Genomic DNA, 113,453 nt, shown 5'->3' with positions numbered 1-113,453 from the left:
GCGCACGCCCAGGCCAGGGTGCTGTGCGGGCCACCAGGCGCCGGAACCGACCATTGGGAGCGCTCCCAGCGTAGGAATGGGCCCAGGGCATGACAACAGCGGTGCGCGAACCGCCGCAGGTTGGCCGTTCTGCTACTCCTGCCGACGCGTGTGACGCGGGCGACGACCGGGCGAAATGGCAGGAACCGGCCGCATCTGCCATCGTTTCCCGCTCTCATCGGTGAAAACTTCCAGCCACTTTCCGGTACGCGAGTCAGAATATTCCGGAATATTTATCGGCCGGGAGGTGGTCGCCGCCCGGAACGTGGCCTGCCCGGGCTGACGGCAGGGCACCCGCGCGGTGACGCCGCTCGCTCCAGCGTGCTCGACCGTCAGATCGTCGAGTTTCGTCGTGTCCGGGCGCGTTGGCGTGGCATGGTCGTCGGGTACGGAGCCCGACCGGCCGAAAGGACCCCATGCCCGCCTACGCCATAGCCCATCTCCAGGAGGCCGCCCCGCACCCGGAGATCGCCGAGTACATCGAGCGCATCGCCGGCACCTTCGAGCCGTACGGCGGCCGTTTCCTGGTGCACGTCACACAGCACGAGGTGAAGGAGGGCAGCTGGCCCGGGCACGTCGTGATGATCGGCTTCCCCGGGATCGCCGAGGCGCGGGCCTGGTGGGACTCTCCCGCGTACCAGGAGATCGCACCGCTGCGCTCGCGGCACATCAAGGGCGACATCATCCTGGTCGAGGGCGTCCCCGCGGACTACGACCCGACTGCCACCGCGAAGGCGATGCGGGACGCCCTGTCGGCCGGGTAGCCCCCGGGTCCGTACCGGGCCCGGGCGTGCCGCTGCCCGAGGCGTCGTTCGGGACCGGGCGGCCGTTCATGCCGAAGGCGGAGCGCTACGGCGGCATCGACCCGTTCTGTACCGGCCGCCGTGGCGCCGCACTCCTCCGCCAGGCGCTTGACGCCATCGCTTCCGGCGAGTCCTCCGGCGGCTGGGCCGAGGTCTTCACCGACCCGGCCGCTGCGCGGGCACCGTTGACCGCCTCGGATCGGCTCCGACTTCCACCGCTCCACCGCTCCACCGGTACCCCAGTCCGAGCCGAGAACCCCGTGCGACGACTCCGGGTTCCCCTGATGCACAGTTCGGACTCAAGTCAGGCAGGACGCGACCTGCTGGAAAGGCACGCACTTTATGCGCACTCTCTATGTCGTCACTCACCCGGAGGCGACGCACCACGTCGAGGGAGTCGTCGGCGGGTGGCATGATTCGCAGCTGACGCCCGCCGGCGTCCGCGCGGCGGCTTTTATCGCCCAGGCGCTGCGAGCCCAGGTCCCGGACGGCACCGAGGTGGAGCTGTTCTCGTCCGATCTCCAGCGCACCCGGCGGACGGCCGAGGAGGTCGCCGAGCTGTTCGGCGTCAAACCCGTTCTGGATCGCAGGCTGCGGGAGAAGTCCTACGGAAGCGCGGGGGGAAGGCCGCAGGAGTGGCTGGACCGGCGCTTCGTCCCGCCGCCGGCTGTCGGGGAGCGGCTGGAGCATGACGAGGGCGTGGCGGGGGCCGAGACCAAGGCGGCATGGGCGCGGCGCATCTACGCGGCCATGGACGACATCCTGCAGAGCCCGTGCGAACACCAGATCATCGTGACGCACGGCGGCTCCCTGACGTTCGTCGTGGCGTCCTGGATCAAGATGCCGATCGAGTCGGTCGGCTATGCCAGTTTCCGAGTGCCCTCCGGCAGCATCACCACGCTGCGCGAAGACGACTTCTTCCACAACCGCCAAGTCGTCAGCCTCGGCGACAGCCGCCATCTCGACTCCACCGCGGACGGCTGACGTCGGCCGGGTCATCCGCGGCCGTCCCGTTCCTCAGCGCCGTGTGCCCTGCGTCATCCCCGGTTGTGATCTCCGGTGAAACCGTCGATGGATTCGCGCAGAATGTCCGCGTGGCCCGCGTGCCGGGCGACTTCTTCGAGCATGTGGATCAGTGCCCAGCGCAGAGAAACGGTGGCGCCGTCGAAGAACGCGAACGCGGTGCCGGTGGCGTCGATGTCCAGGCTGTCGATCGCTCGGTCCGCGGCGGCCCGGGCGCGGGCGTAGAAGTCCAGGATGTCCTCGGCCGGCTCGTCAGCGGACACGTGCCAGTCGGACGCCTCGTCCCCTTCGACTTCGAAGGGGAGGGGGTCGCACTCGCGGCCGAAAGTCAGGCAGAACCAGCCGAGTTCCGCGCCGGCGAGATGCTTGAGCAGCCCGAGGAGGCTGGTGCCCGACGAGGCCACCGGGCGACGCAACTGATCGTCGTCGAGGCCCGCGAGCTTCCACAGCACCGCGTCGCGGTGCCGGTCAAGGGCGATGTGCAGGCTTTCCTTCTCGCCGCCGGTGAACGGCACGTGTGTGACCATGCTCCGACTCTATGGGCTGCGGCCCCAGGCGGCCCCGGCCGGCAACCCGCGAGACGCGAGGTGCCGGGCAGGATCGGGTCAGCGGCTCGCGAGGGCGTGGTCCGGTGCGGGCCGGCGGGTCGAGCGCTGTCCCGCCGACCTCCTCGGCCGACGCGGAGTTCAGCGGTCGGTGGTGGACCGGCGGAGTACCCGGCGCAGCTCGTCGGTGTGCTGCTCGACGCGTTCGGGGTGGCCGTGGTGCTGCGCCGGGGTGTTGTGGAACAGCACCACGCGCCACGCCCCGGACCGGTGCTCGGCAACCAGCGACTGGACGGCGTTCGCGGCCGGGTTCAAGTCGGTTCCGCCCGGCGGGACCATGCCGACGATGGCGCGCAGCAGGGCCACGCCCTCGGCCGGCACGCGCACCTCGCGCACCTGCCACACGTACGACGCGGTGGGGTGGTCCGCGAAGATCGGGGTCAGGTGGGCCTCGACCTCCGCGCCCGGTACCTGGCTGCCGTCGAACCCGATCAGCACGCCGTCGGGGGCGAACAGCGCCGCGTACGCCGGGGCGTCGCGCCGGTTCCACGCGCCGAGCAGGTCCTCGTACAGTGCCCGCACCGCCGCTTCGGCGGCGTCGTTCCGCGCAGTCGTCGCTGACATGTGCCTCATCATGCCACCGGGCCGGGCGCGCGACCGTCCGGGCGGGCCGCACGCGAACGCACGCGAGCACACGCGAGCACACGCGCCGAACGGCCCGTCTGCGGCGCCGTCGACGGGTCCGGATCTTCCGCGGTCCGGTGATCGGGCTGCTGTCGGTCGATCAGGGTCCGGCCGCGAAATTCCGGAAGCAATGCGGAAGTTTCCGACGCGGCTGCCCCTCCGGTGACGTCATCGGCCGCGACCGCCCGGACACGGCAACCGCCGAAGCCCCACCCGCGCGGCGGGGCCGGTCGGGAATCGGCGGGCACAGGCCCGAGCTTGCCGGTGTCCGGCGCGGGGGACAGTCGCCTTCCAGGCCACTCACCTCTCCAACCCGGCGCGCGCCGGGCGGTGTTGCCGAGAGGCTTGGCAGCCGGACGGTCGTCCGAGGCCACCGTGTCCGTTCGGCGCGGCGCGTGGCCCCCCTTCGGCGTCGGCAGCACCACGGCATATCGATGCATCGGCAAAACCGCGGAGAGCCTGTTGGCCCGCGCGGCGGCGGCCCGCGCGGTGTTGGTGATCCGGGGCCGAAAACGGCTCACCGCATCGGGCGTCGGATTCGCCGTGCGCAGGAGTGATCGTTGTCGGGAATGGGTGATCCTTCCGGTGATGACGCCGATGGGCGTGATTTCCTGCCCCGGACTGCTCGGAGCAAGCCACCTCACGACCGCAGGAAAGGCAGGAGCATGCCGAACGAGCCCGAGACCGATATCGACGCGGACGAATCGCTGCGAACGGACGAGGAGATGGAGAACGAGAGCGAGGAGGAGGTCGAATCGAATACCGAGACCTTCTATCAGCAATATGCGGCAGAGATCGAAGAGATGCGCAGGGCTCTCCAGCCGTTGCTCGACGACCTGGACGTGCGGTTCCAGGACACCATCGACCTGGACAACCTGGACGCCGAGCCGCAGCCGCTGGACGCGTCCACGGAAACCATCAACGGAGGCATGACCGATGAGCTGAAGCGCATGGTGGACGAGGCGGTCCGGCAACGGATGGACGACCTCGGACTCCAGAAGCGCAAGGGGAGGCTCTGGTCCCGGGTCAAAGGGTGGCAGTTCGCGCTCGCGGTGTGGGGCGCGCTGGGAGGGACGCTCACGGTCACGATGGCCGTGATCAATTTTGTGCTCGACCGGAAGAAGGCGGGCCGTGGGGAGGGGTTGCGGGGTGCCGGCCCGGGAGAAGGCTCCCAGCTGACTGACGAGCAGAAGGCGAAGGTCGAGGCGCAACTCGAACGCTGGTGGGCACTGGACGATGGTCAAGTGTGGGCCCGCGTAGCGGAGCAGGTGGACCGGCGGAATCCCTCGCTACAGGGTCAGATTCTTCTGCTGAGCACCATCAAACTGTTTGCGGCGGACCTGCCCGCACCCTTTGTCTGGGACAGCGCCGGGGACAAGGTGGCCGCCGTGAACAGCTGCGTGGCCGCATATAACTCCCCCGAGGCGGCGGCGAATTCACGATCGCGTGCACTGTACGACTTCGCGGGAGCCTACCGTTACCGGGGGGAGCCGATTCCCCGGCAGGTGATGGCCGACGTCGTCGAACTCGCGCTCTACCAGATCATCATCGCTCGCCCGAAATTGACCGGCCCACGCCTTCACTTCCCGGACCAGCCCCGCACCGTGGACGCACGCCTGTACGCCAGCAGATACCTCGGGCGGGCTCGGCGCGGCGAGCGGCCGCTCTACCGGCACAAGCCCCAACACCTCCGCGGCGTACTCACCCGCCGCACCGGCCGGCTTCCGGTGTTCAGCCCGGAGCAGGTCGAGGACTGGCTCAGGAAACTTCCGGACGACAGGCAGCAGCAGGTGCGCGCATCGATGGCAGCGGCGCTTCCGCAGTGGCGACGGAATTATCCGCTCCTGAGAGGGGAGGAGATCACAGAGGAGCGCATCACGGCACTCTCCGACCTGTGGAAGGGAAACGAGAAGTACACCCTGGTCTACACGCGCAACGCGGGCCCGGCGGCATTGGCAGTTGTGGCCCAGGGGTGTTCCGTCGACCCCGAAAGCGGCACTTACCAGTGTCTGGAACGATCAGCCGCTCCGACTCGCCCCGGGACCCCGGCAGTCGGTGACGGAACGCTGGATATCGTCGAGCAGTGCCTGAACACCCTTGGACAGATTGCGTTCACCTGCGGGCCCGAGGGGCAGGTGGTGGGCGCCGCTGCGCTCATCCTCAACACGATTCTGAGCGTCGGGTTCGGCCAAAGCCAGGTCAACCTCCCCAAGGTCATCGACGACATCATGAAACAGGACCTGGCGGAAGACCACATCTACCAGGACATGACGCACTTGCTCACCTACACGTCATGGATCGCCGAGCAGGCCGAAGCGGCGATCGAGAACGACTACGACTACAAACAAGGGCAGGCGTACGAGGAGACGCTCGTCGACATCAAGACCAGCGTGAAGAACGCCCTCGAACCCAACTTCCCGCTCCTCCAGACAATCAGTGATCTACAGAATGGTGAGTACCCGAGCGACCCCGAGTTCCAGCTCATGGCGCTGCCCGTGCTCCTCATGGGAATCTCGATCCATCTGCTCTACCTTCAGATCAGCATCTTGCTGTCCAACGACGCGACCACCTTCAAGTCCCCCGCGACCGTCTACCTGGTGAACGCGGCGAAGGACTACCTGGCTCACCTCCAGGACAAGGTCGGCACCATTTCGGACCGCTACGCCCAGCGGATGGACGCCTCGCATACCGCGATCGGGGAAACGACCTTCACTCACTGCGCGGGTATCCAGTGCGGAGACGAGCACATCATCTTCTTCCAGGACTGGAATACGTCTCAGTATCCACAGCGCGAGAGCCTGCCCCTGCCGGAATCCGGGGAAAGCAATCTTGTCTGGTACGCGTACTGCGACAGTGAAAAGGGCGGCGGCTGGGACTGTCCCTCGGGTGACGCCCAGTCCGCGTACACGGAATACTGGCAAGGAGTGGACACCGACTTCCGCAATCATTACAACTACAGCAGTAAGCGACAGGACGACCTCTCCCAGGCGATCGCGAGCGTTCAGGCGATCATCGACAGGTACGAGCCGCTGCTCGGCGGCTGACGCGGCCGGGGCGGCCCGGACTTCACTCCGTCTCGGGAAGCGGGCCGGCTGACCGGAAATGCGGGGAGTTCAGCTCGATCGCCGGGCAGCGGTCCATGACCATCTCCAGGCCCGCGGCGCGCGTGCGGCTGAAGGCGTCCTCGTCGATCACGTCGAGCTGGAACCAGACCGCCTTGGCGCCGATGGCCACCGCCTCGTCGGCCACCGCGCCCGCCAGTGAACTGTTGACGAAGACGTCCACGACGTCGACGGGGAACGGGATGGCGGACAGCGAGGGGTAGCCCGGTTCGCCGTGCACCGTCTCGGCCTTGGGGTGGACGGGCACGATCCGCTTGCCGAACCGCTGGAGCACCGCCGCGACGCCGTGGGCCGCGCGGCCGGGGTTCGAGGAAAGTCCCACGATGGCCCACGTGTCGCCGAGCTCGGTGAGGATCTTGCGGACGGTCGCCGGGTCGCCGTACATCATCTGCCTCCTGGGATACGAAGCCGTACCCGGTACAACCGGCTCCGCCGCACGAAATTCCTGGCACCGGCACCGGCACCGGCACCGGCACGGCTCCCCCCGGCGCGGAGCCGGGGGGAGCCGCCGGGCCGGGACGCAGCGGGCCCGGGTCTCGGCGCTACGCCTCGCCGTCGGTCAGCGAGACGTCGTCCAGGCAGAACGTGTACGGGTCGGCGCTCCCGCCGATCTGGAACGCGAGCTGGGCCGCCGGGTCGTCGGCGGTCGCGGTGAAGGTGTGCGTGATGGGCTCGGCCGTCTCGGTGAGCGCGTCCTGCGAGGTGAATTGCTGCTCGTAGGGCTCCACCGCCTCCTGCACGTTGACGGTGATGGTGGCCGCGACCGAGGCGCTCGCGGTGTAGGAGAGCGTGTACTCCTGGCCCGCGACCAGCGCGATGTCGTCCTGTCCGATGATCGCGTCCCAGGGATTGGTGGTGCCGCCCGGCACATCGGCGCACAGGACGCCGTCGACGACGGTGCCGGGGTTGTCCTCGGTCCACCACCAGGGGGCGCCGGTCGCGTCGGAGAAGTCGCCGTTGACGACCAGTTCCGCGGCCGCGGAGGGCGGCTCGGCCGAGAACGCGGGGCCCGCCAGGGCGCCGCCCAGGAGTGCGGCGGCGGCCACCGCGCCCAGGGCGCGGCGCCCTCCGCGGCGGGTGCGCGGCGTTCCCTCGGGCTCGTATGGCGCAGAAATCATGGTGCCATCCTTTCCGGTTGTTCCGCCGGTGTGGGGTGCGGAACGACCGCATGGGGGCTGATGGGGCTCCCTGTGGGGTGGGAGCGCTCCCATGCTCGGTCGGGCTCCGTTCGCCGTCAATGCGTCCGGGGCGTCACCCGGCGAAACATCCACGGAACCCGCGCGTTACCCGGCGGTGTGGCAGTCGCCGTGCGGGCGCGGCGGGGATTCCGGCGCGTTCCCGGGGGCCCGCGCCCGCTGCCCGCGCCGGGGGGTTGCGTAGGGTGACGGGATGCGCGACGGGTATGTGACGGTGGCGGGCGAGGGCGTGCACGAGACCGAGGTCAACAGGTCGCGGTTCCTGTGCGCGCTGGCCCCCGCGGCCACGGAGCAGGACGCGCAGGCGTTCATCGGCCGCGTCCGTGCCCTGCACCCCACGGCCTCGCACCACTGCTTCGCCTACGTCATCGGCGCCGACGCCGCGATCCAGAAGGCGGGCGACGACGGGGAGCCCGGGGGGACCGCGGGGCTTCCGATGCTCCAGATGCTGTTGCGCCGCGAGGTTCGATATGCCGTCGCGGTGGTCACTCGGTACTTCGGCGGCACGAAGCTGGGCGCCGGCGGCCTGATCAGGGCCTACGGCGGCGCCGTCGGGGCGGCGCTGGACGTGCTCGGCACCGTCACCAGGCGCCGGCTGCGGCTCGCGGTGGTCACCGTCGACCACGGGCGGGCGGGGCGGCTGGAGAACGACCTGCGGGCCACCGGCCGGGACGTCCGCGGGGTGACCTACGGCGCGGAGGTCGTCATCGAGGTGGGGCTGCCCGAGGCGGAGGCCGAAAGTTTCCGGGCCTGGCTGGCCGGGGTCACCGCCGGCGGGGCGCGGCTGGACCTCGGCGGCGAGACGTACGGCCCCGGCTGAACCCGGAGGCCGGAGGTGGGCCCGGGGTGCCGGGGGTGGCCGCGGGGCGCCGGGCCGGGCCCGAAGGGTCCGGAATAGCGGGCGGCGGTGCCGCGTTCAGCGGGTAGTTGAACAGTAAACTAAGCGAGGTGGGCACGATGCAGTTCGGAATCTTCACCGTCGGCGACGTCACCCCCGACCCGACCACGGGCCGGGCGCCGACCGAGCACGAACGGATCATGGCCATGGTCACGATCGCGCTGAAGGCCGAGGAGGTCGGCCTGGACGTCTTCGCCACCGGCGAGCACCACAACCCGCCGTTCGTGCCCTCCTCGCCCACCACCATGCTCGGGTGGATCGCCGCGCGCACCGAGCGGCTGCTCCTGTCGACCGCCACCACGCTGATCACCACGAACGACCCGGTCAAGATCGCCGAGGACTTCGCCATGCTCCAGCACCTGGCCGGCGGCCGGGTGGACGTGATGATGGGCCGCGGCAACACCGGGCCGGTCTACCCGTGGTTCGGCCAGGACATCCGCCAGGGCATCCCGCTGGCGATCGAGAACTACGCGCTGCTGCACAAGCTGTGGCGCGAGGACGTCGTGGACTGGGAGGGCCGCTTCCGCACTCCGCTCCAGGGCTTCACCTCGACGCCGCGGCCGCTGGACGGCGTCCCGCCGTTCGTCTGGCACGGCTCCATCCGCAGTCCCGAGATCGCCGAGCAGGCCGCGTACTACGGCGACGGATTCTTCGCGAACAACATCTTCTGGCCCAAGGAGCACTTCCAGCGGCTGATCAGCCTCTACCGCGAGCGTTACGCGCACTACGGGCACGGCAGCGCCGAGCAGGCGTACGTCGGGCTGGGCGGGCAGGTGTTCATGCGGAGGAACTCGCAGGACGCCGTGCGCGAGTTCCGCCCGTACTTCGACAACGCGCCGGTCTACGGCCACGGCCCCTCGCTTGAGGAGTTCACCGAGCAGACGCCGCTGACCGTCGGCAGCCCGCAGGAGGTCATCGAGAAGACCCTCACCTTCCGCGAGTCCTTCGGCGACTACCAGCGGCAGCTGTTCCTCATGGATCACGCCGGGCTGCCGCTGAAGACGGTGCTGGAGCAGCTCGACCTGCTCGGCGAGGAGGTGATCCCCGTGCTGCGCGAGGAGTTCGCCAAGGGGCGCCCCGCCGGCGTTCCCGGAGGGCCGACCCACGCGGACCGCGTGGCCGCCGCGGAGCGGGCCGCGGGCGACGACGACCGGGCGGCGTCCGCCGCCTTCGGGGCCAGGGCCTGACGGCCCGGCCCCGGCGACTGAGCAACCATGCGAGCGAGGAGGAGAAGACGATGACGACCCACGGGCTCGTGGTGGTCACGGCCGGCCTCGGCCGGCCCTCCGCCACCCGGCTGCTGGCCGACCGGCTGACGGAGGCGACCGGACGCCACCTGGCCGAGGCGGGCCGGGAGGTCGAGCCGACCGTGATCGAACTGCGGGAACTGGCCACCGACATCGCCGGGCACCTGGTCACCGGCTTCCCCGCGCCCGCGCTGCGCAGGGCACTCGACGCGGTCGGGAACGCGGACGGGCTCATCGCCGTCAGCCCGGTCTTCGCGGCCTCCTACAGCGGGCTGTTCAAGTCGTTCTTCGACCTCCTCGACCCCACCGTCCTCACCGGCAAGCCGGTGCTGATCGCCGCCACCGGCGGCACGCCCCGCCACTCCCTGGCCCTGGAGTACGCGCTGCGCCCGCTGTTCGTCTACCTGCACGCCACCGTCGTGCCCACCGGCGTGTTCGCCGCGGCGGACGACTGGGGCTCCGGCGCGAGCGCCGGCACGGACACCCTGCCCGCCCGCATCGACAGGGCCGCGGCGCAGCTGGCCGCGCTCCTGCCCGCCGCGGCGCGGCCGGCCGCGCCCGAGGAGCGGGTGGTCCCGTTCGAGCAGCAACTCGCCGCGCTGCGCCCGGACTGACCGGCCCAGGTCCTGCGGTCCGCCGACGCCCGGCCGGGCCGCTGTCGTACCCCGGTGGCACACTGAAACGCGTGATCATCGGGGTGGCCCGCGCGGCGGGCCCTGCGGAGCGAAGGGCGGGAGCGCGATGAGGTTCCTCCACACCTCGGACTGGCACCTCGGCCGCTCCCTCCACCGCGTCAGCATGCTCGCGGCGCAGGAGGCGTTCCTCGACCACCTGGTGGCCACCGCGCGCGAGCAGCGCGTGGACGCCGTGCTCGTCGCGGGCGACGTCTACGACCGGGCCGTTCCGCCGCTGCCCGCCGTGGAGTTGTTCGACGACGCCCTGCACCGGCTCGCCGGCCTGGGGGTGCCCACCGTCATGATCTCCGGCAACCACGACTCGCCCCGCCGCCTCGGCGTCGGCGCCGGGCTCATCGACCGCGCGGGCATCCACCTGCGCACCTCCCCGGCCGACTGCGGTACCCCCGTCGTCCTGGCCGACACGCACGGCGACGTGGCGGTCTACGGCCTGCCCTATCTCGAACCGGCCCTTGTCCGCGACGAGTTCGGCGTCGCAGCGGCCGGGCACGCGGCCGTCATCGGCGCCGCCATGGACCGGGTCCGCGCCGATCTGGCGGCCCGCCCCACCGGGACCCGCTCCGTCGTCCTCGCCCATGCCTTCGTCACCGGCGGCGAGCCGTCCGACAGCGAACGGGACATCACCGTCGGCGGTGCGGCGGCCGTGCCCGCGGCCGTCTTCTCCGGCGTCGACTACGCGGCGCTCGGCCACCTGCACGGCTGCCAGCGCATCACCGACCGCGTGCGGTACTCCGGATCGCCGCTCGCCTACTCGTTCTCCGAGGCGGCGCACCGCAAGACGACCTGGCTGGTGGACCTCGGCGCGCGCGGCGAGGTGCGCGCCGAGCGCGTCGACTGCCCCGTGCCGCGCCCCCTGGCGCGCCTCCGCGGCCCGCTGGACACGCTGCTCGCGGACCCGGCGCTGGCGCGGCACGAGACGTCGTTCGTCGAGGCGACCCTCACCGACCCGTCCCGCCCGGACGAGCCGCTGGCGCGGCTCGCCGAGCGGTTCCCGCACGTCCTCAGCCTCCTGTTCGAGCCCGACCGGCCCGACGCGGCGCCCGCGACGTACGCGCAGCGGCTCACCGGCAGGACCGACCAGCAGATCGCCGAGGACTTCGTGACGCACGTCCGCGGTGGCCGCCGCCCCGACGAGCGGGAACGGGCGGCGCTGCGCGAGGCGTTGCAGGCCGCCCGTGCCGCGGAGGTGTGACCGTTGCGGCTTCACCGGCTGAGCCTCACGGCCTTCGGGCCTTTCGGCGGCACCCAGCACATCGACTTCGACCAGCTCTCCGCCGCGGGTCTCTACCTGCTGCACGGCCCCACCGGCGCGGGCAAGACCTCCGTGCTCGACGCCGTCTGCTACGCCCTGTACGCCTCCGTGCCCGGCGCCCGCCAGGCCAGCCCGCAGTCGCTGCGCAGCGACCACGCGGCCCCGCACACCGCGACCGAGGTCGTCCTCGACCTCACCGTCGGAGGCCGGCGTCTGGAGATCACCCGCCGCCCCGAGCAGGAGCGGCCCAAGCGGCGCGGCACCGGCACCACCCGGGACCGGGCGCGCAGCCTGCTGCGCGAGCACGACGCGGCCACGGGCAGCTGGCGGCCCGTCAGCCACTCCCACCAGGAGATCGGCGAGGATCTTGGCGGGCTGCTCGGCATGAGCCGCGACCAGTTCTGCCAGGTGGTACTGCTGCCCCAGGGCGACTTCGCGCGCTTCCTGCGCGCCGGCGCCGAGGACCGGGCCAAGCTGCTGGGGAGGCTGTTCGACACCCGCAGGTTCGCCACGGCGGAGGCCCGCCTCGCCGAGCTGCGCGCCGAGGCGGTGCAGCGCGTCCGCACCGGGGACGAGCGGCTGCTGGCCACCGCGCACCGCATCCAGCAGGCCGCGGCCCCGCTGCCGGGCGAGCCGGCCGCTCCCGAGGACGCGGCGCCCGGTGACCCGCATCTCGCCGACGCCGTCCTCGCGTTCGCCGCCCGGGCCCGCTGCACCGCCCGCGAGCGCCGCGATATCGCCGCCGCCGCGCTGCGCGCCGCCGAGGCCGCCCACGCCACCGCGCGGCGGGCCCACGCCGACACCGCCGAGCGGGCCAGGCTCCAGCGGTCCCACGCCGAGGCCACGACACGCGCCGCCGCCCTCGCCACGCGCCGCGCCGCGCACGAGGCGGACCGCCTGCTGCTCGAGCGGGCCCGCGCCGCCGACACCGTCGCCCCGGCGCTGCGCCTGCGCGACGCCGCGGAGACCGAGCACCGCGCCGCCGCGCGCGCCGAGCGCGAGGCCCGCGCCTGGCTGCCGGCCGGGCTGGCCGGCAGCCCCGCCGCCGTGCTGGCCGGGCGCGAGCGCGGGGCGCGGGAGCGGCTCGGCGCCCTCGCCGCGGCCCGCCAAGCGGAGGAGCGCGCCCGCACGATCGGCGCCGAGCTGGCCTCGCTCGCGCAGGAGGGCGAGGAGGCGCAGCGCATGCTCGACGCGGCGGAACGGCGCATGCTGCCGTGGCCAGAGGAGCAGGCGCGGCTGCGGCAGGCCGCCGAGGCCGCCAGGGACGCCGGCGCGAGCGCCGGGCGCACCGAGGCGCTGCTCGCGCCGGCGGAGCGCCGCCTCGCCGCCGCCGGGCGCCGCGACGAGCTGGGCGCCGCCCTCCGCTGCGCCGATGAGGACCTGCTGACCGCCCGCGAGCGGGCCGCCGACGCCTACGCACACTGGCTGGAGCTCAAGGACGCCAGGCTGCGCGGCATCGCGGCCGAGCTGGCGGCGGGCCTGGCCCCCGGCGAGCCCTGCGCGGTGTGCGGCTCGGCCGACCACCCGCGCCCGGCCCTGCCCGCCGCCGGGCACGTCGACCGCGCCGCGGAGGAGGCCGCGCTGGCCGCCCATCGCGCCGCGGAGCAGCACCGGGCCGCGGCCGAGCAGCGCCTCGCCGCCGTCCGCGAGGAGCAGGCCGCGGCCGGTGCCGCCGCGGGCGAGGAGCCCACCGGCGAGCTGGCCGCGGTCGTCGAGGAGCTGCGCGCCGAGCACGCCGCCGCGCTGCGCGCCGCCGGCGGCGAGCCCGCCGCGCGCGCCGCCCTGGCGGCCGCGGAGCGCGAACACGAGGCGGTGCTCGCCACCCGCCAGGACGTGCAGCGCCGGTTGGCCGCTCTGGCGTCGCGGCGCGACGCGCTGCGCGCCGAGCACGCCGCCGCGATCCGCGAGACCGACCGCGCCCGCGAGGGCGCCGCGGACGTCGCCGGGCGCGCGGCCCAACTCGCCCGCGACGCCGAGGTCCTGGCCGCGGCGACCGCCGCGGCCCGCGCCGCGGAGGAGACCGCCGACCGGCTCAAACAAGCCGACGGCCGCGCCGCGGACGCCGCGTTCCGTGCCGGTTTCGACACCACGCGCGCGGCGGTCGCCGCCCTGCTCGACGGCGCGGCGCAGCGGGACACACAGCGCCGCCTCGACGCGTGGCAGGCCGAGGAGGCGTCCCTCGCGGCCGTCCTCGGCGACGCCCGCGTCGCCGCCGCGGCGGCCCTGCCGCCCGCCGATCCGGCGGCCGCGGAGGAGTGCCTCGCCGCGGCCACCCGGCGCCTGCGCGCCGCGTCGGCGGCCGAGGCCGCCGCGGCCACGCGCTGCGCCGACCTTGACGCCCTGTCCGCGCGCGCGACCGCGGACGCCGTCGCGCTCGCACCGCTGCGCGCGGGGAGTAGGCACATCACCCGCCTGGCCGGCCTGACCGCGGGCACCTCCCCGGAGAACGAGTACCGGATGCGGCTCGAGACCTACGTACTGGCCGCCCGGCTCGAGCAGGTCGCGGCCGTCGCCAGCGTCCGCCTGCACCGCATGTCCGCCGGGCGGTACGCGCTGGTCCACTCCGACGCCAGGGCGGGCCGGGCCCGTTCCGGTCTCGGGCTGCACGTCCTCGACGCCTGGACGGGGCGCACCCGCGACACGGCGACGCTCTCCGGCGGCGAGTCGTTCTTCGTCTCCCTCGCGCTGGCCCTCGGGCTCGCCGACGTGGTCGCCGAGGAGTCGGGCGGCCAGCGGCTCGACACGCTCTTCATCGACGAGGGTTTCGGCAGCCTCGACGAGCAGTCCCTCGACGAAGTGCTCGACGTGCTGGACTCGTTGCGCGAGCACGACCGCAGCGTGGCCATCGTCAGCCATGTGCCCGACCTGCGGGCCCGGATTCCCGCCCAGCTCCAGGTGGTCAAGACCCGGCGGGGCTCGACGGTCCGGCTCCGGACGGCGCCCCTGGGGCCCTGACCGATCGGCGCGGCAGCGGCGAGGAGTACACCACGCTGGTCGTCACCGCACCCAGCCCGCTGATCCGCCCGGTGATCTCCTCCAGGTGCCGCATCGACCGCGCCGCGACCTTCAGCACGAAGCAGTCGTCGCCGGTCACGTGGTGCGCCTCCAGGATTTCCTGGGTGGAGTCGAGCAGCTCGTGGAACGGGCGGTAGTTCCCGTGCGGGTAGCGCAGGCGCACGAACGCGAGCACGGCGAGGCCCACACGTTCCGGGTCCACCACCGCTGTGTAGCCGGCGATCACGCCCGCGTCCTCCAGGCGGCGCAGGCGTTCGGTGACGGCGCTCGCCGACATGCTCACCGCACGGGCCAGCTCCGCGTAGCCGGCCCGTCCGTTCGCCTGGAGCGCGGCCAGCAGGCGCCAGTCCGTCGCGTCCGGGGAAAAGTCGGTCATAGCCGCTTGGTAGCAGGGAAATCCCCGGCGAGGCAAGCCGATTGCCGGGGGATGTGCGTTCCGCCGGGCGGTGTCCCTCCGTAGATTTCCCGCCATGAGAGATCCGTTCTCCCCCGCGCCCGAGGCCGTCGGCCACTTCGCCGCCCGCCTCGCCTTCCACACCGACGTCGCCGACGTGCACGCGGCCGTACACGCCGCGCCGCGCGGCGGCGGACCCGGCTTCGTGCTGGTCGACTCCCGCGCCCCGGCCGCATGGGACGCCGGGCACGTGCCGGGTGCCGTTCACCTGCCGACCGCCCGCATTCCCGAACTGGCCCCGCTGTTGCTCGACCCCGCGGTGCCCGTCGTCGTCTACTGCTGGGGCCCGGCTGCGACGGGGCGGCCCGCGCGGCACTGGCCCTGGCCCGGCTCGGTCACCGGGTCAAGGAGATGCTCGGCGGCTTCGAGTACTGGGTCCGCGAGGGCTTCCCCGTCAGGCAAGGGGACGGCACCCTGCGTCGCGCCGCCGTCCGGCCGCCCGCTCGTTCGCCCGCTACAGCGCGGACAGTTCGGCGACCAGGTCGTCCAGCCCGAGCGAGCCCTGCGAAAGCGCGGCCATGTGCCACTTCTTCGCGTCGAACGCCGCGCCGTGCGCTGCCCGCGCCGCCTCCCGGCCGCGCAGCCAGGCCCGTTCGCCCAGCTTGTAGCCGATGGCCTGACCCGGCATGCCCAGGTAGCGCACCAGCTCGCTCTCCACGAAATCGCCCGGGCGCCCGCTGTGGCGGCCGAAGAACTCCTGCGCGAGCGCCGGTGTCCAGCGGTCGCCCGGGTGGAAGGGGGAGTCGGAAGGAATGGGCAGCTCCAGGTGCATGCCGATGTCGATGATCACCCGCACCGCGCGCATCATCTGGCAGTCCAGGTAGCCGAGTCGGCGCTCGGCGTTGTACAGGAAGCCCAGCTCGTCCATCAGCCGTTCCGCGTACAGGGCCCAGCCCTCGGCGTTCGCGCTGACCATGCCCACGGTCGTCTGGTAACGGGACAGATCCTCGGCGACGTGCACCCACTGCGCCAACTGGAGGTGGTGGCCGGGCACCCCCTCGTGGTACCAGGTCGACACCAGGTCGTAGACGGGGAAGCGGGTCAGGCCCTGGGTGGGCAGCCACGTGCGGCCCGGCCGGGAGAAGTCCAGTGAAGGGCTGGTGTAGTACGGGGCGGCGGCGCTGCCGGGGGGCGCGATCATGGACTCCACGCGCTTGACCCGGTCGGCCAGCTCGAAGTGCGTGCCGTCCAGGGCGCCGATCGCGTCGTCCATCAGCCGCTGCAACCAGGCCCGCACCTCCTCCACGCCCTCCACGGCCTCGCCCTCCGTCTCCAGGTGGCGCAGCGCCTCCCACGGGGTCGCGCCGGGCAGGATCTTCTCCGCCTCGGCCCGCATCTCCGCGTGCAGCCGGTGGAACTCCGACCAGCCGTACGCGTAGGCGTCGTCGAGGTCGAGGTCGGTGCCGTTCCAGTAGCGCACCCAGCGCGCGTACCGTTCGCGGCCCACGATCTCGGGCGCGCCCTCCACCGCGGGCGCGTAGGTGTCCCGCAGCCAGTCCCGCAGCGTCGCGACGCTGTCCGTCGCCTCGCGCGCCGCGGCGTCGAGCTCCGCGCGCAGCGCGTCCGGCCCGCCGGACACGAACTGGGTGAACCAGCCGCCGCCCGGCGTGCCGACCCACTCGCCGAGCTGCCCGATCACCGTCGCCACCTGGCGCGGGCCGGCCGGCAGGGAACGGCCAAGACCCTCCGCGAGCGAGGCCCGGTAACCGGCCAGGGCCGCGGGCACCGCCCGCAGGCGCCGCGCCACGGCGGCCCAGTCCTCGTCCGTGTCGGTCGGCGTGATGGTGAAGACCTCGCGCACGGAGTGCACGGGGGAGTGGATATTGCTGACGGCGCGCAGCGGTTCGCCCGCCTCGTGCACCGCGAGCTCCGCGGTCAGCCGCTCCCGCAGCAGCCGGGCGCACCGGCGCTCCGCGTCGCTGTCCCCGTCCGGCAGCCCCTCCCCGGCGGGCAGCCGGTCGAGGGTCGTGCGGGCGAGGTCCGCCAGGGCGTCCGCTCCGGCGGGCGAGAAGTCGGGCAGCCGGTCGGCGCTCCCGGGGACCCCGAGGAAGGTTCCGGTGATCGGTTCCAGCTCGACCAGCTCGTCGACGTAGGAATCGGCGAGACGGCGGGGGAGCAGTGCATGTGGGTCTTCTGACATGGACCCATCCTGATACGCGCGGGCCGGTTCGTCACCACCGGCCCGCGCGTCTTCACGCTCTCCCCGCGGCGTGGTTCAGCCGCCGGCCGGTACGTGCAGGGCGGCCGGAAGCGCGGACAGCCGCGCGGTGAGCACCAGCGCGCCCTCCTCGGTCCGGTGCTCGACGGGCAGGCCGGAGCCGCGCATCACCGCGGCCATGCCCGCGTCCGAGCCGGGCAGCACGGCGTACACCACGTCGCGGCGGGCCCGTGCGGCCACCGCCAGCAGCGACCGCAGCAGCGCGCTCCCCACGCCGAGCCGCTGCCAGGCGTCCTCCACCAGCAGCGCGACCTCCGACTCCTCGTCGTCCCACAGCAGATGGCCGAGCGCCACCACCTGGCCGTTCGCTGTCTCGGCGGCGACGCTCCGCCCGTGACGCGGGTCCAGCAGGTGCGCCAGGTAGTGGTCGGCCTCCCCGGCGGGGCCGTGGTAGCGCTGGGCCAGGGCCTGCGGCGAGCACCTGGCGTGCATCGCGCGGGCGGCGGGCAGGTCGGCGGGCCCGGCCGCCCGCAGAACGAGCCGGTGGCCACCGGCCGTCACCATCTCGCGCCGCGGCTCGTTCGCTGGTGCGGCCGTGGCCGGACAGGGCCGTCCCGACCGGTAACCACCGGTCGGGGGCACAAGCCGGAGGCGGGGGAAGCGAATCGAGCCGCGGGGTAGGTCGGAGTCTGCCATGTAAGCACTCTCGCGCTCCGTTGTTGCGCGATCACGAACGCCCTGTGACCGGAGGGTAAAGGAGGCTTACGCGAAAAATATGCCGTTCGCGGCCTCTGGGGCACACGGCGCCTCGGGCGTCGCCCGAGGCCGCAGCCGCACCGTTCATACGATACCGGCGGGCGGTACGTCGCAGCGGCCCGTGCGGCGGAACGCGTCGACGGCGCCCCGGACGTGGTGCTCGCCGGGGACCGCTCGGAAGGGAGCGGCGCGGCGCCTGCCGCTCCCCGGTGCCCGGCGGGTCTCACGACGCCGGGCCCAGCACCTCGGCGAGCGATCCCAAGGCGCAGAAGTGCCGGGGCCGGCCATGTCGAGCGGTACCGCCCACCGCCGGGTCAGAACAGCGCCCGGGAGCTGAGGGACACCTTCATCTTTCCGAGCAGCGGGTGCCAGAGGTGGCCGGGGTCCGCCTCGACCGCGGCGATGAAATCGCGCATCGCCGTCAGGGCGACCGGCTCCTGGTCGTCGTAGACGTCCCCCTGCAGCAGCTTCAGGACATCGATCCGATAGCGGGGGTCCTGGACGAATGCCGTGAACAGGATGTTGAGGCGGTAGTAGATGGAGATGAACTCGTACCAGTTGGACACGCCGCGCCGCAGCTTCGCCACGTAGTTCTCGAACCGGCCGGCGCTGAAATCGCCGCCCTGCGCGGCGGCGATGATGTCGGCGCAGGCCAGCCGGGCGCTGTTCATGGCGACGCTGACACCGCTGGAGAAGATGGGGTCGACGAACCGGGCGGCGTCGCCGACCATGACCATTCCGTCGTCGCACACCTTGCGCATGCCGTAGCTGTAGTCACCCTCGGCTTTGAACGGGCGGACCCGCACGGCGTTCTTCAGCGCGTCGTGCAGCAGCGGCCTGCTGCCCACCGAGTCCCAGAAAAAGCCTTCGAGATCGTCCGCGCTCTCCCGGAACCGCGCCTTCTGGGTGACGACCCCGACCGACGTGATGGTGTCGGTGATCGGGATCTGCCACACCCAGGTGTCGCTGAGCGGCAGGAAGTGAATGAAGATGTACTCGGCCTGGTTCTCGTCGTTCGCCAGGGCCTCCCGGTCGAGCCCTTCGAACCAGCTGTGCACGGCGTACTGGTTGAACACCGGGTCGGGCACCTTCACCTTGAGCTGCCGCCCCAGGAGGGTGCCGCGCCCGCTGGCGTCCACGACCATCCGCACCGCCACCTCCGCGGTCGTCCCGCCGAGCCCGACCCGCAGCACGGGACGGGTGCGGTCGGCGAAGTCCACGCCGCGCACCCGCACCCCGGAGTACACCTTCGCCCCCAGGCTCTCCGCGTGCTTGAGGAGGATGTGGTCGAACCGGCCCCGGTCGACGTGGAAGGTGTAGTCGCGGTCGACGCCGAGCTGATCGCGTTCGTTGAACAGCACGTCGGCCGCCCCGAGGCCGTGGTCGTGGACCTGGAAGCCGAGCGGGTCCACCCCGTCCGCGTTGGCCGACGTCCACGCGGCGCCGTACTTGCGGGGAAAACCCGCCGCCTCGATCTTGTCCATGGCGCCGATCTCCAGCAGCACCGGCGTGGTCGCCGGCACCAGCGACTCGCCCACGTGCTCCCGCGGGAAGAACTCGCTCTCGAAGACCGCGACCGTCAGACCGGCCCTGGCCAGGTAGGAGGCGGCCGTGGAACCGGCCGGGCCGCCGCCGATGATGCCGATGTCGTAGTCGTAAGTCATCTGTCCTCCAGTCAGCGCGCGGCGCTCTGCGAGCGAAGAAGCAGGATCAGGTCGGTGATCGTCTCCAGCGTGCTGAAGTGCTCACCGGTCATGCGCGCGGGCGGAACCCGCACGCCGTACTCGGTGCGGATGTGCGCCAACAGGCGTGCGGTGCGGACCGAGTCCAGCACCCCCAGCTCCAGCAGCTGACTTTCGGGGGTGATCAGGTCGGCGGGCACGCCCGTTTCGAGTTCCTCCTTCATATAGCGGAGCAACTGGTCGAGCAGCGTCGCGCGATCTAGTGCTCTGACCGCATAGGTTCGCCGGGTTGGGGGGCGTGACGGTTGGATGTGTGGTGACGTCCGTTCCGACCGCTGGAGGTGCGGTGGCCGAGCCTGTCCGTGTGTGCAGACTGACCGACCAGGAGGGGCAGAAGCTGCAGCGGATCGTGCGCCGGGGCAGCACCAGCTCGGTGCGCTACCGGCGCGCGATGATGCTGCTGGCCTCGGCGGGCGGCAACCGAGTTCCGGTGATTGCCCAGCTGGTGCAGGCCGGCGAGGACACCGTCCGGGATGTGATCCACCGGTTCAACGAGATCGGCCTGGCCTGCCTGGACCCTCGGTGGGCGGGAGGCCGTCCCCGCCTGGCAAGAGCTTTCGCGACGCCCAGCGATGTCTCAAACGCAACGTCTGCCCGCCAGATCTTCAAGACCCGCGAAGGAAGGAATCAATCGAACGAGGAAGAGCTCCCTCAAGGGGCTTGACGCGGCGCAGCAGTCTCGGGGCTGTCCCGCAACTGCTGGAAGACCGCGCCTCGAAGGGGATCGGCGATTGAGGAACGATCGTTCTTGACTGATCGTTCCTCAACTGTCTACTGTAGTGGCCATGGGCAGGCCAAGAGCATTCGACGAGGACGAAGCGGTGCGTGCCGCCGTGGGTCTGTTCGGCGGACGCGCGTATGACGGTGTGTCCGTTGACGATCTCGTCAGCCACCTCGGCGTGCACCGCAATAGCCTGTACAAGACGTTCGGCAGCAAGCGCGGCCTCTACCTGATCGCTCTGCGCCGCCACCTCGCCGACGACGTCCGCCCTTTGCTCGACGCCCTCGCCGGCGCATCGGACGCCGCGGCCGCGCTGCGGCTCGTCACGTCGGCCGACCTCGACCTGCTTCTACTCGCGGCGATCGAACGCGCACCGGTCGACGAGGAGGTCGCCTCCGAGGTGAAGACCGCGTTGGCCGCCGTCGACCAGGCGATCGCCGACGCGCTCGGCGTTCCCGCCGACCTGGCCGCCGCCCTCACGGCCGCTGCGCTGGGCATCCTCTTGCGCGGCAACCCCGACAACGCCGCCACCGCGCTGACCCAACACCTCAGCCCTCTCACCTGAAAAGGGAACCCGACATGGCACTGATACGCATCGACGGCGACGACCTCGTCGTCGTGATCGAGGGTCTCGACAAGCTCTGGTCCTTCAAGGGCAGTCTGACCATCCCGCTGGCCAACGTCCGTGGCGCGACCGCCGACCCCGGTATCGCCACCGAACCCAAGGGAATCCGCGCGCCGGGCTCCCACATACCCGGTGTGATCACCGCGGGCACATTCCATCAGGATGGTGAAACGGTCTTCTGGGACGTCAAGGATCCGTCGAAGGCTGTCGTGGTCGAACTCGCCGACGAGAAGTACGCACGCCTGGTTCTCCAGGTCGACGACCCCCGCGCGACTGTTGCCCTGGTCGAGAACGCCCTTGTCTGAAAGGAGGTAGGCCAACGTTTCGCCACTTGGCAGCGGCTTTGATGGCACTGGCCGTCGTCACCGCCACTCCGGCCGAGGCGACGCCCGGTCTCGTGCCTGCCGCCGACCGCGAGGTCGTCTTCACGGCCGACGGGACGACCGCGTACGGCACCCTGCACCTTCCCAAGCATCGTGCCGGGCAACGGCTGCGGGCGGCACTGCTGCTGCCCGGCAGCGGACCCACGGACCGCGACGGCAACCAACCGCCCGGGTCCGCACCGGACACCCTGGCACAGTTGGCCGACGCGCTCGACAGGGACGGAATCGCCACGCTGCGGTTCGACAAGTACGGCACCGGCCGCACCGGGCTCGGCGCCTACCAAGACCACCCGGAGGAACTCGACTACCCGGCATTCGTCCGCCAGGCACGGGCCGCCTACGAGTCGTTGCGCGATCAGCCGGAGACCGACCCGCACGCGCTGCTGGTCGTTGGGCACAGCGAGGGCGCGATGACGGGACTGCTGCTGGGCGGCACCGTCCGCCCGCGCCCGACCGGCCTGGCGCTTGTGCAACCGCAGGCGATCCGCCAGCTGGACCTGGTCGCGCTCCAACTCAAAACCCAGATCGCCGAAGCGACCCGGCAGGGCCAGTACACACCGGAGCAGCAACGCGCTGTCAACGCGGCCATCGATGCCGCCGTCACCTCCCTGCGCGAACACCGACCGGTCGACACCACCGACCTGCCCCCCGCGATCGCCCAGCTCTTCGAGGCGTTCCAAGGCCCGAACGCCCGGTTCGTGGAAAGCAACGACGCCGTCTACCCACCGGACACCGCCGCCGCACTCCGGCCGGGGACCAAGGTGCTGCTGACGTGCGGCACGAACGACGCCCAGGTCCCTTGTGCCACAACGAACGCCCTGACGACCGCCCTGTGTCACGCGCATGCTGGTGGACCGGGCCGAGTGGCGCTGCCGGGAGTGGACCATCTGCTGCACGACGCCGACCACCCGACCACGCTCGCGCCGCCCGTACTCGACGCCCTGCGCCGGTTCGCTCGACACTGACGCCGACCGAGGACGTCCCCCGACTTCTAGTGCTCTGACCGCACAGGCTCGCCGGATCGAGTCAGGCTGCACTGGCGAGGGGGCGGCCACCCCAGCGAATGCCCTTCTCGCTGCGGATGCGGGCCCGTTCGCGTCGTTCGGCGGCCAGGACGTCGCGGTGGCGGGCGTTGGCGTTGCACCAACGAAGGTAGGCGTGCAGGGCCCGGGTCTGCACGGTGTGGTTGGGGTGGTGTGAGTTGGCGACGGTGAACTGCCGCAGCGGGCCGAAGTGGGCCTCGATCGGGTTGGCCCAGGAGGCATAGGTCGGGGTGAAGCACAGCTCGACCTTGTTCTTCGCCGCCCAGCGGCGGATATCGGCGCCCTTGTGGGCGGACAGGTTGTCGAGGATCACGTAGACCGGTGCGCCGTCCGGGCGGGCGGCGCGGATCGTCTTCAGCGCGGCCAGAGTATTCGCGGCGCCTTTCCTGCGGCGGTTGACGCCCCACAGGCGGTCGTCGCCGACCGAGTAGCAGCCGTGAAAGTACCGCACGCTGTGGGTGCGGTGGTAGGTGGCCGGCAGCCGGTCGGGGTGTTTGCGTTCGGCCCAGCCCGCGCCCGCGGTGGGCCGGATGCCCAGCGGGCCGAATTCATCGAGAGCGAAGACCCGGTCCGCAAAGCGCTCCAGCACCTCCTCGATCCGGTCCAGCTTGGCGTCGCGCTCGGGGTCGGGGGACTCCTTCCAGGTCTTGGTGCGCTGGAAGGCGACACCGCGGCGGGCGAGCAGACTGCGTAACGTCTCGCGGCCGATGCGGATGATGCGGCCGTGGGCTGTGCGCAGATAGGCGACGAGCTTGCGCAGCGACCAGCGAGTGAAGGGACGGCCGAGTTTGGTCGGGCGGGTAGTGGCCGTCGCTACGACGAAGTCCTCGTCGTCAGGGGTGAGCAGGCGGGGACGGCCTCCCGCCCACCGAGGGTCCAGGCAGGCCAGGCCGATCTCGTTGAACCGGTGGATCACATCCCGGACGGTGTCCTCGCCGGCCTGCACCAGCTGGGCAATCACCGGAACTCGGTTGCCGCCCGCCGAGGCCAGCAGCATCATCGCGCGCCGGTAGCGCACCGAGCTGGTGCTGCCCCGGCGCACGATCCGCTGCAGCTTCTGCCCCTCCTGGTCGGTCAGTCTGCACACACGGACAGGCTCGGCCACCGCACCTCCAGCGGTCGGAACGGACGTCACCACACATCCAACCGTCATGCCCCCCAACCCGGCGAACCTATGCGGTCAGAGCACTAGGTCCGTCATGATTTCTCCTGGGGTGAGGGCAGTCCCGGTGCGCGCGCCACGATGTACCTCGTCGGCAGTTCCAGCGGTTGCCCGTCGGATGTGCGCTCCGTGGTGTGCATGGGGATGTCGCCGTCGGCGACGACGTCGAATCCGTTTCCTTCGAACAGCCGCCGCAGGCGCCCGTCGTGGGCGGGGGCGACGGGGGCGCCGAAGGAGAAGTGGGCCGCCAGCCCGGCCGTCTTGGGCAGCGGTGCGCCGCTGTCGAGCAGCTCGGCGACGTACCAGCCGGTGCGTTCCGTCAGCTCCTGGGCGAACAGGACCCCGAACTCGCCGAGCAGGAGCCTGATCGTCGTCAGCATCCTTGCGCGGTTGTCCGGTGCGAGCTGATGCAGCACCCCGCGCATGTAGACGTTGACGTCCCCGAACTCCGCGCGCAGCGCCGCCGCGGCGTCCTGGTCGAGCAGGTCCGCGCGGCGGTAGGCGGCATTGGGCGCCGCGTGCGACGTGGCGGCCAGCTCCACCGCGGACTCGGCGATGTCGAGTCCGATGACCCGCCGGAAGTGCCGCGCCAGCCACTGCGTCTGCCGGCCGTTGCCGCACCCGATGTCGACCAGCGGCAGCAGCGGGTCGGCGTGGTCACGGAACAGCGGCAGATGCCGCGCCGCGGTCAGCTGGGGTGACGAGTCCCAGAGGGCGGCTCCGGGCGCGGCCGGAAGCGTCGACCAGAAGGCGTCCCAGGCCGGGCCGGTCATGCGCCGACCTCCTGCGCCACCAGGCCGCCGAGCGCGGCGCGGTCGATTTTTCCGTTCGGCGTGCGGGGAAACCCGCTGACCACGTGTAACGCGTCGATGGTCATGTACGGCGGCAGGAAGACCGCGCAGTGCCGTCGCAGCTCCGCGAGTCCGGGCGCACGGCCGGTCTCGGGGACCACGAAGGCGTGCAGCCGCGCGTCGAGGTCGGCGCCCACGACGAGCACCACCGCGTCGCGTACCGTTTCGTGCGCGACGAGCACACCGTCCACCTCGGCCGGCTCGATCCGGTAGCCGCGGACCTTCGCCATGTCGTCGACCCGGCCCCGGTACTCCAGCAGGCCGTCGGCGTCGTACCGGCCGAGATCACCGGTGCGGTACGGACCGGCCTGTGGCTCCCCGCCCCAGTAGCCGAGCATGACGGTCGGGCCGCTGACCAGGATCTCGCCGCCGTCCAGCGACACCTCGTCTCCGGCGACGGGTGATCCGATCGGAACGGCCGCGGTACGCGCGAGGTCGGCGGCCGTCACCTCGTACGAGGTGCACACGTTGGTCTCCGTCGGGCCGTACCAGTTGAGCATCCGGACGCCTGGCCATCCGCGGCGCAGGTCCTTCAGCTGCTTCAGCGGAAAGCGCTCGCCGGCGAAGACGCAGGCGCGCAGCGCCCCCGGCCCGCGTTCGAGCAGCTCGCCGTACTCGGCCATGAGCACCAGCGCGGACGGCACCGAGTACCAGACCGTGATCCGGCGTTCCAGCAGGAAGTCGACCAGCGGTTCCGCGGCCTGCGCGAGGGTCTCGCCGATGAGGTGCACCGACGCGCCGGCCCGGAAGGCTCCGTAGAGGTCGAAGACCGACAGGTCGAAGCTGAACGCGGCGTGGTTCGCCAGCCGGTCGGCCGCGGTGAGGTCCAGCTCCCGGCAGGCCCAGTCGACGAACGCGAGCGCGTTCCCGTGGCTCAGGCAGACGCCCTTCGGCGTTCCCGTCGACCCCGAGGTGTACAGGATGTAGGCCGGGTCGGCCGGCCGGACCGGATGATGCGCGGCGCCCGGGCCGTGGGCCGCCTCCTTGAGGAGATCCGCGCAAGGTAAGGAGACGGTGCCGGCGACCTGCTCGCCGTGGTCCGTGACGATCAGTGCCGGGCGTGCGTCCGCGGCGATCCGGGCGACCCGCTCCCGGGGATTGCTCCGCGGAACGGGAACATGGATCGCGCCGCACCGCAGCACCGCTTGGGCGACGGCCATTCGATTCGGTCGTCTTCTCCGTCCACACCAGGACGCGGTCGCCCGGCCGGACGCCGCGACCGCGCAGCGCGGCCAGGTACGCGTCCGCGCGTGCGTCGAGCGCGCCGTAGCTGAGTTCGGTGGCGAGGTCGTGGACCGCGAGCGCGTCCGGCGTCCGGGCCGCGGCATCGACCACCAGGCTGTAGAGGCTCACAGTCCCATCTCCCGGGCGATCAGCTGACGCTGGATGTCGGACGTGCCGGAGAACGTCGTGGCGGGAGCGGCGTCGCGCACCTGCTCCTCGATCCCGTACTCCGTCAGGAAGGCGCGGCCCCCGAAGATCCGGCCGGCGTCGAGCGCGGTGGCGACCGCGGCCTCGGACACGGCCAGTTTCGCCATGGCGACCCACAGGGAGGGGTCCTGGCCGCCGTCGATCTCGGCGCAGGCCCGGTAGAGCAGGAGCCGTCCGCTTTCCAGCCGCAGCTTCATGTCCGCCAGCCGGTCCGCGACCGGCTGGAGGTCGGCGAGCCGTTTCCCGAACTGCCGCCGCTCCCGCACGTACCGGACGCATCGCCGGATGAGACGTTCCTGCTGCCCCAGGTAGATCGCGAACAGGCAGGAACGTTCCCACTGCATCGATGTCTGGAACACCAGCTGTCCCTGACCGGCGCTTCCCAGCACCCGGTCGTCCGGCACGAAGCACTGGGTGAACACCACCTCGCCGGCCTGGCAGGCCGCCAGTCCTGACTTCTCCAACGGCGGTCCCGCGACCAGACCGGGGGAGTCGCGGTCCACGGCGAATGCGGTGGAACCGAAATAGCCGCCTTCCGGGCCGGTTGCCGCATAGGTGACGTAGAGATCGGCGACCGGTCCGTTGCTGACGAAGCTCTTGACCCCGTCAAGGAGATATCCGCCGTCGACCTTGGTGGCCCGGGTCGCTAATCGGGAGACATCCGATCCCGCCTCCGGCTCCGTCATGGCGTTCCCCGCGATCAGATCTCCCGCGCACAAGGCGGGAAGCAGTGCCTTCCGGGTCTCCGGGAGTGCGAACTCCAGCACCGGCCGGACGCAGGCGAAGAGATGGGCCGCGGCGGCGAAGAGCAGTCCGGTATTCGCGCCGCCTTCGCTCGCGGCCTCGTATAAGAGGGCCGTGTCGAGAGCGCCGAAGCCCGCACCGCCGTGCTCCTCCGGGACGGCCGCGCCGAGCAGTCCGAGGCCGGCCAGTTTTTTCCAGTTATCCCGGTGGAATCCGGCAGCGGAAGAACCTGGGGGAAGTTCGCGGGCGGCTGCCTCCAGCCGCGTGTACCGTTTCTGTTGTTCAGCGCTCCGGTTGAAATCCATGAGACGCCTTTCACGAAGCGGTGGCCTGATGAGCGGCGGACCAGTGCGGCGTCTCGGTGATCTCGATCACGGCACACGCGATGTTCAGCCCGGGCCCCACGCCGAGTATCAGGAAATGGTCCCCGCGTCCCAGTTCACCGGAGAGCAGAAGCTGTTCGAGCGCCACCACCTGATCACTGGCACCGATATGGCCGACGGTGCGCCCCTGTTCCCACGTCGAAAGGGACATCGGCAGACCGAGCGGTGTCATCGCCCGTCCTTCGACGCGTTCTCGCGACCCGTTGGCGTAGGCGACGCGGGAGACGTCGTCCATCGTGATTCCGGCTTCGTCGAGTGTGCGGCTGATGAGTTCGTCCTGGGCGGCCACGAGTTTCAGCGGACCGGCCGGGTCCTGGTCGGGACCTGCCAGCCAGCGTTCCTTGGAGTCGCCGAAGTTGAGTTTGCCCGGCAGGCCGGCTCCCGGCGGGAACAGGGGCTCGGGCCCGCGGTGCATGGCCTCGTACTCGGGTAGCGTGACCGCGTTGACGGACTTGAGCCGGGCGAACCCGTTTCGTCGGCTGAGAACGACGGCGGAGCCGGCGTCACCCATGACGAAGTGCGGGCTGAAGCGCCAGCGTTCCAGCAGCTCGGAGGTGAAGTTGTCCCCCGAGGTGACGAGCGCCGCCTCGTGCTCGGCCGAGGCCATGAGATGACTCGCCGCGAGCTCCAGGGCGGAGAACATGCCCATGCAGCCCTGTCTGACCTCGGCCGCGGTGGCCCGCCCCGCGCCCGTGTGCCGCTGCACGTAGTACTGCGGACACCAGCCGTGGGGGCCCTGATACCACACGCTGATGTAGAGCAATAAGCTGAGGGACTCGGGATTCTGGCCGGCCCGTTCGAGCGCCTGCCGGCAGGCCCGCACCGCCATCTCGGGCGCGGGGATCTCGCCCGCGACGGTGACACTGGTGATTCCGTATTCCTCTGCGGCGGTCCGGTCGATAAGCCCCCGCTCAACCGCCCATCCCATAGGTACCCGGTCGGGCAGGAATGCGCCCAGACCGCTGATCAGTACATTGGAGGCCTTCATGGCCCGCTCCAGATTCTCTCGGTCACGTATCGTATCGAATTGCCCGCATCGGAACGATGGTGTAGTGGAGAACTGTGCTCGCCGCGGTCGTGATAATCGCGGCGGAGAAGAATGGGAAAACGAGTACGTAGAGGAACGTGAAGGAGGAACGTGAAGGAAGGTGTTTATGCCAGAACGATCCGTTCTGTCGGTACCTCTGACGTGAGAACCGCGCCGTCCGGAGGAGTAATACGTCTTGGCTGTGCATCGACATACTCATGCGCTGACTCCGGAAGCCACCGTGATTAGGGTGCACCCCGTTTCGGCATGCGTCAAGACGCTGGCCTAAATGCGGAGGATAGTGAGTAGATAATGCGGGCCATAGGGGCGGAAACGATGCCGTGATCTGGCCATGGGGTGCACGCGCCGTCGCCGCCGGAGCGCTGGGAACAAAGTAGCGTACGCCGGAGTACTGGGGGGCGAAATGGCCTGCGTTCTACCGGAGGTGGTCGTCAGGCTGGACTCCCGCCGTCGAGCCAGTACGCCCGCGTACACAAGGGCACGATCGGGCAAGCCGGTTCCGGCCTCGCCGCCCGCATGGTTCGGCTGAATTTCGCCGTCAGGTACTTCATCGCTCTGCGACCTCGTCCGCCTTCGGCTCGCGGCGGGCCCGCGGGAGCGACGCAGGCGGGTTACCGGGCGGCCGGGGGTTTCCTGAGCGACCACCCATGAAAGCCGATCAGGGCCCATCTGCCTGCCTCCGGGAGGGAGATCGAGTCCGGTCTGTCCGGGTGTCCGTGACGCCGAGGTGAGCGACTGGACATATCCGAGCCGCCTCGGGTGGGATGAAGCCGTGGCAGACGACGCGGATGACAAGGCACTGGCAGTTTTCGAAGAGCACCGCGGCACCCTGTTCGGCGTGGCCTATCGCATGCTCGGTCGCGTCAGCGACGCCGAGGATCTGGTCCAGGAGGCGTGGCTGCGCTGGGCGGGCGCGCCGCGGGACGACGTGGCCGAGCCGCGCGCCTACCTGGTCCGGGTCGTCACCCGTCTGTCCATCGACCGCCTGCGGCAGCTGAACGCCCGCCGCGAGACCTACGTCGGCCCCTGGCTGCCGGAGCCGTTGCCGACCGACCGGGCCGCCGCGGGGCCGCAGTCGGCGCCGGACGGCGCGGAGCGCGCGGTCCTGGCCGAGACCGTCTCCTACGCCGTGCTGCTCGTGATGGAGTCGCTGTCCCCGCTGGAGCGCGCGGTGTTCGTGCTGCGCGAGGCGTTCGGCCTGCCGTACGCGGAGATCGCCGCCGCGCTCGGGCGCAGCCAGCCCGCCGTGCGGCAGTTGTCGGGGCGCGCCAGGCGGCATATGACGGAACGCCGCCCCCGCTTCGTCGTCGACACCGGGCAGCAGCGCGACCTCACCGAACGTTTCCTCGCCGCCGCCACGCAGGGCGACCTCGACGGCCTGCTGGCGATCCTCGCGCCCGAGGTGAGTCTCGTCGGTGACAGCGGCGGCAAGGCCAAGGCGCCGGTGCGGGTCATCAAGGGCGCGGACAAGGTCGGCAGGTTCAGCGCGGGCATCGGGCGGCAGGCGCCGCCGGCGGCCGGTTTCCACTTCCTCGACGTGAACGGGGGGGTCGCGCTGCTGGTCACCAGCGAGGGCAGGCCGCACAGCCTGCTCCTGCTTGACATCGCCGACGGCCGAATCCAGCGGGTCTACCTCGTGGCCAACCCGGACAAGATCGGCCATCTGCCGCCCGGCTGACCCGGCCCCGGCTACAGGCCGCCGGAGACGCGCAGTACCGCGCCCGTGGTGTACGACGCCTCGTCCGACAGCAGCCACGCGACGGCGCCGGCGATCTCCTCGGGGCGGCCGGGCCGCTGCATCGGCACCCGGTCCTGCTTGCGCCACGGCCGCTGCGGGTCGCCCATGGTGGCGTGCATGTCGGTGAGGGTCATGCCCGGCTGCACCGAGTTGACCCGGACCCCGTCGGTGGCCAGTTCCTTCGCCAGGCCGGTCGTCAGCGTGTCGACGGCCGCCTTGGTCGCGGCGTAGTGCACGTACTCGCCGGGGCTGCCGAGCGTCGCGGCGGAGGAGGAGATGTTGACGATCGAGCCGCCCGCGCCGCCGTGCCGGGTCGACATCGCGCGGGCGCCGCGCCGCGCGCACAGGAACGTGCCCAGCACGTTGACGTCGACGACCCGCCGCATCACGTCGGTGGCCGTCTCGGTGAACCTGCCGAGGGGCCCGGTCACTCCGGCGTTGTTCACCAGGCCCGTCACGGGGCCGAGCACCTCGGCCGTCGTGTCGAACAGCCGGTCGACCTCGCTCTCCACGGACACGTCGACCCGGATGGTCACCGCCGCCCGGCCCGCCGCGCGCACCTGCGCGGCGACCGCTTCCGCGGCCTCCTCCTCCGCCACCCAGCCGATCGCCAGATCGTGGCCCGCCGCGGCGAGCCGCACCGCGGTGGCCGCCCCGATGCCGCGGCTGCCGCCCGTCACCACCGTGACGCGCCGCCGCTGCCGTTCCGCATCCGCGGGCCTGGCCGGATGGGGCGCCTGATCCTCTTGTTCGCTTTGATGCACGAACAGACCCTACGTGCCCCCGATTGGTCTTGACCAAGCCACCCGCCCGGCCTAGGGTCGCTACATACGCAACAACCTTTCATAATCGCGTCGGCCAGGGACAGGACCGGCGCAGGGGGAGGCAGGGTGAGCATGAGCCGGCCCGACCAGCAGCAGCCCGAGCCCAAGTACTGGCACCTCAAAACCGTTCTCTCGCAGGCGCTCGACACGGAGTTCTCCGTCGGCCAGACCCTGCCGAACGAGCGGGAGCTCGCCGCCAGGTTCGGTGTCGCGCGAGCCACGCTCCGGCAGGCGCTCGACCAGCTGGAGCTGGAGGGCCGGCTCCAGCGCCGCCGCGGCGTCGGCACCACCGTCGCGCCGCCGCGCTTCGGCGTCGACGTCAGCCCCGGGCAGCACACCTGGCCCGGCACCGCCGGCGACCCGTGGGTGGCGACCGACTGCACCGTGGCGGTGCCGCCCCGCGCGGTGGCCGATGCCCTGGGGATGGCCGCCGACCGGCCCGTGGAGACCGTGCGGCGCACGCTGTTCACCCACGGCCAGCCGATCGGGACGGAGCACCTGTTCATCCCGCCCGGCGTGCTGCCCGCGGGGGAGTGGGCGGACACCGCGCGCGGCGCGGACCGCGCCGGGGCCGTGCTCGCCCGCCTTCAGCTTCTTCCCTGGGGCGGCCGGGACCGCGCGGTGGAGCTGGGCTCCGCCGGGGCCGACGCGGCGCGGCTCCTCGACCGGCTGCCGGGCTCGCCGGTGCTGATCGTCACCACCGGGTATGCCTCCGGGGGCCGCCCCGTCGCCGTCGGGGTGGCCACCTACCGGGCCGACACCTGCCGCCTCACCTTCGGCGACCAGGAGCCGCTGTCCCTCACCGCGGGCTGACCTCCCCGGTCACCGCGAACAGTTCCTCCTCCACCCGGTCCAGGGCCAGCCGCAGCGCGCCGGTGGCCACGGCAGCTCCGCCGAGCGCCGAGGCCACCACGCGCGGCGTGCGCAGACAGTAGCGCTCCAGCTCGTGGCGCAGCGGGTCGACCAGCCCGTCGAGGCCCGCCGCCCAGCCGCCGATGACCACCAGCTCCGGGTCCAGCGCCAGGACCAGCGCGGCCACGTCGTGCACCAGGCGTTCGACGAACCGGCCCACCGCGGCCCCGGCCCGCCGGTCGCCTCCGCGCGCCGCCGCGAACACCCGCGCCACCGCCTGCTCGTCCAGCGGATCGAGCGGCTCGCCCGAGGTGGACAACAGGCGCTCGGGCGTCGCCTGCCGGCCGAGCAGGTGCAGCGCCCCTATCTCCCCGGCCGCGCCGCCGTGCCCGCGGTGCAGCCGCCCGTCGATCAGCGACCCCGCGCCGGGGCTCAGCCCGGCCAGCACCATCACCACGTTGTCGGCGCCGGTCGCGGCCCCCACCCAGCGCTCCGCCAGCACGGCGGCGTTGGCGTCGTTCTCCACCAGGACCGGGCAGCCGAACGCCGCGGCGAGCCGTTCACCCAGCGGCAGCCCCGTCCAGCCCGGCAGCGCCGTGCAGAGCCCCACCGACCCGTCCGCCACCACGATCCCCGGGCTGCCGACGCCGACCGCCCGCAGCGTGCCCGTGTCGACCTCGCACTGCGCCAGCAGCTCCGCGGCCACCGCCCGCACCCCGGCGAGGCGCGTCTCGGCCGTCGCCCGCGTGGGCACCTCGCGTGCCACCGAGCCGAGCCGGTGCCCGGCCAGGTCCGCCAGCACGGCCGAGAGCCGCCGCGCCCCGATCTCGATGCCGAGCAGCCGCCCGGCCTCCGCCCGGAACCGGAACCGGCGGGCCGGGCGCCCCGGGCGCCGTCCCTCCGCGGCCCCCGCCGCGCCGCTCTCGGCGACGAGACCGGCCTCGGCCAGCCCTTCGAGCACCACGTCGAGCGTCGGCCGCGACAGACCCGTCGCGCGCGCCAGATCGGTCAGCGAGCAGGAGTCGGCGGCCCGCAGCGCGCGCAGCACCGCGGCCGAGTTGATCTTGCGGAGCAGCGACGGATCACCGCCGGTGAGACTCCCCACACCCGCCTCCCGGGCCAGAACGCTACAGAATCGCCCCCGGAGCGTACGCCGCCGCCTCGGGGTACCGCTTCACGACTTCTTCGACGCGGCCGAGCACCGCGGAGACCTGCGCCGCCGCCGCTCCCGTGAAGGACAGCCGGTCCGCCATCAGCGCGTCAAGTCCCGTGCGGTCCAGCGGAATCCGCTCGTCCGCGGCCAGCCGGTCCAGCAGCTCGTTGCGCTCGGCGCCCTCCCGCATCGCCAGCGCGGAGGCCACCGCGTGCTCCTTGATCACCTCGTGCGCCGTCTCGCGGCCCACGCCCGCCCGCACCGATGCCATGAGTACCTTGGTCGTGGCCAGGAACGGCAGGTAACGGTCCAGTTCGCGCGCGACAACGGGCCGGAACGCGCCGAACTCGTCCGTGACGGTCAGGAACGTCTCGGCGAGCCCGTCGAACGCGAAGAACGCGTCCGGCAGGGCCACCCGCCGCACGACGGAGCAGGACACGTCGCCCTCGTTCCACTGGTCGCCCGCCAGCTCGCCCGTCATCGAGGCGTAGCCCCGCAGCACCACGGCCAGGCCGTTGACGCGCTCGCACGACCGGGTGTTCATCTTGTGCGGCATCGCGGAGGAGCCGACCTGCCCAGGCTGGAAGCCCTCCGTCACCAGCTCCTGCCCCGCCATCAGCCGGATCGTCCTCGCCAGCGAGGAGGGCGCCGCGGCCAGCTGGACCAGGGACGTCACGACCTCGTAGTCGAGCGACCGCGGGTAGACCTGTCCCACCGAGGTGAAGACCTGCCCGAAGCCGAGGTGGCCGGCGACGCGGCCCTCCAGCTCCGCGAGCCGCCGCTCGTCGCCGCCCAGCAGGTCGAGCATGTCCTGCGAGGTGCCCACCGGGCCCTTCACCCCGCGCAGCGGGTAGCGCGCCAGCAGCTCCTCCACCCGCCCGAGCGCCACCAGCAGCTCGTCCGCGGCCGAGGCGAAGCGCTTGCCCAGCGTGGTGGCCTGCGCGGGCACATTGTGCGAACGGCCGGCCATCACCAGCTCCGCGTGCTCGGCCGCCAGCCGGCCGAGCCGCGCGAGCACGGCCACCGCCCGGTCCCGCACCAGCTCAAGGGACCGCCGGATCTGGAGCTGTTCCACGTTCTCCGTCAGGTCGCGCGAGGTCATGCCCTTGTGCACCTGCTCGTGCCCGGCCAGCGCGTTGAACTCCTCGATCCGCGCCTTCACATCGTGCCGCGTGACCCGTTCGCGCTCGGCGATCGAGCCCAGATCCACCTGCTCGACGACGCGCTCGTAGTCCTCGACCGCCCCGGGCGGCACCGGCACGCCCAGATCCGCGAGCGCCCGCAGCACCGCGAGCCACAGCCGGCGCTCCAGCACCACCTTGTACTCGGGGGACCAGAGGGTGGCCAGCTCCACCGAGGCGTAGCGGCCGGCCAGAACGTTCGGAATGCGCGGCTTGTCAGTCACGCCACCGGATTCTACGGGTAGTCCTCGACCGGCAGCGGCGCCAGATCAGGACGCTTGGGCGCAAGGCCGTCCCCCGAGGAACGGCCGCTCAGCCGCCGTCCGATCCACGGCAGCAGGTGCTCCCTGGCGAACCTGACGTCCGCCCCGCGGCGCACCGCCCAGCTGCCGGGCGCGGTCAGCGGCAGCGGCTGGTCCCAGTCGAAGCCGGGCTCGAAGCCGAGGCGCTGCCACACCGCCTCCGCCACCCGCCGGTGCCCCTCCGCCGTCAGGTGCAGCCGGTCGTCGGCCCACAGCCGCGGGTCGCCGAGCGCCCGCGACGCGAACAGGTCGACCACCAGCGCGCCGTGCCGCTCCGCCAGGTCGTCGATGAACGCGAACAGCGTCTCCATGCGCGTCCGGTACCGTTCGAGCACCGCGCCCCGGCGGCCGGGGCTGCGCATCAGCACCAGCTGCCGACAGGACGGTGCCAGGCGCGCCACCGACTCCTCCAGCAGCCCGCAGATCTCGTCCAGATCGCAGCGGGGCCGCAGCACGTCGTTCAGCCCGCCCACCAGGGTCACCAGGTCGGCGCCCATCGCCGCGCCCGGCGCCGCCTGCTCCTCGGCGATCTGCCGCATCAGCTTGCCGCGCACGGCGAGATTGGCATAGCGGAAACCGGCCCTGCGGGCCGCGAGCCGCTGCGCCAGCAGGTCGGCCCAGCCTCGGTAGGTGCCGTCCGGCATGGCGTCGGACATGCCCTCGGTGAACGAGTCGCCCAGGGCGACGAAACTGCGGAAATCAGGTGCACTGTGCATGGCGACCGACATCGTAGTCAGCCGCCGCACCCGCACGCCCGCGGGCCCGGCCGCGGCTGTCTGCCGCGGCCGGGCCCGTAGGCCTGCCGGGGGCCTCCGCCACGCGAGTCCGGTAACGCGAGTCCGGTAACGCAAGGGGGCCTTCGCGTGGCCGGTCAGGAGCCGAAGTCCTCGGCCTTTTCCTCCTGCTCGTCCTCCGCGAGGTGCATCGCGGCCTCCTCCGCGCCCGCCGCGCCGCCGTCGATGCCGACGTCCGCCGCTGCGATGCCGTCGGTGCGGCGCAGCGTCTCGTTGTCCGCGCGCACCAGGCGGCCCGCCCGGTCCTCGCCGGACAGCTCCGCGGCCATCGGCTCGCCCGCCATCCCCGGCTGGTCCCCGATCCCGTTGCCGGCCGGCTCCGAGACCTCGGGCACCTCCTCGGCCAGCCGCTGGTCGAGCGTCTCCCGCTCGCGCTGCTCGGCGGCCGTCGTGCCGTAGTCGTTGACGGCGAGCGGCTTCTCCGGCGGCGAGTAGCCCTCGTCCAGGGTCTCGTCCAGATCGCCCTGGCCCAGCGCGTTGTCCAGGTCGACGTCCGTCGGGTCGTCGCGGGTTCCGTAATCCGGCGGCTGGTAGACCTCGTCTCCCATCGCCTCGTCGTCGAGCGCCGCATCGGGCGCCGCGGGCTCCGACCTGTCGTCGGACATGGCGCAACTCCCTCCCGTTCAGTTTCCCGCCGGGCCGGAGCTGCCCGCGAACAGCACCTCGGCCAGGTCGTCGTCCAAAGACGTGCGGACCTTGTCGGCCAGTCCGCCGACGGTGGCCTCGTCGGTCACCTCGACGACGCAGCGGGCCTCGTGCACGGCCTTCGGCATGTCCGCGCCCGACCGTTCGGCGACGCGGCCGAAGAACTCCTCCCGGCTCATCCGCACGCCGGTGGCCGGCAGGTCGGGGGCGTAGGCCACGCGGAGCAGGTGTTCGCCGATCTCGCGCGGCAGCTGCGCCGCGAGCTTCTCCGCCAGCGGCGGCGGAATGCGTTCGGCAAGGGTCTCCAGGCTGGCCCGCGTGGCGCTCTCCGCCGCGCCCCGGCTGTCGAGCCGGGCGCGTGCCTGAACCTGTCCTATGAAGTCGTCGTGCTGCATGATCGCCTCCCCTCGGCTCGCGGCCCGGGTTCCCAGGCCCATGGGGGCAAAACCGGCAAACGGCGGTGAACCGGCCGGGCTCCGGCTCAGCGGCCGAGCGCGGCCATCGCGGCGTTGTGCCCCCCGATGCCGCTGACCCCGCCGCCGCGCACCGCGCCCGCCCCGCACAGCAGCACGTTCGCGTGCCGCGTGGCCACCCCCCACCGCGCGCCGCTCCCGCCGTCCGCGGCGTCCTCGGCGTCCGCGGCCGCCCAGGGGAAGGACAGGTCGCCGTGGAAGATGTGGCCGCCGGGCAGGGCCAGCTCCCGTTCCAGGTCGAGCGGCGTCCTGGCCTCGATGCACGGCCGCCCGTCCGCGTCCGTGGCCAGGCAGCCGGCGAGCGGCTCGGCCAGGTGCTCGTCGAACGCCGCGAGCGTGGCGTCGAGCAGCGCGCCGCGCGCCGCCTCGTTGTCCCGGGCGAACAGCCGGGCCGGGGTGTGCAGGCCGAACAGCGTCAGCGTCTGGCAGCCCCGCGCGGCCAGCCGCGGGTCGAGGATCGAGGGGTCGGTGAGTGTGTGGCAGTACACCTCGCTCGGCGGCGTGGCGGGCGGCGAGCCGTCCGCCGCCTGCCGGTGGGCCGCCGCCAACTGCCGGTAACCCTCGGCGATGTGGAACGTTCCGGCGAACGCCTCCCGCGGGTCGGCGGCCGGGTCGCGCAGCGCGGGCAGCCGCCGAAGCAGCATGTTGACCTTGAACTGCGCGCCCTCCGCGGCGGGCGGCGGCGGGTCGCCGAGCAGCGCGGCCAGCCCCTGCGGGGACGCGTTCACCAGTACCCGCGCCGCACCGACCGTGCCGTCCCCGGCCGGGCCGCGGAACGCCACCTCCGCGGTCCTGCCGTCCGCCGCGACGGACGTCACCTCGTGCCCGGTGCGGATCTCGGCCCCGGCGGCGCGCGCCGCGCCGGCCAGGGCGTCGGTCACCGCGCCCATGCCGCCCACCGGCACGTCCCAGTCCCCGGTGCCCTGCCCGATCACGTGGTAGAGGAAGCAGCGGTTCTGCGCGAGCCCCGGGTCGTGCGCGGAGGCGAACGTGCCGATCAGCGCGTCCGTCAGCACCACCCCGCGCACCAGGTCGTCCTCGAAGGCCGCCTCGATCGCCTCGCCGATCGGCCGCTCGAACACGGCCTCCCACGCCGCGTCGTCCCCGACGAGCGCCCGCAGCCCGGCCCTGGTGGGCAGCGGCTCGGTCAGCGTCGGGAAGACCCGTTCCGCGATCCGCGCCGTCATCGCCTGGAACCGCCGCCACGCGGCGTACTCCCGGTCCGAGCCGGTGAGGCGCGCGAACGACTCCCGGGTGCGGCTCTCTCCGCCGCCGATCAGCAGCCCCGTCGGCCGGCCGCCGCGGACCGCCGGGGTGTAGGAGGAGAACCGCCGCTTGCGCAGCGCCGTGCGCAGCCCGAGATCCGCCGCGATCCGGGCGGGCAGCAGGCTGACGAGATAGGCGTAGCGGGAGAGCCGGGCGGCGACCCCGGGGAACACCTCGTCCGACACGGCCGCCCCGCCGGTGCGCCAGGATCGTTCGAGCACCAGGACACTGCGCCCGGAACGGGCGAGGTAGGCGGCGGCGACGAGGCCGTTGTGTCCGCCGCCGACGATCACGGCGTCGTACGACGCGAGGGCTGGCATGGCCCCTGCCTAACACGCGGCGCGCGCTTCCGGCCAGTGTCGCGGCCGCCCCTGGCACTCCGGCGGCACCTGGCTTAAAGTCCCGGCAGGCGGGGGCGAGAAGAGGGGGAATCCCATGGAGCAGCAGATACGTGTCCCGGCCGTGCCCGTGCCCCTGCGCCCGTTGAACCGGCCGGCCGACTGGTCCGTCGACGGCGATGGCGCCCTCACGCTCGGCGCGGGCCCGGGTACGGACCTGTTCAGCGATCCCGGCGGTCCTGACCGGTTTGCCAACGCCCCCGCGCTCATCGGGCGCGTCGAGGGCGACTTCGTGCTCACCGCCCGCGTCACCACCGGCCTTGCCGCGACCTACGACGCCGGCGTCCTGCTGCTGTACGCCGGCGAGGACAACTGGGCCAAGCTCTGCCTCGAAGTGTCCCCGCAGGGCGCCCCCACCGTCGTGTCCGTGGTGACCCGCGGTGTCTCGGACGACTGCAACGGCCTCACCCTCGACTCCGGCGAGGCGTGGCTTCGGGTCGCCCGCGTCGGACCGGCCTACGCCTTCCACGCCTCGACCGACGGCGGCTTCTGGCACCTCGTCCGGTACTTCGCGCTGACCGCGGGTACGGAGGCGGGCCCCGGGCCGGCCCCCGGCCAGGTCCCCGAGGTCGGCTTCCTGGCGCAGTCCCCGACCGGCGCCGGGAACACCGTGCGCTTCTCGGACATCGAGTGCGCCCCGCGCACGCTCGCCGACCTGCGCGGAGGCGGCTGAGCGGCCGTCCCGCCGCCGTAGGGTTGAGGGTCGTTGTCCGTCCGTTCCCTCGACCGTCCTCCCGAAGGAGCCCATGCAGCCCGACACCGTCCCGCCGACCGGGGAGACGCCCCCGGCCCCCAGCATCCGCCGCATCCTCCGCCTCTTCCACCCCTACCGCGGCCGCCTCGCGATCGTCGGCCTGCTGGTCGGCGCGTCGTCCCTGGTCGCGGTCGCCACCCCGTTCCTGCTGCGCGAGATCATCGACGTCGCCCTGCCCGAGCGCCGGACGGGTCTGCTGGCGCTGCTCGCTCTCGGCATGATCCTCACCGCCGTGACCAGCAGCGTCTTCGGCGTGCTCCAGACGCTGATCTCCACCACCGTGGGCCAGCAGGTGATGCACGACCTGCGCACCGCCGTGTACGCGAGGCTCCAGCAGATGCCCCTGGCGTTCTTCACCAGAACCCGCACGGGCGAGGTGCAGTCCAGGATCGCCGACGACATCGGCGGCATGCAGGCCACCGTCACCTCGACGGCGACCTCCCTGGTCTCCAACCTCACCGCCGTGGTGGCCACCGTGGTGGCGATGCTCGCCCTGGACTGGCGGCTCACCCTGGTGTCGCTCGCGCTGCTGCCCTGTTTCGTGTGGATCGCGCGCCGGGTCGGCCGGGAGCGGCGGCGCATCACCACCCAGCGGCAGCGGCAGATGGCGGCGATGGCCGCGATGGTGACCGAGTCGCTGTCGGTCAGCGGCATCCTGCTCGGCCGCACCATGGGCCGGGCCGAGGCCCTGACCCGGGACTTCGCCGCGGAGTCGCGGGAGCTCGTCGGTCTTGAGATCCGCGCCAGCATGGCGGGCCGCTGGCGCATGGCCACCATCGGCATGATCATGGCGGCCATTCCGGCGCTGCTGTACTGGTCGGCCGGGGTGATGTTCCAGCTCGGCGGCAGCCCCCCGTCCATCGGCACCCTGGTCGCGTTCGTCACGCTGCAGCAAGGGCTGCTGCGCCCGGCGGTCTCGCTGCTGTCGACCGGGGTGGACATCCAGGCGTCGCTCGCCCTGTTCCAGCGGATCTTCGAGTACCTGGACCTGCGGCCCGGCATCACCGAACGGCCAGAGCCCGTCGAGCCGGAACGGGTGCGCGGCGAGGTGACGTTCGAGCAGGTGACGTTCGCCTACGAGACCGCCGGCCCGCCGGCCCTGGAGGGGATCGACCTGACGGTTCCGGCGGGCGGCTCGCTCGCGCTCGTCGGACCGACCGGGGCGGGCAAGAGCACCCTGGGCTACCTGGTGCCGCGCCTGTACGACGTGACCGCGGGCCGGGTGACCCTGGACGGCGTGGACGTGCGGGACCTGAGCTTCGCCGCGCTGGCCGGGGCGGTCGGGGTGGTCTCCCAGGAGACGTATCTCTTCCACGCCTCGGTGGCCGACAACCTGCGGTTCGCACGGCCGGAAGCCACGCAGGAGGAGATCGAGGCCGCGGCACGGGCGGCCCAGATCCACGACTACATCGCGGCGCTGCCGTCGGGGTACGACACGGTGGTGGGGGAGCGGGGCTACCGCTTCTCCGGCGGCGAGAAGCAGCGGCTGGCCATCGCCCGCACCATTCTGCGGGACCCGCCGGTGCTCGTCCTCGACGAGGCGACCAGCGCCCTGGACACCAGGACGGAACGGGCCGTGCAGCAGGCGATCGATTCCCTGTCCGCCGGCCGCACGACCATCACGATCGCCCACCGGCTCTCGACCGTGCGCGACGCCGACCAGATCGCGGTGCTCGACGGCGGCCGCGTCGTCGAACTCGGCACGCACGACGAGCTGATGGTGCTCGGCGGCCGCTACGCCGACCTGGTGCGGCGGGACGGCGAGGCGCCGCGCACCGCCGTCGAGGCGACCTCGGCGACCTCCTGACCACCCCGGCCGGCCCTCGGGCCGCCGGCACACGTTCATAAAACTGTGCGAACGGTCGTGCTACTATCTCGCCGTCGGCGCTGCCCACCGCCGACCCCAGGGACAGGAGACCGCACATGAACCTCAGGGCAGGACTGCTGCGCGCCGCCCTCAACGGCACCGGCCGCGTCGCCCCCCGCCTCGCCGGACGCTGGGCCCTCGGCCTCTTCGCCCACCCGGTGACCCGCGTCGCCGTCCGCCCCGCCGAGGAGCCCGTGATGCGCCGTGCCCGGCGCGGCGAGCTGACGGTGAACGGCAAGACCGCCGTCGTCCACCGCTGGGGCGACGGCGAGCGCCCCGTTCTGCTGATGCACGGCTGGCTCTCCCGTGCCTCCCGGTGGAGCCCCATGATCGAGGCGCTGGCGGACCGCGGCTACAGCCCGGTGGCCTTCGACGCGCCCGGCCACGGCGAGGCCGGCGGCCGGGGCACCACGATCCTGGAGTATCGCGAGCTGGCCCGGCGCCTGCACGCCGAACACGGCAGGTTCGCCGCGGTGATCGGCCACTCCGTCGGCGGCCTGAGCGCCTTCCACGCGCTGCGCGGCGAAAGCCTCGCCGACCGGCTCGTCACCATCGGCGCCCCCGCCGAGTTCGGCTTCCTCGTCGACAGCTTCTGCGCCAGGGCCGGCCTCGGCCCCTGGGCGCTGCCGCAGCTGCGGCACGGTATCGAGGAACGGATGTTCCCCGGCGAGCGCGAGCTGTGGGCCCGCTTCTCCGCCACCCACCATCCGGCCGGGCTGCGGATGCCGCTGCTCATCGTCCACGACGAGGCCGACGACATGGTCCCCGTCGAGCAGTGCCGCCGCCTGGTGGCCGCCTACGGCGAGCAGGCCGACGTGATGCTGACCCGCGGGCTCGGCCACCGCCGCGTCATCGCCGACCCCGCCGTCATCGAGGCCGTCCTGGACTTCGCCGCCGCCACCGACCCCGTTGCGTGAAAGCCGAACCCGCAACCCGCAACCCGCAACCCGCGGGCAGCGGCCCGCAGCCCGCGGCCCCTTGCCTCAGGCCGCCGCCGCGGCCAGCCGGGCCGAGATCCCGGCCGCCGCACGCCCGTAGCCCGCGTCGTCCGCGTGCAGCGCGGAATCGTTGTTCGCCATCTCCAGCAGCGCCGTCAGCTCGAACGCCAGCTGCGGAACGTCGAGGTCCGCGCGCAACTCGCCGGCACGCCGCGCCTCCTCCACCAGCTCCCGCACGTGCCCGACCCACTCGCTCCTGGCCGCGGCCACCGCGTCGCGCACCGGGCCGCTGCGCGCGCTGAACTCCGCGGAAACCGAGGTGAAGAAACAGCCGCCGGGGAACACCCGCGACCGCGAGTAGGCCAGGAACGCCTCGCACAGCCGCCGCACCCGGCCGAGCCCCGGCGGCTCCTCGGCGGCCGGGCGGGCGACCTGGTCGGCGAAAACGGCGCGCGCCGCCCTGATCGTGGCGAGCTGCAACTCCTCCTTGGAGCCGAAGAGGGCGAACACCCCGCTCTTGCTGAGCCCCAGCTCCGACGCGATGCGGCCGATCGACAGGCCGTCGAGCCCCTCGACGGAGGCGATGGCCATCGTCCGCCCCAGGACCAGTCGGCGGGTCTGGTTCCCCCGCTCCACCCGCCCGTCGGTCCGCGCACCGGCCATCTCGTGCCGCCCTTCCTCCCGCAGGACCTCATCGTAACGAAGCCGCTGCGGCGCCCGGCCCGGCCGCGCGGCGGCTCAGCGCAGGCGGCCGGCCTCGGCCAGCGCGTCGAACGCCGCCTGGTCCACCAGCGGGGTGCGGTGCCGGTCGGCCAGGGAGAGCCAGGCGATCTCCTCGATCTCGTTGCTCGCCCGCGGAGTGCCCTCGTGCCGCGCCGTGTAGCAGGCCATCCGCACCAGCGTGCCGTCCGGGTGGCCCTCGGCCTGCGCCGTGTACGTGCCCACGTGCTCGGCCGAGTCGGGGTCGAGCGCGACGGCCAGCTCCTCCCGTACCTCCCTAACCAGGGTCTGCACGTCGCTCTCGCCGGGCTCCCGCTTCCCGCCTGGGATGTAGAACAGCTCCTTGCCCCGCGAGCGCGCCCCCAGGATGCGCCCGTCCGCCAGGTGTACCCAGGCCACGGTGTCGATGAGCCGTCCCACTGCCGTCCCCCTCGGGTCGGTCCGCACCCGCGGTGCGTTCCGCTGCGTTCCGCCGGGTACGGCCTCTCGTCCCCGGCGCCGGACGATGATGTCATGGAGGGCAGGGAGGGCGTGATGGAGAACCCGGAAGACCCCGGCCGGTGGCCCCCCGGCAGCGGGCCGCTGTGGCTGCACCCGGACGACGACCTGGCCCCCAACCGGCCGGGCGAGACCCTGTACGGCAAGGTGGCCGCGCTGCCCACCGGCGCCGCGCGCCGGGCGCGGATGCGGCTGCTGCGCCGGGGCGCGGAGGCGGATGCCCTGCGCTCCTCGCTCCTCGCCGAACAGACGGCGGGCGCCCGGCTCGACCGGCTCGGCGGGGCCGGCTGGCGCGTGCTGCACTCGGTACCGCTGCCGGGCGACGCGGACATCTCCCACATCGCGATCGGCCCCGGCGGCCTCCTGGTGTTCCGGTCCGTGCTCCGCCGTGGCGCCCGCGTCGAGGCGGGGGAGGACGTGGTCCGGATCAACGGCCGCCGCACCGAGCCCGACGTGCGGCGCTGCCGCGGGGACGCGCGCCGCGCCGCGCACGCCCTCGGCCGCGCCTGCGGGCACCCGGTCACCGTGCACGCGCTCCTGGTGTGCGTCGGGGCGGCCCGGATCGGGGTCACGTCCGCGCTGCGCGATGTGGAGGTGCTGCACGAGGACCGGATCGCCGGGCTCGCCGCCCGCGGCGGGGTCCTGAAGCCGGACGGCATCGAGGCGGTGTACGGCGTCGCGCGGGACCGCAGGACCTGGCACCACGCCTGAACGGGCCGCGGCCAGCCTCAGCGCACCGTGGGCCTGGCCACCGGCTCGGGCTCGGGCGGGAACACGCAGAACTCGTTGCCCTCCGGGTCGCACAGGACGTCCCACTCCGTCCCGCCGGAGCGCCGCCGCAGCACTCGCGCGCCCAGGGCGATCAGCTCCTCGGTGTCGCCGCGGACGTCGAGATGCAGCCGGTTCTTCGCCGTCTTCGGCTCGGGCACGGGATTGATCCAGATGAGCGGCCCGGCGCCGGACGGGTCCCGGATCGGCACCGGCCACTCGGGCGGCGGTTGTTCGCCGGGCGGCGCGGCGCGGCGCTCGTAGCCGAGCACCGTGCACCACCAGTCGGCGAGTGTCTGATGGTCGTTCGCGTCGAGGGCGAGGTCCTTGAAGCGTGCAGGTGGCATGGCCGGAAGCCTCTCACGGCGCCCCGCGCGGGCCGGGTCAGTCCGCCACCCCGGACTCCGCCACCACTCGCTCGGGCTTGACCCGCACCAGCAGCTCGCCCGGCACCCCGTTGCGCGCGCCGAACTCCGCCGCCCGGTCCTCGCCCATGTACCGGCCGCCGATCCGCTCCGCCCAGTCGCGCAGCTCCGCCGGGTCCCCGCTCAGCTCGGCGCGGCCGTGCATCACCACGAAGCCGAACGGCGGCACCTCGTCGTCGACACACAGGGAGACCCGGTCGTCCGCGGCCATGTTCCGCGCCTTCACGGTCCCGGCGCCGGTGGTGAGGATGATGTCCTCGCCGTCCAGTACGAACCAGACCGGTGCCACGTGCGGGCGGCCGTCCGTGCGCACCGTCGCCAGCTTCGCCGTTCTGGTGCCGGCCGCGAGGAACGCGCGCCACTCGTCCTTGGTCATCGTGTGTCCCATGGGCTCATGATCGGTCATGCCCCCGGGCCCGGCCACCGGGCCGGCAGGCCGTGCGGGTGGGCGGTGGCGAGCATCTGCACCGGACCGGTGCCCGACCGGACGGACAGCCGGAACTCCGCCCCGCCGTCGGACGGCTCGAAGGAGACGACGGCGAAACCGGCGTCCGGCCCGGACGCCCTGGCCAGCCGGTCCAGCTCGCGCTCGACCGCCGCCCACTCCGCCGCCGGCACGTACTGCCGCATCACGGAGTGCCACAGGACCGTCAGCGTGCCGGGTTCGAGGTCCATCTCCGACAGGAACTCGGCCGCGCCCGCGGCCTCCACGGTGGCCGGCACCTTGGCGGCGATACGCAGCGCGCCGTCGAGACGCTCGAGCCGCGCGGTCTGGTCCGGCCAGACGTAGGCGCGCAGGGCCAGCGAACCGTCCGCCGACAGCGGGTCGATCGGTGAGGGGTCACAGCCGCGCCGCTCCACGATCCGCAGCGCCTGGTGCCGTGCGGCGCCCGCGAGCAGCCAGTCGGGTACGGCACCGTCCCAGGCGTCCGCGAGCAGTACCGAGGAGTCCACCGGACCCCAGGAGAAGTCGCCCGCCACGTAGCGGAACTGCTCCGCCCGCAGATTCAGGCCCGCGCTCGACCCCAGCTCGAACAGCCGCACCGGGAGCTGGGCGGAGGGAACGGCGTACAGCAGGCCGGCGAGCAGCAGAGACGCGCGCCCCACCTCGTTCGTCTGCGGGGGCCGGCGCAGCCAGTCGCCGATCCACTCCGGCTCCGCGGCGACCACCGCGCGGAACGCCGGCCAGGCCGCGTCCGCCCGCCGGAACGTGCCGCCGGTGCTGGGGTAGTGCGCCGCCAGGTCCGGCGCCCGGCCGGTCAGCGCCAGCGCGTGTACGGCGCCGAAGAGGCGCAGCGGCAGCGCGTCGTCCACCACCGTGTCCGGGTGCCCCGCCACCGCCGCCGCACACGGTCCGCCCATCCGGACGTCGTCCGCGGCCCGGCTCATGAGCGCCGCGTACAGCGGCGAGCCGAGGCGCGCGCACGACCGGGACTGCTGGGCGAAAATCCCGGCAACGTGTTCGCGGGGCATGCGTACTCCTCCCGAGGGGATGCTCAAGATCATGGGGCCCGGCGGGGGTTGAGTGGAAGACCTGCCGGAGGAATATGCCGTGCGATATTTCACCGACCGGGGTGTGCCGTCCCGTATCCGTGCCCCGATTGGCCGTGATCATGACAGCTACGGCGTGGTCATCCGGAAAAGACGCCGTGCAGGCCGCTCCCGTGAGCGGCCGAAGGGCGGGCCTACGATGGGGAGTCATGAGCGCTCCCCGGATTGTCGTCTTCACCCGCACCACCGGCTTCCGGCACGACTCCATTCCCGACGGGATCGAGGCGTTCCGCGACCTGGGCGCGGAAGAGGGCCTGGAGGTATCCGCGACCGAGGACCCGGATGAGCTGGCCGCCGCCCTGCCCGGCAGCGCCGCGGTGGTGTTCCTCTCCACCAGCGGTGACGTCCTCACCGACGACGGGCGCCGCGCCCTGCGGGCCCATCTGGCGGACGGCGGCGGCTTCATGGGCGTGCACGGCGCCTCCACCACCGAGTACGGCTGGCCCTGGTTCGGCGAGGACGTGGTCGGCGCCGTCTTCGACGGCCACCCCGAGCTCCAGCGGGGCGTCGTCACCGTCGAGGACCACGACCACCCCGCCACCGCCCACCTCGGTGACCGGTGGGAGTTCACCGACGAGTGGTACAACTTCTCGGTCAACCCGCGCGGCCGCGTGCGGGTCCTGGCCACCGCGGACGAGACCACCTACACCGGCGGCCGGATGGGCGCCGACCACCCCATGGTGTGGTGCCATGAGCTGGCGGGCGGCCGCTCCTTCTACACGGCGCTCGGCCACACCTCCGAGTGCTTCGGCGACCCCGGCTTCCGCCGGCACCTGCTCGGCGGCCTGACCTGGACGGCCCGGCTGGCTTAGGGCCCTCGTCCGCGCGCGGGAACGGGGGCCCGCCGCCCGGGCCCCGGATCAGTCGTCCGGGTCCGTCAGTTCGACGGCGCGCAGTGCCGCGGCGGGCGCCGCCTGGTCGCCCGGCCGTGCGGCCATGACGTCGAGCGCGGTGTCGGCGAACTTGATGACGTGCTCGTTCCCGTGCGCCGCCGCCCGCTCGAACAGCTCCCGCGCCGTGATACCGCCGGCCTCGCCCGGCGGGAGGGGGCCGCCGGGCGGTGCGTACGCGGCGACGACGCCCGCGGCGGCCTGCCACGCCGCCGCCAGGCTCGCCGGCCACAGCGCGCGGGGCAGCGCGGGCAGCGTGCGCAGCACCGCGTTGGGGGCGGTCGCCGCGTGCACCAGCATCACCGGCTCCCCGTGCCCGTGCGTGCCGTAGTAGCCGACGGCGGCCTGCACCAGACCGGCCAGGCGCTCGCGGACCGCGTCCGCGTCCTCCGGCATCCGCTCCGCCCACCCCGGCAGCCCGGTGAGCCCGCCGAGCCGGTGGTTGATCCCGCCCGACCGGTCGCTCACCGGCCGCACCGCCCGCAGCGCCGCCTCCGCGCCGTCCGGCGCCGGGAGAACGGCCACGCCCGCGGGCAGCCGCTGGTGCCGCGCCGCCCAGTACCCGAGGGCGTGCGCCAACTCCGCGATCCGCGGCGCGTTCCCGCCCTCGGCGAGCAGCAGCCGCACGGCGTGGCCCACTCGGATCACCGGGTGCGTCGCGGAGGCAGTGATGCCCGGCAGCAGCAGCGGCCACCACTCGGCCAGCACCTCGCGCCAGGGGCGTTCGGCCAGACGCTCGGCGAAGTACACCGGCCAGTCGGCCAGATGGCGGGCGTCGCCGAGTGCCGCCGCCCAGTTCTCCGTGGTGATCCGTCCGTAGGACGCCGGTTTCTCCTCCAGCCGTCCGCCGTACGCGTCCAGCCATCGGTGCACCCGCGCCCCCTGCCCGTGCCGGGCCAGGGCCTCGACGGCCATCGGCGCATGATTGCTCAGCCAGCCCTTGAACTCGGGCCCTGTGGCGTGGAGGCGCAGCAGCGCCTCGTCGAGCGTTCCCGCGGCGTGTGTGTCCATGCCGCCGACGCTAGGCCGCCACCGGGCCGGGCCGGAACGGTCCGCGGACCCGGCCCGCCTGCCCCGTTCGCCCTAGGACGGCCGCCCGGCCGCCCGGCCGCCCGGTCCGTTCCGGATAGGGTGAACCGCCCAGGTGGAGGAGCGGCGTGAGAAAGGGAGCACGATGACGGAACTGCGGGTTGCGGCGGCGGTCGGCGAGGCGTTCCCCGCCCTTGCGGTGGCGGCCGTGGTCGCCGGGGACCTGCGCGGCGATACCCCGTGGCAGGAGACGGAACGGCTGCTCGCCGAGCTGGAGACGGCCGCCGCGGACGGCGACTGGTCGCCGCCCGCCGAGTCCGACCCGGGCCTTGCGTCCTGGCACGCGGCGTACCGGGCGTTCGGCACCAACCCGCGCCGGTTCCGGCCCAGCGTCGACGCGCTCTGCCGCCGCCTGGGCAAGTCCGGCCGGCTGCCCCGCATCAGCCCGGCCGTCGACACCTACAACGCGGTCTCCGTCGGCCACGGGCTGCCCGCGGGCGCCTTCGACCTGGCGGCCGTCCGCGGGGACGTCGAGCTGCGCTTCGCCGCTCGTGGCGACACGTTCACCCCCTTGGGGGAGCCCGACACGACGGAGGAGGCCAGGACCGGCGAAGTCGTCTACGCCGACGCCGCCGACGTCCTCACCCGCCACTGGAACCACCGGGACAGCGACCGCACCAAGGTGACGCCCGCCTCCCGGGAGGTCGTGTTCCTGCTGGAAACGGTCGAGCCGGGGACCGGCCGCAAGGTCCTGGACCAGGCGGCCGATCAGCTCGCCGGGCTCCTCACGCCGCACGCCGCCGTCGTCGACACCCACCTGCTGACGCCCGACCACCCGGCCGTCCGCCTCCGCTGACGGCCCGCGGGCGGCCTCACGGCCGCCTGCCGAGCAGCGCGACCAGCCGGTCCTGCCGCGAGGCCCGGTCCGCCACCGGCACCGGCGGGCCGAAGATGCCCAGGCCCTGCCAGGTGTCCGCCTGCCCGCTGGCGTAGTCGAGGCACAGCGCCACCAGATCCTCGTCAAGCCGGTCGTCCGCGCCGATCCCGCGCGCCAGGTCCCAGGCGTGCACGGCCAGGTCGAGCGTCATCTGCCGCAGGTAGTCGTCCGCCGGAATCCGCCCCGCGCTCGTGTGCACCGGCGTATCGCGCGCCCCAGGGGCCCGGACCGCCGCCCGGGAGGCCGAAGCCGCGGAATCCCAGGCACCCACCGGGTCCTCGCCCAGCACATCGCCCTCGAACCGGTCGCCCACCTCGTCCAGCGTCGCGCCGCGCAGCAACCACGGCGCCCACAGGTGCTCCCCGGTCAGGTGCCCCACCAGATCCCGCGCCGACCACTCCGTGCACGGCGTGGCCGACGCCCACTGCTCCGCGCCGACCCGGTGCACGCGCCCGCCGAACTCGTCGAGCCCGCGTTCGAAGCCGTCGACCAGATCCATGGCGCATCCCTTCAGCCGCGGAGCAGAACCACCTCCAGCGTACGCGGGCCGTGCACGCCCTCAACCCGGCTCAACTCGATGTCGCTCGTCGCCGAAGGGCCGGAGATCCAGGTCAGCGGGCGCGCCGGGGACAGGCGCGGCAGCGCCTGCGGCACGGAGTCGACGACCTGCCCGGGAACGCGCACCACGCAGATGTGGTGGTCCGGCACCAGGGTGATGCGGCGGCGGCCCTGGTCGGGGGAGCCGTCCAGCACGATCGTGCCGGTTTCCGCGATGGCCAGGGCGCAGCCGGTGACGACACTGTCCACGGCGTCCAGCTCCCGCGCGGTGGTCTCCGCGGCGTCCGCGACGCGCGCCGCGCCCGTCGCCGCCAGCCACTCGGGCGGCAGCCCCGGCGGCACCACCACCGTCTTCGCCCCGCGCGCCGCGAGCAGGTCCGCGACGAGGCCGGGCAGCCCGGCGGCGTCCGTGCGGTGCACGAGCGCGCGGTAGTCGGCCAGGTGCTCCGCCAGCATCTCGGTCGCGTCGGCGGGCGCGTGGGTGCTCAGGTAGTCGCGCGGGACGTGGACGTCGGCGGGCTCCTCCGTCCGGGGAACGTCCGCCAGGGCCCGCCTGATCCGGCCCAGGACGAGGTCACGGCTGCTCATCGGTCCTCCCGCCCGCCGGTGCGGCGCCACCAGTCGCGGAACGATTCGGCCGGCACCGCCGGCACCTCCCGCGTGTCCGTCCAGGCGCGCCCCGGGCCCGGCAGGCGCCCCGGGTGGAGGCGGCGCGTGCGGGCGGCGGCCCGCTGCCCGGCGCGCAGCACGCCCGGCCGGTCGAGCGCCCAGCGGGCCGCCCGCATCGCCGCCCGTTCCGCCGCGTGCCCCTTGGCCGGCTTCAGCCGGGTCCGCTGCCCGCGCACCGTGGCGGGGCCGCCCTGCACCACCCGCTCCCGCAGGTGCACCAGCACCTCGGGGATGTCGATCGCCACCGGGCACACCTCGTAGCAGGCGCCGCACAGCGACGAGGCGTACGGCAGCGAGGCGTCCACCTCGCTCGTCGTCCCCCGCAGCTGCGGCGTCAGGATCGCCCCGATCGGCCCCGGGTACGCCGAGCCGTAGGCGTGGCCCCCGGCCCGCTCGTACACCGGGCAGACGTTCAGGCAGGCCGAGCAGCGGATGCAGCGCAGGGCCTGCCGGCCCACGGTGTCGGCCAGCGCGTCGGTGCGCCCGTTGTCCAGCAGCACCAGGTGGAACGCCCGCGGCCCGTCGGAGTCGGTGGTGCCCGTCCAGGTGGAGGTGTAGGGGTTCATCCGCTCCGCGGTCGAGGAACGCGGCAGCAGCTGGAGGTAGACCTCCAGATCCCGCCACGTCGGGACCACCTTCTCGATGCCGACCACCGAGATCAGCGTCTCGGGCAGCGTCACGCACATCCGGCCGTTGCCCTCGGATTCGACCACCACCAGGGTGCCGGTCTCGGCCACCAGGAAGTTCGCCCCCGAGATGCCGACCTTCGCCCGCAGGAACTTCTCCCGCAGGTGCAGCCGTGCCGCCTCCGCCAGCTCGCCCGGCCGGTCGCTCAGCCCGACGGGCGCCGGACGGCCCCAGTCGGCCATCCGCTCCGTGAAGATCTCGCGGATCTCCTCGCGGTTGCGGTGGATCGCCGGCACCAGGATGTGCGACGGCAGGTCGTCGCCCAGCTGAACGATCAGCTCCGCCAGGTCCGTCTCGTAGGCGCGCACCCCGGCCCCGGCGAGCGCCGCGTTCAGCCCGATCTCCTGGGTGGCCATCGACTTGACCTTGACGACCTCCCGCTCCCCGGTCTCCCGCACCAGGCGTGTCACGATGCGGTTGGCCTCCCGCGCGTCGGCCGCCCAGTGCACCGTGCCGCCCGCGGCCGTCACCGCCTCCTCGGCCTGCGGCAGGTAGTGGTCCAGGTGCCGCAGCGTGCGGTCCTTCACCGCGGCGCCCGCCGCCCGCAGCGCCGCCCAGTCCGTCAGCTCGCCCACCGCCGCCGCCCGCTTGTCGCGGATCGTGTGCGTGGCGTGGGTGAGGTTCGCGCGCAACCGCCCGTTCGCCGTGGCCGTGGCCGCGGCCGCGGGGAACGCGGGCATGCCCAGATAGGTGCCGCTCACCACTGCTCCTTATCCGTACTGGCCAGGATCTCCGCAAGGTGCACCGGGCGCACCGGCGAGCCCAGCCGGGCCAGGGTGCCCCCGATGTGCAGCTGGCAGGAGTTGTCCACGGTGCACACCGCCTGCGCCCCGGTGCCGATGATGTGCCGCGCCTTGTCGGCGCCCATGGCCGCGGAGACCGCCGCGTTCTTCACCGAAAACGTGCCGCCGAAGCCGCAGCACTCCTGCGCGCCGGGCAGCTCCACCAATTCGAGGCCCGCCACCGCGTCGAGCAGCCGTTTCGGCTTCGTGCCGAGGCCGAGCATCCGCAGCCCGTGGCAGGTGGGGTGATAGGTGACCCGGTGCGGGTAGTAGGCCCCGACGTCCGTCACCCCCAGCACGTCGACCAGGAACTCCGTCAGCTCCAGCGTCCGCGGCACCACCGCCTCCGCCGCCCGCGCCAGCTCCTCGCCCCTGCCCTCCGCCGCCGCCTTCGCACCGATCCGCGGATAGTTCTCCCGCACCATCGCCGCGCACGAACCCGAAGGCGTCACGACGTAGTCGAAGCCCTCGAAGGCCGCCGCGAACCGCCGCACCAGCGGCTCGGTCTCCCACCGGTACCCGGTGTTGAACTGCGGCTGCCCGCAGCACGACTGCGCCTCGGGGAACTCCGCCTCCACGCCGAGCCGCCGCAGCAGCGACACCACCGCCCGGCCCGTGCGCGGGTACAGCGTGTCGTTGATACACGTGACGAACAGCGCGACCCGCATCCCTTTAGTCCTTTCCGCCGTCGGCCAGCCGGGCGGCCGCCCGTTCCCACGCGCGTGTGCCGCCCGAGGGCTCATGGTGCCGCAACGCCTGCGTGCCGCGCAGCAGGCCGCGCAGTTCCGGCAGCCCGCCCCGCACGCCGCCCGCCGCCCTGGCCTGCACCAGCAGGTTCCCCAGGGCCGCGGCCTCCGCGGGGCCCGCCACCACCGGCAGCCCGCAGGCGTCCGCGGTCAGCCGGCACAGCAACTCGTTGTGCGCGCCGCCGCCGACGATGTGCACCACGTCGACCTCGCGGCCCGAAAGGCGCTGCGCGTCGGCCACCGCCGCCCGGTGCGCGAGCGCCAGCGAATCCAGCACGCACCGCACCGTCTCCGCCTCGTTCCGCGGCTCGGGCTGTCCGGTGCGGCGGCAGGCCGCCGCGATCCGCTCCGGCATCCCGCCCGGCGGGATGAACTCCGGGTCGCCCGCGTCCACGACGGAACGCAGCGGCGGCGCCTCGGCCGCGCGCGCGAGCAGCGGCCGGAGCTCCTGCGGCGAGCCCGCCGCCGCCCACTCGCGCAGGCATTCCTGGAGCAGCCAGAGCCCCATGATGTTGCGCAGGTAGCGCACCGTGCCGTCCACGCCCAGCTCGTTGGTGAAGTTGGCGCGGCGGCTCTCCTCGCTCAGCACCGGCGCGTCAAGCTCCACCCCGGCGAGCGACCACGTGCCCGTGGCGATGTACGCGAACCGTTCACCCGCCGCGGGCACCCCCGCCACCGCGGAGGCGGTGTCGTGCGAGCCGACGGCCGTCACCGGAACCTGGCCCGTGAGCCCCGTCTCCGCCAGCACGCCGGGCAGCAGCCGCCCCGCCGGATCGCCCGGCCGCCGCAGCGGCGCGAAAAGGCCCAGGTCGACCTCGGCCGCGCGGGCCACCTCCCGCGACCAGTCACCCGTGCGCGGATCGATCAGCTGGGTCGTCGAGGCATTGGTCAGCTCCGTGCCCGCCTCGCCCGTCAGCCAGTAGGCGATCAGGTCGGGAATCAGCAGCAGCCGCCGGGCGGCGGCCAGTTGCGGATCGTCCCGCGCCGCCGTCAGCTGGTACACGGTGTTGAACGGCAGGTGCTGGATGCCGGTCCGCGCGTACAGGCCGGTCGGCGACAGGCGTGCCGCGAGCCGTTCCGCCATGCCCTCGGTGCGGCCGTCCCGGTAGTGCACCGGATTGCCGAGCAGCGCGCCCGACGCGTCCAGCAGGCCGTAGTCCACCGCCCACGAGTCGATCCCGACCCCCGCCAGCCGCCCGCCGGTCTCCCGGCCGGCCGTCCGCAGCCCGGTCAGCACCCCGCGATACAGCGCCAGGATGTCCCAGTACAGCGTGCCGCCGACCCGCACCGGCTCATTGGGGAAGCGGTGCACCTCGCGCAGCGACAGCTCACCACCGCCCGCGAAGCCCAGCATCACCCGCCCGCTCGACGCGCCGAGATCCACCGCGGCGAACGGGCGGCCGCCCCCGCCGGCCTCGGCGGGCGGGGGCACCTCGTTCCTGTCGTCGGTCACGTCTCCCATGCCGCCCACGGTCAGCGCAGGAACGCGGCGGCCACCCCGGCGTCCACCGGAATGTGCAGGCCCGTGGTGTGGGAGAGGTTGCCGCCGGTCAGCGCGAAGACCGCGTTGGCCACGTGCTCGGGCAGCACCTCACGCTTCAGCAGCGTCCGCTGCGCGTAGAACTCGCCCAGCTTCTCCTCCGGCACCCCGTAGACGGCGGCCCGCTTCGCGCCCCAGCCGCCGGCGAAGATGCCGGAGCCGCGCACCACGCCGTCCGGGTTCACGCCGTTGACCCGGATGCCGTGCTCGCCCAGCTCGGCCGCGAGCAGCCGCACCTGGTGCGCCTGGTCGGCCTTCGTCGCGCCGTAGGCGATGTTGTTCGGCCCGGCGAAGACGCCGTTCTTCGACGAGATGTAGACGATGTCGCCGCCCAGGTCCTGCTCGATCATCACCCGGGCCGCCTCCCGCGACACCAGGAACGAGCCGCGGGCCATGATGTCGTGCTGGAGGTCCCAGTCGCGCACGGTCGTCTCAAGCAGCGGCTTGGACACGGAGATGCCCGCGTTGTTGACGACGAGGTCCACGCCGCCGAACGCGAGCACCGCCGCCCGGAACGCCTCCCGGATCTGCTCCTCCGAGGTGACGTCCACCGTGACCGCGACCGCCCGGTCCGAGCCGCCCAGCTCGGCCGCGACCTCCTCGGCGGCCTCGGCGTTCAGGTCCGCGACGACCACGCAGGCGCCCTCGGCCGCCAGCCGCGCCGCGGTCGCCCGCCCGATGCCCGAGCCCGCGCCGGTCACCAGCGCGACCCGCGTGGCCAGGGGCTTCGGCGCCGGCATCCGCCGCAGCTTCGCCTCCTCCAGCTCCCAGTACTCGATGCGGAACTTCTCCGACTCCTCGATCGGTGCATAGGAGGAGACGGCCTCGGCGCCGCGCATCACGTTGATCGCGTTCACGTAGAACTCGCCCGCGACCCGGGCGGTCTGCTTGTCCTTCCCGAAGGAGAACATGCCGACCCCGGGCACCAGCACGATCGCCGGGTCCGCGCCGCGCATCGGCGGCGACGTCTCGTCCGCATGCCGTTCGTAGTACGCCCGGTACTCCGCGCGGTACTCCTCGTGCAGCTCCTTCAGCCGTGCCACGGCCTGCTCCAGCGGCGCCCCGGCCGGCAGGTCGAGGACCAGCGGTCGCACCTTGGTGCGCAGGAAGTGGTCCGGGCACGACGTGCCGAGCCGCGCCAGCCGCGGGTGTTCCGCCCTGGCCAGGAAGTCCAGCACCTCATCCGTGTCGGTGAAGTGCCCCACCTGCGGCCGGTCGGCGCTCGCGATCGCCCGCACCACCGGCGCGAGCGCCGCCGCGCGCTCCCGGCGCTCGGCCGCGGGCAGCGCCACGTAGCCCTCGCGCACCGGACCGAACGGCTCGGCCCTGCCGCGCCGCTGGAGGAACTCCTCGGCCGTGCGGATGATGCGCAGCGAGTTCCGTTCGCACTCCTCGCTCGTCGCGCCCCACGCGGTGATGCCGTGGCCGCCCAGGACGCAGCCGATGGCCTGCGGGTGCGCACGCTGCACGGCGGCGATGTCCAGGCCCAGCTGGAAGCCCGGCCTGCGCCACGGCACCCACACCACCTGTTCGCCGAAGCACTCCTTGGTCAGCGCCTCCCCGTCCGCCGCACAGGCCAGCGCGATACCCGAGTCGGGGTGCAGGTGGTCGACGTGGGGCGCGGCGACCAGGCCGTGCATCGCCGTGTCGATGGAGGGCGCCGCCCCGCCCTTGCCGTGCAGGCAGTAGTCGAACGCGGCGACCATCTCGTCCTCGCGCGCCACGCCCGGGTAGACCTCGCGCAGCGCCCGCAGCCGGTCGAGGCGCAGCGCGGCCAGGCCGGCGGGCCGCAGCGTGCCCAGGTCACCGCCGGAGCCCTTGACCCACATGAGCTCCACCTCGCCGCCGGTCACCGGATCGGTCGCGGTGCCCTTGGCGGAGGTGTTGCCCCCGGCGTAGTTCGTGTTGCGCGGGTCCGCGCCCAGCCGGTGCGACCGCGCCAGCAGCTCGGTCACGGCCTGGTGTTCCTGCGTCGTCATCGGTTCAGGCTCCCCATCCGGCCTGTTGGCCGCCCTTGCGGTTCTCCGTGATCTGCTCGGCCCAGCCCGAGCGGTGGTAGGCCGCCACCGGGTCAGGGGCCAGGCCCGACTCCGCACGCAGCTCCGCGAGCAGCGGCCGCACGTCGGTGTTGAAGGCGTCCATCAGTACCGCGTTCGCGCCCAGCACGTCGCCCGCGGACTGCGCGGCGCCCAACGCCTCGCGGTCGACGAGCAGCGCCTTGGCGGTGGCCTCCTGGACGTTCATCACGGAACGGATGATCGCCGGGATCTTGGGCTCGATGTTGTGGCACTGGTCGAGCATGAAGGCGACCCCGGGGCCGAGCCCGCCGCCGCCGACGACCTCGCACATGATGCGGAACAGCTGGAACGGGTCGGCCGCGCCCACCATCAGGTCGTCGTCGGCGTAGAAGCGGGAGTTGAAGTCGAAACCGCCGAGCTTCCCCTCGCGCAGCAGCAGCGCCACGATGAACTCGATGTTGGTGCCAGGCGCGTGGTGCCCGGTGTCCACCACGACCTCGGCCCGGTCGCCGAGCTTGAGGCAGTGCGCGTACGCCGTGCCCCAGTCCGGCACGTCGGTGGTGTAGAAGGCGGGCTCGAAGAACTTGTACTCAAGCAGCAGCCGCTGCTCCTCGCCCAGCCGCTCGTACACCGCGGCCAGCGCCTCGGCCAGGCGGTCCTGGCGGGCGCGGATGTCGTCCTGGCCTGGGTAGTTGGTGCCGTCGGCGAACCACAGCTTCAGGTCGCGCGAGCCGGTGGCATCCATGATGTCCACGCACTCGAACAGGTGGTCCAGCGCCTTGCGCCGCACGGCGGCGTCCGGGTGGCAGACGCTGCCGAGCCGGTACTCGTCCTCCTGGAACACGTTCGCGTTGATCGCGCCGAGACGCAGCCCCCGCTCCTCGGCGTGGCGCGCGAGCGCGGCGTAGTCGTCGACCTTGTCCCAGGGGATGTGCAGCGCGACGACCGGGGCGACCCCGGTGTGCCGCTGCACCTGCGCCGCGTCGTCGATCTTCTCCCAGGGGTCGCGGGGCACGCCCTCCTGGGCGAACACCTTGAAGCGGGTGCCGGAGTTTCCGTAGGCCCACGACGGGGTCTCTATGGACTGCGAGGACAGGGCCGCTTTGACGGCGGATGGGGCGGTCATGCGATCAGGGCTCCCAAGGTGCTCAGCGCCGCTATGAATCGTTTCACTACCAGGACGCTAAGAGCGCCCGTCACATGCTGTCAAGGGAGCGGACGACGGTCGTCGGGGTTCCTCGCGGGCTCGGGCACCGATCCGGCGCGGCCGGGCCTTTCGGATCTTGACGGCGCGCGCGGGGCGTGGCTAGCTTGCCCGCGGGCATATGAATCCTTTCAGAAGGTCACCGGAAGAAGTATCAGAAGAGGTGAGGTCGTGCAGCGCGTCTGTTTTCTGCTGAAGGTCAGGGCGGACCGGATCGAGGAGTACCGGGCGCGGCACGCCGAGGTGTGGCCCGAGATGCAGCAGGCGCTCTCGGCGTCCGGCTGGCACAACTACTCGCTTTTCCTGCGGGAGGACGGCCTCCTCGTCGGCTACCTGGAGACCGACGACTTCGCCGCCGCACAGGAGGCCATGGCCGCCACCGACGTCAACGCGCGCTGGCAGGCCGAGATGAGCGGCTTCTTCGAATCCCTGGACGGCGCGCGCCCCGACGAGGCCATGCGCCCGCTCACCGAGGTCTTCCACCTCGCCTGAACCACCGGGTGGGGCACGGCCGCCACCCGCCGGGTTGCATACCATGGCCCGGCGGTGAGAGCGCTCACGAGATGAACGGGGCACGGACATGGCGCACACGGTGGGGATCAAAGAAGTGGCCAGGCAGGCCGGGGTGTCGGTGGGGACCGTGTCCAACGTCATCAACCGCCCGCACATGGTCGCCGAGGAGACCCGGCAGCGGGTCCAGGAGGCCATCGCGGAACTTGGGTACGTCCGCAGCGAGTCCGCCAGGCAACTGCGCGCCGGCCAGAGCCGGATCATCGCCCTGCTCGTGCTCGACATGGGCAACCCGTTCTTCGTGGACGTCGCCTCCGGCGCCGAGCGCGTCGCCCGCGCCTCCAAACTGGGCGTGATGCTCTGCAACAGCGCGCAGAGCACGTCGGAGGAGAGCGACTACCTGTCCCTGTTCGCCGAACAGCGGGTCCGCGGCGTCCTGGTGACGCCCGCCGACATGTCGGGCCGCAACCTGGCCGACTTCCGGCGGCACGGCATCCCGTTCGTCTTCGTCGACCGGGTGCTCCCGAGCGCCGAGGGCTGCTCGGTCTCCGTCAACGACGTCCTCGGCGGCACGCTCGCCGTGCGCCACCTGCTGGCGCAGGGGCACACCTCGGTCGCGTACGTCAGCGGACCGATGTCGCTCAAGCAGTGCCAGGACCGCAAGGAGGGCGCGGTGGCCGCGCTCGCCGAGGCGGGCCTCGGCGAGGACGCGCTGCGCCACGTCGAGGCCGAACGGCTCGACGTGGCCTCCGGCCGCGACGCGGGCGCCCGCCTGCTCGGCATGCCCGCCCGCCCCTCCGCCGTGTTCTGCGCCAACGACCTGCTGGCCCTCGGTGTCCTCCAGGCCCTGTTCGCCGCGGGCGTCGGCGTACCGGACGAGGTGGCGCTCGTCGGCTATGACGACATCGAGTTCGCCGCGGCCGCCGCGGTGCCGCTCACCTCGGTCCGCCAGCCCGCGGTACGGATGGGACGGCAGGCCGCCGAACTGCTGCTGGAGGAAACGGGCGAGGACGCGGGACTCCACCGCCACCAGCGCATCGTCCTCGACCCGGAACTGATCGTCCGCCAGTCCAGCCTCGCCGAACGGCGCTGAGCCTTCTCGCCTCGTAGCGTGGTGCCATGAGCGACTCCTTCCGCACCACCGTCCTGCACATCACGACCGGCACCTCCGAGGCCGTCACGGACCTCACACGCGACTGCGAGTCGTTCCTCGCGGAGGCGGCGAGCGGGGCCGACGGCCTGTTCAACATCTTCGTCCCGCACGCCACCGCGGGCGTCGCGATCCTGGAGACGGGCGCCGGCAGCGACGACGACCTGCTGTCGGCCCTGCGAGACCTGCTCCCCGCGGACAACCGCTGGCGCCACCGCCACGGCGCCCCCGGCCACGGCCGCGACCACGTCCTGCCCGCACTCGTCGCCCCCCACGCCACCCTCCCGGTGCTCGGCGGACGCCTGCAACTGGGCACCTGGCAGTCGATCTGCCTGGTCGATACGAACGGCGACAATCCGGACCGCCAGGTGCGGCTGAGCTTCCTCGGCTGAGCTTCCCCGGCTGAGCGGACCTGGAGACGGTGGAGCGGCCCTTTGACGGCTGTGGGAAGTGCCTGCTCGGGCCGCAGGCGCGGCCCGATGCCCCGCTTCGGGATGACCCACCGGTGACAAGCCATCCCGGGAGCGACACGCGGTCCGGAAACCACTTCTCACAGGCTGCAACGGGCGTCGGCGGGCGGGGATTCGAGGTCGAGGAGATACGCGTCGACCACGTCATCGACGCACTTGCTGCCGCCGAGGAGGTAGGCGCCGTGCTGCTTGCCGTCGACGGTGAGCAGGCTTCCGTCGAGAGCTTGCGCCATCGCGATGCCGCCCTCGTGCGGCGTGACCGGATCGCCGGTGACCGACACGATAAGCGTCTCCGGGAGGCCTTCGGCATCGGCGAGCCAGGGCTCGTCGCGTGTCGGCGGCGCGGGCCACGCCTCGCATTCGCTGTGGTAGTTCCCCGCCGTGAACACGTCGAGGTCAAACATTGGCGCGACCTCCCCGATCTCGCGTGCGAGCGCGGTCTGTTCCTCCGGCGTCGGACGGGGCGAGTCCATACAGCGCACGGCGATGTTCGTGTCGAAGTCCAGGCCGTAGGCGCCGTCCGCCGTGCGGGCGTAGAAGGTGTCGCGCAGGGCGAGCATCTCGTCGGCGTTCCCTGCCTCGAGCTCAGTCAGGGCGGAGATGACGTCGGGCCATTTCGCTTCGGAGTACAGTCCACCGCTGATGCCGAGGTACACGTCCCAGACGCTCAGGTCCCGGCCGCCGGCGGTCGCCGCTGGTGTCTCGACAAGCGGCTGGACGATCTCGTGCAGGCGATCGTTCGCAGCCGCGGGGTCGGGGCCGAGAACGCAGTCGGGCGATTCCGCGCACAGAGCGGCGAGGTCGTCGAACCGTGCCTGCAGGCCGGTGAATGAGGAGAGGCGGAACTCGCTCGCCGTCAGGTCGGGCGAGACGGCCCCGTCGAGCACGATCGCGCGGACCTTCTCGGGGTAGGTCGCGGCGTACATGGCGCCGAGCTCGGAGCCGTAGCTGTAGCCGAGATAGGTCAGCTGGTCGTCACCGAGCACCTTGCGCATGATGTCCATGTCGCGCACGACGCTCGCAGACCCGGCGTTCACGAGGTTCGCGGTGCCGCCGGAACCGTCCGCGCAGCGCTCCGCGAGCTCGACCGCCTCCTCGGCGCTCGTGATGTCGTACACCGCGCCGAACCGCGGCACGTCGCCCGCGTCGTACTCCTCGTCGGTGTAGCAGTTGAGAGCGGGGGTCGACGACGCGACCCCGCGCGGGTCGAAGCCGACGATGTCGAAGCGCTCGGCGACGGGGCTTGCCTGCCACAGTGGCAGGGTGGACGCGACGAAGTTGGTACCGGAGCCTCCGGGGCCGCCCGGGTTGATCAGCAGGGAGCCCTCGGCCTCGCCCGTGGCGGGGAGGCGCATGAGCGCGATGTGCGCCCTCTCGCCCTCCGGCTCGTCGTAGTCGAGCGGAACGTTGACCGAGGCGCACTCCAGCGCCGGGTTCGCGAACAGCTCGGCGTCCGCCGCGCTCGTCGCGGTGTTCTCGCATCCGACCCAGTCGAGCTCTTGCTCGAGGTAGGCGCCGAGGCCCGCATCCGCGCCGGAGTCCGGTGGAGGAGAAGCGGGCGCGCATCCGGCGAGCGGGAGGAGTGCGGCCGTGGCGGCCGCGGCGAGCACGGTCGCGAGGTGTCGGGATCGTTCGGGGAGCCGAGGACGTGGGCGCATGCGTTTCTCCTATGCCAAGCCGCGGTCGGGTACGAGGGTGCGGCGGCGGTGACGGATTGTTCTTGGGTTGGGGCGCTGGGCAGCAACGTGACCGGTCGGTGCGGGGGTGTCAGCTCTCGATCCCGTCGGTCTCGGCGTCCAGGAGCCGGTGATGGCGGAAGGTAGGCGCTCGTTCGATCCCGCGAGGCCGGCGGGAGAGTTGGGCGCGCCAGGTGAATCCGCCGCGTGCCTTACCTGCTCGCGGCGACCCCGAAGCTGTCCGATCCGAGCGGGAACCGGACCGGCATATCGGAGGTCCGCACCTGCCGGTCGTCCCGGTAGAGCGAGGCCCGGCCCGACATGTGATCGATTTCCGCATCGCCGTCGGGGCCTTCGAGCCCGTCGACGCCGTGGGGGTCCTTCCGATCGCCCTGTCCGGGGTCGTTACGGGACGGAGTACCGCCACGACGTTTATCTAGCATGGGCATGCTAGATAAAGTAGCACACGCATGCCAGAAAGCGGCTAGGGTGGTGTCATGCCCAAGAGAGTCAATCCGGATGCCCGCCGAGAGCAGATCGCCGACGCCGTGATCGACGAGATCGCCGCGCACGGGGTCCGCTCGGTGACCCTCGCCCGGATCTCCGCACGCACCGGCCTGGCCATCGGGAGCATCCGGCACTACTTCGGCGACACCATCCGCGAGGTCATGCGCTTCACGTTGGGCGTCCTCATGCAGCGCGCCGCGCAACGCGACGCGACGATGTCCGACGACCCGGTGGCACGGATCACGGATGTGATCGCGTTCGCCGCGCCGACCAGCGAGCAGGAGCGCCGGGAGAACATCGCGTTGGTCGAATACCGGGTCATGGCGCGCACGGACCCGGAGCTTGCGGCCGACATCGCTGCGACGTCTCTGGCGGGCGCGGAGTTGGTCCGCTCGTTGCTGCGCGATGCGCTGGCCGACCGCGTGATCGACGAGGAGGCGCTGCACCGCGAGGCGCTCCTGCTGTTCGCCCTGATCGAGGGCTTCTCGCTCAGTTCGGCACTCTTCTCCGAACCGTTGCGCGAGACGGACGTCCGTGCCGTCGTGAGGGCAACCGTGCAACGTCTGCGCGACGCCTATCCGCCTGCCGGAAAAGCGGCCGAGGGAGCGGCTGGAGCTCCTGAGGCCGCCGAGGAGTCACGGAACTACAGCTAGCACGTCATCGACACAACGCTCAGGTGGTTGTCCGGACTGTCCGAAACCGACGACCATCGTTGACACCTGGGGCTTCGATCACCGCGGAGATCCGCATGTCGAAGACCAGCCCCCGCTCGACCGTGAGGACAAGCGCCGCGCCGCGAGGGCTGGACCGGGTCCGCCTGGTGCCTCCGGTGGAGAGCGGGACCGGATGCTCAACTCCCGGCCGCTTCGCGGCATCCTTCGCGAGGCAGTTTCCGATGAGCGCGGTGTAGGCGTCGGGCACCCCCGACAGCTGAGGGGCCTCGTGCACCACCCGGTAGTTCACGGCATGGGCCGCGCCGCTCCCGAAGGGCGGACGGCCCGTCGCGGCGTAGGCGAGCACCGCGCCCAGGGAGAACACGTCGGCCGCCGGCTCGGCCAGGTTGCCCACGATGTGTTCCGGAGCCATGAACCCGGGTGTGCCGACCACCAACCCGGTGCCCGTCAGCTGGGTGTCGTCCGCGGCGCGCGCGATGCCGAAGTCGATCAGCCGCGGTCCGTCCGCCGCAAGGAGCACGTTCCCCGGCTTCAGGTCCCGGTGCACCACTTTGCAGCCGTGCACGGTGGCGAGTCCCTCGGCGAGGCCCGCGGCCAGCAGCCCCAGCGAGGTCTCCGGAAGGAAGCCGCACCGGGTGATCGCTTCCTGGAGAGACGGCCCGGGGATGTAGGCCGTGACCAGCCAGGGCGGATCGCCTTCCGGGTCCGCGTCCAGAACATGCGCCGTGTAGAAGCCGCCGACCCGCTGGGCCGCCTCCACCTCGCGCTTGAACCGCCGCCGGAAGTCCGGGTCACGGGCCAGCTCGGGCCGCACCAGTTTCACCGCCACCAGACGGCCGCCACGCGAGCGACCGAGGAAGACCAGCCTCATACCGCCGCCGCCCAGCCGCTTCAGCAGTCGGTACGCACCGATCCCCGGGCATCCTCCGGCCGCAGGTCCTCCACGCCGCTTCCTCCCCTGGCTCACGTCACCGGTATGTCCCGTGCCGGCGCCCCTCGTTGGAGGATATTTCAGGGGGCGGCGAACGAGACCTACCTGATCCATGAGGCGGTGCCCACGCCGGGGGGCAGGGGGATCGAGCAGCCGTCCGGAGGCGGACCGCGCTCGACGCGCCCGTCCCGTCCGCTGAGCGCCGCTGCGCCGCTGCGCCATCGTCAGCGGCTCAGCTGCCCGCCGCGCTGTGCGGTCAGGGCTTGACCATGACGTAGGTCTCGCAGACGGTCTGCGAGCCGGTGGGCTGGCGGGTGAAGTTGTCGAAGACCTCGATGTCGCCGAAGCCGGCCCGGGCGCCCAGCCCGACGATCTGCTCCTGCGCCCACGCGTACAGCTGGTGGGTCTCGCTGCGTCGGACGTAGGCCTGGGTGGTGTCATCGCGCAGGAACATCAGACCATGCCAGTTGTAGGTGCCCTTGATGGCGGTCCGAGTAATGCTCATGAGCAGTGTGAACGGCCCGCTCTCGATGACCCGGGCGGTGGGGGTCGTGTGCGCCACCCAGGACTCCGCGTGGCGTTCGGTGTACATGTCGAAGGTGAACGTGCCGCCGGGGCGCAGCACACGGTGGACGGACTCGAAGGTCCTCAGCAGCGTGGTGTCGTTGGGCAGGTGGACCAGCGCGCCAGTGCTGACGACCGCGTCGAATTCGTCGTCCAGGGGGAATGGCCGGCAGCTCGGCTTTGACAAGCCGGGCCCGCTCCTGTGAACGGATCTTCAGCTCGGCCTGTTGCAGCTGGGCCGAGGACCGGTCGAGGCCGGTGACGTCGTATCCCCGCTGGAGCAGTTCCCGGAGGAGCAGGCCACTGCCGCAGCAGAGGTCAAGGACCTTGTCGACCTGTGCGCCGCGTTCCCGCCAGCTCTCGTGGACGAAGTCCGCGACCTGACTCCGCGGCGCCAGCCTGAACTTGTCGACGCACCACGCGTCGGCGGCGTCGTACCCCTCGGGCAGGAACGAATAGGGGTGGGACGGTTCGGTGCCTTGTACGAGCATGGATCGGTTCCTCTCGACGTATGGCTGCGTTCGACTGTCACGGGCGTGGCGGGTGGGCCGCCCGGCCGGACGACGCCTCGGGCCGGGCGGGCGGCCCGCCGGGCTTGACCGCGACGTAGGTCTCGTAGAGGGTCTCCGGGCCGGATGGCTGGTGCCGGTAGTTGTCGAAGACCTGGACCCGCCGGAAGCCGGCCTGGACCGCCAGGTCGGTGACCCTTTCCTGGGGCCGGGTGTGCACGCGGTGGACCGCGCTGCTCCTGGTGTACGTCTGAGTGGCGTCATTCCGCAGGAACTGCACGAAGGTCAGGTCGTAGGAGTCCTTCGCGGCGGGCCGGTGACAGGCGAGGAAGAACGTGAGCCCCCTGCTCTCCAGGTTGATGCCCCGCGGAGCGTCCTCCGTGTACTCGAAGCACCGCTGCATGAGCGCCTCGCTGAACAGGTCGAAGATGAAGGTGCCGCCGGGACGCAGCACGCGGTGGACGGCCTGGAACGCCTGGAGCAGCACGGTGGAGTTGGGCACGTAGGTGAACGCGCCCCCCGCGCAGACGACCGCGTCGAACTGCTCCTCCAGCGGGATGGCCGGCAGCCCGGCCTCGACCAGCCGCACCTGTGCCGAACGTCCGAGCCTCTGCTTCGCCAGCTCCAACTGCGTGGGGGAGGCGTCGAGGCCGGTGACGCCGTACCCCCGCCGGACGAGTTCCCTGAGCGTCAGGCCCGGGCCGTAGCACAGCTCCAGAACCTTGTTCACCGGGGGGCTGTGCTCCTCCCAGATCCGCTGCATGAACCCCGCGACCTGGTCGCGCGGCGCCTCGTGCCAGTCGGTGAGGAACCACGAGGCGATCACATCGTAGTTCTCGGCCATCTCGTCGTTGGGAGTGACGGATTCGGTGACTTGCGAACCCATGCTTCGGTTCCTTTCGGGTGACAGCAACCTGAATCGAGCTGGGGGCGCGTAAGCGGAATAACCGAAAATAAGGGGTGCCATTCGTATGTCAGACGGCTTTGCGGGTAAGCACGGGTGACGGGCTTTCCGTTCCGGTTCCCGTCTATGCGAGGCCCTGGAAGGGTCCACGCGTGTGGGTGAGATCGGGGTACGGGGGAGGGGTACCGCTCGCGCGCCGTGCGGTAATTGGCGTTGCCAAACCCATCCGTGCCCGTAGTTTCGCGATGCGTTCGCGTGGCCGGGCCGGGCGAACGGAATGCCGTACGGGACCAGCGGTTTGCCCATCGGCGGCCTGGCGCAGCCTAGCCCCTGTGAACGACATCAACGCGTCGAGGCCGCCCGGCTCGGCGTCGGCGCATGGGCCGTGAATCCGCGCCGATTTCGCGGAAGAACCTTGCCGGCAGTCAGGTACGCATGCATGCAACGAGGAAAGGAAACCCCCTTGGTGACGCCGACCGCGAGCCCCGACGCCGGATTCGCTGACATCACACGTCTGGCCGGCTCCTACTGCGCGACCCGGGCGCTGGTGAGCGCCTTGGAGTTCGACCTTTTCACCACTCTGCACACCGGGCCCGCGACCGAGGAGGAGATCCGCTCGGCGCTCGGTCTGCATGGTCGCGGACTGCGGCACTGGCTCGGCCTGCTGGTGGCCCTCGGTCTGCTGAAACGGGACGGCGACCAGTACGGCAACACCCCCACGGCGGACCTGTACCTGGCGCGTGCTGGGCTGTGGTACATGGGGGACTTCATCCGAAAGGTCATGATCCCGTCCCTCGATGACCTGTCCGCTGCCCTGCGCACGGGGGAGCAGCAGGGTCCCCAAGGAGGCATGGGGACCGTTGTCGACGATCCCGAGCTCCTCAGGTCCTCGATCATCACGATGGACATGCTGACAGGCGACGTCGTTCCCTCACTGCTCGCCGCCTACGAGGGCTGGAACGGTCAACGGACCCTGCTCGACCTCGGCGGCGGACGCGGAAGCGTGGCCGCGCAACTGGTGGCCGCCCACCCGCACCTCAGTGCCGCCGTTTTCGATCTGCCGGCCATGGCCCCGCTGTTCGAGGAGCACATGGCCCAGCGAGAAGCGACCAGGGCACCGGCCTTCCATGCCGGTGACTTCTTCACCGACCCGCTCCCCACGGCCGACATCGTCCTCATGGGGAACGTCCTGCTCGACTGGGAGACCGAACAGCGGAAGCTGCTGGTCCGCAGGGCCTACACGAGCACCAACCCCGGCGGCGCGCTCATCGTGTACGACCACAGGCTGCAAGGCACCACCGCCGGCGGCCAGGAAAGCCTGATGCCGAACCTGCTCACGCTGGCCCTGTGCGGGGTCTCGGAGTACACCCTCGACGACCTGAGCGCGGACGCCAGGACCGCGGGTTTCGACGCGGTCGAGCACCGGCCCCACGGCTCGCCGCCGCGCCCCGTCGTCGTCTGCCACCGGGCCCGGTGAGAAGCCCGCCGCCGGGGCTACGGGCCGAAGTCGACCGTGCCGCGTCGGCGGCCGCGGTGCAGGAGTGATGCGAAGGCCAGGTGGGCCATCACCAGCCAGAGGACGCCGACGAGCAGGCCCAGGGCCGCCCGGGCGAAGACGTAGGCGGACGAAGCGTCCTCGGTCAGGCCGCGGAGGGCGCGCAGCAGGTGCGTCAGGGGAACGATGTCGGCGATCCGGCCGATCCAGGGCGGCCAGTAGCCGATGGGAACCTGTACGCCGCAGAACGCCATCATCAGCAGGGCGGTGACGCCCCGGGCCTCGACGCGCTCGTAGCGGGAGATGAGGGCGCCGATCCCGGCGGGCGCACGGGTGGCGATGATCCGGCCGTGGTCGACGAGGGAGACCCGGTCGCAGACGGCTTCGGCCTCGGCCATGTCGTGGGTGGTCAGCAGGATGGTCCTGCCATCCGCGCGCAGGGCGTCCACCAGGACGCGGAAGTCCTGTGCGGCGACCGGGTCCATGCCGACCGTCGGTTCGTCGAGGGTGAGCAGGGGCGGGTCGGCGACCAGGCCGCGGGCGAGGTGAAGACGCTGTTTCATGCCGCGGGAGAGGGTGTCGACGGTCGTCGGCCCGGTGCGCCAGGCCCATGCGGTCCAGCAGGGCCTGGCAGCGTCGGCGCAGCCCGGTGCCGCGCAGGCCGTACAGCGCCGCCCAGAAACGCAGGTTCTCGCCGACGGTGAGCCGCCCGTAGAGTCCGCGGTCGCCGCCGAAGACGATGCCGATGGAGCGTTTGACGGCGTCGGCGTCCCGGACGACGTCGCGGCCCATGATGCGGGCGGTGCCCGAGGTGGGCAGCAGGACGGTGGACAGGATGCGGCACAGCGTGGTCTTGCCCGCCCCGTTGGGGCCGAGCAGGCCGTGGACCTCGCCTTGTCCGACGCTCAGGTCCACGCCGCGCAGGGCGTGCACCTCGGAGCCGCCGCGCCTGCCGGTGCCGTAGCGGTGGGTGAGGGCGCGGGTCTCCACCGCTGCGGCCCCGGCCGTCATGACAGTTGCCCGGCCCCGCGCCCGGGCTCGCCCCTCAGCTCCGTCGGCGCGTCCAACTCCCGCAGGGCCGCTTCGTACCGTTCCTGGGCGACGATCTCGTGGGTGACCAGGAGGTAGTCGCCGACGGGGGTGAGCAGAAGGGCTTCGTCGCCGTAGCGGTGGACGCGCGCACGGTCCCAGTCGGTGCGTCCTTCGGCGGGCCGCAGCGGCATGCCGTACAGGGCCGTGCCCGCGGCGAGGGCGGCGTCGATGTCCTTCGGCGGGGCAGGCGGCGCGGAGTACGCGGCGCGGCGGGCCCGTTCGCGATCGACCTCGGTCTCCAGGGCGGCGCTGAGGCCGGACAGGTGCCCCAGGGGCAGGCGGGTGGCCGCATGGTCCAGCAACTCCCGCAGTTCGGGGGCGAGGTGGTACTCGGCTGCCGCCGACACCAGTGCCTCCGTGGACGCGATGGGGGTGGCGCCGAGCAAGTGGACATCGATGATGTCGCGGGCGTGGAAAGGCCGTTGCAGGCGTTCCTCGGCCAGGGCGAGGAGGTTGGCGGCGAGCGGGTCCTCGGGCATGCGCGGGCGGACGGGGAAGACGCCGCAGTCGCCGACGAGAGCGGCGGTGGCGACATCCACGCGTATCTCGGGGTCGAGCAGCGGGTCCTCGGCAGGCCAATGGAGGGCGACGACGGTGTGGCGGATGGGCGCGCCGAGTATGGAGACGCCGATGTACAGCGGGGTGCTGTCGGCCGTCAGGAGGCGCACCGCGCGCCAGAGGTCGGCCTCGCCGTCCGTGACGAGGTCGAGGTCGCCCTGGGGGCGCAGGATGCCGTCGGGGTAGTGGCGCGCGAGCATCGGCCCCTTGACGACCTGTACGCGGGCCCGGTCGGCGATGTGGGCCAGCACTTCCTCGTAGTGGCGGGCCCGCCGCCGGGCCCGTCCGAGTTCGCCGCGGGCCGCCTCGCTCATGGGGTGGCCGTGGTACTCGAGAGCGGAAAGGACGAGGTAGGGCAGGGTGTAGTGGGCTTTGCGGGCGCTGAACAGCAGGCGGCCGGGGCCGTGCTCCTCAGGAACGTCCAGGGCATCGTAGAGCGTCGAGAGATCCATGGCGGAGACGTCCAGGGTCGGGAGGCCGGTGGTGGCGAGGTCCGTTGTCGGGCGGTTGGTGTCAGGTGTCGTCCGGGCCGGCGGGACGCCGCCAGAAGACGTGGTCGACCTCCCAGCCGCGGGCGACGAGGGAGGCGACGACGCGGTCGCCGTGGCCCGCGGCGAGGTGCGGGGCGGGATGGATGACATTGCCGATCAGCGGAAGCCGGGCGTTCCGGGCGTGGGCGATGGCGGCGGCGGTCAGCGCGGCGGTGCCGGCCCGGCGTGCCCCCGCGTCGCCTTCCACCAGGACATCGACCAGGTCGATGTAGTCCCGTCCGGTGACCGGGTCGTGGGCCTCGCCGAGCAGGGTGAGGTGGCCGATGGCCGGCCCGTCGCCCTGGGTGGCGACGAAGGAGACACGGTCGGGGGCCTCGATGATGTCGCGGGCGACGGCGTCCGCGGTGGCGGGGTCGGCGGCGACGCCGTGGCCGGCGCTGCCGTCGATGAGAGCCTTGACGAGCCAGCGGGCGATGGCCGCCTCGTCGGTGGCCGGGGCGGCCGGGCGGACGGCGAGCGGCGCCTGGCGGTGGCGGGCGGGGTCTTCGGGGGACGCGTCCGCGGGCCCGCCGGTGTGGCGCAGGTAGGTGACGTGCCGGTGCCACGGCTCGGCGAGGGTGACGTGGGCCGGGGCGCGTACGAGGATCGGCCGCGCGGCGCGGTTGCCCGCCCCGGCGATCCGCAGTGCCTCCGCCAGCCGGGTGGCGTCCTTGAGAATGCTCTCGGCGCAGAACTCGACGAGCAGCCGCCGCTCGTCCAGCAGCGGATCGTGCTGTTCGTCCGCGACGAAGCACTGGCCGTGGAGCCGGTGCAGCAGTTCGGCCTCGGCGGCCGCGGCGAGGTAGTCGGGCGAGGCGTGGGCGGCACCGGTGATGCCGACGGGGTGGGCGGAGTCGCTCATCGTGCCTCCGGACGCGGGACGGCGACGAGGCCGGCCGGCAGGCGCGTGGCCGCTTCCCGGACGCCGTCCGCGGTAAGGGCAGCGATCCGCCCCGGCTCCTGACGGACCGGAATTCGATCGGCAGCTGTCATCAGGAATCCCTGTGTCGAGAATTTCGGAGCGTCCGGAATGCCGCCGCAGCGGCGTGCCGCGGCGGCATTCCCTGGCACCGATCCGGCTCAGCGGTTGGACTTGGGCTTGACCTTGACGAGCCGCGGACGCATGGTGATCAAAGGCATGATTTCCCCCCTCTCTGCTCGGTGAGGCATTGAGTTTCCATGGGAACGGGAAGGCCCCCGCCCGGAATTCGGGGGCGGCCTTACCTCCCTGGAAAAGCTTCGGGCTCCGGCGATTTCGCCTCAAGTGGTTGTCCGTTTCCCGTGAATCGGACAACGGGCCGGGGGCCGCTCGGACCGGCACGACATGACGGGTCACCGGGGGGTAGGAGCGTCCTGATAACGGGTGACCAAGTCGGCCAGTCGCGTGTGCAGCTGTCCGGGCGCGTGGTGCGGCGGCCGGCCGAGGAGCGCCGCCTCGGCCGCACTCCGCCGTCCGAGCCGTGCGTCACGGGCGGCGTAGCGCACACAGAAGAGAGCGTCGGCGCGGCGGTCGGCCGCGAACAGGCTGCCGGCGTCGGCGAGTGAACGGGAGTCGACGCCGGGGAGCTTCCCCGCGAGGTCGAGCGCGCTTCGGACCTCTGCCTCGTCGGCCTGGTGGGGCACCTGCCACAGGGCCAGCAGCGTCGCGAGCAGTTCCGGGTGGCCGCCCGCCGTCAGGTCGGCCGGCAGCCACTTGGGCTTGTGGTGGCGCGGGGACCGGAGCGCCAGCACGGCTACCGCAAGGTCGTGGGCCGCACCGCGCAGCGCGTGCCACGTCCGCGCCACGGAATCGGGGGAGGCGGGGCCGGTGGGCGCGGTCCGCCGCCCGGCGGCTGTCACGGCGCGCCGTACCCCGGCCAGGTGCCGGGCGATCGCGTCGGCCGGCGGGCGCAGGGCGGCGGCCCGCTCCGCCCAGCGGGCGGCGAGCCCCTCCGGGTCCCACACGGGCAGGCCGACCAGCCGGTCGACGGCGGACAGTCGCTCCAGGACCGTCTCGAACCCCATGTCCGCGGGCCCGCCACCCGCCGCGACGCCCGCCGTGCCGGTCCCGGCCGCCTCCTCCGCCGCCGTGAAGGCGTCCTCGATGTCCGCGAGCGGCACGTTCGTCGACGTGACGCGTATCCCGTCCACCGTGCTCCGGCTGACTGCCGAGGCGCCCGCCTCCCTGACGATCAGCAGGTTCAGGTCGGAGTCGGGGCAGGCACGGTTGCGGGCGGTGGACCCGGTGGCCAGGACGGCCCGTACGCCCCGCTCCCGTCGCAACCGCCGCGCGACGTCCCAGGACAGGTCGACGCGCCGCACGCTCGGGCCGCTGGAACGGAAGGCGTCCACGCCGCACAGGCGTCCCTGGGCGAGCAGCTCGGCCGCGCGGTCACGGTCGAGGCCGTCGGTCAGGGTGGCCACCGCCCGGCGGTGGCCACCGCGGTCCACGAAGGGCCGCGCCAGTACGGTCTCGGGGTCCAGGCCGCGTTCGGTGAACGCCCGTCCGATCCCGGTGCGCCCCGGCGGCAGCCCGAACCATGTGTGGGCGTCGTGCAGCGCCTCCACGGCACCGTTGCTCAGGTGGACCCCGTTGTTCGTCCGCCGCACCGGCTCCCCGTCGGCGGCCCCCAGCGGGAACAGGCCGGCCAGCGCGTCGCCGCGCAAGCTGCCCGGCAGGGCAAGCGCCGGATCGGTCGCGCCACAGAACTCGGCTCGCATCCGCGGCCAGGGCAGCGCGGCCGGCGAATGCGCGGTGACGAGGACGGCGAGCGTTCGGTTGTCGCTGTGCTCCAGGCGGGAGAGGACTCCCGGCATGTGCGGGTTGATGACCACCAGCGCGCGTCCGTTGTGGAATCCCGGCTCCTGGTGGACATTGACGAACAGGCAGTCCCCGATCTCGTTGGGACCGTCGATCTCCCGGCTGTCCAGCCCGCGCAGTTCGGCCGAGCCGGTGCTCCACTTCTCCAGCAGTTCCTCGCTCAGGCCGCGTTCCTCGACGATCTGCCGGGCGGTGACGACCTCGATGTCCTGGGGGCGGGCCCCGAACCGGCGGACGAACTCGGGCCGGTCGTAGATCTCCAGGAAGGCGAGGCGCTCCTGGGCCATCAGCGTCCCGCGCTCGGCCAACGCGGCGGGCGTCAGGTAGTGGGCGGCGGCCTTGCCCCGGTTGCCGCTCCCGCTGCCGTCCGTCAGCCGCGCGCGGCTGGCGAGGTAACCGCACTCGGCCAGCCGAGCGGCCAGCTCCCGCAGGGTGCTCGGCAGCACCTCAATGCCCGGCTTGAAGACCAGCACCCCGCTGAACTCGGCCGGGACACCCGCCTCGTGGGAATACCGGGGATGCTGCCACGAGCCGTCGCGCAGTACGGACCCGAGGTCCGGCGATGCGCAGGCGTCGGCGTCGGGCACCCGGCGCAGGCGACGGCGCACCGCGGCGGCCGCCCACCAGGTGGGATCGCAGCCGGGCCGGTCGGGAATGACGAGCTCGATCCGCGGGCCAGGGGACGCCGTACGGATCTCGGTACGGCCGGGAGCGCCCGCTGCACCGTCCGCGGCCTCCTCCGCCTCGGCGCCCCCCGTCACATCGGCGATCCAGGCCAGCAGCCGTTCCCGGTGGTGCGCACCGGAGATGCTGATCACGCTCACGCCGGGACCGTCGCTTCCCGTTCCTCCTGGGTCCGTTGCATGGCCCGCGCCGCGCAATCCAGGCTCTCCTCGATGACCGCCTCGTCGTGAGCGGCGGAGACGAACCAGTTGTGCGTGGGGTGAACGAGAGCTCCCTCGGCCGTCATATGGATCGCGAAACGGCTCATCCAGGCGTGTTCGGTATCGCCGTCCACGGTGACGGTGGGCATGGCGGGCGGCCCGCTGACGCGCAGCGGGACCCGGTGGCGCCGGGCGAGCGCGAGCAGTCCCGAGGTGAACTGCTCGCCGCGGGCCCGCAGCACGTCGACGGTTCCCTGCCGCTTCATCAACCGCAGGCTGGCCAGCGCGGCGGCCATCGCGCTGCCCGCGTTCCAGAAGGTGCCGGCGGCGAAGACCTCCGCGGCCGCGTCCCTGAGGGCGTCCGTACCGGTGACCGCGGCCAGCGGCCAGCCGTTCGCGATGGCCTTGGAGAAGCAGACCAGGTCGGGCCGGTAGCCGAAGTGGGCGTGCGAGCCGCGCAGATCGAGGCGGAACCCGGCCCGTACATCGTCGGAGATGAGCAGTGTGCCGTGCCGGTCGCAGTGCTCGCGCAGGGCCGCGAGCCAGGCCGGGTCGGGCAACTCGGCGGCACCGGGGATCGGGTGGTGGAACGGGGTGATCGCTACGGCGGCGAGCTGCGGCCCCCGGGTGCGGAACAGCGCCTCCAGCGCGCCGAGGTCGTTCCAGGGCACGGTGACCACCGCGGAGGAGTCCGAAGAGTCGCGCCCGGCCCCGGAGTTGCACCAGGCGCACCAACCGTGTGAACCGTGGTAAGCGCCGTCCACGCAGGCGACGAGCGAACGCCCGGTGTGGGCGCGCGCGGTGAGCAGGGCGATCCACGTCGCGTCGGAACCGCTCTTGCCCCATGCCGCCCAGGCGGCGCCTTCCACCGTGGCCACCAGCAGCTCGGCCAGTTCGACCGAGCGCGCGGTGGCCTGGCTGAGGCATTCCCCGCGGCTCGCCTCCTCGGCGACCGCGGCATCGACCTCGGGCTGTGCGTAGCCGTGCACCGAAGTGCCGTAGCCGCACAGGAAGTCGGTGTACCAGTTCCCGTCCACGTCCTGGACGCGTGCGCCCTGGCCGCGCTCGGCGAACCACGGGTAGTGCTCGGGGCTGAGGACGGCAGGGAACTTGTTGTGGCCCCAGACCCCGCCGGGGATCACCTGGGCCGCCCGGCGCAGCAGCGTCCGGGAGGCCGGATAGCGCGCGGCGGCCGTGCTCTTCGCCGTGCTCTTCGCCGTGCTCTTCGCGGAGCTTGCCGCGGGGGAGGTGCGGTTCATGAGGAATCCTCCGTGCCGTGCGTCTCGGGGCCGCCGCTGATCACCGGCGCAAGTCGTTCCAGGTGCTGCGGGAATGCCTGTGCCACGTCGTCGGGACGGGCGATTGACTGGTCGGCGAAGTCGAATCCGGGCGCGACGATCTCGCTGATGAGGCCGTGGCCGACGTCGTCCGGCAGCCGGCTGGCCTTCCACCAGCCGCCCGGGCACGTGAACACCGGTACCTGCCCGCGGCGCGTATCCGTGCCCATGACGACCTCGTGCAGGGTGCCGTCGGGGGAGAGTAGTACGTACTCGATGGGGCCACCCGAGTGCAGGAAGTGCGTGATGTGCGCGGTGTTGAGGTGCAGGTGGCCGGTGGGAGAACGGGCGTCGAGCAGGTAGTGGATGGTGTTGGCGTACGGCCGCGGGCCCCGGAATGTCGTCATGGACGCGGCGGACTGGTACAGCTGGCGGTAGTAGCCGCCCTCGACGTGGGGAGTCAGCTCCAGCAGCCGCGCGAGTTCCGCGCCCTCCGGCGTGGCGGGCCGGGCCGCCGGGGCGGAGGGCGCCGCTGTCCGCTGCCCGCCCTCCCCGGCCGATGCGGGCTCCCCGTCCGGCGCGTACTCCCACGTGCCCGTGCCCGGCACGACGGCCTCGCTCCACAGGGCCCGTTCGCCCACGGCCAGTTCGATGCGGTGCCACTGGCCCGCGGGAACGGTCAGCTGGTAGTGCTCGCCGTGTCGCGGGGACTCGCCGAGGAACTGATCCCGCTCGCCGTGGTCGGCCGTGCGGGTGCGCAGGCGCAGGCGCAGCCGCCCGTCGCCGAAGGCCGCGGGGTGGCGGAACAGGATGAGGTCGCCGGTGCAGCGCCGCCAGCCGAGGTGGCGGGCGGCGGTGTCGAGCATGCGGGTGCGCCACCGCATCGGCGCGGTGACGAGCGGCCGGCCGCCGTACCCGGGGTGCCCGCCGGCCGGTCCCGCCCAGCCTCCCGCCGGGTCGGCCGTCAAACGCAGTCGCGGTGCGAGGTCCCGGGCGCTGGTCATGTTTCGTGCTCCTTGTCCCCGGGCCGTCCGTCAGTAGCGGTACCCGGCCGGCTTGTACGGACCGTCCACGGGCACTCCCAGGGAGCGGGCCTGGGCCTCGGTCAGCGTGGTGAGACGGACCCCGAGCGCGGCCAGGTGCAGCCGGGCGACCGACTCGTCGAGGTACTTGGGCAGCACGTGCACCCCGACCGTATACGGGTCGGCCGAGGTGTACAGCTCCAGTTGGGCCAGCACCTGGTTGGCGAAGGAGCTGGACATCACGAAGCTCGGGTGACCGGTGGCGTTGCCGAGGTTGAGGAGCCGGCCCTCCGACAGGACGATCACCGAGTGGCCGCCGGGGAAGACCCACTCGTCCACCTGGGGCTTCACCGCGATCCGCCGCACCCCCGGCACGGCGGACAGGCCCGCCACCTCGATCTCGCCCTCGGCGTGCCCCATGCTGCCGACGATGGCCTGGTGCTTCATACGGGCCATCTGCGCCGCGGTGACGACGCCCTCGACGCCGGTGGCCGTCACGACGATGTCCGCCACCGGGAGCATCTCTTCGAGCGTGGCGACCTGGAAACCGTCCATGGCCGCCTGGAGCGCGCAGATCGGGTCGATCTCCGTGACCACCACCCGCGCGCCCTGGCCGCGCAGCGCCTGCGCGCAGCCCTTGCCCACGTCCCCGTACCCGCACACCACCGCGGTCTTTCCGCCGATCAGCACATCGGTGGCTCGGTTGATGCCGTCGATCAACGAGTGCCGGCAGCCGTAGATATTGTCGAACTTCGACTTCGTCACCGAGTCGTTGACGCTGATGGCGGGGAACAGCAGGGCGCCCGACTCGTCGAGGCGACGCAGCCGCTGGGTACCCGTCGTCGTCTCCTCCGTCACCCCGACGAGGCCCGCCGCCAGCGTCGTCCACTTGCCGGGCAGGTCCGCGAGCGTGCGGGCGACCAGCCCGAGCATCGCCTCCTCCAGCTCGTCCGCGGCACCGTCCGGCGACGGCACGCGGGCGGAGCGTTCACAGGCGGCGCCGCGGTGCACCAGCTCGGTGGCCGTGCACGCGTCGTCGAGCAGCAGGTTCGGGCCCTGCCCGTCCGGCCAGGTCAGGGCGCGTTCGACGCAGTGCCAGAACTCCTGCGGACTCTGGTCCTTCCACGCGAAGACCGGCACTCCGCGCGGCTCCCCCGCGCTGCCCGCGGGGCCCACCGCCACCGCGGCGGCCGCCGCGTCCTGCGTGGACAGAACGTTGGAGCCCGCCCAGCGCACCTGCGCGCCCAACTCGACCAGCGTCTCGATGAGCACGGCGGTCTGGACGGTCATGTGCAGCACCCCGGTGATCCGCGCACCGCGCAGCGGCCGGGCCGCCCGGTGATCCTCGCGAAGCCGCATCAAGGCCGGCATCTCATGCTCGGCCAGGCGTATTTCCCCGCGCCCCGCGGCGGCCAGCGACAGGTCGAGGACGTGTAAGTCCGCTGCGGCGCCGGGCCGCGTCGGTGCGGGGGAGGCGGGCATTGGTGCGGAGGCGGTACCAGTCAGAGCGACACTGGCGGAGGCGGAAGTCATTGCCGGTAGTCCCATCATCTGCGGTCCACTGAGGCTTGGCCATCGTTCCGGGTCGGGGAATCACGAGCGTTGCCCAGGACCTTCGGGCACTCAAGGCGTTGTCCGGAGCTGGGGCCGAACGGACAACTCCGAGCAGGCCGCCGCGGCGCCGCACGGGACCGTTTCCCGCAAGGAAGCAAACGGACAACCCCTTGCCGCGCCCAATCGCTGTGCACACACTGGCGTTTGCGTTCCGCACCGGACCGCCGGTCCCGCTTTCCACCCCTGAGGAACACGAGAAGGGTGTTATGCCATGCCCGAACCCCTGCCCGAATCTCTACCCGAATCTCTGCCTGAACCGATTTCTGGAGCCCGGCCCGAGGACAGCCGTTCCCTCGTCATCCGGCCCGTCGGCACCCTGCTGGTCCTGTCCGGACCGTCCGGTACCGGAAAGACCTCCCTCTCGCGGGCGATGGTCGAAAAGGACCCCACGCTGGCCACCACGCGCTCGGTCACCACGCGAAAGCCGCGCGGATCGGGCGAGGAGCACTACGATTACGTGTCCCGCGAAGTGTTCCTCAAGATGGTGGGCAACGGTGACTTCGTCCAGTGGATTCACCCGTCGTTCGACGAGTACTACGGGACGCTGCGGGCCCCCGTGGAAAAGGCGCTGTCCGAAGGCCAGGATCTGGTCTTCGACTACTGCACGGAGGGATATCTCAACCTCAGGCGGTTCTACCCGGAGCAGGTCGTCGGAGTTTTCGTGATGGCCCCCAGCGTCGAGGCCATGGCCGTCCGCCTCAAGGGCCGCGGCAGCGAGAGCCCGGAGGAACTGGTACTGCGCCACCACATGGCGGCCAAGGACTTCGCTTTCGTCGACCAGCACGACTACCACGTGATCAACGACGATTTCGACGCGGCCCTGCAAACCCTGCTGGCCATCCGCAGGGCCGAGCAGGCCCGGATGTCCCGTCAGCGGGCGGTGCTCGACGTCTACGCACAGCACGCCGAGCCGACCCTGCTGCGCTACTACTGATGCCGCTGTGCCCGCAGGCCGGCGGCCAGTTCGCGCACGTGGACGGTGAGCAGACCGTTGCAGCGGTACGTGCCCGCGGCCGTCAACTCCAGCAGGTTGGCCTGGTACAGCCGATCGGCCACGCGCATGGCGTTCCCGAGCGACATCCCCAGCAGCCGGGCCGCGTCGTGCACGGAGAACTCCGCGGAGTCCGCGCGTTCCGTGGTGCCCGCGCGGGCGGCGGCGTCGATGACCCCGAAAGCGGATGCCAGGTCCGTGCCCAGATCGCGGTGGGACCAGGAGAACACGGTGCGCACCGAGGCGGCCATGTCGTCCGCGCAGCTGAGGAGGTCGAGCCGACCGCGCGGGTCGGTCATTCCGGCGAGCACCTCCTCCGGGCCCGTGCCGGGGGCTGCCGAGAGGCGTTCGGCCAGGACGCGCAGGGCCAGCGGCACATGGCCGCAGTACGCGGCGAGCCGGGTGACCGTCTCGGGGCGCGCGTTCCCCATACCGGGTCCGGCGACCTTGCGCAGGAGTTCGGTGGACTCCTCGGGGGCGAACGGCCGCAGGGAGAGCCGTACCGCCCCGTCCCGGGCGACAAGACCGGCCAGCCGGTTGCGGCTGGTCACCAGCACCACGCAGCCAGGGGTGCCGGGCAATAACGCCCTGACCTGGTCGGCGCTCGCGGCATTGTCCAGAACGACGAGCATGTGCCGCCCGTCCAGCAGCGTGCGGAACAGCGCGGACCGCTCTGCCGGGCCTTCCGGAATCGCAGTGCGGTCGACGCCCAGCGCGCGCAGGCTCGCGGCCAGCAGCTCCTCCGTGGGCGCGGGGCGGCCGGCGGGACCGTAGGCACGCAGGTCGTGGAAAAGGATGCCGTCGCCGAACGCGGCGGCATTGCGGTGCGCCCACCGCAGCGCGAGTGCGGTCTTGCCGACCCCCGGCATCCCGTCGACCAGCAGCACCATTGCCCGGCGGCGGGAGTGCGGCCGCGGTGCGGCGATGAGGTCGAGCTGCTCCAGCTGGCTGCGGCGGCCGGTGAAATGGGATGTGTCGGGCGGCAGTTGAGACGGACGCCGGGCGGCCCGCGGGGCGGGGCCCGCGCCCGCCAGCCGGTGGGCCAGCAGCAGCTTGCCGCCCGCGGACAGGGCCTCGTCGCATCGGCGGGCCAGGTCGAGCGAAGCCCGTTTGCCGCCCGTCTCGATCCTGCTGAGGTGCCCCTTGCTGTAATGAATCAGCTTGGAGAGCCTGGCGAGAGAGACGCCCTGCGCCATGCGCTCCTTGCGCAACTCGCTGCCGAACACCACCGTCATCGCGCCCTCATTTCTGGTCCGGACTTGCAAGGACGCGCGGTGTCCCGGCCGCTTCGCGGAAGGCCGGACGCCGCACACGCCCCCGGGCGATCCGGCCCGGAGCCCGACGGACGGACCGCCGTCGTTCCCGGGGCCGGCACTCCCGACGTCGTGGCCCCGTCCACGGGCCTGTCCACCGGGACATCGGGAGCCATCCTGACAACGGCGCTTTCATGCGGCTTTGCTGGCGCGAGGCGCTCTTCGTCCCGGGAGGGACCGCCACCGAAGACCCCGGATCGCCGTTCGTCCGGCCCGCACCCGTGCGGACAGCGCGCACGCACGGGATTTCGGGACCCCTGCCGAGCACCCTCTGCTTCGATTTCCTCCGTCGCTCCCCGGCGTTCGTGGCAGCACGGTCGGCGAGGCGGCTTCAGCCAATCCGGGACCCAAGCCCCTGCGGAAAGTGAGGCACCCATGTACGAAGAGGTCAAGCTTTCGCCAGAAGAGGTCGATCGCGTCATGGGCATCATCGCCCAGGCGTTCACCGACATGGAGGCGGTCGCCGCGGGTATCGGCGGGCACGCCGGCACGGTCGGTACCGCCTACAACGGCACCGGCACCGCGACCGCCGTGGAGACCTACGAGGGCCTCGGCCGGGCCGGCCAGGCCCTGGCCAACGCCCTGGAAGGGCTCTCCCAGGACCTCGGCCTGACGTCCAGCACCGGCCGGGAAACGGACGACGCGGCACATGGCGCGCTGAACAACGTGGTCCCCGCCAACATGTCCTCCGACCACTCCATCGCCGCCCAGATCTGACGCGGCCACCGGCACCCAAGCGACCGAAAGCGGAAACGAGCCAGGAGAAATCATGGCCTTCAACGGGTTGATTCAGTTCAGGAACGACAACCTCGACGGTATCCAGTCCCAGACCGTCGGCCAGCAGGAGCAGTACACCGAGATCTGGGACAACGTGCGCACGCAGCTCCTGAGCCTCGTGCAGACCGGCCAGGTGGACGCCCAGATCGGCGGAACGCTCGAATACCGCGACGCGATCTTCCGCCGCGAGGCCACCGGCTACGACGAGAGCGTCACCTCGCAGAACACCGCGATGCGCAACGTGCAGAACATCGGCAACGAGGGCGGCGCCGCCATGGTCAGGGCCGCCGCCGGCGGCCGGGCCTGACCGGGTACCGGCACCGGGGAACCGGGTCCCGAGAGACATAAGGGGAGACACCATGGACACCGTCACGATGAACATCGCCGCCCACCGGAACGTCGAGGCCGCCGTGGGTGAGCGCGACCGACTCGCCAAGTTGATGGAGGCCACCGGCAGCATCGGCTCCAACGCCGGCATGTTCGGCCGCGTGCCGAACGGGGCCCGGGCGGCGGCGGTGCTGAGCGCGGCCGCGGCCGGCGTGACCCAGCAGGTGTCCGAGGGCGGGCGGACGGTAGACGACATCCGCGGCAGCGCCGCCGCGGCGGCCCAGATCGGCGAGCAGTCCGACCAGGAGGCCGAACGGGCCCTGGCGCAGGCACGAGCGGCGGCCCTCGGGCACTTCGACGCCGCGGCCACCAGTCGGCTTCAGACCGCCACCAGGATCGAGCAGGCGGAGACGTCGGCGCGGGCCGGAGGCTGGTGAGGTCATGAGCATCGCGTCGGCCTCGGCCCAGTTCAGGGAAACGATCGAGACGATCAAGAGCGCTCACGAGTACGAGATCCGGGCCGCCTCCGGAGCGTGGTTCACCCTGGCCAACGCCGGGGTGGCGGAGAGCACGGTGCTGGCGAGCACGGCTCAGGAGGCGGCCGCGGAGCCGGGCGTCGGCCTGCGGGAACTTTCCGAGCGGCTGGTTCAGATGACCGACTTCACCTCGGGCACCGCGGCCCTGGCCCAGCAGATCTCGGCTCAGCTCCAGCAGGCGGGGGACCACACGGCGCGGGCCGTGGCGGAGGCCCTCGTGCTGGAGTCGCAGTTCGATGAGCTCATGCAGCAGCGGCAGTCCCTGTCGACATCCGCGCACGCCGAGCAGGCCATGGAGGGCGCGATAACGGCCCTCACCGCACGGGCGCAGGCGGTGCTCACGGCGCTGGACCAGGAGTACGCCAACGTCATCGCCGGGGAGGCGCCGACGGCGCCCAGGAGCACTGGCCCCGGCGGCCCGGGCACCGCGCCGGTGGCGCCGGCGTCCGCCGGAGCCGGTGCTCCCGGCGGGGCGGCCGGGCCGGGCGCGGCCGGGGCGGGCGCGGCCGGGGCGGCGGGGGCGGCGGCCGGCCCGGCGGGCGCCGCGGAGGCCCCGGCCGCCGATCATCAGGCGCCCAACGGCAGTGCCGTCGGGGCGGGGGAGTACCCCCACTCCAGCGTGATGGGGCCGGAGCACGGCGACTTCGCCGGGTGGCAGCGCGACCCGGGCACCGGCTACCTGGTCGATCCGGCTACCGGGCGGGAGTTCGACCCGGCGACCGGCCGGTGGATCGACCCGGTCACCGGCAAGCCGTTCGGGGAGGCCACCGAATATGCCGCCCGGCTTTCCGGCCTGGGCACCGGCTCGGGCGGCCTGGCCTCGCCGGCCGGGCTGGCGCTGGTCGCCCCGCCCGGCGTGGCGGGCGGGGGCTCGGGAGGTCTGGCGGGCCTGTACGGCGGTGTCCTGCCGCCGAGTATCGCCCACGCCGGCCCGGCCGGCGGTCAGGTGCTGAGTCAGGCCATGCGCAATATGGACCGGAACGCGCACGTGGCGACGCAGATGGCGATGCGCGAATCGGCCCAGGGGGGACGGCCGTTCATGCCGCCGCCGGCGATGGCCGGGGCCGCCGGGGCCGCGGCGGGCGGCGGCCAGGGACGCGGGGGGCGGGGAGCCAGGAACGGGCGGCTCACCGACCTCATCGAGGACCCCGAGGTCTGGGCCCCCCGCCGAAGTGCCACCACGGGCGTGCTCGGCGAGTAGCCCCCGGAGGACCGCGAGCAGACGCGAGCAGACGCGAGCAGACGCGAGCAGACGCGAGCAGGAAAAGGAGAACGCAGATGTCCGCAGATGGCCTGTGGTACATCCCCGAGGGCTTCCGCGAGGCCGCGCGGGCCAGCACGGAGACCGCGGAAGCGGCGGAGAACACCGGGCGCCGCCTCGGCCAGGTGCAGGTGAACGCCGCGAGCTGGGGCGGAGCCGACGCCTTCGTCAACGCCCTGACCACCACACGCGACGTCCAGGCCCGCGGGGCGGCCCTGGCGGCTGAGGGCCGGCGGAACATGGCCGGCGCGGACAACCAGGTCGCCGGCATCGGCGAGGAAGTGGACGTCGCCGCGGGACAGGCGCTCGGCGCGGCGGCCGCCCACGTTCAGGCCGACCGGAGCGTCGCCGACGGGATGTAGGAGACCCCCGCCCCCGGCACCGGACAGGAAGGGAGTGGTTCGACCATGGTGGACGCTGGCTATTTTCGGTTCACGCACGAGGAAGCGGTACGAGACGGCAAGAATCCCTGGAAACTCCGGACCGACTTCGACGCCGAGATCGATCTCGATGACATGGTCGCCACGGGAAACGCCTTCGTCCGTGCGGCCGGGGAGGCCCAGGTCGCCGAGGATCTCGCCGCGCGTGCCTCCCAGTTGTCGGAACAGCCCGGGGGCATGGGCGGGCAGTCCATAGTGGACGGCGAGGGGCGGCTCATCGAGACGAACAACGCCCTGCCGCGCACCGAAGCCGAAACTGCGGTCGATTTCATCTTCAGGGCCATGAACGCGGCGCACCACGCCGAGGAGGAAGCCCGCAGGCTCATCGAGCGGCCCGAGCTGGACTTCAGGCACGAGCGGAACCAGGACAACGCGATATCCGAGTGGAACGAGTGGCTGATCGCCCTGGGCCAGGCTTACGACGAGCAGTACGCCGGACTGTCCCCCGAACTCCGCCCCAGCTCGCTGATCGTTCACCACGACAGCGGAGAGACGGAGTACGCGCAGATGTCGGGGAACACCTTCGCCCTCCCGGACTCCAGGGCCGCGTCGATCCGCGCCGAGCATCTGAAAGTCGCGACGGAGGACGCCGGAAGCACCTTTGACACGATCAACGGCGAGATCATCGCGTACCGCCGGGAATTGGCACACATAGGAAACGAGCTGGGCGGGCAGGGCTACGACCTGGCGGGGGACCCGCTCGGGGTGTTCGCCACCCCGCAGATGGCGCAGTTCTCGGCCGAGCAGCTCAATGCGGAACTGGCGCGCGACACTCCCCCGGACCGGCACGTCATCGAGATGCACACGCGGAATCTGGCGGCCATCGGGCGCGACATCCACGGGGACCCGCCCGATCCGTCCCAGGGGCAGAGGGGACGGATGAGCCCTGGCGACCGCGCCTACCTGGAGGCGTTCCACAACACGCTCACCGCCGACTCGCTCGCACAACTGGGCCGACCGGACGTCCCCGCCGGCGTGCAGACCAGCGTCGGCAACAGCATCACCATGCTGATGAACCCGGCCATCGGCGGTATGGACCCGGAAACGATGGGTGCGGAGCAGGTTCCCGCGTCCATCCGGAGCTTCGTCTATGACTACGAGAACTCCCTCGCCCACCGGCTCGGCCCTCTCAGCTCCCAGGAATTCAACGGTTTCGGCACCCTGATGTCACGGGCGACCGTCGCCGCCGGCGACGAATTCTCGAAGGCTCTGGCACACGCCGCGGTCGACATCGAGAAGATCAACGAGGAGCCACGGCGTGCCGGTGTGCCGCCCGAGAACACGGCGAGCAGCGGAATGCTGGAGGCGGCGGCGCTGAACACCGATGCCTCCGCCGAGCTCCTCGTCGATCCGGGGTTCCGCGGCGGCCTGCTCTCCCAGGGCTGGGACAGCAGCACGGGGGCCGCCGAACTCGTCCGGAGCGGCACCATGATCCCGCCGGGTGTGCCCGAGGGGAGCCCGTCCGGCCGCATGCATCTCGACGCCGCGTACCACGTGCTCGCCGACGCGCCGATGCACAAGGAAGCCATCCTCGGGACCGGTATGTCGGCGGACAATGTCGAACTGCAACGCGCCATCGGCGACACCGCGTTCGCCCACATGGACCTGCTGTCGAGAAAAGCCCACGAGAGCGACACCTGGGAACCTTTCGACGTATCCCAGCCGGTCAACGGAACAATGCGCGACTACGGTTTCGATCTTTCCTTGGAAGAGCGCACTGAACTGTTCGGGCTGATGCAGAAATCCGACCAAGGGGTGCGTCAGGATTTCTTCAACGGCGTGCACCTCTGGGAGGCCGCGACCGCGCGCGACGCCTTGGCGGGGGAGGGGATTCTGGACGGGGGGACCCTCGACAATCTCGGCGGCATCGCGGGAACCGTCGCGAACGTGCAGAGCAGCGTGGAAACGCCGTCCGGCACGGCGCCGTCACTCGCGAAGGCCACGGAAATCGCCGGGCAGGGTGTCGCCCTGATCCCGGATCTCCGGGCCAATCTCGGAGGCACAGGACTGGCCGCGGCAGCGAACCTGCTGGGCGACCACCTCAAGGGCACCGGCGAGCAAGATCTGCAGAATCAGCAGCAGATGAGCGACTGGAGAAGCGAGACGTGGGGCGGCCTCCCCGGAAAACTCGCCCTCGTCGAGGCCAGCGTTGCGAACGGGCGGGCAGATCCCGGCGACTACCGCACATACCTCGACTACGGCGATGAGACATCCATAAACCAGTACCTGGCAAGAATGACTACCGCCAATCCGAACGTGGTCGGTTACCTGCACACGTTCGATGAAGGCTACGACGCCGCCGTGAAGGTGCCGCAATGACCACAGTCCCCGCGTCTTCCGCCTCCACCACCACCGTCCTCTTCCGCCGCCCGCCGCGCGCGGTGCAGCCCGTCGTCCCCGATCAGGAGCTCGTCGTCCAGGCCCCGCCGCAGCTGCCGCAGCCGGAGGACGCCAACTCCTGGATGATGGCGCTGCCCGCGCTGAGCGGACTCGGCTCCGTGATGTACATGCTCACGATGGGCCGGGGCCCGATCGGATACGTCGTCGGCGCGATGTTCCTCATCTCCTGCCTCGCCATGGTCGTCGGGTCGGTCGTCTGGCACCGCGCCAAGACCAGAACCGTCGCCCGCAACGACCGGCACGACTATCTGCGGTACCTGGAGCGCACCCGCGGCGAGGTACGGCGGACGGCGCGGGCCCAGCGCGAGGCGCTGGAGTGGGACGCTCCCCAGCCGGGCGCGCTGTGGTCGGTGGCGGAGAGCCGGCGGATGTGGGAACGGCGCAGCGGGGACGCCGACTTCGCCGTGGTGCGGGTCGGGGCCGGACCGCGGTTTCTCGCCACGCCGCTGGTGGCCGCCGAGACCGCGCCCGTGGAGGACCTGGACCCGATGAGCGCGGTGGCGCTGCGGCGCTTCGTCGACACCCACGCCGTGGTGCCGGATCTGCCGTTGCAGGTCGCGCTGCGGCGCTTCGCCGCCCTGGCCGTGACCGGCGACGCGGCACGGGCACTGGCCCGCGCCGTCGTCGCGCACGCGGTCACCTTCCACTCCCCGGAGGATCTGCGGATCGTGGTCTGCGCCGCCGGCATCGACGGCCCGGAGTGGTCCTGGGTGAAGTGGCTGCCGCACGCGCATCACCCGCAGGAGGTGGACCACGTCGGTCCGGTGCGGATGGCGCACCCGGCGCTGAGCGTGCTGGAGGAGTGGCTCGGCCCGGAGCTCACCCGCCGCACGCGCTTCAATCGCAACGCCGAGCCGGACCCCGAGCTGCCGCACCTCCTCGTCGTGCTCGACGGCGGCCTGGTCACCGGCCTGGAGGCGCTGCTCGACCCGGGCGGGCTCCAGGCGGTCACCGTGCTGGAGGTGAACGGGCGCGCGAGCGGGCAACTGGTCGACGCTCACGGCGTGCGGCTGGCGACCGACGACGGCGGGCTGTCGGTACTGGCCGGCGAGACGCGCGACGAACTCGGGCGGGCCGACGCGCTGTCGGCCGCCGAGGCGGAGGCGCTGGCGCGCCGGCTGGCACGGTACCGCATGGACGGGCGCGCCACGGCCGCCGGAACCGAGGACAGGACCGGGGTCGTGAACACCCTGCCGAGCCTGCTGGGAATCGCCGACCCCGGTCGCCCCGACCTGGCGGCGTTGTGGCGGCACCGCCCGATGCGGGACCGGCTCCGCGTGCCGCTTGGCGTATCGGCCGACGGCGGGCTGCTGGAGCTGGACATCAAGGAGTCGGCGCAGAACGGCATGGGGCCGCACGGACTTCTGGTAGGAGCGACGGGCTCGGGCAAGTCGGAGCTGCTGCGCACCGTGGTCCTGGGCATGGCGGCGACGCACCCCACCGAGCATCTCAACCTCGTCCTGGTGGACTTCAAGGGCGGCGCCACCTTCGCCGGCATGGCGGAACTTCCGCACGTCGCCGCCGTCATCACCAACCTTGAGGACGACCTGACCATGGTCGACCGCATGAAGGAGGCCCTGTCCGGCGAGATCAACCGCCGCCAGGAGGTGCTCCGCGCCGCGGGAAACCTCGTATCCGTCCGCGACTACGAGCGGGCCCGCCAGCGCGGAGCCAACCTGCCGCCGTTGCCGAGCCTGTTCATCGTCGTCGACGAATTCTCCGAACTCCTGGCCCAAAAACCCGACTTCGCCGACCTGTTCGCGCAGATCGGTCGGCTGGGGCGGTCGCTGGGCCTCCACCTCCTCCTCGCCTCCCAGCGCCTGGACGAGGGACGGCTGCGCGGCCTGGAAGCCCACCTGTCGTACCGGATCGGGCTGCGGACGTTCTCCGAGGCCGAGAGCCGCACCGCCATCGGCGTGCCGGACGCCCACCGCCTGCCCAACGCCCCCGGGCACGGCTACCTGAAGACGGACACCGTCACCCTGCGCCGCTTCCGGGCCGCCTACGTCTCCGGCCCCTACCGCACCGGCGAGGACGGCGGCGGCCCGGCGCTCACCGGCGCCCTCGGCGTGCGCCGGTTCCCCGCCGGATACGTGCCGGTGCCGGACGAGCAGCGCCCCGAGCCGGAGCCGGAACCGGCCCCGGAGCCCGACGAGTTCGGTGAGGACGAGGAGCTGGGCACCACCGTGCTCAGCGTCCTGGTCGACCGCATGGCCGGGCAGGCGCCGCGGGCCCACCAAGTCTGGCTGCCGCCCCTGGCGAAGCCCGAGCCGCTCGACACCCTCCTCGGCGACCTCGGGGTGCGCGAGGGACGCGGCTTCGGCAGTCTTTCCGCGAGCGGCGCGCTGACCGCCCGCATCGGCGTCGTGGACCGGCCCTTCCACCAGCGCCGGGACCCGCTCGAACTCGAACTGTCCGGCGCGGGCGGCCACACCGCGATCGTCGGCGGCCCGCTCAGCGGCAAGTCCACGGCGGCACGGGCGCTGATCACCTCCCTCGCGCTGCGCCACACCCCGGAGGAAGTGCAGTTCTACTGCCTGGACTTCTCCGGCACCCTCTTCCCGCTCGCCGGTCTGCCGCACGTCGGCGGCGTCGCCGGCCGCACCGACACCGAGCTGGTCAACCGCACCGTCGCCGAGGTGCTCGAAATGCTCCAGACGCGCGAGGCCCGCTTCCGCGAGCTGGGCGTGGAGTCGATGGCCGGACTCCGCGCCGCCCGCGCCGAGGGGCGGCTGCCGGACGAGCCCTCCCCGGCCGCCGGGCAGCGCGCGGACCTCAGGAGCGACGTCTTCCTCGTCGTCGACGGCTGGCAGGTGATGCGGCAGAGCTACCCGGAGATCGAAGAGGTGCTGATGGGTGTGGCCGGGCGGATGCTGACCTACGGCATCCACCTGGTCGTCACCGGCAACCGGTGGATGGACATGCGCATGAGCCTGCGCGACCTGATCGGCACCAAGGTCGAGCTGAAGCTCGGCGACGCGCTCGACTCCGAGGTCGACCGCAAGCTGCAACGCGACGTCCCCGCCGACCGCCCCGGGCGCGGCATCAGCGCGGAGAAGTCGCACTTCCTGGTGGCGATGCCACGCGTGGACGGCGTCCGTTCCGCCGACGGCCTCGCCGACGGCGTGGGCGACCTGGTGCGGCGCGTCGACGAGGCGTGGAGCGGGCCGCGCGCCCCCAAGGTGCGCCTGCTGCCCACCATCTGGCGCCCCGACCGGCTGCCTCCGGCCCACACGCGGGGGGCCGGAGGCCCGCGGGCCGCCGGGGCGTGGGACAGGCCAGGCGTGGCGATCGGCCTGGAGGGCAACCGCCTGGAGCCGGTCACTCTCACCCCCGGGGAGGACGCGGGGCTGATCGTCGTCGGCGACAGCGAGACCGGCAAGACGGGCCTGCTGCGCGCGGTGGCCCGGCAGGTCATCACCCGGCACACCCCCGAGCGGGCGAAGATCGTCGTGCTCGACCACCGGATGACGATGCTGCGGGAGTTCGACGGCCCGCATCTGCTGGGCTACTCCACGACCCAGGAACGTTCGGCGGAGGTCGTCGGCGGGCTGGCCGAGGGACTGAGGAAGCGGCTGCCCGGCCCCGACATCACGCCAGAACAGCTGCGCAACCGCTCCTGGTGGACCGGCCCGGAGATCTACCTCCTCGTCGACGACTACGACCTGGTCGCCACCTCCCGCGGGAACCCGCTCGCCTCGCTGCTTGACTTCCTGCCCCACGCCCGGGCCATGGGGCTGAACGTCTTCGTCACCCGCCAGGCCGGCGGCGCCGGCCGGGCCGTGCTGGAGCCGGTGCTGGGCCGGATGAAGGAGCTGAACTTCCCCGCCGTGCTGCTCAGCATCCCCAAGGACGAAATGCCCATCTGGGGCGTCAAGCCCGCTCAGCGCGCCAGGGGCCGGGGCCTGCTGCTGCACCGCAGGCTCGGCAACGTGCCCGTGCAGCTCGCGCACGAGGACGCGCCGCAGACACCCGCGACAGCCGACTGACCGCGTGGGCACCGACCACGCAGGCACTGACACGTAGGGACCCATGAGCCATGAGTGCCAGCCTCACCCACCACCCGGCAGCCCCGCACCCACCCGACCCCGCGGCCCGCGCCGTGCCGCGCGCCCCGGCCGGCGCCTCGCCGCCCGCCGCGGCGGCGTTCGTCCGCATCGGCGTCGCCGGACCGGCCGGGCGCACGGACCTGGCCGTCCCGGCCGCCGTGCCGCTCGCGTCGATGCTGCCGATGCTCCTGCAGCAAAGCGGCGAGGGCCCGGGCCCCGACGGCGGTGTCCGGCACGGCGGATGGGTGCTGCGCCGCGCCGACGGCACCCGGCTGGACGCCGCCACCTCCCTCGCCGAGCAGGGCGTCGCCGAGGGGGATCTGCTCTTCCTCGCCCACGGCGACGCCGATGCCACCCCGCCGCTCTACGACGACATCGCCGAGGTCATCGGCGAGCACGGCGTCCGCGACACCTGGCCCGTCCGCGCCACCCGCCACGCCGCCGCCGCGCTGACGGCCCTCGCGGTGCTGACCGGCTGCGCCGCGTTCGCCGTGGCCCCGGGCGCGGTCCCCGGCTGGCTGGCGCTGGCGACGGCGGCCCTCGTCCTGGCGTTCGGCGTGCTGGCGTCGCGCGGCTTCGACAACGTCCACGCGGGAACGTTCGCCGGCCTGCTGGCCGTGCCGCCCGCCGTCGTCGGCGCGGTCCGGCTGCTCGGCGCCGGCCACGACGGGAGCGGCCTGGACGCCGAACACCTGCTGCTGGCCTGCGCGGTGGTGGCCGTGCTCGGCGTGCTGGGCCCCGTCCTGGTGGGCGGTGGGGACGGAACGTTCGCCGCGCTGGTCGTCGCGGGACCGCTCGGGGCCGTGGGGGCCGCGATCTGCACCATCTGGCGCGACGTCACCCCGGCGGAGGCCGCCTCGGTCACCGGCCCGCTCGCGCTGGCACTCACCACGCTGTGGCCCACCCTGGCGTTGCGCGTCGCCCGCGTTCCCGCCCCCCAACTGGCCGCCACCGCCGACGAACTGGAACGCCTCCCCAGCCAGCTCGCCCACGAGCGGCTGGCCGCCCGGGTCGCCGCCGCCCGCCGGGTGCTGGGCGGCATGGTCGTCGGCAGCCACCTCGTGGCGGGCGGGGCGCTGCTGTGGCTCTTCGCGGCCACCGAACTGTGGCCCGGCGTGCTGGCCGGCACGCTGACCGCGCTGATCCTGCTGCGCGCCCGGCTGTTCCGGGAACGGGGGCAGGTCGCCACGGCGCTGGTGACGGCCTTCGCCGGGGCCGCCGGGGCGGCGGTGTTCACGGTGGCCGACCGGGCGGCGCAGACGGCGCCACTGCTGGGCGTGCTGGTCCCGGTGGCGCTGACCGCCGCCCTGGTCGCCGGCGGCGTGGGTATTGCGGCCGGCCGCCGCCGCCCGAACCCCAGGCTGGCGCGGACGCTGGACGTGCTGGAGACGACCCTGCTGGTGGCCGTGGTTCCCCTCGCCCTTGCGGTGTGGGAGGTTTACGGCGCCCTGTTGAACCTGAGGGCGTGAGAGCCATGACCCGTCCGACGCGTCTGCCCGCCACCGTGCTCGTGCTGCTGGCCACCGCCGTGTCCGCCGCCGTGCTGCCCGGTGCCGCCACCCCCGCCGCCGCCTCGCAGCCCTGCCGCACGACGGTGACCGGCGAGGAGATGCCCGGCGGCGCCGACCCGCACCCCCTCATCGGCCAGCTCGGGCTGCACCAGAGCTGGGACCTGTCCACCGGCGCGGGCGTCACCGTCGGCGTCGTCGACTCCGGCGTGGACGCCACCCACCCCGACCTCGACGGCCAGGTGGCCAGGGGCCGGGAGTTCACCACCGTGCTCGACGAGCGCGAGTTCGAGGCGTCCCGGCCCGAGCGGCAGCGGGACTGCGAGGGCCACGGCACCGCCGTGGCCGGGCTCATCGCCGCCCGGCGCACCGCCGGCGACCGCATGGCCGGGGTGGCTCCCGACGCCCGGGTCTATCCCGTCCGCATCGCCGACGGCGTGGACCGGGCCACCGCCGGAACGCTCGCCGCGGCCATCGACGACGCCGTGGCCGCGGAAGTCGGCGTCATCAACCTGTCGTTCGCCGTCCCCGTCGACCACGAGCCGATCCGGGACGCCGTCGGGCGAGCCCTCGACCAGGACGTCGTGGTCGTCGCGGCCATGGGCAACGAGGGCAACGCAGGCGGCGGCGAGGTCCCCATGTACCCGGCCGCCTACGACGGGGTACTGGCCGTCGGCGCGGTGGGCGCCGACGGCACGCCGCTGGACTCCTCCAACGCCGGCTCCTGGGTGGATCTGGCCGCGATCGGCGAGGACCTCGTGGTGGTGTCCCCCGGCGGCGAGGGCTACCGGGTGGAGGCCGGGACCAGCATGGCCGCCGCGCAGGTGTCCGGCACCGCCGCGCTGGTCCGCTCCCGTTTCCCCGCGCTGACGGCAGAAGAGGTGGCCGAGCGGCTGACCGGCTCCGCCACCCCGCTGGGCGGCGGGCCCGACGAACGCACCGGCGCCGGGCTCGTCGACCCCTTCGGCGCGTTGACCCACCTCCCCGGAACGACCGGAAACGCGGGCGACGGGGACGGTACGGGCGACGGGGGCGACGGCGCGGCATCCGCCGGCCGCATCCCGCCGCAGGACCTGCCGCGGGGCGAGCCGCCGCTCAGCTCCTCCGCCGCCACCGGACTGGCCGTGAGCGGCGCGCTGCTGCTGGGCGTTCTCCTGGTGCTGCTGGCCGTGCCCGGAGTGCGCCGGGCCGCCCGGCGCGGCTGGCGGGCCGGCACCGCGCCGGAACAGCGCGCACCGCAGGAGCCGGCGCCGGTGAACGCCCAGGGCCCGCCCGCCGCCACCGTCGCCTGGCTCAACGGCGACGGCGGGGCCGACGGCCACCGGACCCGGAACCATCCCAGCCAGCTGACCGCGAACCCGACCCGGAATCGGACATAGCCATGGCCACGACACGCGAGCAGTCGGAGGCGTACGCGTACGCCAACCGCCGCCAGAGCACCAGCCTCCTCAGAGGGGCGGACGAGGCCCGCCTCGACCCCCGGCGCCGCCTGAACCGGGGGCTGGCCGCCGGTGTGGCGGTCGGCGTCCTCGTCATGGCCGGGTTCGGCATCGCCGGTTGGCTCGGCGGCGGCCGCGGCCCGGCGCTGCCGGCCAGCGGCGCGGTCGTGGTCGGCGCCAGCGGCGACTCCTACGTGGTCGCCGACGGCGTGGCACACCCCGCGCTCAACCTCGCCTCCGCCCTGCTGGCCGGCGGCGGCCGGCTCACCGAGGTGCGGCAGGACACCCTGAACGAGGCCCCGCGCGGCCTGCCGGTCGGCATCCCCGGGGCCCCCGACGCGCTGCCGGAGGCGGACGACCTGCTGGACGAGGAGTGGACGCTGTGCGCGACCCCCTCGGAGACCGGCGGCGATCCGGTGCGGACCGGCCTGTACGTCTCCGTGCCGGGCGTGCCCACGGGCAACGCCGGAGGCGGCGGGGCGACGCTGTTCGTGGAGGCGGACGACGGCAGCCTGTGGCTGCTGACCGCGGGGCGGCGGCACGCCGTCGCCGAACCGGCCGTCCGGGACCTGCTCGGCCTTCGCCGGCAGCCCGTGCGGCTGCCGGGCGAGATCGTCGCCACCGTCCCCGAGGGCCCCGCGATCACCATTCCGGAGCCGGAGCCCGGGGCCGGGGAGGAGCCGGCGGCCGAGCTGCCCTTCGCCGCCGTCGTCGGCGACATCGCCCACACCGACGACGGCGCCGCCCGCCAGCACTACCTGGTCGGCGCGGACGGGCTGACCCCGATCTCCGAGCTGGTCCACACCCTGCTGTCCGGCCAGGCCGGCACGGACCACGGGATCAGCTTCTCCGACGCCGCCCACGCGCCACGTTCCGAGGGCGACCCCGGCAACCCGGCGTGGCCCGAGGAGGTGCCCGAGGCCGAGGTGCCGGAACGCAACCAGCCCGTCTGCGTCAGCACACCGCCCGGCAGCCAGCCGGGCGACACGCCCTGGCAGGCGGCGATCCACCTGCCGCGGACCATGCCCGCCCCCGAGGACACCGTGCCGGTGGAGGCCCACGAGGGCGGCAGGCTGGGCCTGTTGGACCGGATCTACGTGCCGGTCGGCTCGGGCACCGTGGTCCGCGCCGTCACCTCCGCGGGCACCGGCGGCACCTACACCCTGGTCACCGACGGCGGCACGGCCTACCCCCTGTCCTCCCAGGACGCCGTCGAACGCCTGGGATACGACCCGGCCGCGGCGCCGACGATGCCCACCGCCTTCGTGGACCTGCTGCCGGCCGGTCCCGTTCTGTCCCCGGAGGCGGCGGCCCGGGAGCGGGCGGGGGCCGGCGAATGAACAGGAGGAGAGGGACCATGCGACCTCGACGTGCCCGGTTGGGCCGAGCCCGGTTGGGCCGTGCCCGGCCCGGACGTGCTCGGTCGGGCCGAGCCCGGTTCGGCCGCGCCCGGTTCGTGGCCGTGGAAGTGGGGCTCGGCGGCGTGGCCGCGGGCCTGGCCCTGCGGGGCACCTGGGGCCACGTCCTCGCCGGCGCGGGGGTGCTGCTCGCGGTGCTCCCCCTGGTGCGCATCCGCGGGGAGTGGGCGGACCGGCGGCTGCTGGCCCGGCTGCGCCGGGGACGGCTGGCCGTCACCCCGCCGCCGGGGGAGCGTGCCGAGGGCCTGGGCGTCGCCCAGACGCTGCTGCCCGCCCTGACCGTGCGGGAGGTGGCCGACCGCAACGTTCCCGGGCGGCACGGCCTGGGCGTGGTGTCCGACGGGCGCGGCCACGCGGCCGTCGCCGCGTTCCCCGCCGGCACGCTGCCCGCGCTGCCCGCCGAGATCGTGGCCCGGTGGCTGGCGGAGGACCCGGCCCGGCCGGCGGCGGCGCAGGTGATCGTGGAGCAGTTCGGCGTTCCGTCGTGGGACTTCCACCACGGCTTCCGGCCCACGGTCGTCTACCGCCAACTCCCCGCCGGCGGCTGCCCGGTCGCCGTGCGCTCCTGGCTGGTGGTGCGCTACGAGCCGTTCGACGCACCCGAGGCCGCCCTCCGGCGCGGCGGCGGGGAGGACGGCGCGCAGGCCGCCGTGGCGGCGGCTGCCGCCCGGCTGCGCGCCCTGCTGGCCGCCCACGGGGCTCCGACCACGGTGCTCGGCGCGGTCGCGACGCGTCAACTCCTGCGGCAGCTCGGCGACGTGGAGGCGAACGGCGCCGCACTCTCCTCCACCTGGGCGAGTGCGGCTGCCACGCACGCCACACTCACCGCGAGCGTCACCTCGCAGCACGACTGGCACCGCCTGCTGGCCGGCCTCGGCGGCTGCACCGCCGACCGCGTGGTCGCCGCGGCGACCCTCACCCTGGGGGCACCTACCCGGCCCGCCGGGCCCGGCGGCGGCCGCCCCGAACTCCGCGTCCGCGCCGCGGTGCGCGTGGTCAGCCCTCTCGCCCAGCACGCCACCGCCCAGCGCGACCGGCTGGCGGCGGCGGGCGTCACCGGCGCGTCCGCGGCCGACCAGGCAGCCGGCCTGCTCGCCACCCTGCCGCTGGCGCACCCCGCCCGGCCCCTCGACGAGGCCACCGGCTTCGCGACCACAGGAGGTACGCGAGAGCGATGAGCGAACCCGAACCCACCACCCTCGCCCTCGTCCCCCGGGGACGCGGCCCGTCCGAGCCCCGCACCCTCGCCCTGACCGGACCCCGCCCGAACTCTCCCGGCCCCACGGGTCGGGTCCCCACCGGTCCGGTCCCCACCGGGCCCGCCGCCGCGTCCGACCCACCGATACCCGATCTGTCCACCCTCCCCGACGCGGCCTGGCAGGACGACACCGGGACGCCGTTCACACTCACCCCCGCCCGCGCCGGCATCCACCTGGGCACCGACCGTGACGGCCGGCCCGTGGCGCTGCCCTGCCCCCGGCCGGAGGGCACCGGCATAGCGGTCCTCGGCGAATCGCTTTTCGGCCGCCTGATCGCGCTGCGTCTCCTGGCCACCGGCGTCGTGGTCACCGCCGCGACCCGGGAGCCGGGACAGTGGCGGAGCATCCGCCACGCCGCCGGCGAACGGCTCGCGTTCTCCGAGGACCCGGCCGCCTGGCCGCGCCACGCACCCGCACCGCTCGCCGTCGACGCCGGACCGCAGGCGCTCGTCAGCGATCAGCGCCGCGCGCCGTCCTCCGCCGTGGCCGCCGGGCCCTGGCGCACCGTCCTGCACGTCACCCGCACCGTCCCGCGCGGCGCCGCCTTCTGGCACCGCCCGGACGTTCTGCTCGCACTGGGCGCCGAGTACGCCGAGGCCGTCGGCCGCCTGCTCGGCCCCGAGGCCGCCCGCCTCACCGCCCGGCTCGCGCCGGGAGAGATCGTTCTCTTCCGGCCCACCGCGACCGAGATCCTGCGCCCCGACATCGCCCCGGGGGAGAGCGCCGTCCTGACTCCTGGGGCACCGCCCGTCCGGTAATCGCTCCGTTCCCGCGACCGCTCCCCGACAGACACGCCATGATGGGTCGCGACGCATCCGCAGTCACGTGGATCGCGACCGAGGACGTCGAACGGGGCGTCGGGGGAGGGGGAGCACGGCAGTGGAAGCCTTATTTCCTGGGGACCCGTCGGCCATCGGCCCTTACCGGCTGCTCGGGCGGCTGGGCGAGGGCGGCATGGGCCGGGTGTTCCTGGGCCGCTCGCCCACCGGACGGATGGTCGCGGTCAAGGTCGTCCACAGTGAGCTGGCGCGGGAACCCCACTTCCGGCGGCGGTTCCGCGCGGAGGTCGAGGCGGCGCGGCGCGTCCGCGGGACGTGGACCGCGCCGGTGCTCGATCACGACATCGAATCGGCCGTTCCCTGGGTGGCCACGGGCTACGTGGCCGGATCGACGCTGCGGGAGGTCGTGGACACCCTGCACGGGCCGCTGCCGGAACAGTCGGTGTGGGCACTGGCGTACGGTCTGGCGAGCGCGCTGCTGGCGATCCACGGCAACGGGCTGATCCACCGCGACCTGAAGCCGTCGAACGTCATGGTGACGCTGGACGGCCCGAAGGTCATCGACTTCGGCATCGCGCGTTCGGTCGACGCCAGCGTGGTGACGCACACGGGCGGCATGCTCGGCTCCCCCGGGTACATGCCGCCCGAGCAGATCAGGGGCGACGAACTGACGGGCGCGGCCGACGTGTTCGCCCTGGGGGCGGTGCTGGCGTATGCCGCGAACGGGTTCTCCCCCTTCTCGTGGGACGGGGCGCAGACCCACACCGTGATCCACCGGGTGCTGAACGAAGTACCCAACCTCGGCCCGGAGGACGGGCGGCTGACGGGGGACCTGCGGACGCTCGTGCTCCACTGCCTGCTGAAGAACGCGGACGAACGGCCCCCGCTCGCCGGGTTCCCGCCGTTCGCGGGGAGGCGTGCGGGGAACGAGTACTGGCTGCCGTCGGGGCTCACGGCACGGCTGGGGCAGGCCGCGACGAACCTGCTGGCGTTCGACGGGCCGGAGGCCGACCGGCCGCCCTCGTCCTGGGGCCCGCGGCCGCCGTCGGAGTCGCTCCCCGCCCTGCCGTCCGCCTCGGCCGGGCTGCCGGCGAACCGGAGCAGGACCACGGTCGTTCCCGTGGAGCAGGGAACGCCCCCGGCGCCGGCGCCTGGGACGTCGCTGGTGCCGCGGCACTCCCCGCCGCCCGCGCTCCCCGAGCTGCCCGCGTCGCCGCCCCCGCGGCGCAGGGGCCCGGCGCGTTACGCGGTGGCGGCGGTGGCCGGGGCGACAGCGCTGGCCCTGGTCGCCTGGCTGGTCGCGGCCACCACGGGCGGCGGCGAGGAGAACCCGCGGGCGGCCGGCACCCCCGAGGGCACCGGCGATGAGGCGAACACCGAAGCCGGGTCCCTGATCGGCGACCCGCGCACCGCGGACGTGTGCGCCCTGACCGACACCGACGCCCTCGCCGGATTCGGCGATGTCCGTGCGGACGTGGACTACGGGAATTTCCACGTCTGCGACATCGTCCTCCACACCGAGGACGACACCCGGATCGACGTGTCGACGTATCTCCGCCGGGGCACCCCGCCCGAGGCGGCCCGACCCGCCGACAGCATCGCGGGTATCGACGTCGTGGAGGACCCCCCGAAACCCGACGAGTGCGGGCTGGTGCTCCTGCCGCCCGGGGGCGACACCGACGGCATCCTCGTCGGAATCCGCGCCAACCTGGAGGGCGAGGAGGAGGTGGCCGGCGGCCGGCCGGCGCTGTGCTCGATCGCGGAGGAGGCCGCCGCGAGCGCGGCCGAGGTGCTGAGCCGGGGCCCGATCCCCCGGCGTTCACCGGCACACCCGGACGACTCGCTGGCCTGGTTGAACGCCTGCGAGCTGCTCGACGCCGAGGCGCTGGCCGCCGCCGATGTGCGGGACGACGAGCCGACGGTCGGCGTCGCCGACTGGGAGTGCGAGTGGTCCGGCGACGACGACGAACTCGTGGTGGACGTGAGCTTCTACCGCGACCAGCCCAAGGACGGCGAGGACACCCGGCGCAGCGGCTACAAGACCACCGTCGATCCGGCTGACGAAGGCGACCAATGCACGGTCTTCCTCGAATACCGCGAGTACGGCGGGCAGAACACCGAGCCGGCCGCCGAGATGGTGCGTCTGCGCGTCGAAGGGGAGCGCCCCGTGGAGGAGCTGTGCGGGACCGCCGAGGACCTCACCGCCGTCGCCGCGGCCCGGCTACCGGCACGCTGACGCCCGGCGGCGGTCAGTCGCCGAGCAGGGCCAGATCCGCCTTCAGAAGCGTGGTGCTGACCAGCAGTTCCATGATCAGGTTGTGGTTCAGCGTGTTGCCCACCGGCGGCGGAACCTCTTCCTCCAGGAGGCCGCGCACCGAGTGGCTCAGCCGCTTGCGCACATTCGTCACCATGTGCGCGGCCCGGCGCTCGCCCCACCGTTCCCCCGGCTGCAACTCGCTCAGCTCGGCGGCCACCTGCCCCCACGTCAGCGGCTGCGGATAGGGCTCGTTGCGCAGATACCGCTGGCTGAGGCAGACGAGCACCAGCTTCTCGACCGGGCTCAGCGGCCACACGCTGGGCCCGCGCGTCTTCGCCTCGTTCTCCACTCCCGGGAGCGCGGACGGCGACGGCGCGGCGATCCGCACCTCAAGGAGGTGCTCCTGCTTCGGGCCGAGGATGAACAACGGCGTGTAGCCGAACGGCAGTTCGGCCCAGTCGCCGCTGAGCACCAGGTGCGAGGGGGAGAGGCGGATGGGCAGCCGGCCGACATTGTGCAGCACCCAGCGCGTGTGCTCGCGCGTGACGCGCCCGTGCTGTCGGCTGACGTGCGGATCGTCCGCACCGACGCAGACGTGGACATCCGGCTCGCTGCGCCCGAAGACCAGCGGGAACCCGGCGTCGGGCGCGACGCTCATGCCGCCGTTCGTGCCCAGGACGAAGAGCGTGCCCGGCGGTACGGTCGGCGGCAGCCCGCGCGCCAGGCTGCCGAAGTCCCTGGGCAGGATATTGACTTTGCTCGATGAGCTGGGTGCTGGCGGCGTCACGGGCCGTCCCCTCTCCGTGCGTCGCGCCCAGATTACCCCTGCCCTCCGACACCCGGGAGAGCGCATGCCCACGCCACCGCCCCCGGGCTGGCGGAGCAGCTTGTGGGCGGGGCGCCCACGTCTCACCTCGCCCCGGGGCGCGGGCGCCGTAACGAAGAATCGCGCGCGGAACCGATTTCCGGCGGGCCGGCGTCCTGACCGTAGAAATTCATTGTGTGGCAGTACTTTGCGGTAGCGGCCAGGATGGAAGTGGTCAGCGGCCTCGGGGATTCAGCGAAGGAGCAGGCAGATGCCAAAGCCGATCATCGTTCTCGTGCACGGCACCTTCTGTGATTCGTCGTGCTGGGACCGAGTGAGTCTCGCGTTGCAGGAAAAGGGCTATCAGGTCATAGCCCTCGCGAATCCGCTGCGCGGAATGGGTTATGACGACAAGCACCTCGCATCCCTTCTTGAAGCCCTCGGGAAGGAAAAGGACAGCGAAGGGAACGTCAGTGACATCGTCCTCGTCGGGCACTCCTACGGAGGTGCCGTGATCACCAACGGCGTGCTGGCGGGGAACACGAACGTCAAGGCGATGGTCTACGTGTCCGCGACCGCTCCGATGCCGGGGGAGCTCTTGATCCCCCCGGAGCACGAGATAGGGCTGCGGGCGAGGGCGCTGCCGGCGACGGCCCAGGAAGCGGACGATGCCGGGATCGACCCGAAAAATGATCTTCTCCGGCGGGGCACCTGCGGCCAGGACGGCAAGGGCGTCTGCGATCTCTATATCCGGCAGGACAAGTTCGGCGAGGTCCTGATCGGCCCGGCCGCCGGAGAGAGTGAAACGATGGCCATGGCCGCGAACCAGCGCCCGCTCAGCGCCCCTGTCATAGATCAGAAATCGGAGATCCAGGGATGGAAGGACAAGAAGCCGTGGTTCATCATCCCGAAGAACGACCAAGTGCTCCCCGCCGCGACGCAGCGGAAGTCGGCTGAAAGAGCCACGGAAAAGGGCCGCATACACGAGGTGGAGGCCACCCACATGATCATTCTCAGTCATTCGGAAACAGTCGCCAGAATAATCATCGAAGCGGCCTCCTCGATCGCGAAGTGAAACCGCGTCCGAGCCCGGACGGGAGCGCGACGCGGGTAGCCGACCGCCGGCAGCACTCATAGGGTGTCCGCGTGGATCAGGATGAACGGCTGCTGCACGCCTCGTCGTTCGGCGCGGTGGCGGTCGCCTACGCCGAGCACCGCCCGGACTACGCGCAGGCCGCGGCGCGCTGGGCGCTCGAGCCCGCGCCCGGACCACGCGTACTCGACCTCGGCGCCGGAACCGGGAAGCTCACCGCCACGCTGGTCGCGCTGGGCGCCGAAGTCATCGCGGTCGAGCCCGACTCGGCCATGCTGGCCGAGCTGTGCCGCTCGCTGCCGGCCGTTCGTGCCCTGTCGGGCAGTGCCGAGGCGATCCCGCTGCCGGACGCGTCCGTCGATGCCGTGCTGGGCGGCAACGCGATGCACTGGTTCGACATGGCCGTCGCGGGACCCGAGATCGCCAGGGTCCTCGCCCCCGGCGGCATTCTGGCCGGTCTGTGGAACGTCATGGACGACCGGGCCGAGTGGGTCGCCGGGCTCGCGCGGGTCGGCGGGAGCGCGGCCATCGGCCCGCGTGACACGCCCGCCGGTTGGCGCGCCGAGACGGCCGGCGCACATCTTCCGGAGACCGGCGTGGCCGCGCGGTTCGGCTCGGCGGAGCAGGCGGAGTTCCCGCACGGGCAGCGCCGCACCGCCGACTCCCTCGTCGCGACCATCGCGACGCGCGCGGGGATGCTGGTCATGCCCGCACCGGAACAAGAGGCCACGCTGGGCCGGATACGCGCATTCCTCGCGAGCAGGCCGGAGACCGCCCGCGGGGAGTTCACGCTCCCGATGCTGACCGGCGTGCTGCGCGTCCGGCGGCTGTGAGACGGCGCCGTGCCGTACGTCAGGCTGCGGGTTCGATACGGAGGACGGCGGCGGTGCCGAGGATTTCGACGACCTCCAGGCTCATGACGTCGTTGATCGTCGCGACGGTTCCCACGCCGCAGGTCAGCCCGACGCCGCCGCCGCCCGCCGACGACACGCCGCCACCACCGGAACAGCCCGAGACACCGAAGCCCGATCCCGTCAGCGACGCGGCCATCTCGACCTCGTCGCCGGTGATCCCCGTCACCTCGATCGGCCCGAGGCCGTACGTTTCCGGCACTGCCACGACGTCCCCCACCGCGACCTCGATCTCGCACGTCCCGTCGGCGCACGGCCCGGTCGGCGAGGGCGACGGCGTGCCCGTCTGGGTAGGAGTCGGCGTGGGGTCGGACGCCGGTGACCCGGAGCCGGCCTCGCTGGGCCGGCCATCGGCGGGGGACCCGTCCGAGGAGTCCGAGGAACACGACGTGAGAGCGGCGAACACGACAGCGACAACAACGGTGACCATGGCGGAATATGAGGTTTTGCGCATCATGGTCGCCATGAAACCCCACCACGTCGGGGACCCCTCCCCGCCCCCCTGCCCGGGCAGGGGGGCGGGGAGGGGTCCCGTCCTCGGTTCCGGACTCGGGTGGGCTCAGCGCCCCGTCGCGCCGTCGATGAGTTCGCGGAGGATGTCCGCGTGGCCGGCGTGGCGGCCGGTCTCCTCGATCATGTGGGTGAGTGCCCAGCGGACGCTGGGCGCGGGCCGTTCGGACCGCGGCCGGGGGACGGGTGCGCCGAGATCGGTGCACCCGTCGAGGACCCTGTTCGCGCGCTCGACGGTCTGCCGGTAGCGGGCGATGACCTCGGCCGCACTGTCCTTCGGCGCGGCCCGGAACGTCGCCTGCCAGTCGGTGACCTCCTCTCCGAGGAACGTCGAGCGTTCGACGAAGGTGAGGTGGTTGAGCAGGCCGAGCAGGTTGGTGCCCGACGGCACTCCGGCCGTCCGGACCTGCGGTTCGGGGGCACCGTCGACGTTCGCGGCCATCGAGTCCCTCAGGTAGTCGAGGAACCCGCGCAGGGTCTCGGCCTCGCCGCTCCCGGTCCGGGGCGGCGGTGTGTCACGGCGGCGGGCGGTGGCGGGCATGGCGGTCCTGCCTTTCCACGGGTCCACGGGGTCGGTTCTCGCGCCGGGGTCAGACGGCGCGGCGGATGAGCAGGACATGGTCGGTGACCTCGGCGGTGCGCCCGCCCGGCCCGGTCGCGATCCGGCGGGGCGCGTCGGCCCGTTCGACCGTCCATGCCGCCGGGTCGAGGCCGATGCCCGCCGCGACCTCCCGCGGGGTCGGGTACCGGACGTCGGGGTCCTGGTTCCACGACCACGGCGCGGTCGAGCCGTGGTCGACGACGAGCAGCCGCCCGCCCGGGCGCAGCCGGTGCGCGGCCACGCGCAGGACAGCTGCCCGGTCCAGGTCGTAGGGGGTGTGGAGGTAGTGGGCGGAAATCAGATCGAACCGGCCTTGCGGGAAGGACTCGTGCAGGTCATGCCGGGCGGCGGTGATCCGGTCGCCGAGACCGAGTGAGCGGGCGCGCTCGGCGAGCCGCTCGGCCGCCACGGCCGAGATGTCGACGGCCGTGACATGCCACCCCCGGCGGGCCAGCCACAGCGAGTCGCCGCCGTCGCCGCATCCGAGGTCCAACACGTCGCCGGGCGGCAGGTCCGTGACCATCTCGACGAGACGGGAGTTCGGCGGCGGGGCGTCGGCTGCCGGGCGGGCCGCGTGGACGCCGTCCCAGAACGTGACTGCATCGGTCGTGCTCATCGGAGCTCCTTGAGATCGGGATGCGGGATGCGGGATGCGGGCAGTCTCGCCGGACGCTCCCGAACCCGGCGAGAAATCTTGCGGTTATGGCAAGCTCGCCCCATGGACGGCGAAGCGGCGGACGTGCTCGGCGCGGTGGGACCTCGGCTGCGCGCGCTGCGTCGCGAGCGGGGCATCACCCTGGCCGAGCTCTCCGTGACGACCGGGGTGTCGGAGAGCACCCTGTCCCGGCTGGAGAGCGGGCAGCGAAGGGCGACCCTGGAGTTGCTGCTGCCGCTCGCCCGCACCTACGACGTTCCCTTGGACGACCTCGTGGGTGCCCCGCGCACCGGCGATCCCCGCATCCACCTGAAGCCACTCCGGCGGTTCGGGATGGTCTTCGTGCCGCTGTCCCGGCGGCCGGGCGGGACGCAGGCGTTCAAGATGATCATTCCGGCCCGGCCGGAACCGCTCGAACCGACCCCGCAGACGCACGAGGGCTTCGAGTGGCTGTACGTACTCAACGGCCGTCTGCGGTTGGTGCTCGGTGAGCACGACCTGACGTTGCCGCCCGGCGAGGCCGCCGAGTTCGACACGTCGATGCCGCACTGGCTGGGCAGTGCGGACGGCGGCGCGGTCGAGCTTCTCATCCTGTTCGGCCTGCAAGGGGTACGCGCGCACGTGCGCGCCGGCGCACGTCCGCCGCGGCCCGCCGGGTGACGATCCGGCCCGGACGCCATCGGACTGCCCGCCTGGGCGCCGCCTGCCGGACGGCCCCGGGACCCCTCCCGAGTCCCGCCGTCTAGCCTCGCGCCCGATGAGGCCGGACCAAGAGCAGAACTCGAAGAGGGAGGACCCCCCGTGAGGCACATCCGCTCATCCCGCCGCGCGCCCCGGAGCCGCGGGCGGCTGCGGGCGGCCGTCACCGTCCTGGCCGCGGGCGCGGCGGTGCTGGCCGTGCCGGCGGCGGCGCAGGCCGCCGCGGTACAGATCACGCCGGACGGCAGCGCCGTCACCGCGAGCACCAGCGACGGGAACGCGCCGGCGAACGCCGTGGACGACGACTACGGCACCCGGTGGTCGGGGGAGGGCGACGGCGCCTGGCTGGAGCTGGACCTCGGCTCGACCATGACCGTCAGCCACATCAAGCTCGCCGTGCACCAGGGCACGGCCCGGCAGAACGTCTTCGAGCTCCAGTACTGGGACGGTTCACGCTGGGTCACCGTGTACGAGGGCGAGACGAGCGGGGCGACGAACGGCCTGGAGTCGTTCGCCTTCGAGCCCGTGCAGACCTCCAAGGTCCGCTACCTGGGCCACGGTTACACCGGCGACGGCGAGGGCGACTGGAACAGCCTCACCGAGGTCGAGGTCTGGGGCACCCCGGGCGACGACGATGGCGAGACCCCGCCCGACCCGCCAGAGCCGCCCGGACGCACCATCGAGGCCGGCACCGCCGAGGAGCTGACCGACGCGCTCGCCGACGCCGAGCCCGGGGACCGCATCGAGCTGGAGCCCGGCGACTACACCGGCACCTTCGACGCAACGGCCTCCGGCACCGCCGAGCAGCCCATCACCCTGACCGGGCCGCGCGACGCGGTCCTGTCCAACGACGACGGTTACGGCCTCCACCTGGACGGCGCCGACCACTGGAACCTGACGGGCTTCGCGGTGGCCGACTCGGCCAAGGGCATCGTGCTGGACGAGTCCGACCACGTCACCATCGACGGGGTCGAGGTGTACAACACCGAGTCGGAGGCGGTGCGCTTGCGCGCCGCCAGCTCCGACAACGTCATCCGCGACTCCTTCATCCACGACACCGGCCTGGAGGAGCCGCAGTACGGCGAGGGCATCTACATCGGCTCCTTTGTGGACCACTGGGACGACTTCGGTGAGGACGGCGGCGAGGGTCCCGACCGCAGCGACGCGAACCAGGTCCTGAACAACACCATCGGCCCGGACGTCACGGCCGAGGCCGTGGACATCAAGGAGGGCACCACGGGGGGCGTGATCAGCGGCAACACCTTTGACGGCGACGGCATTTCGGGCGAGAACTACGCCGACTCCTGGATGGACCTCAAGGGCAACGGGTACCTCATCGCCTCCAACACCGGCACCTTCGGCGGCGACGGCGAACTCCTCGACGGCTACCAGACCCACGACCGCGTCGAGGGCTGGGGCTGCGGCAACACCTTCCGCACCAACGACTCCGACCTCGGCGGCGCGGACGGCTACGCCATCAACGTGACCAATCAGGACGAATGCGAGGACGCGCCGAACGTCGTCACCTCCGACAACACCGTCACCGACGCCGGCAGCGGCCTGACCAACATCGACGTCACCGATTGACGCCCGGGCGGGCCTTTCCGAACCAACGGTTGAAAGAGGTCAACAAGTGATACGCATGCTGACAGCCTCGTTAGGCGTGGCGGCAGTGGTGGGTGCGGCGACCGTCGTGTCGGGCCCGCCGCCGGCCGAGGCCGCGACGCCGCTGCCGATCACCGCGGTGACGGCGAGCTCCGACGACGGAAATGTGCCGGCGAACGCCGTGGACGGGGATCTGTCCACGCGGTGGTCGGCCGAGGGGGACGGAGCCTGGATTCGTTTCGACCTCGGCACCGAGCAGACCGTCGGCTCGGTGTCGGTGGCCTGGCACCAGGGCGACACGCGCCGTTCCACCTTCGACGTGCAGGTCTCGCAGAGCGGGTCGAGCTGGTCGACGGTTCTTCCGCGAGCCGTGAGCAGCGGTACTGGCACCGGGCCGGAGGAGTACGACATCACCGATACGTCGGCGCGTTACGTGCGGATCGTCGGGTACGGCAATACCGACAACGAGTGGACCAGCATCACCGAGGCCGCGGTCCTCGGCGCGGACGGGGAGGACCCCGGCGGCGACCTTCCCTACGGCACCGACGGCAAAGGGAACCCCAGGACCGACGACTGCACGGTCAGTACCGACTCCGACCCGCAGGAAGCCGTCGACGACGCCTCGGACGGGGATGTCGTCTGCGTCAGGCCCGGCGACTATTCCGACACGACGTTGACCGTCGACAAGGCGGTCACGGTTCGTGCCAACGGCGTCGTCCGCGTGAAGAACATCGAGGTCAGCGGCAGCGACGCGACCATCGACGGCTTCACCGTGGTGGGCGACGAGCTGGACGACCCGTCAACCGGAATCAAATTCTCCGGCACCGGGCACACCATCATCAGGAACCTGGTCAACGGCAAGAACATTCACTACGCCATCGCGTGCGACTACGACGATTGCGCCAGCGACGTGCTGATCTCCCGCAACACCGTGACCGGGACCAATAATTTCGGCGTCTACCTCTGGGGCGGCTCCGACATCACCGTCGAGTGGAACAACATCTACGACCTGTGGACCGACGAGGGAAACGACGACGTTGACGGTATGCGCGTCTGGGGCACCGGCCACCTGATCCGTAACAACTACATCCACGATCTGAACGCCAGCAAGAGCGAGGGCGAACCGCACGCCGACTGCATTCAGAACTACCAGAACAGCAGCAGAACGGTCGAATCCTACGACGTCACGGTGGAGAACAACTACTGCGTACGCGTCTCCGGCCAGTGCCTGATCATGCAGAACGGGAACCGTCCGACCGCGGACATCCGCGACTACACCTATCGCGGCAACGTGTGTGAGTCCTTCGGCAGCCAGAACATCGAACTGGGCAGCATCCCCGGCGCCATCATCGAGAACAACATCATGCGCGGGGGAGTGGACGGCCACGTGCTGACGTTCCACAGCACGGTTGACGATCTGGAGACGACGGACATCAGGGTGCGGAACAACGTCCTCGTCAGTGCGGGAGGTTCCACGTACGCCAGGGGCAGTGAAGACGCGATGACCGACGACACGGACAATGTGGAACTGCTCGATCCGTCGGCGTCCGACGACTGGCGGGACTTCGAGGGCAATCCGGACGCGCCGGTTCCCGCGATCAATCCCGACGACTTCACCCGGTTCCGGGACCTGGCTCAGCAGGCCGACATCGTCGACGAAGGCAGCACGCCCCACAGCGAGGACTTCACCGAGGACGTCGACGGCGCGACGCGTGTCCGGGGAGCGGCCATCGACATCGGCCCGTTCGAGTTCGCCTGACATTCCGCAGCCGCGTCCGCGTTCCACCATCAACACCGAGAGGACACTGACCGCAGCAACTCACCCAGGTCCTCACCGGCATGTGCACCCTCGCCCTGTCCACGGTGACCGCCAAGGGCGATCCGTCGGCAGCGCACATGCACGGTGAGGATCTCGGTGTGTTCACGCACGGCACGGAAAGGACGAGGCCGACGTGTCCGGGCCCAGGTATTCTGTCCGGGAGCACAACGCCACACAGCGCGGCTCGTGCCGGACAGGTCGAAGGCGGGGGCCGTGACCGAGAAAGTGACCTTTCAAGGGCTTCACCAGCGCATCGTTCTGTCCCCGGCCGGGCTCGTCGTCTGGCGTTTCGGCACTGAGTCCGACAAGGACGGGCAAGTGATCAGCCGCCCCCTCCTCGGCACCGACAAGTGGTCCTGGGACGAGATCGAGCGGCTCTTCTGGCACTCGGAGTTCTTCGGCAGAGAGCTGCGGATCGTTCCGTTTCCCGAGCTGCGGGATGACAGCCCGACCGAGTCGCGCGGCCGCTTCGTCAGGGTGTGTTCGGCCGGCAACCTCTCCCGTCGGCAGTGGCGGAAGTTCGCCCGCACGGTCCCGGCGTTCACCGCGGGGCGTCTCACCTTCTCCCCGCCAGTACCGGCAGGCCACCGCGCCTTCTGGAAACTCCCCGTCACCTAGGTCCTGTCCTGCCGATCTTGCCGGGCCCGCGACGCCAGCTACGGCACCTCGCTGCGTTACCGAATCGCGCGAATACAGACAGGTATGAGCTGCGATCCGGTGCCTTGCGATGCACCGCATCTGACGCCGCGGGCTGATCCGACAAGATCGACAGGACAGGACCTAGGTGTGTCGTTCGGATCGTGGCCGTACGGCCTTCGCCGTCGGCGTCGCGGCCGAAGTGGGTGTCCGCCGGGCAACCTTCGAGCCCTCGGCGGCAACAGGGGTAGGAGAAACGGCCCTCCACCGTCCCGACGGCAGTTCTCCCCGCCGGGGCCCGGCGCGAGGATGAGTCGTTCGACGGACGGAACCGCTGGTGAGTCGACGCATGGTGGCAGCAGTGAGGCTCGGGCCGCCGAGGCGACCGCACCGCCGCCCCCGCTCCCGTCCGGACGCTCAGCTCCCCCACGCAAGCTGAGAATGGAGACAGCGCGATGACACGTCGCAGACCGTTCGTCCGCCCGGGCTCGGCGATGGTGGCCCTGGTCCTCGCCGCCGTCGGGCTCGTCGCCGCGGCCGGCCCGGCCGCCACCGAGCAGTCCGGGTACGCCGCGCGCACCGCCGGTCCGGAAACGTCGGAGGCCGCGTCGGAGGCCCCGGCCGACACCGGGCCCATGGCGAACCCGATCGTCACCGACATCTACACCGCCGACCCCGCCACGCTCGTCGTCGACGGCACCGCGTACATCTTCACCGGGCGCGACGAAGCGGCGCCCGGCCAGCAGCAGTTCGTCATGCACGAATGGCACGCGTTCTCCTCGCGATCCCCCTCGAACGACCAGGCCGCCTGGCAGCCCCACGGGGCGGTCCTCTCGCTGGACACCTTCGCGTGGGCCGGCGCGAACGCCTGGGCTTCCGAGGTGGTGCAGGGGCCCGACGGCCGGTTCTACTGGTTCGTCTCGGTCGACGGCCACACCGACGAGGGGTGGATGAACATCGGAGTCGCGGTCGCCGGCCACCCGCTCGGCCCGTACCGGGATGCCATCGGTGGCCCGCTGATCTCGGACGCCACCCCCAACTCCTCGGCGCTGAACATCGATCCGACGGTGTTCATCGACGGCGACGGCGAGATCTACCTGCACTGGGGCTCGTACTGGGAGCCCAGAGCGGTGCGCCTCCAGGACACCATGACCGCGCTGGACGGCGAGGTCTTCGAGCCGGCGGGCCTGACCGGCTTCTGGGAGGCGCCGTGGCTGTTCGAGCGCGACGGCGTCCACTACCTGGCCTACGCCTCCAACTCGGGCGCCGACTGCGTCACCGACTCGGCCTACGCCTGTATCCGGTACGCGACCGCCGACAGCCCGGCAGGCCCCTGGACGCACCGGGGAGTCGTGCTGGACCAGGTGAGCTCGACGACGAACCACCCGGCGATCATGGAGTTCGGCGACCAGTGGTACATGGTCTACCACACCGCCGACGCGCCCGGCGGCGGGAACTTCCGCCGTTCCGTCGCACTTGACGAGCTGAATTTCAACCCGGACGGCACCATGCAGAAGGTCGTCCAGACCCCTTGAGCCGATGGCAGCTCTGATCCCCTCGGCGCTGCCACCCCACCTCGCAACGGGAAAGGGATCGTTCCCCCCATGTCAAGAAAAACGAAAAGACCAGGCATGCGGCCTTCATGGCGGCGCGGCCTCGCGCTCGCCGCCGCGTTCGCCACGGCTCTCGTGCTCGCGGGCCCGGCGGGCTCGGCCGGCGCGGTACCGGACACCCGGGTCCAGGCGGAAAAGCAGACGCGTGTCCCGCAGTTCATGATCGACGCCGGCGCCGAGACCGGGAACGTCGCCGAGTCGGAGCACTTCGCCGTCCGCTGGGGTGACGCGGTCGACGCCGTCGCGTGGGGACAGCAGAACCGCGGCCTCGACAACTACCCGCAGTGGGTCGCGGACCACATGGACGACATCTACGACTACTACGTGAACGAGGTCGGGTTCGTCGATCCTGCCGACCACGAGGCCGGGTCGCAGTACCGGATCAACATTCACCTGTGCGGGACTTGGTCGGGCGACTTCCTGCCCCCGGCCAACTGGGCCGGCCGGGACGACATCGGGCTGGGGCACATGTGCCTGCCCTACGACAAGATCTGGGACGAATGGGTCGAGTCCCACGAGTTCGTCCACGTTCTCCAGAACTATGCGGTCGACATCAACATCGAAGACGGCCACGGCGGCGGATGGGGCGCGGGCAACCCGGTGGCCGGGCCCGTCTGGGAGGCCCACGCCAACTACATGGCCCGCCTGAAGCGCCCGGAAGTGGTCGTCGGGTCGGGCTACTTCGTCGACCGCCAGCATTACCGGTGGCTGTCCCAGGAGACCTACTACGGCGACTGGATGCTGTTCAACACCATCCGGGACATCTACGGACCGGAGGTGATCGACCGGTTCTGGTACGAGGCCGAGCAGGGCGAGCACCCGATCGACACCATCAAGCGCATCCTCGGTCTCGACCACCAGGAATTCGCCCAGCTGATGGCCGAATACACGTCCCGGCAGGTCGTCTACGACTTCGCCGACGGTGCCGAGATCCGCAGTGACCTGTGGCGCGGCGGGGAGAGCTACCGTCCCTTGCACACCGATGCCCTGCAAACCCTCGGCGGCGACCGGTACCGGATCGCCGACAGCGACGCCCCGCACCAATACGGGCACAACATCATCCAGTTGAACCCGAGCGGCGGCCAGGTGTCCGTCCAGTTGCAAGGGCAGTCCAACCTCTCCGGCGCCGACTGGCGGTTCCGGCTGGCGGCGGTGTCGCCCGACTTCTCCGTCCGGTACAGCGACGCCTTCGCGCCCGGCCAGACGGCGAACTTCAGCCTGCAGAGCGGCGAGACGCACCTCATGCTCGTCGTCGCGGCCACCCCCTCGCAGCACCGCGACTACCCGATGTGGGAGGTCGGGGTCGGGGACCCGTTCCCCTACGAGCTCTCGATCCAGGGCGCTTCTCCGGCACAGTGACACAGTGAACGGAGCGGCACCGCGGAACGGAGGCGTGCGGACCTGAGTCCGGGAGCGCGCCTCGGCCCGCCGCCCACCGGGCGGCGGGCCGGCACACCAGTGGAAGACAATTCAGCGCACCGTGAGGATCATGCTCTTCATCACCCCAGGAGTCGCGAACTCATGAAGCCCCTCCGCACCCGTCGACCCCTCAGCGCTTTCATCGCATCCCTCGCCGTGGTGTTCGGCGCGCTGGTGGCGTTCCCCACCGGCACCGCGTCGGCCCAGGCGGCGGAGCTGTACGTGGCGCCGGGCGGCGACGACAGCAACCCGGGCAGCCTCGACGAGCCGCTCCGGACGATCCAGGCGGCGGTGGACCTTGCCGAGGCGGGCACCACGATCCACCTCCGCGAGGGCACGTACGCACCGGACACCAACATCCAACTCCTCGGGAGCGGCACGGAGTCGCAGCCCATAACCCTGCGCGCCTACGCGGGCGAGCACGCCATCCTCGACGGCGAGAACATGCCGTACACCCCGGGCGCGGTGGGCAGCACCATCCCGCGTCCGGACCGCGGCGCGATCCACCTCGAAGGCGACTACTGGCACATCATCGGCCTGGAGATCATCAACGGCCCGTACGGCATCTTCGGCATGGACACCAGTCACAACGTCTTCAAGGACCTCGTGACGCGGGACAACTACGAGACCGGCCTGCACCTCGTGGGCGACGTCGGTGTCGTCAGCGACAACCAGATCATCAACCTGGACAGCCACGGCAACCGCGACCCGCGCAAGAACGGCGAGAGCGCCGACGGCCTGGCCATCAAGCAGGGCGAGGGCGAGGGCAACATCGTGCGGGGCGTGCGGCTGTGGAACAACGCCGACGACGGCTACGACGCGTACGACTTCCGCGACCCGATCCTCGTCGAGGACAGCATGGCCTGGGGCAACGGCTTCAACCGCTGGGACCTGCCCGGCTACCAGGGTGACACCGACCCCACCACGATCACCGGCCCGCGGAACCCCGACGGCTCGATCCCGTCATCCGACTTCCTCGTCCCCGCCAACGGTGCGGACGTCGGCGCACGCTTCTGACCCTGATCGTTCGCGCGTGCCCGGCGCCCGCCGCCGTAACGGGGCGCCGGGGCGCCGCCAGGCGCGTTCGCACGCCTGTGGACCATCGAACACGCGCCGCCCCTGGCGCGCCGTCCCCCGGGCCTCAGCCGACCGCCTTCCTCACGAGCTCGCCGATCTTGGCCTCGTCGGCGGCGGTCAGCTCCTTCAAGGCGAAGGCGGTCGGCCACATCGTGCCTTCGTCGAGGTACGCCGCGTCGTTGAAGCCGAGCGTCGCGTACCTCGCCTTGAACTTGTGCGCGCTCTGGAAGAAGCAGACGACCTTGCCGTCCTTGGCATACGCGGGCATCCCGTACCAGAGCTTCGCCGCGAGGTCGGGCGCGCTCGCCTTGATGACGGCGTGGAGCCGTTCGGCCATGTCCCGGTCCGACCCCTGCATCTCGGCGATCTTCGCGACCACGGCGGCCTCATCCTCAGCCGCCTTGGCGGCTCGCGAACCGCGGCGCGCCGACGCCTTCAGCTCCTGGGCGCGCTCCTTCATCGCGGCTCGTTCCACGTCCGAGAACCCTTCGGACGTCTCGTCGGTCGCGGCGCTGCCCTTGGCGGGCTCCTGTGCGTCCTTCACAGCGGTCTTCCTTCCGGTATGCGGGTTGATGAGTATATTTTCGCCATTGCGGGGCCGCCGGGCATCATCCCCACGCGCCGGCGACCTGGCGGGTCGTGGCATTGAGCCGGTTGAACAGATTGGTGACGCCGATCATCAGAACGAGCGCGGCCAGCTCCTTCTCCTCGAAGTAGGTGGCGGCGGTGTCCCAGACCTCGTCGCTCACCGGGTCGGAACGGTCGGCCAGCCGCGTCGCGGCCTCGGCGAGCGCGAGGGCCGCCCGTTCCGCAGGCGTGAAGTACGGGGCCTCCCGCCAGGCGGCGACCGCGGCCAGCCGCTCGTCGCTCACTCCGGCCTCGCGGGCCGCCTTGGCGCCGCCGTCGACGCAGGCGCTGCAGCCGTTGATCTGGCTGATCCGCAGATGCACCAGCTCAAGCGTCTGCCCGTCCACGCCACCGGAGCGCACGGCCTTGAGGATCTCCTGAACGGGCTGCATCGCGCCGGACAGCACGACGGCGGGGTTCCGCATGCGGGACTGCACTTCGGTCCGCACCTCTTCTTCCGGGTCGGTGCCCCGTTCCGCCGGGGCGTTGACCCCATGACAGCCGGGCCCGCCGGCCGCGGCCATGGCGATGGGACACCATGGGACAGCAGTAACGGCCTTGACCAGCGGCGATGCGGCTCTGGATACTGCAGCCGGAGCGGGACGGCCCAGGCGGAGGAACGGTGGACATGCACGAACGGACGGCGTTCGCCGCACCGCGGGACGAGCTGGCCGACCGGCTGCGTGCGCTCCAGGGCCTGTCCGGGCTCGGCGTGCGGGCCCTCGCGCGGGACACCGGCCTCAGCTCCTCGTCCCTGTCGCGTTACCTCAACGGGCAGACCGTGCCGCCCTGGCCCGCGGTGGTCGCGCTCTGTCGCCTGGTCAAGCGCGACCCCCGCCCGCTGCGCCCGCTGTGGGAGCGCACCTCGAACCCCCTGCCGGCGCCCCCGAGGAGCAGCCGTCAGGTCCGGCCGCCGACCCGCAACGATCTGCCGCGCGACGTCCCGGACTTCACCGGGCGCGCGGAACGGCTCGCCGCCGTGCTCGCCGCCGTGGACAGCCATCGGGTGGTCTCCGTCGACGGCATGGCGGGTGTCGGCAAGACCTGCCTTGTGGTCCACGCCGCCCACCGGCTCACCGCCGATTTCCCGGACGCCCAGCTCTATGTGGACCTGCACGGGTTCACCGAGGGCCGGCCCCCGCTCGACCCGGACTCCGCGCTGCGGACGCTGCTCGGCGCGCTCGACGTCCCGTCCGAGAAGGTTCCGCAGGAGGGCGTCGAGCAGCTTGCCGCCTGCTGGCGCTCGGAACTGGCCCGTCGGCGGGTCGTCGTGGTCCTCGACAACGCTGCCGACGCCGACCAGGTCCGCCCGCTGCTGCCCGGCGCCGGCCCCTCGGTCGCCCTGATCACCAGCCGCAACCGGCTCCTCGGCCTGGACGAGGTACCGCCCGTCTCGCTCGACGTGCTGACCCCGGAGGAGAGCGCACGGCTGCTGGCCCGCGCCAGCGGCGACCCCGGCGGCCCGGACGGCAGGCTGGCCCGCGAACCGGAGTCCGCGGCAGAGGTGCTGCGGCTGTGCGGCCACCTGCCGCTGGCCCTGCGCCTGGCCGCGGCGCGGCTGCGGCACCGGCCCGGCTGGACCGTGGGCATCCTCGTCGAACGGATGGCGCAGGGCGCGAGCGAGTTCGACACCGCGTTCGCCATGTCCGTTCGGCAGCTGAACCGCGCCCAGGCCCGCCTGTTCCGCATGCTGGGCCTGCTGCCCGGAGCGTCCTTCGACGAGTACGTGGCCGCGGCGCTGGCGGAGGTGCCGCTGCACAGCGCTCGGACGATGCTGGAGGAGCTGCTCGACGCGCACCTCGTTCAGCAGCCGACGGCGGGCCGCTACCGGCTGCACGACCTGGTGCACCAGCACGCCCGCCGGGCCGCGGCGGAACAGGACCCGGCGGCCGAGCGGGAACGGGCGCTGGGCCGCGTGCTCGACTACTACGTGCACGCGGCGGCTGCCGCCGATGCCGCGATGCCGCTCCTGTCGCCCGGCCGGCCGCCCTCAGCGGGCCGGCCCCCGGCCGAGCTGCCGCGATTCCCGGACAAGGACGCGGCCTTCACCTGGCTCACCACCGAGTACGGAAACCTGCTGGCCGCCTTCGAGACGGCGGCCGCCGCGGGGGCCGACCTGCACGTGTGCGAGCTGCCGCGCTTCCTGCGGGCCTACTTCGCGCGGCGCTGCGGCACGACACATCTCAACGTTCTCTTCGAACGGTCGCTTGCCGCCGCCGAACGCCTGGGTGATCCGCTGCGGCTGGCCGAGGCACACAGCGATCTCGGCTTCGCGCGCTACAACGCGGGCCGGATGGCCGAGGCCGCCGCCGCGTACGAGGCGGCAGCAGCCCGGGTGTCCCAGGCGGGGGACGCACAGGCGGAAGCCGAGCTGGCGATGCGCCGCGGCTACCTGAGCTGGGACGCGGGGCACGTCGAGGAGCCGCTGGCACTCTTCCGGCTGGCGGGGAGACTGTACGAGAAGGCCGCCTGCCCCACGGGCGCGGCCCACGCGGCCGCGTCGGAGGGCTGGGCGATGCTCCAGCTGGGACACCGCGAGGAGGCGGCACAGCGGGCCAGGGACGTGCTGGGCATCCCGCACACCGATCCCGCGGGGCCCCCCGCGCTGACGGCCAGAATCACCCTGGGCGTGGCCATCGCCCACGAGGAGCCCGACCGGGCGGCGGAGCACCTGCATCAGGCGCTGACGCTGGCCCGCGACGACAGGCACCTTCACAACCAGGCGTGGTGCCTCAACTGCCAGGGCGTCGCACTGCGGCAGATGGGCCGCTACCAGGAGGCACTGGCCAGCCACCGGGAGGCGTTCGCGCTGCTCGACGAACTGTTCGAGGAGCACTGGAAGATCCATTTCCTCAACGGCTACGGCGAGACCTGCCGTCTCGCGGGCCTCCCCGATGAGGCGCTGCGGCTGCACCGGCAGGCGCTGGAGCTGGCCCCGGGGCTGGGCAACCGGTACGAGGAAGCGCTGGCCCACGAAGGCATCGCGATCGTGCTCGACGAGACGGCCCCGAGCGAGGCCGCCGAGCACCGCGCGGCAGGACGGGCGGTCCTGGAGGCAGGAAACGCTGACCTGGGAAACGAAACGCTCCGCCGCCGTTCGATGCGGTCCTAGGTGTGTTGTTCGGGGAGGTTGGTGACGCGGCTGGCGGGTGTTTGGCCTGCGATGCCGGTGTGGGGTCGGTGGTAGTTGTACCAGTCGATCCAGTCGGTGAACGCGGTCTGGCGTTCGGTGTCC

The 113,453-nt window shown here is 72.5% G+C and carries 102 protein-coding genes and 6 pseudogenes; 51 read left to right on the top strand and 57 right to left on the bottom strand.

Going from position 1 to position 113,453, the window contains the following annotated elements:
• The first annotated feature begins 455 nt into the window (after positions 1-455).
• Both RM779_RS28240 and RM779_RS28235 read left to right on the top strand, forming a co-directional pair.
• On the top strand, positions 456-803 hold the full coding sequence (locus tag RM779_RS28240) for a DUF1330 domain-containing protein (protein ID WP_311620606.1): 348 nt from the start codon (positions 456-458) through the stop codon (positions 801-803).
• 381 nt (positions 804-1,184) lie between these two features.
• Entirely contained in the window at positions 1,185-1,826 is a 642-nt protein-coding gene (locus tag RM779_RS28235) for a histidine phosphatase family protein (protein WP_311620605.1), read from the top strand.
• Positions 1,827-1,879: 53 nt separating this feature from the next.
• Here RM779_RS28235 and RM779_RS28230 read toward each other — a convergent pair whose 3' ends face one another.
• Positions 1,880-2,392 (bottom strand): DinB family protein, encoded by a 513-nt coding sequence (locus RM779_RS28230; RefSeq protein ID WP_311620604.1) that lies wholly within the window; start codon positions 2,390-2,392, stop codon positions 1,880-1,882.
• Between the two features lie 159 nt (positions 2,393-2,551).
• Positions 2,552-3,034 (bottom strand): SgcJ/EcaC family oxidoreductase, encoded by a 483-nt coding sequence (locus RM779_RS28225; RefSeq protein WP_311620603.1) that lies wholly within the window; start codon positions 3,032-3,034, stop codon positions 2,552-2,554.
• Between the two features lie 725 nt (positions 3,035-3,759).
• Between RM779_RS28225 and RM779_RS28220 the strand changes: the two genes are divergently transcribed.
• A complete protein-coding gene (locus tag RM779_RS28220; protein ID WP_311620602.1) occupies positions 3,760-6,138 on the top strand; it encodes a mediator of RNA polymerase II transcription subunit 8 family protein in 2,379 nt (792 codons plus the stop codon).
• 22 nt (positions 6,139-6,160) lie between these two features.
• On the opposite strand, the gene RM779_RS28215 is transcribed toward RM779_RS28220, so the two are convergent.
• Positions 6,161-6,601 (bottom strand): CoA-binding protein, encoded by a 441-nt coding sequence (locus RM779_RS28215; protein ID WP_311620627.1) that lies wholly within the window; start codon positions 6,599-6,601, stop codon positions 6,161-6,163.
• A 157-nt stretch (positions 6,602-6,758) separates the two neighbouring features.
• Positions 6,759-7,334 carry a carbohydrate binding domain-containing protein gene (locus RM779_RS28210; protein WP_311620601.1) on the bottom strand — a complete coding sequence of 192 codons (576 nt, stop codon included), beginning with the start codon at positions 7,332-7,334 and terminating at the stop codon, positions 6,759-6,761.
• Positions 7,335-7,605: 271 nt separating this feature from the next.
• Here RM779_RS28210 and RM779_RS28205 point away from each other — a divergent pair, with 271 nt between their 5' ends.
• The 5 genes from RM779_RS28205 (at position 7,606) to RM779_RS28185 (ending at position 14,459) form a co-directional block, all read left to right on the top strand.
• On the top strand, positions 7,606-8,232 hold the full coding sequence (locus tag RM779_RS28205; RefSeq protein ID WP_311620599.1) for a YigZ family protein: 627 nt from the start codon (positions 7,606-7,608) through the stop codon (positions 8,230-8,232).
• A gap of 137 nt (positions 8,233-8,369) precedes the next feature.
• Positions 8,370-9,497 carry an LLM class flavin-dependent oxidoreductase gene (locus tag RM779_RS28200; RefSeq protein ID WP_311620598.1) on the top strand — a complete coding sequence of 376 codons (1,128 nt, stop codon included), beginning with the start codon at positions 8,370-8,372 and terminating at the stop codon, positions 9,495-9,497.
• 50 nt (positions 9,498-9,547) lie between these two features.
• Positions 9,548-10,171 (top strand): FMN reductase, encoded by a 624-nt coding sequence (locus tag RM779_RS28195; protein WP_077062777.1) that lies wholly within the window; start codon positions 9,548-9,550, stop codon positions 10,169-10,171.
• 127 nt (positions 10,172-10,298) lie between these two features.
• A complete protein-coding gene (locus RM779_RS28190) occupies positions 10,299-11,444 on the top strand; it encodes an exonuclease SbcCD subunit D (RefSeq protein WP_311620597.1) in 1,146 nt (381 codons plus the stop codon).
• A gap of 3 nt (positions 11,445-11,447) precedes the next feature.
• Positions 11,448-14,459, top strand: a complete 3,012-nt coding sequence (locus tag RM779_RS28185; protein ID WP_311620596.1) for an SMC family ATPase — start codon at positions 11,448-11,450, stop codon at positions 14,457-14,459.
• Here the strand turns inward: RM779_RS28185 and RM779_RS28180 are convergent.
• Positions 14,404-14,895 carry an Lrp/AsnC family transcriptional regulator gene (locus tag RM779_RS28180; RefSeq protein WP_311620595.1) on the bottom strand — a complete coding sequence of 164 codons (492 nt, stop codon included), beginning with the start codon at positions 14,893-14,895 and terminating at the stop codon, positions 14,404-14,406. The two genes, RM779_RS28185 and RM779_RS28180, sit on opposite strands and share 56 nt — an antisense overlap.
• A gap of 94 nt (positions 14,896-14,989) precedes the next feature.
• Here RM779_RS28180 and RM779_RS28175 point away from each other — a divergent pair.
• A pseudogene (locus RM779_RS28175) lies at positions 14,990-15,402 on the top strand (rhodanese-like domain-containing protein); the annotation flags it as partial.
• Between the two features lie 25 nt (positions 15,403-15,427).
• Here RM779_RS28175 and RM779_RS28170 read toward each other — a convergent pair.
• From RM779_RS28170 to RM779_RS28155, 4 genes are all read right to left on the bottom strand, one after another.
• Positions 15,428-17,113 (bottom strand): DUF885 domain-containing protein, encoded by a 1,686-nt coding sequence (locus RM779_RS28170; RefSeq protein WP_311620594.1) that lies wholly within the window; start codon positions 17,111-17,113, stop codon positions 15,428-15,430.
• Positions 17,114-17,188: 75 nt separating this feature from the next.
• Positions 17,189-17,695 (bottom strand): GNAT family N-acetyltransferase, encoded by a 507-nt coding sequence (locus RM779_RS28165; protein ID WP_311620593.1) that lies wholly within the window; start codon positions 17,693-17,695, stop codon positions 17,189-17,191.
• 506 nt (positions 17,696-18,201) lie between these two features.
• Positions 18,202-19,551, bottom strand: a complete 1,350-nt coding sequence (locus tag RM779_RS28160) for an NAD(P)/FAD-dependent oxidoreductase (protein ID WP_311620592.1) — start codon at positions 19,549-19,551, stop codon at positions 18,202-18,204.
• Positions 19,552-19,562: 11 nt separating this feature from the next.
• Positions 19,563-19,793, bottom strand: a complete 231-nt coding sequence (locus RM779_RS28155; protein WP_311620591.1) for an acyl carrier protein — start codon at positions 19,791-19,793, stop codon at positions 19,563-19,565.
• 122 nt (positions 19,794-19,915) lie between these two features.
• On the opposite strand from RM779_RS28155, the pseudogene RM779_RS28150 reads away from it, so the two are divergent.
• The 4 genes and pseudogenes from RM779_RS28150 to RM779_RS28135 all read left to right on the top strand — a co-directional run.
• Positions 19,916-20,173: pseudogene (locus tag RM779_RS28150) on the top strand (helix-turn-helix domain-containing protein); the annotation flags it as partial.
• A 241-nt stretch (positions 20,174-20,414) separates the two neighbouring features.
• The gene (locus RM779_RS28145; RefSeq protein WP_311620590.1) at positions 20,415-20,915 is read left to right on the top strand and encodes a TetR/AcrR family transcriptional regulator; all 501 of its coding nucleotides are present in this window, start codon (positions 20,415-20,417) and stop codon (positions 20,913-20,915) included.
• 14 nt (positions 20,916-20,929) lie between these two features.
• A complete protein-coding gene (locus tag RM779_RS28140) occupies positions 20,930-21,280 on the top strand; it encodes a hypothetical protein (RefSeq protein ID WP_311620589.1) in 351 nt (116 codons plus the stop codon).
• A gap of 41 nt (positions 21,281-21,321) precedes the next feature.
• Positions 21,322-22,323, top strand: coding sequence for an alpha/beta hydrolase family protein (locus RM779_RS28135; RefSeq protein WP_311620626.1), 1,002 nt, complete (start codon positions 21,322-21,324; stop codon positions 22,321-22,323).
• Positions 22,324-22,384: 61 nt separating this feature from the next.
• On the opposite strand, the gene RM779_RS28130 is transcribed toward RM779_RS28135, so the two are convergent.
• The 6 genes and pseudogenes from RM779_RS28130 to RM779_RS28110 form a co-directional block, all read right to left on the bottom strand.
• Positions 22,385-23,506 carry an IS630 family transposase gene (locus RM779_RS28130; protein ID WP_311620588.1) on the bottom strand — a complete coding sequence of 374 codons (1,122 nt, stop codon included), beginning with the start codon at positions 23,504-23,506 and terminating at the stop codon, positions 22,385-22,387.
• A 92-nt stretch (positions 23,507-23,598) separates the two neighbouring features.
• Positions 23,599-24,336 (bottom strand): class I SAM-dependent methyltransferase, encoded by a 738-nt coding sequence (locus tag RM779_RS28125; RefSeq protein ID WP_311620587.1) that lies wholly within the window; start codon positions 24,334-24,336, stop codon positions 23,599-23,601.
• A complete protein-coding gene (locus tag RM779_RS28120) occupies positions 24,333-25,574 on the bottom strand; it encodes an AMP-binding protein (protein WP_311620585.1) in 1,242 nt (413 codons plus the stop codon). The genes RM779_RS28125 and RM779_RS28120 overlap by 4 nt, the downstream gene beginning before the upstream one ends.
• Before the next feature lie 76 nt (positions 25,575-25,650).
• Positions 25,651-25,749 (bottom strand): annotated as a pseudogene (locus RM779_RS33800) (hypothetical protein); the annotation flags it as partial.
• A gap of 14 nt (positions 25,750-25,763) precedes the next feature.
• Positions 25,764-26,894 carry an acyl-CoA dehydrogenase family protein gene (locus RM779_RS28115; RefSeq protein WP_311620584.1) on the bottom strand — a complete coding sequence of 377 codons (1,131 nt, stop codon included), beginning with the start codon at positions 26,892-26,894 and terminating at the stop codon, positions 25,764-25,766.
• Positions 26,895-26,904: 10 nt separating this feature from the next.
• A complete protein-coding gene (locus tag RM779_RS28110) occupies positions 26,905-27,960 on the bottom strand; it encodes a ketoacyl-ACP synthase III family protein (protein WP_311620583.1) in 1,056 nt (351 codons plus the stop codon).
• Positions 27,961-28,792: 832 nt separating this feature from the next.
• Between RM779_RS28110 and RM779_RS28105 the strand changes: the two genes are divergently transcribed.
• On the top strand, positions 28,793-29,698 hold the full coding sequence (locus RM779_RS28105) for an RNA polymerase sigma-70 factor (RefSeq protein WP_311620582.1): 906 nt from the start codon (positions 28,793-28,795) through the stop codon (positions 29,696-29,698).
• 11 nt (positions 29,699-29,709) lie between these two features.
• On the opposite strand, the gene RM779_RS28100 is transcribed toward RM779_RS28105, so the two are convergent.
• On the bottom strand, positions 29,710-30,441 hold the full coding sequence (locus tag RM779_RS28100; protein ID WP_311620625.1) for an SDR family oxidoreductase: 732 nt from the start codon (positions 30,439-30,441) through the stop codon (positions 29,710-29,712).
• Between the two features lie 213 nt (positions 30,442-30,654).
• Between RM779_RS28100 and RM779_RS28095 the strand changes: the two genes are divergently transcribed.
• The gene (locus RM779_RS28095; RefSeq protein WP_311620581.1) at positions 30,655-31,395 is read left to right on the top strand and encodes a GntR family transcriptional regulator; all 741 of its coding nucleotides are present in this window, start codon (positions 30,655-30,657) and stop codon (positions 31,393-31,395) included.
• Here the strand turns inward: RM779_RS28095 and RM779_RS28090 are convergent.
• The 6 genes from RM779_RS28090 to RM779_RS28065 form a co-directional block, all read right to left on the bottom strand.
• On the bottom strand, positions 31,382-32,539 hold the full coding sequence (locus RM779_RS28090) for an ROK family protein (RefSeq protein WP_311620580.1): 1,158 nt from the start codon (positions 32,537-32,539) through the stop codon (positions 31,382-31,384). The genes RM779_RS28095 and RM779_RS28090 overlap by 14 nt on opposite strands.
• A gap of 22 nt (positions 32,540-32,561) precedes the next feature.
• Positions 32,562-33,992, bottom strand: a complete 1,431-nt coding sequence (gene purB, locus RM779_RS28085) for an adenylosuccinate lyase (RefSeq protein WP_311620578.1) — start codon at positions 33,990-33,992, stop codon at positions 32,562-32,564.
• An 11-nt stretch (positions 33,993-34,003) separates the two neighbouring features.
• Complete coding sequence (locus RM779_RS28080; protein WP_311620577.1) at positions 34,004-34,786, bottom strand: SGNH/GDSL hydrolase family protein; 783 nt, start codon at positions 34,784-34,786, stop codon at positions 34,004-34,006.
• Between the two features lie 155 nt (positions 34,787-34,941).
• On the bottom strand, positions 34,942-35,469 hold the full coding sequence (locus tag RM779_RS28075) for a DUF5709 domain-containing protein (RefSeq protein ID WP_077062793.1): 528 nt from the start codon (positions 35,467-35,469) through the stop codon (positions 34,942-34,944).
• 18 nt (positions 35,470-35,487) lie between these two features.
• Positions 35,488-35,904 carry a DUF2267 domain-containing protein gene (locus RM779_RS28070; protein WP_311620576.1) on the bottom strand — a complete coding sequence of 139 codons (417 nt, stop codon included), beginning with the start codon at positions 35,902-35,904 and terminating at the stop codon, positions 35,488-35,490.
• Between the two features lie 86 nt (positions 35,905-35,990).
• The gene (locus RM779_RS28065) at positions 35,991-37,568 is read right to left on the bottom strand and encodes a phytoene desaturase family protein (protein WP_311620575.1); all 1,578 of its coding nucleotides are present in this window, start codon (positions 37,566-37,568) and stop codon (positions 35,991-35,993) included.
• 115 nt (positions 37,569-37,683) lie between these two features.
• Here RM779_RS28065 and RM779_RS28060 point away from each other — a divergent pair, with 115 nt between their 5' ends.
• The 3 genes from RM779_RS28060 to RM779_RS28050 all read left to right on the top strand — a co-directional run bounded on the left by RM779_RS28060 (position 37,684) and on the right by RM779_RS28050 (position 41,184).
• The gene (locus RM779_RS28060; RefSeq protein ID WP_311620574.1) at positions 37,684-38,319 is read left to right on the top strand and encodes a DUF1349 domain-containing protein; all 636 of its coding nucleotides are present in this window, start codon (positions 37,684-37,686) and stop codon (positions 38,317-38,319) included.
• A 73-nt stretch (positions 38,320-38,392) separates the two neighbouring features.
• Positions 38,393-40,207, top strand: a complete 1,815-nt coding sequence (locus RM779_RS28055; RefSeq protein ID WP_311620573.1) for an ABC transporter ATP-binding protein — start codon at positions 38,393-38,395, stop codon at positions 40,205-40,207.
• 116 nt (positions 40,208-40,323) lie between these two features.
• Positions 40,324-41,184: an alpha/beta hydrolase gene (locus RM779_RS28050; RefSeq protein ID WP_311620572.1), complete on the top strand. Its 861-nt coding sequence runs from the start codon at positions 40,324-40,326 to the stop codon at positions 41,182-41,184.
• Positions 41,185-41,250: 66 nt separating this feature from the next.
• Here RM779_RS28050 and RM779_RS28045 read toward each other — a convergent pair whose 3' ends face one another.
• On the bottom strand, positions 41,251-41,868 hold the full coding sequence (locus RM779_RS28045; protein ID WP_311620571.1) for a TetR/AcrR family transcriptional regulator: 618 nt from the start codon (positions 41,866-41,868) through the stop codon (positions 41,251-41,253).
• 75 nt (positions 41,869-41,943) lie between these two features.
• Positions 41,944-42,345 carry an NUDIX hydrolase gene (locus RM779_RS28040; RefSeq protein WP_311620570.1) on the bottom strand — a complete coding sequence of 134 codons (402 nt, stop codon included), beginning with the start codon at positions 42,343-42,345 and terminating at the stop codon, positions 41,944-41,946.
• Positions 42,346-42,438: 93 nt separating this feature from the next.
• Here RM779_RS28040 and RM779_RS28035 point away from each other — a divergent pair, with 93 nt between their 5' ends.
• Complete coding sequence (locus RM779_RS28035) at positions 42,439-43,134, top strand: nuclease-related domain-containing protein (RefSeq protein WP_311620569.1); 696 nt, start codon at positions 42,439-42,441, stop codon at positions 43,132-43,134.
• A 17-nt stretch (positions 43,135-43,151) separates the two neighbouring features.
• On the opposite strand, the gene RM779_RS28030 is transcribed toward RM779_RS28035, so the two are convergent.
• From RM779_RS28030 to RM779_RS28020, 3 genes are read right to left on the bottom strand one after another with little or no spacing between them, the layout of a single operon-like run.
• Positions 43,152-43,538 (bottom strand): VOC family protein, encoded by a 387-nt coding sequence (locus RM779_RS28030; RefSeq protein WP_311620568.1) that lies wholly within the window; start codon positions 43,536-43,538, stop codon positions 43,152-43,154.
• 37 nt (positions 43,539-43,575) lie between these two features.
• The gene (locus RM779_RS28025; RefSeq protein ID WP_311620567.1) at positions 43,576-44,004 is read right to left on the bottom strand and encodes a PPOX class F420-dependent oxidoreductase; all 429 of its coding nucleotides are present in this window, start codon (positions 44,002-44,004) and stop codon (positions 43,576-43,578) included.
• Positions 44,005-44,018: 14 nt separating this feature from the next.
• The gene (locus RM779_RS28020) at positions 44,019-45,089 is read right to left on the bottom strand and encodes a DUF2332 domain-containing protein (RefSeq protein ID WP_311620566.1); all 1,071 of its coding nucleotides are present in this window, start codon (positions 45,087-45,089) and stop codon (positions 44,019-44,021) included.
• A gap of 227 nt (positions 45,090-45,316) precedes the next feature.
• Between RM779_RS28020 and RM779_RS28015 the strand changes: the two genes are divergently transcribed.
• Positions 45,317-45,979, top strand: a complete 663-nt coding sequence (locus RM779_RS28015; RefSeq protein ID WP_311620565.1) for a ThuA domain-containing protein — start codon at positions 45,317-45,319, stop codon at positions 45,977-45,979.
• Positions 45,980-46,027: 48 nt separating this feature from the next.
• Here RM779_RS28015 and RM779_RS28010 read toward each other — a convergent pair whose 3' ends face one another.
• Positions 46,028-47,068: a questin oxidase family protein gene (locus RM779_RS28010; protein ID WP_311620564.1), complete on the bottom strand. Its 1,041-nt coding sequence runs from the start codon at positions 47,066-47,068 to the stop codon at positions 46,028-46,030.
• Positions 47,069-47,231: 163 nt separating this feature from the next.
• On the opposite strand from RM779_RS28010, the gene RM779_RS28005 reads away from it, so the two are divergent.
• Entirely contained in the window at positions 47,232-47,942 is a 711-nt protein-coding gene (locus RM779_RS28005) for a B3/B4 domain-containing protein (RefSeq protein ID WP_311620563.1), read from the top strand.
• A gap of 16 nt (positions 47,943-47,958) precedes the next feature.
• Here RM779_RS28005 and RM779_RS28000 read toward each other — a convergent pair whose 3' ends face one another.
• From RM779_RS28000 to rhaI, 7 genes are read right to left on the bottom strand one after another with little or no spacing between them, the layout of a single operon-like run.
• Complete coding sequence (locus tag RM779_RS28000) at positions 47,959-48,522, bottom strand: TIGR03086 family metal-binding protein (protein WP_311620562.1); 564 nt, start codon at positions 48,520-48,522, stop codon at positions 47,959-47,961.
• Between the two features lie 11 nt (positions 48,523-48,533).
• Entirely contained in the window at positions 48,534-49,169 is a 636-nt protein-coding gene (locus tag RM779_RS27995) for a LutC/YkgG family protein (protein WP_311620560.1), read from the bottom strand.
• Positions 49,166-50,638, bottom strand: a complete 1,473-nt coding sequence (locus RM779_RS27990; protein WP_311620559.1) for a lactate utilization protein B — start codon at positions 50,636-50,638, stop codon at positions 49,166-49,168. Before RM779_RS27990 ends, RM779_RS27995 begins: the two co-directional genes overlap by 4 nt.
• Positions 50,635-51,387 carry a (Fe-S)-binding protein gene (locus RM779_RS27985; RefSeq protein ID WP_311620558.1) on the bottom strand — a complete coding sequence of 251 codons (753 nt, stop codon included), beginning with the start codon at positions 51,385-51,387 and terminating at the stop codon, positions 50,635-50,637. Before RM779_RS27985 ends, RM779_RS27990 begins: the two co-directional genes overlap by 4 nt.
• A 4-nt stretch (positions 51,388-51,391) precedes the next feature.
• Entirely contained in the window at positions 51,392-52,927 is a 1,536-nt protein-coding gene (locus RM779_RS27980; protein ID WP_311620557.1) for a rhamnulokinase, read from the bottom strand.
• An 11-nt stretch (positions 52,928-52,938) separates the two neighbouring features.
• Positions 52,939-54,984, bottom strand: coding sequence for a bifunctional aldolase/short-chain dehydrogenase (locus RM779_RS27975; protein WP_311620556.1), 2,046 nt, complete (start codon positions 54,982-54,984; stop codon positions 52,939-52,941).
• Between the two features lie 4 nt (positions 54,985-54,988).
• Positions 54,989-56,149 (bottom strand): L-rhamnose isomerase, encoded by a 1,161-nt coding sequence (gene rhaI, locus RM779_RS27970; RefSeq protein ID WP_311620555.1) that lies wholly within the window; start codon positions 56,147-56,149, stop codon positions 54,989-54,991.
• Between the two features lie 249 nt (positions 56,150-56,398).
• Here rhaI and RM779_RS27965 point away from each other — a divergent pair, with 249 nt between their 5' ends.
• From RM779_RS27965 to RM779_RS27955, 3 genes are all read left to right on the top strand, one after another.
• Positions 56,399-56,719, top strand: coding sequence for an L-rhamnose mutarotase (locus tag RM779_RS27965; protein WP_077062814.1), 321 nt, complete (start codon positions 56,399-56,401; stop codon positions 56,717-56,719).
• 88 nt (positions 56,720-56,807) lie between these two features.
• Entirely contained in the window at positions 56,808-57,830 is a 1,023-nt protein-coding gene (locus tag RM779_RS27960; protein ID WP_311620554.1) for a LacI family DNA-binding transcriptional regulator, read from the top strand.
• A gap of 26 nt (positions 57,831-57,856) precedes the next feature.
• Positions 57,857-58,279, top strand: coding sequence for a secondary thiamine-phosphate synthase enzyme YjbQ (locus RM779_RS27955; RefSeq protein ID WP_311620553.1), 423 nt, complete (start codon positions 57,857-57,859; stop codon positions 58,277-58,279).
• Positions 58,280-58,437: 158 nt separating this feature from the next.
• On the opposite strand, the gene RM779_RS27950 is transcribed toward RM779_RS27955, so the two are convergent.
• Positions 58,438-59,967 (bottom strand): alpha/beta hydrolase, encoded by a 1,530-nt coding sequence (locus tag RM779_RS27950; RefSeq protein ID WP_311620552.1) that lies wholly within the window; start codon positions 59,965-59,967, stop codon positions 58,438-58,440.
• Positions 59,968-60,245: 278 nt separating this feature from the next.
• Positions 60,246-60,482: a hypothetical protein gene (locus RM779_RS27945; protein ID WP_311620551.1), complete on the bottom strand. Its 237-nt coding sequence runs from the start codon at positions 60,480-60,482 to the stop codon at positions 60,246-60,248.
• Between the two features lie 48 nt (positions 60,483-60,530).
• Here RM779_RS27945 and RM779_RS27940 point away from each other — a divergent pair, with 48 nt between their 5' ends.
• Complete coding sequence (locus RM779_RS27940) at positions 60,531-61,193, top strand: TetR/AcrR family transcriptional regulator (protein ID WP_311620550.1); 663 nt, start codon at positions 60,531-60,533, stop codon at positions 61,191-61,193.
• A 19-nt stretch (positions 61,194-61,212) separates the two neighbouring features.
• Here the strand turns inward: RM779_RS27940 and RM779_RS27935 are convergent, their stop codons facing one another.
• From RM779_RS27935 to RM779_RS27925, 4 genes and pseudogenes are all read right to left on the bottom strand, one after another.
• Positions 61,213-62,259, bottom strand: a complete 1,047-nt coding sequence (locus RM779_RS27935) for a serine/threonine-protein kinase (protein WP_311620549.1) — start codon at positions 62,257-62,259, stop codon at positions 61,213-61,215.
• A 142-nt stretch (positions 62,260-62,401) separates the two neighbouring features.
• Positions 62,402-62,896, bottom strand: a complete 495-nt coding sequence (locus RM779_RS27930) for a class I SAM-dependent methyltransferase (RefSeq protein ID WP_311620548.1) — start codon at positions 62,894-62,896, stop codon at positions 62,402-62,404.
• 19 nt (positions 62,897-62,915) lie between these two features.
• Positions 62,916-63,200: pseudogene (locus tag RM779_RS33795) on the bottom strand (methyltransferase domain-containing protein); the annotation flags it as partial.
• 37 nt (positions 63,201-63,237) lie between these two features.
• The gene (locus RM779_RS27925) at positions 63,238-64,104 is read right to left on the bottom strand and encodes a class I SAM-dependent DNA methyltransferase (protein ID WP_311620547.1); all 867 of its coding nucleotides are present in this window, start codon (positions 64,102-64,104) and stop codon (positions 63,238-63,240) included.
• Between the two features lie 484 nt (positions 64,105-64,588).
• On the opposite strand from RM779_RS27925, the gene RM779_RS27920 reads away from it, so the two are divergent.
• Complete coding sequence (locus tag RM779_RS27920) at positions 64,589-65,599, top strand: methyltransferase (RefSeq protein ID WP_311620624.1); 1,011 nt, start codon at positions 64,589-64,591, stop codon at positions 65,597-65,599.
• Positions 65,600-65,616: 17 nt separating this feature from the next.
• Here the strand turns inward: RM779_RS27920 and RM779_RS33790 are convergent, their stop codons facing one another.
• The 8 genes and pseudogenes from RM779_RS33790 to ahcY form a co-directional block, all read right to left on the bottom strand.
• Positions 65,617-66,180, bottom strand: coding sequence for an ATP-binding cassette domain-containing protein (locus RM779_RS33790; RefSeq protein ID WP_394813407.1), 564 nt, complete (start codon positions 66,178-66,180; stop codon positions 65,617-65,619).
• Positions 66,169-66,628: pseudogene (locus RM779_RS33785) on the bottom strand (ABC transporter ATP-binding protein); the annotation flags it as partial. The pseudogene RM779_RS33785 and the gene RM779_RS33790, both read right to left, overlap by 12 nt.
• The gene (locus tag RM779_RS27910) at positions 66,625-67,719 is read right to left on the bottom strand and encodes a nucleotidyltransferase family protein (RefSeq protein WP_311620546.1); all 1,095 of its coding nucleotides are present in this window, start codon (positions 67,717-67,719) and stop codon (positions 66,625-66,627) included. The pseudogene RM779_RS33785 and the gene RM779_RS27910, both read right to left, overlap by 4 nt.
• Before the next feature lie 61 nt (positions 67,720-67,780).
• Positions 67,781-68,659 carry a hypothetical protein gene (locus tag RM779_RS27905; RefSeq protein WP_311620545.1) on the bottom strand — a complete coding sequence of 293 codons (879 nt, stop codon included), beginning with the start codon at positions 68,657-68,659 and terminating at the stop codon, positions 67,781-67,783.
• Between the two features lie 470 nt (positions 68,660-69,129).
• The gene (locus tag RM779_RS27900; protein ID WP_311620544.1) at positions 69,130-71,421 is read right to left on the bottom strand and encodes a nucleoside-diphosphate kinase; all 2,292 of its coding nucleotides are present in this window, start codon (positions 71,419-71,421) and stop codon (positions 69,130-69,132) included.
• Positions 71,418-72,740 (bottom strand): aminotransferase class III-fold pyridoxal phosphate-dependent enzyme, encoded by a 1,323-nt coding sequence (locus RM779_RS27895; RefSeq protein WP_311620543.1) that lies wholly within the window; start codon positions 72,738-72,740, stop codon positions 71,418-71,420. The genes RM779_RS27900 and RM779_RS27895 overlap by 4 nt, the downstream gene beginning before the upstream one ends.
• Entirely contained in the window at positions 72,737-73,762 is a 1,026-nt protein-coding gene (locus tag RM779_RS27890) for a cupin domain-containing protein (protein ID WP_311620542.1), read from the bottom strand. The genes RM779_RS27895 and RM779_RS27890 overlap by 4 nt, the downstream gene beginning before the upstream one ends.
• 30 nt (positions 73,763-73,792) lie before the next feature.
• Positions 73,793-75,262 (bottom strand): adenosylhomocysteinase, encoded by a 1,470-nt coding sequence (gene ahcY / locus RM779_RS27885; RefSeq protein WP_311620541.1) that lies wholly within the window; start codon positions 75,260-75,262, stop codon positions 73,793-73,795.
• 343 nt (positions 75,263-75,605) lie between these two features.
• On the opposite strand from ahcY, the gene RM779_RS27880 reads away from it, so the two are divergent.
• Positions 75,606-76,328, top strand: a complete 723-nt coding sequence (locus RM779_RS27880; RefSeq protein ID WP_311620540.1) for a hypothetical protein — start codon at positions 75,606-75,608, stop codon at positions 76,326-76,328.
• On the opposite strand, the gene RM779_RS27875 is transcribed toward RM779_RS27880, so the two are convergent.
• A complete protein-coding gene (locus tag RM779_RS27875; protein ID WP_311620539.1) occupies positions 76,322-77,620 on the bottom strand; it encodes a helix-turn-helix domain-containing protein in 1,299 nt (432 codons plus the stop codon). The genes RM779_RS27880 and RM779_RS27875 overlap by 7 nt on opposite strands.
• Before the next feature lie 453 nt (positions 77,621-78,073).
• Between RM779_RS27875 and RM779_RS27870 the strand changes: the two genes are divergently transcribed.
• The 13 genes from RM779_RS27870 (at position 78,074) to RM779_RS27810 (ending at position 96,127) form a co-directional block, all read left to right on the top strand.
• Positions 78,074-78,415, top strand: coding sequence for a hypothetical protein (locus RM779_RS27870; RefSeq protein ID WP_311620538.1), 342 nt, complete (start codon positions 78,074-78,076; stop codon positions 78,413-78,415).
• A 52-nt stretch (positions 78,416-78,467) separates the two neighbouring features.
• Positions 78,468-78,782 (top strand): hypothetical protein, encoded by a 315-nt coding sequence (locus tag RM779_RS27865; RefSeq protein WP_077062832.1) that lies wholly within the window; start codon positions 78,468-78,470, stop codon positions 78,780-78,782.
• A gap of 52 nt (positions 78,783-78,834) precedes the next feature.
• Complete coding sequence (locus RM779_RS27860; RefSeq protein ID WP_311620537.1) at positions 78,835-79,239, top strand: hypothetical protein; 405 nt, start codon at positions 78,835-78,837, stop codon at positions 79,237-79,239.
• A gap of 4 nt (positions 79,240-79,243) precedes the next feature.
• Positions 79,244-80,539, top strand: coding sequence for a hypothetical protein (locus tag RM779_RS27855; protein ID WP_311620536.1), 1,296 nt, complete (start codon positions 79,244-79,246; stop codon positions 80,537-80,539).
• A gap of 77 nt (positions 80,540-80,616) precedes the next feature.
• Entirely contained in the window at positions 80,617-80,961 is a 345-nt protein-coding gene (locus RM779_RS27850) for a hypothetical protein (protein WP_311620535.1), read from the top strand.
• Positions 80,962-81,006: 45 nt separating this feature from the next.
• Positions 81,007-83,358 carry a TPR repeat region-containing protein gene (locus tag RM779_RS27845; protein ID WP_311620534.1) on the top strand — a complete coding sequence of 784 codons (2,352 nt, stop codon included), beginning with the start codon at positions 81,007-81,009 and terminating at the stop codon, positions 83,356-83,358.
• Positions 83,355-87,428, top strand: a complete 4,074-nt coding sequence (gene eccCa, locus RM779_RS27840) for a type VII secretion protein EccCa (protein ID WP_311620533.1) — start codon at positions 83,355-83,357, stop codon at positions 87,426-87,428. The genes RM779_RS27845 and eccCa overlap by 4 nt, the downstream gene beginning before the upstream one ends.
• A gap of 50 nt (positions 87,429-87,478) precedes the next feature.
• Entirely contained in the window at positions 87,479-88,957 is a 1,479-nt protein-coding gene (eccD, locus tag RM779_RS27835) for a type VII secretion integral membrane protein EccD (RefSeq protein WP_311620532.1), read from the top strand.
• Positions 88,958-88,962: 5 nt separating this feature from the next.
• Positions 88,963-90,375: a S8 family serine peptidase gene (locus RM779_RS27830; protein ID WP_311620531.1), complete on the top strand. Its 1,413-nt coding sequence runs from the start codon at positions 88,963-88,965 to the stop codon at positions 90,373-90,375.
• Between the two features lie 2 nt (positions 90,376-90,377).
• On the top strand, positions 90,378-91,775 hold the full coding sequence (gene eccB / locus RM779_RS27825; RefSeq protein WP_311620530.1) for a type VII secretion protein EccB: 1,398 nt from the start codon (positions 90,378-90,380) through the stop codon (positions 91,773-91,775).
• A 116-nt stretch (positions 91,776-91,891) separates the two neighbouring features.
• Positions 91,892-93,031, top strand: coding sequence for a type VII secretion protein EccE (locus RM779_RS27820; RefSeq protein ID WP_311620529.1), 1,140 nt, complete (start codon positions 91,892-91,894; stop codon positions 93,029-93,031).
• On the top strand, positions 93,028-93,870 hold the full coding sequence (locus RM779_RS27815; RefSeq protein WP_311620528.1) for a hypothetical protein: 843 nt from the start codon (positions 93,028-93,030) through the stop codon (positions 93,868-93,870). The genes RM779_RS27820 and RM779_RS27815 overlap by 4 nt, the downstream gene beginning before the upstream one ends.
• A gap of 121 nt (positions 93,871-93,991) precedes the next feature.
• On the top strand, positions 93,992-96,127 hold the full coding sequence (locus tag RM779_RS27810) for a serine/threonine-protein kinase (protein WP_311620527.1): 2,136 nt from the start codon (positions 93,992-93,994) through the stop codon (positions 96,125-96,127).
• A 13-nt stretch (positions 96,128-96,140) separates the two neighbouring features.
• On the opposite strand, the gene RM779_RS27805 is transcribed toward RM779_RS27810, so the two are convergent.
• Complete coding sequence (locus RM779_RS27805) at positions 96,141-96,935, bottom strand: FHA domain-containing protein (RefSeq protein WP_311620526.1); 795 nt, start codon at positions 96,933-96,935, stop codon at positions 96,141-96,143.
• 289 nt (positions 96,936-97,224) lie between these two features.
• Between RM779_RS27805 and RM779_RS27800 the strand changes: the two genes are divergently transcribed.
• Both RM779_RS27800 and RM779_RS27795 read left to right on the top strand, forming a co-directional pair.
• Positions 97,225-98,028, top strand: a complete 804-nt coding sequence (locus tag RM779_RS27800) for an alpha/beta fold hydrolase (protein WP_311620525.1) — start codon at positions 97,225-97,227, stop codon at positions 98,026-98,028.
• A gap of 71 nt (positions 98,029-98,099) precedes the next feature.
• Positions 98,100-98,879: a class I SAM-dependent methyltransferase gene (locus tag RM779_RS27795; RefSeq protein WP_311620524.1), complete on the top strand. Its 780-nt coding sequence runs from the start codon at positions 98,100-98,102 to the stop codon at positions 98,877-98,879.
• Positions 98,880-98,898: 19 nt separating this feature from the next.
• On the opposite strand, the gene RM779_RS27790 is transcribed toward RM779_RS27795, so the two are convergent.
• The 3 genes from RM779_RS27790 to RM779_RS27780 all read right to left on the bottom strand — a co-directional run bounded on the left by RM779_RS27790 (position 98,899) and on the right by RM779_RS27780 (position 100,684).
• Positions 98,899-99,423: a hypothetical protein gene (locus tag RM779_RS27790; RefSeq protein WP_311620523.1), complete on the bottom strand. Its 525-nt coding sequence runs from the start codon at positions 99,421-99,423 to the stop codon at positions 98,899-98,901.
• Positions 99,424-99,516: 93 nt separating this feature from the next.
• Entirely contained in the window at positions 99,517-100,008 is a 492-nt protein-coding gene (locus RM779_RS27785; protein WP_311620522.1) for a DinB family protein, read from the bottom strand.
• A 49-nt stretch (positions 100,009-100,057) separates the two neighbouring features.
• Complete coding sequence (locus RM779_RS27780) at positions 100,058-100,684, bottom strand: SAM-dependent methyltransferase (protein WP_311620521.1); 627 nt, start codon at positions 100,682-100,684, stop codon at positions 100,058-100,060.
• A 102-nt stretch (positions 100,685-100,786) separates the two neighbouring features.
• Here RM779_RS27780 and RM779_RS27775 point away from each other — a divergent pair, with 102 nt between their 5' ends.
• The 8 genes and pseudogenes from RM779_RS27775 (at position 100,787) to RM779_RS27740 (ending at position 109,531) form a co-directional block, all read left to right on the top strand.
• On the top strand, positions 100,787-101,383 hold the full coding sequence (locus RM779_RS27775) for a helix-turn-helix domain-containing protein (RefSeq protein ID WP_311620520.1): 597 nt from the start codon (positions 100,787-100,789) through the stop codon (positions 101,381-101,383).
• Positions 101,384-101,524: 141 nt separating this feature from the next.
• On the top strand, positions 101,525-103,009 hold the full coding sequence (locus RM779_RS27770; protein ID WP_311620519.1) for a discoidin domain-containing protein: 1,485 nt from the start codon (positions 101,525-101,527) through the stop codon (positions 103,007-103,009).
• A 76-nt stretch (positions 103,010-103,085) separates the two neighbouring features.
• A complete protein-coding gene (locus RM779_RS27765; RefSeq protein ID WP_311620518.1) occupies positions 103,086-104,786 on the top strand; it encodes a discoidin domain-containing protein in 1,701 nt (566 codons plus the stop codon).
• A 56-nt stretch (positions 104,787-104,842) separates the two neighbouring features.
• Positions 104,843-104,962, top strand: a pseudogene (locus tag RM779_RS27760) (pyridoxamine 5'-phosphate oxidase family protein); the annotation flags it as partial.
• Positions 104,963-105,059: 97 nt separating this feature from the next.
• Positions 105,060-105,464: a hypothetical protein gene (locus RM779_RS27755; RefSeq protein WP_311620517.1), complete on the top strand. Its 405-nt coding sequence runs from the start codon at positions 105,060-105,062 to the stop codon at positions 105,462-105,464.
• Between the two features lie 473 nt (positions 105,465-105,937).
• On the top strand, positions 105,938-107,017 hold the full coding sequence (locus RM779_RS27750; RefSeq protein ID WP_311620516.1) for a family 43 glycosylhydrolase: 1,080 nt from the start codon (positions 105,938-105,940) through the stop codon (positions 107,015-107,017).
• A 96-nt stretch (positions 107,018-107,113) separates the two neighbouring features.
• Positions 107,114-108,454 (top strand): DUF6055 domain-containing protein, encoded by a 1,341-nt coding sequence (locus RM779_RS27745; RefSeq protein ID WP_311620515.1) that lies wholly within the window; start codon positions 107,114-107,116, stop codon positions 108,452-108,454.
• 162 nt (positions 108,455-108,616) lie between these two features.
• A complete protein-coding gene (locus RM779_RS27740) occupies positions 108,617-109,531 on the top strand; it encodes a right-handed parallel beta-helix repeat-containing protein (protein WP_311620514.1) in 915 nt (304 codons plus the stop codon).
• A gap of 124 nt (positions 109,532-109,655) precedes the next feature.
• On the opposite strand, the gene RM779_RS27735 is transcribed toward RM779_RS27740, so the two are convergent.
• Both RM779_RS27735 and RM779_RS27730 read right to left on the bottom strand, forming a co-directional pair.
• Positions 109,656-110,051 (bottom strand): iron chaperone, encoded by a 396-nt coding sequence (locus tag RM779_RS27735; RefSeq protein WP_311620623.1) that lies wholly within the window; start codon positions 110,049-110,051, stop codon positions 109,656-109,658.
• A 148-nt stretch (positions 110,052-110,199) separates the two neighbouring features.
• A complete protein-coding gene (locus tag RM779_RS27730; RefSeq protein WP_311620622.1) occupies positions 110,200-110,643 on the bottom strand; it encodes a carboxymuconolactone decarboxylase family protein in 444 nt (147 codons plus the stop codon).
• 203 nt (positions 110,644-110,846) lie between these two features.
• On the opposite strand from RM779_RS27730, the gene RM779_RS27725 reads away from it, so the two are divergent.
• Complete coding sequence (locus tag RM779_RS27725; protein ID WP_311620513.1) at positions 110,847-113,330, top strand: ATP-binding protein; 2,484 nt, start codon at positions 110,847-110,849, stop codon at positions 113,328-113,330.
• On the opposite strand, the gene RM779_RS27720 is transcribed toward RM779_RS27725, so the two are convergent.
• Positions 113,327-113,453 (bottom strand): integrase core domain-containing protein (locus RM779_RS27720; RefSeq protein WP_311620621.1); only part of this gene is annotated, 127 nt, incomplete at its 5' end. The genes RM779_RS27725 and RM779_RS27720 overlap by 4 nt on opposite strands.

The organism is Streptomyces johnsoniae, from assembly GCF_031845565.1.
Lineage (GTDB): Bacteria > Actinomycetota > Actinomycetes > Streptomycetales > Streptomycetaceae > Streptomyces > Streptomyces johnsoniae.
The sequence above is the reverse complement of the archived record's forward strand: the minus strand, read 5'-3'. Positions and strand labels throughout refer to the sequence as shown.

Coding starts and splice junctions, on each gene's coding strand:
- RM779_RS28125 (WP_311620587.1), bottom strand. CDS start 24,336: ATGACCGGCCCGGCCTGGGACGCCTTCTGGTCGACGCTTCCGGCCGCG.
- RM779_RS27910 (WP_311620546.1), bottom strand. CDS start 67,719: ATGGATCTCTCGACGCTCTACGATGCCCTGGACGTTCCTGAGGAGCAC.
- eccCa (WP_311620533.1), top strand. CDS start 83,355: ATGACCACAGTCCCCGCGTCTTCCGCCTCCACCACCACCGTCCTCTTC.
- RM779_RS27785 (WP_311620522.1), bottom strand. CDS start 100,008: ATGCCCGCCACCGCCCGCCGCCGTGACACACCGCCGCCCCGGACCGGG.
- RM779_RS27870 (WP_311620538.1), top strand. CDS start 78,074: ATGTACGAAGAGGTCAAGCTTTCGCCAGAAGAGGTCGATCGCGTCATG.
- RM779_RS28170 (WP_311620594.1), bottom strand. CDS start 17,113: ATGTCAGAAGACCCACATGCACTGCTCCCCCGCCGTCTCGCCGATTCC.
- RM779_RS28160 (WP_311620592.1), bottom strand. CDS start 19,551: ATGACTTACGACTACGACATCGGCATCATCGGCGGCGGCCCGGCCGGT.
- RM779_RS27830 (WP_311620531.1), top strand. CDS start 88,963: ATGACCCGTCCGACGCGTCTGCCCGCCACCGTGCTCGTGCTGCTGGCC.
- RM779_RS28070 (WP_311620576.1), bottom strand. CDS start 35,904: ATGCAGCACGACGACTTCATAGGACAGGTTCAGGCACGCGCCCGGCTC.
- eccD (WP_311620532.1), top strand. CDS start 87,479: ATGAGTGCCAGCCTCACCCACCACCCGGCAGCCCCGCACCCACCCGAC.
- RM779_RS28005 (WP_311620563.1), top strand. CDS start 47,232: ATGACGGAACTGCGGGTTGCGGCGGCGGTCGGCGAGGCGTTCCCCGCC.
- RM779_RS28010 (WP_311620564.1), bottom strand. CDS start 47,068: ATGGACACACACGCCGCGGGAACGCTCGACGAGGCGCTGCTGCGCCTC.
- RM779_RS28080 (WP_311620577.1), bottom strand. CDS start 34,786: ATGCACAGTGCACCTGATTTCCGCAGTTTCGTCGCCCTGGGCGACTCG.
- RM779_RS28050 (WP_311620572.1), top strand. CDS start 40,324: ATGAACCTCAGGGCAGGACTGCTGCGCGCCGCCCTCAACGGCACCGGC.
- RM779_RS27790 (WP_311620523.1), bottom strand. CDS start 99,423: ATGGCGACCATGATGCGCAAAACCTCATATTCCGCCATGGTCACCGTT.
- RM779_RS27975 (WP_311620556.1), bottom strand. CDS start 54,984: ATGACGACGCAGGAACACCAGGCCGTGACCGAGCTGCTGGCGCGGTCG.
- RM779_RS27940 (WP_311620550.1), top strand. CDS start 60,531: ATGCCCAAGAGAGTCAATCCGGATGCCCGCCGAGAGCAGATCGCCGAC.
- RM779_RS28225 (WP_311620603.1), bottom strand. CDS start 3,034: ATGTCAGCGACGACTGCGCGGAACGACGCCGCCGAAGCGGCGGTGCGG.
- RM779_RS27935 (WP_311620549.1), bottom strand. CDS start 62,259: ATGGATCAGGTAGGTCTCGTTCGCCGCCCCCTGAAATATCCTCCAACG.
- RM779_RS27955 (WP_311620553.1), top strand. CDS start 57,857: ATGAGCGACTCCTTCCGCACCACCGTCCTGCACATCACGACCGGCACC.
- RM779_RS28065 (WP_311620575.1), bottom strand. CDS start 37,568: ATGCCAGCCCTCGCGTCGTACGACGCCGTGATCGTCGGCGGCGGACAC.
- RM779_RS28205 (WP_311620599.1), top strand. CDS start 7,606: ATGCGCGACGGGTATGTGACGGTGGCGGGCGAGGGCGTGCACGAGACC.
- RM779_RS28110 (WP_311620583.1), bottom strand. CDS start 27,960: ATGAAGGCCTCCAATGTACTGATCAGCGGTCTGGGCGCATTCCTGCCC.
- RM779_RS28015 (WP_311620565.1), top strand. CDS start 45,317: ATGAGCGCTCCCCGGATTGTCGTCTTCACCCGCACCACCGGCTTCCGG.
- RM779_RS28210 (WP_311620601.1), bottom strand. CDS start 7,334: ATGATTTCTGCGCCATACGAGCCCGAGGGAACGCCGCGCACCCGCCGC.
- RM779_RS27960 (WP_311620554.1), top strand. CDS start 56,808: ATGGCGCACACGGTGGGGATCAAAGAAGTGGCCAGGCAGGCCGGGGTG.
- ahcY (WP_311620541.1), bottom strand. CDS start 75,262: ATGCCCGCCTCCCCCGCACCGACGCGGCCCGGCGCCGCAGCGGACTTA.
- RM779_RS27895 (WP_311620543.1), bottom strand. CDS start 72,740: ATGAACCGCACCTCCCCCGCGGCAAGCTCCGCGAAGAGCACGGCGAAG.
- RM779_RS28060 (WP_311620574.1), top strand. CDS start 37,684: ATGGAGCAGCAGATACGTGTCCCGGCCGTGCCCGTGCCCCTGCGCCCG.
- RM779_RS27875 (WP_311620539.1), bottom strand. CDS start 77,620: ATGACGGTGGTGTTCGGCAGCGAGTTGCGCAAGGAGCGCATGGCGCAG.
- RM779_RS28190 (WP_311620597.1), top strand. CDS start 10,299: ATGAGGTTCCTCCACACCTCGGACTGGCACCTCGGCCGCTCCCTCCAC.
- RM779_RS27730 (WP_311620622.1), bottom strand. CDS start 110,643: ATGCGGAACCCCGCCGTCGTGCTGTCCGGCGCGATGCAGCCCGTTCAG.
- RM779_RS27905 (WP_311620545.1), bottom strand. CDS start 68,659: ATGAGCGACTCCGCCCACCCCGTCGGCATCACCGGTGCCGCCCACGCC.
- RM779_RS28135 (WP_311620626.1), top strand. CDS start 21,322: ATGGCACTGGCCGTCGTCACCGCCACTCCGGCCGAGGCGACGCCCGGT.
- RM779_RS28035 (WP_311620569.1), top strand. CDS start 42,439: ATGGAGGGCAGGGAGGGCGTGATGGAGAACCCGGAAGACCCCGGCCGG.
- RM779_RS28120 (WP_311620585.1), bottom strand. CDS start 25,574: ATGGCCGTCGCCCAAGCGGTGCTGCGGTGCGGCGCGATCCATGTTCCC.
- RM779_RS27740 (WP_311620514.1), top strand. CDS start 108,617: ATGAAGCCCCTCCGCACCCGTCGACCCCTCAGCGCTTTCATCGCATCC.
- RM779_RS28220 (WP_311620602.1), top strand. CDS start 3,760: ATGCCGAACGAGCCCGAGACCGATATCGACGCGGACGAATCGCTGCGA.
- RM779_RS28095 (WP_311620581.1), top strand. CDS start 30,655: ATGAGCCGGCCCGACCAGCAGCAGCCCGAGCCCAAGTACTGGCACCTC.
- RM779_RS28020 (WP_311620566.1), bottom strand. CDS start 45,089: ATGCCCCGCGAACACGTTGCCGGGATTTTCGCCCAGCAGTCCCGGTCG.
- RM779_RS27925 (WP_311620547.1), bottom strand. CDS start 64,104: ATGGGTTCGCAAGTCACCGAATCCGTCACTCCCAACGACGAGATGGCC.
- RM779_RS28055 (WP_311620573.1), top strand. CDS start 38,393: ATGCAGCCCGACACCGTCCCGCCGACCGGGGAGACGCCCCCGGCCCCC.
- RM779_RS28030 (WP_311620568.1), bottom strand. CDS start 43,538: ATGCCACCTGCACGCTTCAAGGACCTCGCCCTCGACGCGAACGACCAT.
- RM779_RS27735 (WP_311620623.1), bottom strand. CDS start 110,051: ATGAAGGAGCGCGCCCAGGAGCTGAAGGCGTCGGCGCGCCGCGGTTCG.
- RM779_RS27780 (WP_311620521.1), bottom strand. CDS start 100,684: ATGAGCACGACCGATGCAGTCACGTTCTGGGACGGCGTCCACGCGGCC.
- RM779_RS27980 (WP_311620557.1), bottom strand. CDS start 52,927: ATGGGAGACGTGACCGACGACAGGAACGAGGTGCCCCCGCCCGCCGAG.
- RM779_RS27845 (WP_311620534.1), top strand. CDS start 81,007: ATGGTGGACGCTGGCTATTTTCGGTTCACGCACGAGGAAGCGGTACGA.
- RM779_RS28215 (WP_311620627.1), bottom strand. CDS start 6,601: ATGTACGGCGACCCGGCGACCGTCCGCAAGATCCTCACCGAGCTCGGC.
- RM779_RS28195 (WP_077062777.1), top strand. CDS start 9,548: ATGACGACCCACGGGCTCGTGGTGGTCACGGCCGGCCTCGGCCGGCCC.
- RM779_RS33790 (WP_394813407.1), bottom strand. CDS start 66,180: ATGAAACAGCGTCTTCACCTCGCCCGCGGCCTGGTCGCCGACCCGCCC.
- RM779_RS28075 (WP_077062793.1), bottom strand. CDS start 35,469: ATGTCCGACGACAGGTCGGAGCCCGCGGCGCCCGATGCGGCGCTCGAC.
- RM779_RS27745 (WP_311620515.1), top strand. CDS start 107,114: ATGCGGCCTTCATGGCGGCGCGGCCTCGCGCTCGCCGCCGCGTTCGCC.
- RM779_RS27800 (WP_311620525.1), top strand. CDS start 97,225: ATGCCAAAGCCGATCATCGTTCTCGTGCACGGCACCTTCTGTGATTCG.
- RM779_RS28180 (WP_311620595.1), bottom strand. CDS start 14,895: ATGACCGACTTTTCCCCGGACGCGACGGACTGGCGCCTGCTGGCCGCG.
- RM779_RS27995 (WP_311620560.1), bottom strand. CDS start 49,169: ATGAGCAGCCGTGACCTCGTCCTGGGCCGGATCAGGCGGGCCCTGGCG.
- RM779_RS28240 (WP_311620606.1), top strand. CDS start 456: ATGCCCGCCTACGCCATAGCCCATCTCCAGGAGGCCGCCCCGCACCCG.
- RM779_RS27725 (WP_311620513.1), top strand. CDS start 110,847: ATGCACGAACGGACGGCGTTCGCCGCACCGCGGGACGAGCTGGCCGAC.
- eccB (WP_311620530.1), top strand. CDS start 90,378: ATGGCCACGACACGCGAGCAGTCGGAGGCGTACGCGTACGCCAACCGC.
- RM779_RS27985 (WP_311620558.1), bottom strand. CDS start 51,387: ATGCGGGTCGCGCTGTTCGTCACGTGTATCAACGACACGCTGTACCCG.
- RM779_RS28000 (WP_311620562.1), bottom strand. CDS start 48,522: ATGGATCTGGTCGACGGCTTCGAACGCGGGCTCGACGAGTTCGGCGGG.
- RM779_RS28200 (WP_311620598.1), top strand. CDS start 8,370: ATGCAGTTCGGAATCTTCACCGTCGGCGACGTCACCCCCGACCCGACC.
- RM779_RS27855 (WP_311620536.1), top strand. CDS start 79,244: ATGAGCATCGCGTCGGCCTCGGCCCAGTTCAGGGAAACGATCGAGACG.
- RM779_RS27945 (WP_311620551.1), bottom strand. CDS start 60,482: ATGCCCATGCTAGATAAACGTCGTGGCGGTACTCCGTCCCGTAACGAC.
- RM779_RS27850 (WP_311620535.1), top strand. CDS start 80,617: ATGTCCGCAGATGGCCTGTGGTACATCCCCGAGGGCTTCCGCGAGGCC.
- RM779_RS28165 (WP_311620593.1), bottom strand. CDS start 17,695: ATGGTGACGGCCGGTGGCCACCGGCTCGTTCTGCGGGCGGCCGGGCCC.
- rhaI (WP_311620555.1), bottom strand. CDS start 56,149: ATGACCGCCCCATCCGCCGTCAAAGCGGCCCTGTCCTCGCAGTCCATA.
- RM779_RS27865 (WP_077062832.1), top strand. CDS start 78,468: ATGGCCTTCAACGGGTTGATTCAGTTCAGGAACGACAACCTCGACGGT.
- RM779_RS28145 (WP_311620590.1), top strand. CDS start 20,415: ATGGGCAGGCCAAGAGCATTCGACGAGGACGAAGCGGTGCGTGCCGCC.
- RM779_RS27815 (WP_311620528.1), top strand. CDS start 93,028: ATGAGCGAACCCGAACCCACCACCCTCGCCCTCGTCCCCCGGGGACGC.
- RM779_RS28155 (WP_311620591.1), bottom strand. CDS start 19,793: ATGAAGGAGGAACTCGAAACGGGCGTGCCCGCCGACCTGATCACCCCC.
- RM779_RS27750 (WP_311620516.1), top strand. CDS start 105,938: ATGACACGTCGCAGACCGTTCGTCCGCCCGGGCTCGGCGATGGTGGCC.
- RM779_RS28230 (WP_311620604.1), bottom strand. CDS start 2,392: ATGGTCACACACGTGCCGTTCACCGGCGGCGAGAAGGAAAGCCTGCAC.
- RM779_RS28025 (WP_311620567.1), bottom strand. CDS start 44,004: ATGGGACACACGATGACCAAGGACGAGTGGCGCGCGTTCCTCGCGGCC.
- RM779_RS27775 (WP_311620520.1), top strand. CDS start 100,787: ATGGACGGCGAAGCGGCGGACGTGCTCGGCGCGGTGGGACCTCGGCTG.
- RM779_RS27890 (WP_311620542.1), bottom strand. CDS start 73,762: ATGACCAGCGCCCGGGACCTCGCACCGCGACTGCGTTTGACGGCCGAC.
- RM779_RS28140 (WP_311620589.1), top strand. CDS start 20,930: ATGGCACTGATACGCATCGACGGCGACGACCTCGTCGTCGTGATCGAG.
- RM779_RS28115 (WP_311620584.1), bottom strand. CDS start 26,894: ATGGATTTCAACCGGAGCGCTGAACAACAGAAACGGTACACGCGGCTG.
- RM779_RS27880 (WP_311620540.1), top strand. CDS start 75,606: ATGCCCGAACCCCTGCCCGAATCTCTACCCGAATCTCTGCCTGAACCG.
- RM779_RS27860 (WP_311620537.1), top strand. CDS start 78,835: ATGGACACCGTCACGATGAACATCGCCGCCCACCGGAACGTCGAGGCC.
- RM779_RS28045 (WP_311620571.1), bottom strand. CDS start 41,868: ATGGCCGGTGCGCGGACCGACGGGCGGGTGGAGCGGGGGAACCAGACC.
- RM779_RS28235 (WP_311620605.1), top strand. CDS start 1,185: ATGCGCACTCTCTATGTCGTCACTCACCCGGAGGCGACGCACCACGTC.